Consider the following 109,298-nt stretch of genomic DNA (forward strand, 5'->3'; position numbering starts at 1 on the left):
ATCGGCGAGCAGCAGGTGCTGAAGCTGATGCAGACCGTGGACGACTACATCCCGCAGCCGGCGCGTCCCCTGGACCTGCCGTTCCTGATGCCGGTGGAAGACGTCTTCTCGATCTCGGGCCGCGGCACCGTGGTCACGGGTCGTATCGAAAAGGGCATCGTCAAGGTCGGTGAGGAGGTCGAGATCGTCGGCATCCGTCCGGTCCAGAAGACGACCTGCACGGGCGTGGAAATGTTCCGCAAGCTGCTGGACCAGGGCCAGGCGGGCGACAACGTCGGCGTGCTGCTGCGCGGCACCAAGCGTGAAGACGTCGAGCGCGGCCAGGTCCTGTGCAAGCCGGGCTCCATCACGCCCCACACCAAGTTCGTCGCCGAAGCCTACATCCTGAACAAGGAAGAGGGCGGCCGTCACACGCCGTTCTTCACCAACTACCGCCCGCAGTTCTACTTCCGCACCACGGACGTGACCGGGATCGTTCAGCTGAAGGAAGGCGTCGAGATGATCATGCCCGGCGACAACGCCGAGCTGAACGTCGAACTGATCACCCCGATCGCCATGGACCAGGGCCTGCGCTTCGCCATCCGTGAAGGCGGCCGCACCGTCGGCGCCGGCGTCGTCGCCAAGATCGTCGAGTAGGACTTTCTTGTTGCGCTAACGCGAACGACGCGGTCGTTCGCTGCTTGAGCGCGGACTCAGCTAGAAAGGCCCTCCGGTGCGAACCGGGGGGCCTTTTCTTTGTCCCTTCTCCCGTTGGGAGAAGGTGGCCGCGAAGCGGACGGATGAGGGTCGGACCTCACCGGCGACGCACGACTCTCAGCCGGGCCGACGTCGACCGTTTGTGCGGGTGTTTGAAGGACATTCGAGGGCGGTTCATACTGTCGTTGAACGACGTGCCCGAAGTCCGGGAAATCTTCTCTTGGGCCAGGATCTAGGGCGTCGAACTGCACTATCGCCTGTCCGGCCTGCCGACGCCGACTAGGTGATTATCCGGGGGCGGGAATGAGCGATCAAAACGACATTCTGGAACAGCATCGAAAAGATGTGGATCCTTGGCTCAACCGCATTGGTGCTCTGACAGATGTCTGGGATCGACAAACTGTGATTTGGGTCGGCTTAGCAAATGCAGCGGGACTGGGGGTGGTAGTCCAGAAGCTTGCGGCCGACGTGGCCGCATCCGCCTGGCTGCTGCCCTCGGCCTGGATATTCTTGCTGGGATTGGTAGCTGCAGGGTTCGTCCCCCGTCTTTTGCACGTCCATTTTCTCACGGGATCGACGCAGCTTTTCGCCCTGAGAAACAACCCCGCCTATGATGCACCGATCGCTAGTACGAGGAAGATAGCTGAGCGGGTACTCGCGTCCGCCGGTGGAGCTTTTGTTTTAGGCGTCGTTTTTCCGTTAGCGGGCCTTACGGCGTCGGCTCTGGGGTACCGGTTCCCGTGGTCCTGATGTAGCGACCGGTTCCATAGCGATCGCAGGCCCATACCCATCAACGGATCGTCCGAATTCCCCAATCGAAACAAGCCTCGGCTCTATTTAGAGCCCTTATACCCATCACCCCCTGAAACGGCCTCACACTGTCCGGTCCTTGAGCGGAGGCGCGGATATGGACGAGCAGGCGAACACCCCCCGGCGCATGGTCCCGACGGAGGTCTGGGACGCGGTGAAGGCCGACTATCTCGCGGGGCTGTCGGGCCCTGACTGTTGTCGACGACATGGTGTGGCGCTGTCGTCGCTGCGGGATCGGGCCGCGCGTGAGGGCTGGCGGCGTTCGGACCAGCCCTGGGTTCCGCCACACGCCCTCGATCCCTGCGACGAGGGGCTGGTTCTGGAGGAACGGATCGGCGGCAATCTCGATCTGGTCGAGTGGGGCGAACTGTCTCACGTCGTTGACGGGCGGATGATGCGGGCCATCCTGCGCGGCGACTCGGCGGAGTTCATGCGCTGGCACAAGGTGATCGAGATCGTCGACGTCCGTGAAGCCGAGCTGCGCCGCTGGGCCGAGGAGGAAGAGGTCCGTAAATTCCGCGTCCGCCAGCGAGCGCGCGATGCGGAGGCCGACGCGGCCGATCCGGACTCAACGGACGACTCGGACTCCGGTTTGGAGTCTGACCTCGAGGATCAGGGGCCGATCGCGGGATTGATGACTATGCCGTACGGCGGGCTGGCGCGAAAAGAGCCGCGCGAGGACGGTGATGCTCACGTCTCCTCCCCATCGCTAGGCGACGAGGAGGAGACAGGGCCCGGGTAACGCCATCAACCGTTCGGCTCGCCCGTCGCCGGGTCGGTCGCCGTGTCCCCGGAGTTGCTGGAGCCCTCGCTGCCCTTGGGCTCGGTCGCGGGGTGTGGCGGCTGGCCATCACCGGCGGGACGCTGGTTCTCGTCCTCGGTCTCGCGCGGCGGTCGGGCGGGGTCGGTCATGCTCAAGCTCCTGTTGCGGACCGAACGCCCCAGACGCGCGGCGGCTCCAGGGCAGGCTTTTGTTCACCATGCCATTACACCGTCGCGAAACGGGAGGTGGGCTAGACCTGAGACAGGAACGCGCCTCGCCCAGGGGCGCGGGTCGGAGACTTGCATGCCCGGAACGCTAAAGATCGAGGTCGTCAAGGCGGACCAGTTGACGGTCGCGGACCGGGTGCTGTGGCGCGCCATGGTCGAGGCCAATCCCGATCTCGCCAGCCCCTATTTCCGCTGGGAGTTCACCGAGATCGCCGCCCGCATCAGCCCCGACGCCGCCGTGGCGATCTTCAGCCGGGGCGGGCGCACCATCGGCTATTTCCCGCACCAGCGGCGCGGATCGGCGATCCAGCCGCTCGGGGCGCCCATGAATGACTATCACGGCGTCATCGCCATGCCGGGCCAGGCGCCGTCCCTGGCCGCCGTCGCGGCCCTGCTGAATGCGCCCCGGCTGAACGTCTCGGCCTGGGTCGGGCCGTCGGGCGCGGGCGAGCTGCGCGAGACCCTGATGACCGTCACGCCGGAGGAGGGGTTCGACGCCTGGTATGCCGAGCGTCGCCAGACCTGGGGCAAATATTTCAAGGACAAGGAACGGGCGCGCCGCAGCCTCGAGGCGGAGCTGGGGCCGATCCGGGTCCAGCGAGGCCTGACCGATCCGGCGCTGCTGGATCAGCTGATCGGGCTGAAGCGCGACCAGTATGCCCGCACAGGCCGGCACAACATCTTCGCCTGCGGCTGGACCCGTGATCTGCTGCACGCCCTTATGGCCTCGGAGCATGACGACTTCGGCGCCTCGATGGCGGCGCTGTGGGCCGGGGACAGGCTGACGGCGATCGAATACTCGCTGCACGCCGGCGACCGGTATCATTTCTGGTTCCCGGCCTATGAGCCTGCGCTGGCGCGCTGCTCGCCCGGCATCCTCCTGACCATGGACACGATGCGGCTGGGCTGTGACGCCGGGTTCCGGGTCTTCGACTTCGGCTTCGGCGGCGAGGGCTACAAGAAATATTTCTGCAACGCGACCCAGACGGTGCGCGAGGCGGTGATCCTTAAGCCAGGCGTCGGCTCCATGCTGTCTGACGTGGCCGTGGGCCTGCTCAACAGCGCCGCGGGCGGCCAGGGCGAGCGGCTGCGCACCAGCGTGCGGCGTCGCTGGGCCGCCATCGAGGCCTGCGAGACCACATCCGCCAACCGCCTGATGGGTGCGGTCGCCGCCGCCGGCGCGGCCATGAAGAAGGTCAACAGCGCCCGCCAGGCCGCCTGATCGAGATGAGCATGAACCAGACCCCCAGCCAGACCCGGCGCACCCGCTATCCCGGCCCGATCGATCAGGCGAAGAAGCACCCGCACGCCCTCGTCGACCAGGGCTTCGCCACCGACGAGACGCTGGCGGAAATCCTGCACCGCTATCCGGCCGAACTGTTCGACATCAATCTGTACGACTACGACGACGAGGGGCAGGTCTCGCTGCGCACCGGGGCGCGCGGCGGCCTGTCGGGCGACCAGCTTCTGGCGGCGATCCAGGCCGGGCGTCTGTGGGTCAACCTGCGTCAGGCCCAGGCCGGCTGTCCCGAACTGTGGCAGGCCGCCATGGGCGAGTTCGCCAGGATCCAGGCCACCTATCCCGGCATGAAGGCCGTGACCAACGCCGGCCAGCTGATCATTTCCTCGCCGGTCGCCAGGGTGCCCTATCATTTCGACGCCGCCGGGGTGGTGCTGTTCCACCTGCGCGGCAGGAAGCGCCTCTTTATATACCCGGGCGACGAGGCCCATCTGCCGGAGACGGCGATGGAACAGGTCGTGGCCCGCCAGACGACCGAGGAACTGCCCTATACCCGCGCCTTCGAGGCGGACGCCCAGGTCATGGACCTGGAGCCGGGCGAGGCCCTGACCTGGCCGCTCTATGCGCCGCACCGGGTCGAGAACCTCGACCGGTTCTGCGTCAGCCTGTCGATGGATTTCCAGACCTGGCCGACGCGGTTCCGCAACGGGGCCATCTACACCAATGCCGTGATCCGCAGCCGGGGAGGGCGTCCGCGCTTCACCGACGGCATGTCGACCCCGGAACTGGCCGCCCGCTGGGCCGCCTCTCTGGCCCTGCGCCGCGTCGGCGGGCTCAAGAGCCGGATCGAGCATTTCGAGCGCGATTTCACCCCGGAAGTCGGCGCCGCCGACGGGGCGGGAACGTTGCGGGCGTGACAAACTTCTCCCTCCCACTCGGGGGAGGGAAACCTCGGACCCGGATTAATTCGAGGTCATGACGTCGAGTTAAACTGACTTCCGGTCATCACAGGGTCAGGTTCGCCTCAACTTCAGGAGAGGAACCCACGTCATGAAAGCATTCGTCACCGCCGCCGCATCCGTCGCCCTGCTGGCCGCCCTCGGCGCCGCAGCCCCGGCCTCGGCCAAGACCGACCGCGAGGTCCGCATCCGTTACGCCGCCGCCCGCGTGGTGGTGATCGTCGAAAACCGCACCGACATCGCCGTCGAGATCGAGCCGGGCTCTGGCGGCCTGCCCCTGCCGACCGTGACCCGTAACGGCGACGAGGTCCGCATCAACGGCAACCTCGGCCGTCGCGCCTTCCGCCGCTGCGAGAGCGGTCCTGCGAACGCCCGGCAGCCAGGGGAGGGCGCGTCCGTGGAGGTGCGCGAGCACGGCCGGGTCAACCTGTCCGCCGCTCCGCTGATCGTCGTCCGCACGCCGCCGGCCGTGGACATCTCCACCGAAGATTCCGCCGTGTTCGGCTCGATCGGTCGCGGCGCCACCTCGATCGAACTGGGCAGCGGCGGCTGCGGCGACTGGACCGTGGCCAACACCGCGGGCTCGGCCGACCTGTCGATCGGCGGATCGGGCAGCATCCGCGCCGGGACATCGAGCAGCCTTCAAGCCTCGATCAGCGGGTCGGGTGACATCACGGCCGGGGCAACGGGCGAGCTTGACGCCTCCGTCAGCGGCTCGGGCACGATCACCGTCGCCGGGGCCACGGGCGACGTCGACGCCGCCATCAGCGGCTCGGGCGACATTCGCGTCAACAGCGGCCGTCCGCGCTCGGTCGATGCCTCCATCGCGGGCTCGGGCGACATCATCGTGACCGGCGACGCCGGGCCTCTCGACGCCTCCATCGCCGGCTCAGGCAACATCACGGTCACAGGCACGGCAGCGAGCGTGGACGCCAGCCTGTTGGGCGGCGGCGACGTCCTCGTGGGCCGGGTCACCGGCTCGGTCTCCCAATCCGTCATGGGCGGAGGCCGGGTGCGCATCGGCAACTGAGCCTCCTGAACTCAGTCTGCTGAAAGCGGCGGCCCGGGCGAGTGGAACCGTCCGGGCCGTCTTCCTGTGAAATCGGAGCTGACCGCCGAAAACTGATCGTCTCCGAAACGAGAGAAAGTCGCCCGCAACGGTCCGGGCCGCTTGACCAAAACGGAATCAATCGTCATAAGCGCCAACTCTTGTTGGACTGGCTGTGCGGGAAACCGCAGACGCAGTCCGCAGGAACGACCTCGGACCTGTTCTTTGCAGCGACCTGGGACTTCAACGGCTCTCGCGGGCGACTGCGTGGGCCGATCGTTTTTGCGGACGTGCGTACTCTGAAGGCATTCGTGCCTGAAGGCCTCCGGTCTTTGAAATGGTTCACAGGGACGCAGGTTCGCCTGCTTGGGAAATACGACCGATATGGATCAAAGCATCCGCATCAGGCTCAAGGCCTTCGATCACCGCGTCCTCGACTTTTCGACGCGCGAAATCGTGAATACGGCCAAGCGCACGGGCGCCACTGTACGTGGTCCGATCCCGCTGCCGACCCTGATCGAAAAGTTCACCGTGAACCGCTCGCCGCACGTCGACAAGAAGTCGCGCGAGCAGTTTGAAATCCGCACGCACAAGCGTGTCCTCGACATCGTCGACCCCACTCCGCAGACCGTGGACGCGCTCATGAAGCTCGACCTGTCCGCCGGTGTGGACGTCGAGATCAAGATTTAAAGAAACAAAGGCGGGATCCGATATGCGCACGGGCGTGATCGCCAAGAAGCTGGGCATGACCCGCGTGTTCGCCGAAGACGGCGCGCACGTTCCGGTCACTGTGCTTCAGCTCGACGACTGTCAGGTCGTCGGCCAACGCACTCAGGAGCGGGACGGCTACGTCGCCCTGCAACTGGGCGCCGGGGCCAAGAAGGCAAAAAATACGAATAAGGCTCAACGCACGACCTTCGCCACGGCGGAAGTCGAGCCCAAGCACGTCGTCATGGAATTCCGCGTGTCGGACGACGCCATGATCGACGTCGGAGCGACCCTCACGGCAGACCACTTCGTGGTCGGTCAGAAGGTCGACATCCAGGGCGAGACGATCGGCAAGGGCTTCCAGGGCGGCATGAAGCGCTGGAACTTCAGCGGTCTGCGGGCGTCGCACGGTGTGTCCGTGTCGCACCGGTCGCTGGGGTCCACCGGCCAACGCCAGGACCCGGGCAAGACGTTCAAGGGCAAGAAGATGGCGGGTCAGCTCGGTAACGAGACGATCACCACCCAGAACCTGACCATCGTCCGTGTCGACGCCGAGCGCGGCCTCATCCTGGTCAAGGGCGCTGTCCCCGGCCACGAGGGCTCGTGGGTCAAGGTTCGCGACGCGCACAAGAAGCCGTCCGCCGACCTGCCGTTCCCCGGCGCGTTCAAGACCAAGGGCGGCGCAGCAGCCGCTCCGGCCGAAACGCCTGCTGAAGAGCCGGCAGCGGTCGAGACCGTCGAAGGCGGTGAAGCATGAAACTTTCGAGCATCAACCTTGACGGCAAGGCTCTGGGCGACGTTGAACTGTCGGACGCCGTTTTCGGCATTACCGACATTCGCGGCGACCTTCTGGCCCGTTACGTCAACTGGCAGCTGGCCAAGCGCCGCGCCGGCACCCACAAGGTTCAAACCCGCAACGAGAACTCTCGTACGGGCAAGAAGATGTACAAGCAGAAGGGCACCGGCGGCGCTCGTCACGGTTCGCGCCGTGCACCGCAGTTCGTCGGCGGTTCGCGCGCCTTCGGCCCGATCGTCCGCGATCACGGTTTCGACCTTCCCAAGAAGGTTCGCGCCTTGGCCCTCCGGCACGCCCTGTCGTCCAAGGCGAAGTCGGGCGACCTGATCGTCGTCGACGCCCTGACGGTCAAGGACGCCAAGACCGCCGCTCTGCGCGAGACGTTCGGCAAGCTGGGCTGGACCCGCACGCTGATCATCGCCGGTCCCGAAGTCGACGCGAACTTCGCGCTGGCCTCGCGGAACATCCCGCAGATCCACGTGCTGCCGAACGCCGGCCTGAACGTCTATGACATCCTGCGCGCCGACAAGCTGGTCCTCTCGAAGGCCGCCGTCGAAGCCATCGAAGCCCGCTACGCCGACTTCAAGCCGTCGCGTCGCGAGCAAGCCGAGAAGGACGCCGCGTAATGGCTGCCCAACCCACCGCCAAACACTACGACACCATCCTGTCGCCGATCATCACCGAGAAGGCGACAATCCTGTCGGAGCAAAACAAGGTCGTGTTCCGCGTTGCCGGAACCTCGACCAAGGACGAGATCGCAGCTGCGGTCGAAAGCCTGTTCAAGGTCAACGTCCTGAAGGTCAACACCCTGGTTCAAAAGGGCAAGACCAAGCGCTTCCGCGGCATCATGGGCCGTCGGGTCGACATCAAAAAAGCGATCGTGACGCTGGCCGACGGCCAGTCGATCGACGTCACCACGGGGCTCTGATCAGATGGCCTTGAAAACATACAATCCGACTTCGCCGGGCCGTCGCGCCCTTGTGCTTATCGACCGTTCGGAGCTCTTCAAGGGCCGTCCCGAAAAGTCGCTGACCGAAGGCCTGACCAAGTCGGGCGGACGTGGTCAGGGCGGCCGCATCGCTGTCCGTTTCCGCGGCGGCGGCGCCAAGCGCCTGTATCGCAAGATCGACTTCAAGCGTCGCAAGTTCCAGACCGCGACCGTCGAACGGCTGGAGTATGACCCCAACCGCACCGCCTTCATCGCCCTCATCACCTATGAGGACGGCGAAAAGGCCTATATCGTCGCGCCGCAACGCCTGAAGGCGGGCGACACGATCGTGGCCGGCGAAAAGACGGACGTTAAGCCTGGCAACGCCATGCCGCTGCGCTCCATCCCCGTCGGCACCATCATCCACTGCGTGGAGATGAAGCCGGGCAAGGGCGCTCAGCTGGCCCGTTCGGCCGGTGCCTATGCCCAGCTGGTGGGTCGCGATCAGGGCTACGCCCAGATCCGCCTCGGCTCCGGCGAACTGCGCATGGTTCTGGACGGCTGCATGGCCACGGTGGGCGCCGTTTCCAACGCCGACCACATGAACCAGAACATGGGCAAGGCCGGTCGCGTCCGTCACATGGGCTTCCGTCCGCACGTTCGCGGCGTCGCCATGAACCCGGTCGATCACCCCCACGGCGGTGGTGAAGGCAAGACCTCTGGCGGTCGTACCCCGGTTACGCCGTGGGGCAAGGACACCAAGGGTTCGCGCACCCGCAAGAACAAGTCTACGGATCGTTTCATCATCCGTAGCCGTCACCTCAAGAAGGCTCGCTAAAGATGGCTCGCTCCTCCTGGAAAGGCCCGTTTGTCGACGGGTATCTGCTCAAGAAGGCCGACGCCGTTTCGACGTCGGGCCGCAAGGACGTGATCAAGACCTGGTCGCGCCGCTCAACCATCCTGCCGCAGTTCGTGGGCCTGACTTTCGGCGTCCACAACGGTCACAAGCACGTCCCCGTGCATGTGAATGAGGACATGGTCGGCATGAAGCTGGGCGAGTTCTCGCCCACCCGTTCGTTCCCCGGCCACGCCGCGGACAAGAAGGCGAAGCGGAAGTAAGATGCCAAAGACGAACAACACACGCCGCGTCGGTCCGACCGAAGCCCGCGCCAAACTGGTGAACGTCCGGATCAGCCCTCAGAAGCTGAACCTGGTCGCCCAGTCGATCCGTGGTCTGCCGGTGCAAAAGGCGCTGAACGAACTCGAGTTCAGCCGCAAGCGCATCTCGGACGACGTCCGCAAGGTTCTGTATTCGGCGGTTTCGAACGCCGAGAACAACCACAACCTCGACATCGACAACCTGATCGTGTCCGAGGCCTTCGTGGGCAAGAACCTGGTGATGAAGCGTTTCGCGAGCCGTGCTCGTGGCCGCTCGTCGCGTATCCTGAAACCGTTCAGCGAGATCACCATCGTGGTCCGTGAAGCCGGCGAGGCCGCCTGATATGGGTCAGAAAATCAATCCGATCGGTTTCCGCCTCGGCGTGAACCGTACCTGGGACAGCCGCTGGTTCGCCGACGGCCCGACCTACGCCCGTCTGCTGCACCAGGACCTGAAGCTGCGCACGTGGCTCAAGGAACGCCTGAACGCCGCCGGCGTGTCGCGCATCATCATCGAGCGTCCGCACAAGAAATGCCGCGTGACGATCTACGCCGCCCGTCCGGGTGTCGTGATCGGCAAGAAGGGCGCTGACATCGAGAAGCTCCGCAAGGACATCTCGGCCCGTACCGAAGGCGAAGTTCACCTGAACATCGTCGAGGTGCGCAAGCCCGAAACCGACGCCCAGCTGATCGCCGAGAACATCGCCCAGCAGCTGGAACGCCGTATCGCGTTCCGCCGCGCCATGAAGCGTTCGATGCAATCGGCCATGCGTCTCGGCGCCAAGGGCGTTCGCATCAACGTGTCGGGTCGCCTCGGCGGCGCCGAAATCGCGCGGATGGAATGGTATCGCGAAGGCCGTGTGCCGCTGCACACCCTGCGCGCCGACATCGACTACGGCTTCATTCAGGCCAAGACGACCTACGGCATCATCGGCGTGAAGGTCTGGGTGTTCAAAGGTGAAGTGCTCGAGCACGATCCGATGGCCCAGGACAAGCGCTGGGCTCTGGAAGCCGCCGGTCCGTCGTCCAACGAAGGCCGCGAACGTGGTGGCCCGCGCGGTGACCGTGGTCCCCGCCGTGGCCGTGAGGGCTAGGGAAAATGCTGCAGCCTAAGAAAACCAAGTACCGGAAGGCCTTCAAGGGCCGTATCCACGGCGCCGCCAAGGGTGGATTCTCGCTGAACTTCGGTTCGTATGGCCTGAAGACGCTTGAGCCGGAACGCATCACCGCGCGTCAGATCGAGGCGGCCCGCCGCGCGATCACCCGCCAGATGAAGCGTCAGGGCCGTGTCTGGATCCGCGTTTTCCCGGACGTTCCCGTCTCGGGCAAGCCTGCCGAAGTCCGCATGGGCAAGGGCAAGGGCGCCGTGGATCACTGGGCGGCGCGCTGCCACCCGGGCCGGATCCTGTTTGAAATCGACGGCGTCGCCGACGACGTGGCTCGCGAAGCCCTGCGTCTGGGCGCCGCCAAGCTGCCGGTTCGCACCAAGGTGGTCACCCGCCTCGACGCCGGCGTCGCCCATGTGGAGCACGTAGGCGCATGACCAAGATCGCCGACCTCCGGGTCCAGACCCCCGATCAGCTGGGCGACCAGCTGCTGTCCCTGAAAAAGGAACAGTTCAACCTGCGCTTCCAGGCCGCCACCGGCCAGATGGAAAAAACTCACCGCGTTGGTGAAGTGCGCAAAGACATCGCCCGCATCTCGACGCTTCTGCGTGAGAAGCGGTCGGCCTCGTAAGGAAACACTATGCCCAAGCGAATTCTCGAAGGCGTGGTCGTGTCCGACAAGGGCGACAAGACCGTCGTCGTCGTCGTCCAACGCACGCTGCTGCACCCGGTCATGAAAAAGATCGTGCGCCTCTCCAAGAAGTACCACGCCCACGACGAAGCGAACGCCTTCAAGGAAGGTGACATCGCCCGCATCCGTGAGTGCGCCCCGAAGTCCAAGCTGAAGCGTTGGGAGGTCCTCTCGAAGGACACCCCGGCCTCGGCGTCGTAATCAGAGGGATCTGACACTATGATCCAGATGCAAACTAACCTGGAGGTAGCCGATAATTCGGGTGCTCGCCGGGTCATGTGCATCAAGGTGCTCGGCGGCGCTAAGCGTCGCTACGCCTCGGTGGGTGACACTATTGTCGCCTCGGTCAAGGAAGCGATTCCTCGTGGCCGCGTCAAAAAAGGTGAAGTGGTTCGCGCCATCGTCGTGCGCACCGCCAAGGACATCCAGCGCAAGGACGGTTCCGTCATTCGCTTCGACAAGTCCGCCGCCGTCATCGTCAACAAGCAGAACGAGCCGGTCGGCACGCGGATCTTTGGCCCGGTTCCCCGTGAACTGCGCGCCAAGAACCACATGAAGATCATCTCTCTGGCTCCGGAGGTCCTGTAGTCATGGCCGCCAAGATCAAAAAGGGCGACCGCGTCGTCGTCCTCGCCGGCAAGGACAAGGGCCGCACCGGTGAAGTCACCAAGGTGCTGCCGACCGAAAATCGCGTCCTGGTCCAGGGCGTGAACATGGTCCAGCGCCACACGCGTCCGACCCAGGGTGACCCCCAGGGCGGCATCAAGAACAAGGAAGCCACGCTTCACCTTTCGAACGTCGCGATCGCCGACGCCAACGGCAAGGCGAGCCGCGTCGGCTTCCGCATGGAAGGCGACAAGAAGGTTCGCTTCGCCAAGACGACGGGAGACGTCATCTGATGGCCGATACCAAATACACCCCTCGTCTGAAGGACGAGTTCAACACCCGCATCAAGGGCGTGATGACCGAGAAGTTCGGTTACACCAACCCGATGCAGATGCCGCGTCTGGACAAGATCGTCCTGAACATGGGCATCGGTGAAGCCGTCGCCGACTCCAAGAAGGCCAATGCGGCCCTCAAGGATCTGACTGCGATCGCCGGCCAGAAGGCGGTGCCGACCAAGGCCCGTAACTCCATCGCCGGCTTCAAGCTGCGCGAAGGTATGGTCATCGGCGGCAAGGTCACCCTGCGCGGCGACCAGATGTACGAGTTCCTGGACCGTTTGATCACGATCGCCCTGCCGCGCGTGAAGGACTTCCGTGGCCTCAAGCCGACGTCGTTCGACGGTCGCGGCAACTACGCCATGGGCCTCAAGGAACACATCGTGTTCCCGGAGATCAACTACGACCAGATCGACCAGATGTGGGGCATGGACATCATCGTCTGCACCACGGCCAGGACAGACGACGAGGCGCGCGCGCTTCTGACCGAGTTCAAGTTCCCGTTCGTGAAGAACTGAGCGGGAAGGGAAAAGCAAAATGGCAAAGAAAAGCGCCGTAAACCGTAACGAGATGGTGAAAGCCCTTGTTGCGAAGTATGCCGCGAAGCGGGCCGCCCTGAAGGCGACCGCCAACGACGAGAGCCTGCCTCTGGAAGAGCGTTTCGGCGCCCGCCTGAAGCTGGCCGAGCTGCCGCGTAACTCGGCGGCCGTCCGGATCCGCAACCGCTGCGAAGTGACGGGCCGTCCGCGGGCCTTCTATCGCAAGCTCAAGATGAGCCGGATCGCGCTGCGCGAACTCGGCAACCTGGGACAGATCCCGGGCCTGACGAAGTCCAGCTGGTAAGGGGAGCGACAGACATGATGATCAACGATCCCCTGAGCGACATGATCGCTCGCATGAAGAACGCGGCCATGCGCAAGCGTTCCAAAGTGCTCACCCCGGCTTCCCGTCTGCGCCAGCGCGTCCTCGACGTGCTGCAGGACGAAGGCTACATCCGCGGCTATTCGCTGGTTCAGAACCCCGGCGAATTCCCGCAGTTCGAGATCGAGCTCAAGTACTTCGATGGCCAGCCGGTCATCGCCGAGATCGCTCGCGTGTCCAAGCCGGGCCGCCGCGTCTATTCGGCGATTACCGACCTGAAGCCGGTCAAGAACGGCTTGGGCATCTCGATCCTTTCGACTTCGAAGGGTGTCATGTCTGACACCGCAGCCCGCGACGCAAACGTCGGTGGCGAAGTCCTCTGCAGGGTCTACTAAAGATGTCCCGTATCGGAAAACGTCCCATCACACTGCCGAAAGGCGTGACCGTCACCATCGACGGCCAGACCGTGACCGTGAAAGGCCCCAAGGCCGAGCGTTCGTGGTCGGTTGCTGACGAAGTCGAAGTCACCCAGGAAAACGGCGAACTGAACCTGGCGATCCGCGCCGACACCCAGCGCGCTCGCGCGATGTGGGGTCTGTCGCGCACGCTGCTGGACAACATGGTCGTCGGCGTCACCGAAGGCTTCGAGCGCACGCTCGAGCTGGTCGGTGTCGGTTACCGCGCCGCCATGAAGGGCAACGATCTGTCCCTGCAACTGGGCTTCTCGCATGAAGTGAACGTGGTGGCTCCGGCCGGCGTGACCTTCGCGGTGCCCAAGCAGACCGAGATCAAGATCTCGGGCCCGGACAAGCAAGTCGTCGGCGAATTGGCCGCCAACATCCGCAAGCTGCGTCCGCCGGAGCCCTACAAGGGCAAGGGCGTCCGTTATGCTGGCGAGAAGGTGCGCCGCAAGGAAGGCAAGAAGAAGTAAGTCATGGCAACGACTCTCAAGCAAAAAGCCGTCCGCCGCACCGATCGCAACCGTCGCCGGCTCAAGGCGATGGGCAATGGTCGCCTGCGTCTGTCCGTGCACCGTTCGGACAAGAACATCTCGGCCCAGATCATCGACGATCTCAAGGGGATCACCGTGGCTTCCGCCTCGTCGCTGGAAGGCGACAAGGCCGGGACGTCCAAGGGCTCCAACGTCGAGGCGGCTGCCGCCATCGGCAAGCTGGTCGCCCAGCGCGCCATCGAGAAGGGCGTCACCGATGTGGTCTTCGACCGCGGTGGCTACATCTATCACGGACGGGTGAAGGCGCTGGCGGATGCCGCGCGTGAAGCCGGCCTGAACTTCTAAGGACCGCACAGATGGCGCAAGCACCTCAACGCGGCGGCGGCGGCAACGACCGCAATCGTCGCGACAACCGCAACGGCCCTGCTGCCGACGGTCCGGATTCGGACATCGTCGAAAAGCTGGTCCACATCAACCGCGTCGCGGCCACCGTCAAAGGCGGCCGTCGCTTCTCCTTCGCAGCCCTGATGGTCGTCGGTGACGGCAAGGGACGCGTGGGCTTCGGTCACGGCAAGGCGCGCGAAGTGCCGGAAGCCATCCGCAAGGCGACCGAAGAAGCCAAGAAGACGATGATCCGCGTTCCCCTGCGCGAAAACCGCACCCTGCACCACGACGGCAACGGCCGTTGGGGCGCCGGCAAGATCATGATGCGCGCGGCTCCTCCGGGAACCGGCGTGATCGCGGGCGGTCCGATGCGTGCAGTCCTGGAGACCCTCGGCGTCGCCGACGTGGTCGCCAAGTCCACGGGCTCGTCGAACCCCTACAACATGATCCGGGCGACGTTCGAGGCGCTGAAAGTCCAGTCCTCGCCCCGCCAGGTCGCTTCGAAGCGTGGCAAGAAGGTCTCCGACCTGATGGGCCGCCGCAACGACGGCGCCTCGACGCCCGAAGCCGTGGAGTCCTGAGCATGGCGAAGTCAGAAGCCAAGACGGTCACCGTCAAGCAGACCGGTTCGCCGATCCGCCGCAAGAACGACCAGCGCGCCACCCTGGTGGGCCTGGGTCTGAACCGAATGGGCCGCGAGTCCACGCTTGAAGACACTCCTTCGGTTCGCGGGATGATCGCAAAGGTCGCCCACCTGACCGAGATCGTCGAAAAGTAAGCCGTTTGTATCGCCCTCCCCCTCGGGGGAGGGCAGGTCGCCCTCGGGCGACCGGGTGGGGGCGGCTCGGCGAGCCGCCTTTACTGCTGTCGGGGGAGCCGCTATAGCGCGCGTCCGTTAGAGATTTGGGTCCGGCTCGCCTTGCCGGTCCCACCCGGTCGGCTTTGCCGACCACCCTCCCCGGACGGGGAGGGAGACGACCGAGACCAACAAGCCGAGTCCGCTGATACAGCGGGCGCTAGAACCCGAAAGGATCAGGCACATGAAACTGAACGAAATTCGCGACAACGAAGGCGCCCACAAGAAGCGTATGCGCGTCGGCCGCGGCCCGGGTTCGGGCAAGGGCAAGACCGCCGGTCGCGGCGTCAAGGGCCAGAAGTCGCGTTCGGGCGTCGCCATCGGCGGCTTCGAAGGCGGCCAGATGCCCCTGTACATGCGTATGCCCAAGCGCGGCTTCAACAATCCCAACGCCCTGAAGCTGGCCGAAGTGAACCTGTGGCGCCTGCAGGACGCCATCGACGGCGGCAAGCTGGACATCAAGGGCGAGATCAAGGGCGACGCCCTGGTCGCCGCCGGCGTGATCCGTCGCGTCAAGGACGGCGTCCGTCTGCTGGGTACCGGCGAGGTCAAATCCAAGCTGAACCTGGTTGTCTGGTCGGCCTCGGCCGGCGCCGTGAAGGCGATCGAAGCCGCCGGCGGCTCGGTCGTTCAGGAGCGGATCGCTGCTGAAGCCAAGGCCGCCGCTCGCGTCGAGAAGCGCAACCTCGCCAAGGGCAAGGTTCCCGCTGCCAAGGCCCCGCGCGGCGACGCCAACAAGATCTCGGCTCGCACGACCCGCGCGGCCGCCAAGGCTTAATCCAATAAAGCGTGGGGGGCGGTCTCGCTAAGGGGCCGCCCTTCGCCTATCTGGACGAAGGCGTCGGATTCGAAAGCGGATCGGACGCAGCGTACTGACAAGTCGGGGTAACGACATATGGCTTCGGCCGCCGAACAACTCGCCGCCAATATGAACATGGGCTCGTTCGCTAAGGCGACCGAGCTCCACAAGCGTCTGCTGTTCACGCTTGGCGCGCTTCTCGTCTATCGCATCGGCACCTATGTGCCGATCCCGGGCATCAACTCCGCCGCCTTCCTGCAGTTCTTCCAGGATCCGGACGGGCAGCGCGGCGTCCTGGATATGTTCAACATGTTCTCGGGCGGCGCCGTGGAACGGATGGCCGTCTTCGCGCTGAACGTGACGCCCTACATCTCGGCCTCGATCATCGTCCAACTGATGGGCAGTGTGTATCCGCCGTGGGAGAAGCTGAAAAAAGAAGGCGGCGAAAGCGGGCGCAAGCAGCTGAACCAGTACACCCGTTACCTGACCGTGTTCCTGGCTCTGGCCCAGTCGTTCGGCATCGCGGCGGGCCTCAACGCCCAGCCCGGCCTGATCGACGAGCCCGGCGTCTTCTTCATCGCCACCACGGTCGTCTCCCTGACGGGCGGCACCATGTTCCTGATGTGGCTGGGTGAGCAGGTGACGGCGCGCGGCGTCGGCAACGGCATCTCGCTGATCATCTTCGCCGGTATCGTCGCGGTTCTGCCGGGCACCGTCGCCCGGATGCTGGGATTGGCCCAGCAGGGTCAGATGTCCGCCTTCGCCCTCCTGTTCCTGGCCGTCCTCGCCGTGGCCACGATCGTCTTCATCGTCTTCATGGAGCGCGCCCAGCGCCGTCTTCTGATCCAGTATCCGAAGCGCCAGGAAGGCAACCGGATGGCCGGGGGCGAGCGTTCGTTCCTGCCGCTGAAGGTGAACACCGCCGGGGTCATCCCGCCGATCTTCGCCTCGTCGCTGCTGCTGCTGCCGACCACGGTCGCCCAGATGACCGCCACGGCCGACCTGCCGGCATGGATGAGCTGGCTGCCCTTCGTGACCGCCCAGCTGACCCATGGCCAGCCGCTGTTCATGCTGCTGTACGCCGGCCTGATCATCTTCTTCTGCTTCTTCTACACCTCGATCACCTTCAACCCTGAAGACACGGCCGAGAACCTGAGGAAGTACGGCGGCTTCCTGCCGGGCATCCGTCCGGGCAAGCGCACGGCGGAATATCTGGACTACGTCCTGACCCGCCTGACCGTGATCGGCGCTGCCTACATCACCGCCGTCTGCCTCCTGCCGGAGTTGATGGTCGCCCAGATGGGCAACAGCCTGTATTTCGGCGGCACCTCGATCCTGATCGTCGTGTCGGTGACCATGGACACCGTGGCTCAGATCCAGTCTCAACTGCTGGCTCACCAGTATGAAGGCCTGATCAAGAAGGCCCGACTGCGGGGTCGTGGCGGCCGCGGCGCGCCCACGCCCGTTCGCCGCTAGGCCTGCATTGTGGTGGGCTATCGCGCATTGCGTGATTTGAGCCCGAGCGCCCGGGGAGGGGCCTGAACATGAACCTGATCCTGTTCGGGCCCCCGGCGGCCGGCAAGGGCACCCAGGCCAAGCGGCTGGTCGAGCAGCGCGGCATGGTCCAGCTGTCGACCGGCGACATGTTGCGCGAGGCGATCGCGTCCGGCTCGGAACTGGGTCAGCAGTGCAAGGAGATCATGGCGCAAGGCGGTCTGATCGCCGACGACATCGTCATCGCCCTGATCGAGGCCCGACTGAAGGAAGCCGAAGACGCCGGCGGCGCCATTTTCGACGGCTTCCCGCGCACGATCGCCCAGGCCGAGGCGCTCGACGCCATGTTGGCCAAGCTGGGCAAGCAGATCGATCGGGTTGTCCGCCTCAAGGTCGATGACGCAGCGCTGATGGATCGGATTTCCAAACGCTTCGCCGAACAGGGCCGTCCGGACGACAATCCGGAAAGCTTCAAGGTTCGTCTGGACGCCTACAACCGCAACACCGCACCCCTGCTGCCCTACTACGGCGACAAGGGATTGCTGACCGAGGTCGATGGCATGGGCTCGATCGAGACGGTGGCTCTTGCCATCGACACCGCACTCGACGCGTCCTGATCTGAACCGGAGCTGAGCCTTCGGCATTCCTGCGCGTTCAGCCGGGCATGGTAGAAGCGGCCGTGTTACATCCTCCATCCTCTCCGCGAGCCCGCCGTGTGGCCCGGGCCGGCGCCGTGGCGCTGGTCGTCCTCGTCCATGCCGGCCTGTTCGCGGCGGTCGGCATGGGACAGGTTGAGTCGATCGATGTGCCAGTGCGCACGCCGATCGATGTCGAGCTGTTCCGCCCCCTCACACCTCCGCCGCCTCCGCCGCCCGCGCTTGTCGAGGTCGCTCCCGGTGGCGGCGCGCCTGCAGCGCCGTCCCGGGTCCATGTCACGCCCAAGCCTCCCGAGGTTCCGCCCGAACTGCCCGTCGCCCCGCCGACGCCCGCGCCCGCGCCCGCGCTGGTCGTCGGAGCCTCGCCGACCGCCAGTCTGAACTCAGGCCTCGGTCAGGGCGGGCAGGGGACCGGGACGGGATCAGGAACGGGCGAAGGAGACGGGCCGGGCTCGGGCTCGGGGCCGATCATCCTGCGTGGTGCCTCGAATGGTGAGATCCTGGCCTTCGTGCCGCCCGAAGCCCGGCGACAGCGGCGGTCGGGTCGGAGCGCGGTCAACTGTGTGATCCGCGCTGACACCCGTCTCGAGGGCTGCCGGGTCGTCGATGAATCTCCCGGCGGCTTCGGCTTCGGTGAGGCCGCCGTCCGGATCGCCGAGACCCATTTCCGCTTCCGCCCGCCGACGACGGCGTCGGGACGGCCGGTGGACGGGTTCCGCGTGACGGTCACGGTCAACTTCGGGCGGCAGTAGAGCCCCGGCGGTTTGACAGCCGCTCGGCAATCACCCCCAGATGCGGCGCAGATTTTGCGTTGGGGGCGACCATGACTTTCAGGTTCGGCGGGACGGCGACGGCGATCGCCCTGGTATTGGCCATGGGCGGCATGGCTCCTGCGGTCGCGATCGCCCAAACCACTCCCGTCAGCTATGCCCAGAGTGTCGAGGGCCTGACGCGGCAGGACGGTCTCCTGACCCTGTTCACCGATGCGGCGTCGGGCAAGCTCCTGTTGCAAATGCCCGCGCCCGGAGCGGACGGGACCCTGGCGCGCGTTATCCATCACACGGCGCTGCGAACCGGCGTCGGTTCGGCCGTCACCGGGCTGGACCGGGCCCAGATCGGCCCGACCAACATCCTGGTCTTCCGCCGTATCGGCAAACGCGTTGTTGCCGAGTTCGAGAACCCCCGCTATCGCGCGCCGGCGGGCTCGGCCGAGGAACAGGCGGCGGCGCGCGACGCCTTCGTCGGCTCGACCATCTGGGCGGGGGACGTGGTCGCCACGGCGCCCGACGGTTCCGTCCTTGTCGACATCTCCGGTTTCGTGACCCGCGACGCCCACGGCATCGTCCAGGGGCTGGCGGGGCAGGGGACGCTGCGTCCCGTCGCCGACCTGACGATGGTTGATGCGTCTCAGGCGAAGTCCTTCCCCGACAATGTCGAGCTGGAGGCGCGGCTGACCTTCTCCGTCGATGGCCCCGGCCCGGTGCTGCGCCAGATCGCGCCGGATGCCCGGCTGGCGACCTTCACCGTGCGCCACAGTTTCATCCGCCTGCCTGACGCTGGCTATGCGCCGCGCCCCTATGATCCGCGCACCGGTGCGATCAGCACCATCGTGACCGACTTCTCCGCGCCGCTGGACGAGCCGATTGTCAGCCGCCTCGCCAACCGCTTCCGGCTGGTGAAGACCGATCCGTCTGCGGCCCGCTCGACCGTGGTCGAGCCCATCGTCTTCTACGTCGACCGCGCCGCGCCCGAGCCGATCCGCTCGGCCCTGGTCGAGGGGGCCATGTGGTGGGCCAACGCCTTCGACCGCGCCGGCTATATCGACGCCTTCCGCGTCGAGGTCCTGCCCGAGGGCGCCGATCCGCTCGACGCCCGCTACAACGTCATCAACTGGGTCAACCGCGCGACGCGCAGCTGGTCCTACGGCCAGAGCGTCGTCGATCCGCGCACGGGCGAGATCGTCAAGGGCAGCGTCCTTCTGGGTTCGCTCCGCATCCGCCAGGACATGCTGATCTTCGAAGGTCTGGTCGGGGCCGACCAGACCGGCACGGGCGGGCCGAACGATCCGCAGGCCGTGGCCCTGGCCCGGATCCGCCAGCTGTCGGCGCACGAGGTGGGCCACGCCATCGGCCTGCTGCATAATTTCGCCGCCTCGACCCAGGATCGAGCCTCGGTGATGGACTATCCGGTTCCCCAGGTCGCGGTGAACGGCGACCATCTCGACTTCACGGAGGCCTATGCGGTCGGCATGGGCGGCTGGGACCGGTTCGCCATCGACTGGCTCTACGCCGATGTCAGTCAGGCAGAACTGGACCGCCGGGCCGCAGCGGGGGCGGCGACCTGGCGTTTCGTGTCCGATCCGGACGCCCGTATCGGCGGAGACGCCCAGGCCTGGGGCAGTTTGTGGGACAACGGCGCCGACCCCGTCGCCGAACTGGATCACCTGATGCAGGTTCGCCGCGTCGCCCTGGATCATTTCGGACTGGACAACCTGCCCGCCGGCTCGGCCGTCAATGACCTGAGGCGGCGGTTGGTGCCGATCTATCTGTATCACCGCTACCAGGTCGACGCGGTGGCCAAGCTGGTGGCGGGCGTGGACTATGCCTACCCCGTCGTCGGCGACGGGCATGAGGCGGCGACGGCGGTTCCGGCCGCGGCCCAGCGCGCGGCCCTGGCGGGCCTGATCAAGACCCTGTCGCCCGCTGAACTCGACCTGCCTGACTCGCTTCTGGCCCTGCTGGCCGCCCAGCAGTCGGGCGAGAGCGACCCGCAGCACGACATCGAGGTCTTCGCCTCGCGCCAGGGCCGGACCTTCGACGCTGGCAGCGCGGCGGAGGCGGCGGCGGACGTGACCCTTCAGGCCCTGTTCGCGCCCCAACGCGTCGAGCGGCTGACAGACATGGGGCGCCGCGATCCGGCCGCCCTGGGTCTGGCCGAGACGATCGACAGCCTGACCACGGCCGTGTTCGCGCCCGCTCCCGGCCGCCTTGGCGAACCCGCGCGCCGTGTACAGGCCCGCACGGCCCTGACCCTGGCCGGTCTGCTGCGGTCCAGTGCGGTGTCGGCGACCTCGGCCGCCGTGGTCTCTGACCGGCTGGAGACGCTGGCCGGGCGGCTGGCGGCCTCCCGCGCCACTGATCCGGTGCAGCGGGCGCACGACCGCTGGCTTGGCGCCCTGCTGCAGGATCGCGAACGTCTGGATCAACTGCTGGAGGCAAACCGGGTCGAGACGCCCACGCCGCCGGGCAGCCCGATCGGCGCGGAGGCCTGCTGGCACTGCTGACCGGGACTTGACCGTCTCGCCGCCGAGATCCAGCATCCGGCGTTCTCGGAATTTAGGGACGGGCGCGATGAACGGCGGCGCGGCGGTCAACGGGGCGGTCACTGTCGAGCGTCGCAGGCGGGTCGCCATCGGCGCCGCCGTGACGGCCGCTCATGTCGCTGTTCTGATCTGGCTGGGCGTCAGCGTGGTTCCCGTCCTGCCGGAGGTGATGATCCGGGCCTTCGACGTCGTCCTCATGCGACCCGCGACGAAGCCGAACCCCGACTCCGACAGTCCGATCTCCGGAGGCGGCGCGGCCCCCGCCCCCTCGACCGTCCATCTTGCGCCCGAACCCCGTCAGGATGCGGTAGAGCTGACTGCGCCCATCGAACCCGCGCCTCTCCAACCTCTGGTGCTGGGCGTCGCGCGCCTCATCAGCCCGTCGTCATCGGCCGGGCCGGGGACGGGAAGCGGCGACGGCATCGGGGCCGGAGCAGGGCCGGGTGCGGGCGGGAGCAGGGATGCGGTCCTGATCGAGGGACCTGCCGGCGCGGTCATCACCCAGGACGTTCAGTCCGCCGCGTTGGTGCGGGCCGGCCAGTCCCATGTCATTCTACGTTGCCGGATACGTCTAAATCAGCGGCTGACGGGTTGCCGCGTGATAGGGGAGCATCCGCGCCCCTCCGGCTATCGCAGAGCCGCCCTCCTGCGATCGCGCGAGTTCCGTTTTCTGCCACCGCAGGAGGGTGGGCGTCCCGTCGATGGCCGCTGGAAAATCGTCGCCATCGCGTTTCCGGCCGCCCCGGAGGCGGAACCCGTCACGGCGCTGGTTGACGGAAGCTGAATCAGCTGTATAAGGCCGTCTTCCGCGAAAGACGCGCACGCTCCTGGTCTGTTGACCGGAGCGGTTTCTGTGTCTGATCACGCGCATCTGGAGAGCTACGTGGCCCGTATTGCTGGCGTCAACATCCCGACCAACAAGCGCGTGGAAATCGCGCTTCAGTACATTCACGGCATCGGCCCCGCCGCCGCCAAGGACATCGTGGGCAAGGTCGGCATCGAAGCCGCCCGCCGCGTCAACCAACTGACGGACGCCGAAGTCCTGCAGATCCGCGAGACCATTGACAAGGATCATACCGTCGAGGGCGACCTGCGCCGCGAGACGTCGATGAACATCAAGCGTCTGATGGACCTGGCCTGCTACCGCGGCCTGCGTCACCGCAAGGGCCTGCCGGTCCGCGGCCAGCGCACGCACACCAACGCCCGCACCCGCAAGGGTCCCGCCAAGCCGATCGCCGGCAAGAAGAAGTAAGACAGACACATGGCCAAGGAACCGGGTCGCGTAAAGAAGCGCGAGCGCAAGAACATCACCTCGGGCGTCGCCCACGTGAATGCGTCTTTCAACAACACCATGATCACGATCACCGATGCCCAGGGCAACGCGATCTCGTGGTCGTCGGCGGGTCACATGGGCTTCAAGGGTTCGCGCAAGTCGACCCCCTACGCCGCCCAGATGGCCGCCGAAGACGCCGGCAAGAAGGCCCAGGAACACGGCGTCAAGACGCTGGAAGTCAACGTCTCGGGTCCGGGTTCCGGTCGTGAGTCGGCGCTCCGCGCGCTGCAGTCGGTCGGCCTGACCATCACGACCATCCGCGACGTCACGCCGATGCCGCACAACGGTTGCCGTCCGCCCAAGCGCCGCCGCGTCTAAGCGAACACCGCCTACGCCGACCCTATTCTCCGCCGGCCCTGGACGCACCTGACGAGGTAGCGAGGGGCCGGCGAACTCCATTCGAGGGACACCCATGATCGAACGAAACTGGCAAGAACTGATTCGTCCCGAGAAGCCGCAAATCGAACTCGGCTCTGACGCCCAGCGCAAGGCGCGCCTGGTGGCCGAGCCTCTCGAACGCGGTTTCGGCGTGACGCTCGGCAACGCCCTGCGCCGCGTGCTCCTGTCGTCGCTGCAAGGCGCTGCGGTCACCGCGATCCAGATCGACGGCGTCGTGCACGAATTCTCGTCGCTGGAAGGCGTGCGTGAGGACGTCGTCGACATCGTACTGAACATCAAGCAACTGGCGCTGCGCATGCACGCCGAGGGCCCCAAGCGCATGACCCTGCGCGCCACCGGCCCCGGGCCTGTGACCGCCGGTCAGATCGACGTCCCCGCGGACATCGAGGTGCTGAACCCGAACCACGTCATCTGCACGCTCGATGACGGCGCTTCGGTGCGCATGGAACTGACCGTCCAGAACGGTAAGGGCTATGTCGCTTCGGAGTTCAACCGTCCGGAAGACGCCCCGATCGGCCTGATCGCCGTCGACGCCCTGTATTCGCCGGTCAAGCGCGTCGCCTATCGCGTCGAGCCGACCCGTCAGGGTCAGTCGCTGGACTATGACAAGCTGGTGCTGGAAGTCGAAACCAACGGCGCTGTGTCGCCTGTGGACGCCGTGGCCTACGCCTCGCGCATCCTTCAGGACCAGTTGCAGATCTTCATCACCTTCGACGAGCCGAAGAAGGCTGTGGAAGCGACGGACGGCAAGCCCGATCTGCCGTTCAACCCGGCCCTGCTGAAGAAGGTCGACGAACTGGAACTGTCGGTCCGTTCGGCCAACTGCCTGAAGAACGACAACATCGTCTACATCGGCGACCTGATTCAGAAGACCGAGGGCGAAATGCTTCGCACCCCGAACTTCGGCCGCAAGTCGCTGAACGAGATCAAGGAAGTGCTGACCTCCATGGGTCTGTCGCTCGGCATGGATGTGCCGAACTGGCCCCCGGAAAACATCGAAGACCTCGCCAAGAAGTTCGACGACCAAATCTAGTTTCAACCCTCCGCCCGGACCGTTTGTTGGTCATCGGAGCGGTTAGAATAATGCGGTCACGGGTCCGGTAAGACGGAAACCAGGGCCGGAGTAGGAGAGACCCCGATGCGCCACGGCGCCGCCTATCGCAAGCTCGGCCGTACGGCCAGCCACCGGACCGCCATGTTCGCCAACATGGCTGCGTCGCTGATCAAGCACGAGCAGATCACGACCACCCTGCCCAAGGCCAAGGAGCTTCGCCCCTTCGTCGAAAAGCTGGTCACCCTCGGCAAGAAGGGCGACCTGCACGCCCGTCGTCAGGCCATCAGCCACGTCCGTGACGTGACCCAGGTCGGCAAGCTGTTCGAAACGATCGGCCCGCGCTACGCCGAACGCAACGGCGGCTATATCCGCATCATGAAGGCCGGCTATCGCCACGGCGACAACGCCCCGATGGCCGTCATCGAGTTCGTCGATCGCGACGTCGACGCCAAGGGCCTGGACTCCGGTCCGGTCTATGCGATCGAGGGCGACGACGAAGCGTAAGCTTCGACGCCACGGTTGAGCTATTGAAGGGGCGGCCCGAGCGATCGGGCCGCCCTTTTGCTTGCCCCGCCTCCGTGCACCCCGGCGAAGGCCGGAGTCCAGATCACAGATTCAGACGGCTGGGATCGAACACTGGCGCGCTCGTTTCAGCGTCTTCTTTTCCATCTGGACCCCGGCCTTCGCCGGGGTGCACGGTGAGGGACATGAGCACCGCGAACTCCATACAGATCGTCCCCTACCGCCCCGACCACGCCACCGCCTGGATCGCCCTCAACGAAGACTGGATCCTCGCCGGCGGCTATGCCCTGGAGACCAAGGACCGGCTGGTGCTCGATGATCCCGACGGGTCGATCCTGTCGAAGGGCGGCATCATCTTTATCGCCGAGCGGGACGGCGAGGCGATCGGCTGCTGCTCGCTGATGCTCATGCCGGACGGCGGCTACGAGGTCGGCAAGATGGCTGTGGCAGCGGACGCTCAGGGCCTCGGCCTTGGAGGCAGGTTGCTGGAGGCTTGTGAGATCCACGCGCGGAATGCGGGGGCGCCGCGGCTCTATCTCGAAACCAACAGCGCCCAGACGCATGCCATCGCCCTGTATGACCAGTTTGGTTTTGTCGATCTGCCGCCGCAGCCGACGCCCTATGCCCGCTGCAATGTCTGGATGGAGAAGCGCCTGTGAGCCTCGTTCTCTACAGCCACCCGTTCTCGTCCTACTGCCAGAAGGCCATCGTCGCCTTCTATGAGAAGGATCTGCCGTTCGAACAGCGGATGCTGGAAAGCGAGGGGGTGATGGCCGAACTCCGCTCCCTGTGGCCGTTCGGCCAGTTCCCGGTGCTGAAGGACGGCGACCGCCGCTTTGCCGAGGCCTCGATCATCATCGAGCGGCTGGACCAGATCGCCCCCGTAACCCCTTTGATCCCGGCTGATCCCGCCTTGGCGCTGGAGACGCGGTTCATGGACCGGGTGTTCGACAATCACATCCAGTCGAACCAGCAGAGGATCATCTACAATGCCCTGCGGCCCGAGGCTGATCAGGACCCCATCGCCGAGGCCGAGGCGCGGGCGAAACTGGAGACCGCCTACACCTGGCTCGACGCCGTCATGGCCGACCGGACCTGGGCGGCGGGCGAGGTCTTCACCCTGGCCGACTGCGGCGCGGCGCCGGGCCTGCTCTACGCCCACTGGACCCATGCAATTCCGACGGATCACGTCCATCTATGGGCCTATCGCCGTCGCCTGCTGGCGCGGCCGTCCTATGCGCGAGCGCTCGATGAGGCACGGCCATATCGCGACTATTTCCCTCTCGGCGCACCCGACGAAGACTAACCCAGCGCGCAGTAGAGGACGGCGGCCCAGATCGCGACGGCGGCCATGACATAGAGGATTCGGTCCCAGAGGGTCCGGCGCGGCGGGGGCGGGTCTTTGTCGAACTGCAGCATCGATCAGCTTCAATCCGAATTGCCTGCGCGCCGAAATCGATTAAACCGGCGGCAGTCTGTGAGCTGAGATCACATGAAGTCCGCCGCCCTGCCGCCGCTCAACGCCCTTCGCGCCTTCGAGGCCTTCGCCCGCCATGGCGGGATGACGGCCGCGGCGGCCGAGCTCTGCGTCACCCACGGCGCCGTCAGCCGCCAGGTCGCGGCGCTGCAGGACCATCTCGGTGTCGTGCTCGTCGTCGGGCCGCGCCATCGCCTGACTTTGACGCCCGCCGGCGCTGAACTGGCCGCCCGCCTGACCGGCGCCTTCGCGACCATCACCGCCGCCGTCGACGCGGCTCGCCGGGACGACCGGCGCGAGATCGAAATCTCCTGCCTCGGCACCTTCGCGCTGAAATGGCTAATCCCGCGCCTGCCGGGTTTCATGGCCCTGCGTCCCGAAATCCGCGTGAAGGTGTCGGAGTCCTACGCCGCCGTCGACTTCGCCAAGGACCGGATCGACGGCGCGATCCGCATATTCAACCCGGGTCAGGAGGCGAAGCGACAGGAGGCCACGCCCTTTCTACCCCAGTATCAGGGGCCGGTCGGCGCGCCTGACGTGACACCGCCCGGGATGACGATCGAGGCCATGGGGCAGCTGCCGCGCCTGCACGCCTCGACCTTCCGCGAAAGCTGGAGGGTCTGGAGCGACCTGGTCGGGGTGCGGCTGCCGACCACTCACCAGTCGCGGGAGTTTCAGCACAACAACTCGATGATTGAGGCGGCCGTGGCCGGCATGGGTGTGGCCATCGCGCCCTGGGCCTTCGTCGCGCCGGACATCGTAACGGAACGGCTGGTCGCCCCGTTCGGCTTTGCCGAGCGCCCGTCGAAGTTCGTTTTCCTGAGGCCGGAGGGTCGGCCCGACGCCTCGGTCGACGCCTTCCGCGACTGGCTGGTCGCGGAAGGGTCGGTCAGTCCATCGCCGCCTATTCCTTCGACAGGTCCTGCCGGTTGAACCAGGCGACGGCCCCCGCGAGGGGAACGATCGTCCACAGAGCCAGGCTGACAATCGCCTTCAGCATCAGGCCGTCGGGCGCGGGCGGGGCGCCGACGCCGGCGGTCACCATGGCCTTAAGGGCGTCGAAGGCGAGGCCCGGCAGGAGCAGTAGTGATTGCCAGGCCGTCGGCTCCCACTGCAGGATCGCGAGGCCGGGCCCTCCCAGCAGAGTCTGGCCAAAGCCCAGCACCACCGGGACGAACAGCGTGGCCAGCAACGAGCGGGTAAGCACCGCCGTCAGCAGGGCGACCATCGCGTACTGGATGATGCGGATGTAGCCGAGCAGGAGCAGCAGGCTGAAGTCACGCGCATCGCCGCCGTCGAAGCTGAAGGTGATTTCGTGACCGTTGATCAGGGCACCGCTCAGCGAGAAGACCAGGCCCGAGATCAGGAAGACCACCATAGCCGCCAGGGTCAGGACCTTGAAGGCGCCGACCTTGCCGAGGATCAGGTAGAGCCGGCTGTTGCGCGCGCTGATCAGCCGCCACGTCTCCCAGCGGTAGTCGCCCGCATAGAGGGTCGCCGCGCCGATGAGCATGAAGACGAGAACGGCGCCATTCGCGACGATGCCCGCACCCTGCACGAGGTCGTGACCCAGGTTGGTGACGGCGATCGAGGCGGCCACGCCGGGCGCCAGATCACCGGTCACCTCCGCCATCTTCGACTTCGTGATCAGATGGAAGGCCATGCCGCCGATGACGAAGAGCAGCGGGACGAACAGGGCCGACCAGAAGACGGCCATGCGGTTGCGAGACAGGCGATACAACTCGGAGCGGACGGAATCAGCCAGCATGTCCGACCTCCTGAATGATGTTCTCCGGATGCTGCACGGAGCCGGTCTCGGACATGAAGACACTCTCCAGATCGACGCCGATCCAGCGAGCCTCGTCGATGTCGACCCCGGCCTCGATCAGGGCGCGCAGCAGGGCGGGGGTGTCGGCGCGGGGCAGGGTGGCCATGACGGCGTCGCCTTCCAGCACGCCCGACGCGCCAGGCAGGCCGGACACGATCTCCAGTGTCTTCGAGATCGGCGTGACCGACAGACGCAGCCGCTCGCCCGAGGCGGTCAGTTCGCTGACGGCGCCTTCGCGCACGAGCTTGCCCCGGTTCAGGATGGCGACGCGGTCGCAGACCCGCTGGACCTCCAGCAACTGATGGCTGGCCAGGATGACGGTGATCCCGTCGCGTTCGGCCAGCGACCGGATCAGGGCGCGCATCTCCTGGATGCCGGGCGGATCCATGCCGCTGGTCGGCTCATCCAGAATGACTAGCTCGGGATCGGTGATCAGGGCGCCGGCGACGCCGAGTCGCTGCATCATGCCGACGGAAAAGCCGCGCACCTTGCGGTCGGCAGCCTCGGTCAGGCCGACGCGCTCCAGCCAGCCGGAGACGCGCGCCGCGTCAGGCGTCAGCCCGTGGGCGGCCGACAGCCAGACCAGCACCTGGCGCGCAGTCATGAAGGGCGGGAAGCGCGGGGTCTCGATCATCGAGCCCATCCGCCGCGACGCCGCGACGTCGCCGATGCGCCCGCCCATCACCGAGGCCTCGCCGTCAGACGGCCGGATCAGGCCCAGCAGGATGCGAAACAGGGTCGACTTGCCGGCGCCGTTCGGCCCCAGCACGCCATAGACCCCGCCGCGCGGAATGGAGAGGCTGAGCCCGTCCAGCGCACGGACTGCGCCGTAGGTCTTGGTCAGGTTCCGGGTTTCGATCACTGCGGTCATGCCCGACCATCGCCCGGCCAATCGCGCTCGGCAAGCGTGTGCAGGATTAAGCTTCTGACAGGATCGGCGGGTCGCGTCCTGTCCCTCGGGCGATCGAAATAAGGGCGCCTGGCAACGCAAAACACGGGCCGGGACGGTTACGGGAAGGCCCATCCTCGTATAGGACCCCAACCCAACGCGTCGATGTGACGGGTTTCAGGCGGTGCAGACTTCAGGAGTGCATGAGATGAGCAGGGTTCTCGTAATCGGGGCGGGGGGCGTAGGCTCGGTCGCCGTCCACAAGATGGCGATGAACGCCGACATCTTCTCACACATCACATTGGCCTCGCGGACGAAGTCCAAATGCGACGCCATCGCCGCCTCGGTGAAGGAACGCACCGGCGTCGTCATCGACACGGCGGCCATCGACGCCGACGATGTCGCCGCGACCACGGCCCTGATCAAGGCTGTGAAGCCCGCGCTCGTCGTCAATCTGGCCCTCCCGTACCAGGACCTGAACATCATGGATGCGTGCCTCGCGGCGGGGGTCCACTACATGGACACCGCCAACTACGAGCCGCGCGAGGAAGCGAAGTTCGAATACAGGTGGCAGTGGGCCTATCAGGACCGCTTCAGGGAGGCCGGTCTGATGGCTCTTCTGGGTTCGGGTTTCGATCCCGGCGTGACCTCGGTGTTCACCACGTACACGAAGAAGCATCTGCTGGATTCGATCGAGACGCTCGACATCCTCGACTGCAACGGCGGCGATACCGGCCTGCCGTTCGCGACCAATTTCAATCCCGAGATCAACCTGCGCGAAGTGACCGCCCCGTCGCGTCACTGGGAGAACGGCCAGTGGATCGAGGGCCCGGCCCTGACCCGCAAACAGGTGTTCGACTTCGACCAGGTGGGCGAAAAGAACATGTACCTCATGTACCATGAGGAGCTGGAGTCGCTGGCGAAATTCTATCCGGAAATCAGCCGCATCCGCTTCTGGATGACGTTCGGAGACTCCTATCTGAAACACCTCGAGGTGCTCGAGAACATCGGCATGACCTCGATCGAGCCAATGATGTTCCAGGGCCGCGAGATCATCCCGATCGAGTTCCTGAAGGCGCTCCTGCCCGAACCGTCCTCGTTGGGGCCGCTGACCAAGGGCAAGACCAACATCGGCACCATCGCTACCGGCCTGAAGGACGGTGTGCAGAAGACGGTCTACGTCAACAATATCTGCGACCACGAAGAAGCCTACGCCGAGACCGGCAACCAGGCTGTCAGCTACACCACTGGCGTGCCGGCCATGATCGGCGCCGCCATGATCCTGACCGGCCAGTGGAAGGGTGCAGGGGTGTTCAACATCGAGCAGCTGGATCCTGATCCCTTCATGGATATGCTGAACAAGCACGGCCTGCCCTGGAAGGTGCAGGACCTGGACGCCCCGCTGGCGTTCTGATCGATGCACACTCCTTCCGACGCCATGGAAACCAGGGCGGGGGGCCCCGGCGCCTTCGCCCGTTTCGACCTGAACCGCGTGCCGTCACCCGCCTTCGTCGTCGACGAGGCGGCGATCCTTCGCAACCTCGCCCTCCTCAAGGACGTGGGCGCGCGTGGAAACGCGCGCGTGCTGCTGGCGCTGAAGGCCTTCTCCATGTGGTCGCTGGCGGATGTCGTCGGGGACTACCTCGACGGCGTCTGCGCCTCCGGCCTGTGGGAGGCGCGACTGGCCCGGGAGTTCTATCGCGGCCACCTGAGCACCTATTCCCCCGCCTACAAGGCCGGGGAACTGCCCGAGATCCTGCGCCTGTCCGACTCGGTGATCTTCAACACCCCGACCCAGATCGCGCGCTTCGCCGACCTGATCGCCGAGGCTCGCGCGGCCGGCGAGACCTTCGACATCGGCCTGCGCCTCAACCCCGAACACTCCGAGGCCGAGGTCGCCAAATACGACCCCTGCCAGTTCGGCTCGCGGCTGGGATTCCCCGTGTCGCAGCTCAGGCCCGAACATCTGCAGGGCGTTGACGGCCTGCACCTCCACGCCCTGTGCGAGCAGGGGTTCGAACCGCTGCAACGCATCTGGGCGTCGCTGGAGCCGAAGATCGAGGGCGCCCTGGCCTCGCTGAAATGGCTGAACCTCGGCGGCGGCCACCACGTCACCCGCGCCGACTATGACCGCGAGGGCCTGAGCGCATTGCTGTGCGGCATCGGCGAACGCCACGGCATCGAGGTCTATATCGAGCCCGGCGAGGCCATCGCCCTCGACGCCGGCATTCTGGTCGGCGAAGTCCTCGACACGTTCGAAAACAGCCTGCCGGTCGCGATCACCGACATCTCGGCCACCTGCCACATGCCGGACGTCATCGAGGCCCCCTACCGCCCGGCGATGCTGGGGGAGGCTGACGAGGGCGTCACCTTCCGCCTCGGCGGCCCGTCCTGTCTCGCCGGAGACATCATCGGCGACTACCGCTTCGCCGCGCGGCCGACGCCGGGGACGCGCATCGCCTTCCTCGACCAGGCCCACTATTCGATGGTCAAGACCACCACCTTCAACGGCGTGCCGCTACCGGCCATTGCCCTCTGGAACTCGGAGACGGACGCGCTTCGACTGGTCCGCCAGTTCGACTACCCGGACTTCCGCGATCGTCTGTCCTGAGCGGCTGTTCCCTGTCGACCCTGCAGCCCGGTGCGGGGCGAGGGGAAGGTCGAAGGCGCGGACGCCGCCGCCCCGCCTTGATCGAATGCCTTGATCCGGCCCGAAAGCGGGACAGATATAGCGGCCTGACATGGCTCACTTCTGGACGGCAATGAAGACCTCGACGATCGCCCTCATGGCCTGCCTGACACTGGCCGCCTGCGGCAACGCCAACTCCACCAGGGCCCAGGACGGCGTCTTCGCCGAACCGACCGGCCGTCAGACGCCGACCGACTCGACGTCGATGAAGCAGAGCTTCGCCCCCGTGGTGCGCGAGGCGGCGCCCGCCGTGGTCAACATCTCCGCCCGGTCGATCCAGCGGGTGCAGGCCGATCCCTTCTTCCAGTTCTTCGGCGGCGGCATCCCCCAGCAGCGGGTGGCCGAGTCCGCAGGGTCCGGCGTCATCATCCGCTCCGACGGGATCGTGGTGACCAACAACCACGTCATCCAGGGCGCGACCCAGATCCGCGTCGTCCTCAACGACCGCCGCGAATATCCGGCCGAGGTCATCCTCGCCGACGAACGCTCCGATATCGCCGTGCTCCAGCTTCAGGGCGTCACCGAACAGCTTCCCGTCCTCGCCATCGACGACCGCGAGGAACAGGAGGTCGGCGACCTGGTCCTGGCCATCGGCAATCCGTTCGGCGTCGGCCAGACGGTGACCAACGGCATCATCTCGGCCCTCAACCGGACCGAGACCGGCATCTCGGATTCGGGCTCCTTCATCCAGACCGACGCCGCCATCAATCCGGGCAACTCCGGCGGGCCGCTGGTCGACATGGACGGCGACGTCATCGGTATCAACACGGCGATCTTCTCCCGCTCGGGCTCATCCTCCGGCGTCGGCTTCGCGGTCCCGGCCTCGATGGTGCGGCGGGTGGTCGACTCGGCCCTGGGCGGCGAGACGGCCGTCGTGCGCCCCTGGCTGGGCGTGAAGGGCGACACGGTCTCGTCCGACATCGCCCGTTCGCTCGGCATGGCGCGGCCGCAAGGGCTGATCGTCACCGACGTTTACGACGGCGGCCCGGGCGCGCGCGCGGGTCTGCGCGAAGGCGACGTCATCACCGCTCTGGACGGGGCCGAGGTGCACGACCAGGCCGGTCTGAACTTCCGCGTCGGAACCCGCAGCCCGAACGAGACGGTGGCGGTCGCCGTGCTGCGTGATGGTCGGGCGCAGACGATCAACGCCCGCGTCCTGCCCCTTCCGGGGGAAGCTCAGCGCGCACTGTCGGTCGCCATCGCCCAGGGGCCGCTCGTGGGCCTGCGCGTCTCGGCCGTCAGTCCGGCCGAGGCTGACGCCCTCGCCAACGATCCCTTCGCCGCCATCCCGGTCGTGACCGGGGTATCGGGCCGCGCCGCCAACTGGGGCCTGCGCGAAGGCGATCTGATCGTGGCAATCAACAACCGCCCGGCCTCGGTCGCTCTGTTGCGCGGCCTCACCGGTCGGGCCCAACTCACCATTCAGCGTGACGGCCGTCAGCTTCGCGGCGTCGTGGGGTAGGCCAGCAGTTTCTGACGTCGCGCAGCGGTCGCGGCGTCAGCGCTTGATCGGCGATCCGATCGACCAGCAGTGGCCGAACGGATCCTTCAGCTGGCCGTGGCGGTCGCCCCAGAACTGGTCGGCGAGCGGGTGGATCGGCACGCAGCCGGCGGTGATCGCCCGCGCCCACCATTCGTCCGCGTCGTCGACCTGGAGGTGCAGGGTGACGCCCTTGGGCACGACATCGGCGTCCATGCCGTACTCGGGGAACTCGTCGGACAGCATGACGCTGCAGCCATTGATGCGCAGGTGGGAGTGGACCAGCCGTTCGCCGTCCTCGGCCAGCATGCGCCGCACCTCGACGGCTCCAAAGGCTCGGGAATAGAGTTCGACCGCCGCCTGGCCGCCCCGCGAGGCGATGCTGAGATAGGGGGTCACTCCGGTCAATGGCGGAGGGGCGTCGACCTGTTCCATGTCATCTCCTCGGTTTGAAGCCATTGTAACGCGTGAAATCGCCCGTGCGAACGCCTACATCTGACCGTCCATGACCGATCTGTTCGAAGCCTCCGGCATCCATCCCCCCGACGCGCCGCTGGCCGATCGTCTGCGTCCGGCCACGCTCGACGAGGTGGTCGGCCAGGATCATCTGCTGGGCGAGGGCGGGCCGATCCGGCGCATGGTCGAGGCCGGGCGGCTGGGCTCGATGATCCTGTGGGGCCCGCCTGGCACCGGCAAGACCACCATCGCCCGCCTGCTGGCCAGGGCCGCCGGCTACCAGTACCAGCAGATCTCGGCCGTCTTCTCCGGCGTCGCCGATCTGAAGAAAGCGTTCGAACAGGCCCGCGTCCGTCGCGCCGCCGGTCAGTCGACCTTGCTGTTCGTCGACGAGATCCACCGCTTCAACCGCGCCCAGCAGGACGGCTTTCTGCCGTTCGTGGAGGAGGGGGTCGTCACCCTTGTCGGGGCCACGACCGAGAACCCGTCGTTCGAGCTGAACGGGGCTCTTCTCTCGCGCAGCCAGGTCTTCGTGCTGAAACGGCTCGACGAAGCGGCGCTCGATCAATTGTTGACGCGGGCCGAGGCGCAGGAGGGTCAGGCCCTGCCTCTGACGCCGGAGGCGCGTCACGCCCTGACCGCCCTGGCCGATGGCGACGGCCGCTATCTGCTGACCATGGCGGAGACCCTGTTCGCCCTGCCGGCCGAGCCGGTGCTGGACGTCCAGGCCCTGGCGGGAACCCTGCAACGCCGCGCCCCCGCCTACGACAAGAGTCGAGAAGAACACTACAACCTCATATCGGCGCTCCATAAATCCGTGCGAGGCTCGGACCCGGACGCGGCCCTCTATTGGCTGGCGCGGATGCTGAACGGCGGCGAGGATCCCCTCTATCTGGCGCGCCGGATCGTGCGGATGGCGGTCGAGGACATCGGCGAGGCCGACCCCCTGTCCATCATGGTCGCCAACGCGGCCAAGGATACCTACGACTTCCTCGGCAGTCCCGAGGGCGAACTGGCCCTGGCCCAGGCGGTGGTCCACCTCGCGACCGCGCCCAAGTCCGTCGCCGTCTACGAAGCCTTCAAGGCGGCGAAGAAGGCGGCCGCCGAGACGGGCTCCCTGATGCCGCCGGCCCATATCCGCAACGCCCCGACCAGGCTGATGAAACAGCTCGGCTACGGCAAGGGCTACCAGTATGACCCGAGCACGGAGGAAGGCTTCTCCGGCGCGAACTTCTTCCCCGACGAGATGGAGCGGCGGACCTTCTATTCGCCCAGGGGCGAGGGCCACGAGGAGAAGATCAAGGCGCGGCTGGAACGCTGGGCGCAGATGCGGGCGGAGATGCAGTCGAAGGAATAGCCCTCTCGTTCGTCATCCTCCGGCAAGCCGCTCTTGCGGCGCAGACCGGGGGACGCAGCGGCGCGCGAGAGCGCGAACCTGTCGCGGACATCGCTGCTTCCCTCGCCACGGCTGAACAGATCGCCTTCGGCGCCGCTGGGTCCCCCGGTCTGCGCTTCGCTCCGCCGGAGGATGACGAAAGGAAAGGGGTGCTGAGTGATCACCGTTCATTGTCGAACGCGAATCGCCGTCCTAGCTTCGCCGTTCAAGCGATCCTTGGGAGGGGACGATGGCTGACGGAACGAAGACGCCCTGGCACGTGTGGCTGGTCGGGGGGCTGAGCCTGCTGTGGAATGCGTTCGGCGGCTACGACTTCATCATGACCAACACCCAGGGCGAGACCTATATGCGCGCCTCGGGCATGACCCAGCCCATGATCGACTATTTCAACGCCATGCCGACCTGGATGTATGTACCGTGGACCTTGGGCGTCTGGGGCGCGATCGCCGGGTCGATCCTTTTGCTGCTGCGTATGAAATGGGCGGTCCACGCCTTCGCCTTGTCGGTCATCGGCGCGGTCACCAGCCTGATCTTCGGTCTGATGAACCCCATGCCCGGCCTGCCGCCTGAAATGGCCGTCATGGCCTGGATGCCCTGGGTCATCGCCGTCATCGCCGCCCTTCTGCTCTGGTATGCCTGGACGATGCGCAAGAAGGGCGTGCTGTCGTGAGCGGCCTGGGGCAGACCATCAAGACGCCCTGGCACCTCTGGGTCGTCGGCGTCGTGGCGCTGCTGTGGAACAGCTTCGGCTGCGTCGACTACACCATGACCCAGACACAGGGGGACGCATGGCTGACCAGTATGGGCATGACCGAGGCGGCGATAGCCTATTTCCACGAGATGCCGGCGTGGACGCACGCGGTCTGGGCCATCGGCGTCTGGGGCGGGTTGCTGGGCGGGCTTCTGCTGCTGCTGCGCCGCAAATGGGCGACCCACGTTTTCGTCGTTTCCTTCGTCGGCTGGGCAGCGGGCGCGGTCTATGCCTTCGGCCTGTCGAACGGGCTGGAGACCATGGGATCCATGTGGCCGATGCAGATCGTGATCGGCGCGGCCTGCGTCTTCTTCATCTGGTACGCTTGGACCATGGGCAAGCGGGGCGTTCTCCGCTAACCGGCGGGGGTGTCCGATCGCACCCCCGTCACCCTGTCGCCTGAAGAGATCGCCGCCGTTCGGTCGTGGGTCATCCACGAGGACGCCTCGACGATCGCCTTCTCCAAGCCCGCCGGTCTCTCCAGCCAGGGCGGCCGCATCCAGGCGCACACGCTGGACGACCTGCTGTGGGCCTTCGCCCGCTCGAACGGCAAGCGGCCGGACCTCGTGCATCGGCTGGACCGCGATACGTCCGGCGTCATCCTCGCCGCCAAGACCAAGCCCGCCGCAGGCTTCCTCGGTAAGGCGATCCAGGCGCACAGGTTGACCAAGACCTATCTGGCGCTGGTCTCCACCGCGCCGGAACCGGCCAGCGGTGACATCAACGTGCCGCTCGTCCGTGAGGAGATCGGCCGCGAGAGCTATATGCGCGTCGCCGCCTTCGACGCGAAAGGCGCGCAGGGCTCGCGCAGCAAATACCGCACCCTGTCGTCCAGCGAGGACGGCGCCCTGGTCGAGCTCCAGCCCTTCACTGGCCGCATGCACCAGTTGCGCGTCCACATGGCCCATATCGGAAGACCTTTGGTCGGGGACGTCCGCTACGGCGGCGCTCTGACGGCTGCGGGCCGAGGCGCGCCCCGGCTGATGCTGCACGCCGTGTCGCTGAGGTTCCCGCACCCGGACGGCGGCGAGCGCACCGTGACCGCCGAACCGCCCGAGGATTTCAAGGCGCTGGCGGAGGCCATGGGGCTGACTGTCTAACTTCACTTCTCCCCTTGCGGGTCGATGAAGGATCGCATGCGATCCGAGGAGGGGTGGCCGAGCGAAGCGAGGTCGGATGAGGGGTCATGCTGACGTTTGAAATCAGCCTCGCCAACCCTCACTCCAGCCATCGGCGTGACCCCTCATCCGTCAGCCTTCGGCTGCCACCTTCTCCCGCAGGGGGAGAAGGAAGACAGGCGATACCCATCAACGGATCGTCCGAATCCGCCTTTGAAATCAAGGCTCGGCCTTAACGAGAGGTCTTTTTCCCATCACACCCTGAAACGCCCCCATACTGATCCGTCTCGTGAGGACAGGATCACCATGGGCGAACGCTTCGGACGCATCGAACGCTTCGGACGGAATTCTCGGGTTCGGGCCAGCCGGACTCAATGGACTATCTGTACTGAATTCTCCAGAGTCGGGTTCATCGGGAACGGCTCGCCCACCCGCTGCGCTTACTCGTAGGAAAGGACTACGCCCATGATCCGCACCCTCGTCATCGCCACGGCCGCTTTGTCGCTCGCCGCCTGCGCCAGCCTCGCCCCTTATGGAGCCCAGCGGGGCCCGAACGGGCAGGGCTATTCGGAACAGCGGATCGAGAGCGACCGCTACCGCGTCACCTACAACGGCGTCGGCGCGCCCGGACCCGTCGCGGACATGGCCCTGCTGCGGGCTGCCGATCTGACCGTCGAGCAGGGCTATGACTGGTTCGAGGTGACCCAGCGCTATATCGACGGGCGGCCGGACAGCGCTGGCGGCTTCCGTCCCAACGTCTCGGTCGGCTACGGCGGGAGCTCGGGCCGCTACGGCGGTCACCGCTACTCGTCTTCCGGCGTGGGCGTCGGCGTGGGCCTGAACTTTGAAGGGCCGTCGGCGACCTCGACCGTTCTGGAAATCCGCCTGGGCCGAGGCGCTCGCCCCGATCGGGGCGAGGCCTATGAGGCGCGGGAGGTGCGTGACTCGCTCAGCGGCCGCGAGTGAGGGCCCGGTATTCGACGAGGCGTTCCTTGTCGCGGCGCACCTGGTCGCCGATCGTGTTGTCGACGTCCAGCGAGGCGTAGCGGACCCATCCCTCGACCCCCAGCTTGTCCTTCACCGCCGCAGTCGGGGTCCGCCAGTTGAAGTAGGACAGCCAGGACACCAGCAGCCCCATTCCCAGCGCGACCAGCTGCAGGATCCGGAAGCCCGCTTCATTCGCTGCCGGAGCAGGCCAGAAGGCGAAGACGGCCAGCCAGACCAGCAGGACGAAAGGCGTCGTCATCCGCGCAACCCAGCGCATCCAGTAGCGTTCGCGGCGCACGCGCCACAGTTCCATCTGTGCAAATTTCTCAAGATATTCCATGCGTGCCGCGATCCACATCACCAATCGCGTGAGGAACAAGGCGCGCTGGCCCCAGCCCTTGCCGTCCATCTGGAACTGGGTCTCGGCCTGATCTGACAGGGCCCGGGCGTTGGTGAACAGGTTCTGCAGCTCGCGCGTCCGCTGAACCACCTCGCGCGACAGTTCGTAGGAATCGTTCTCCAGCCGGAACCTGTACTGGACGAACAGGATCGAGGAGACGCCGAAGAAGATGCCGACCGTTATCAGCATGCCCAGAACCGCCAGGCCCAGACCCTGGGGCTGGCCCCCGGTCCAGTCTGAGAAGATCCCGGGGCCCAGGACCGCCAAGGCCGCGAAGGCGATCAGGGAGAGGCCCTGGGTCAGACGTTTGGTGATCACATGCACGCGCAAGGCATTAAAAACGCGACGGCCATAGCCGTGGATACGGCCCCGGATATCCTCGTCGGCGGGGAAGCGTTCCTCGATCTGACGTGTGAACAGGACGTGGAACCGGTCCGGCTTGTTCTCGGTCTCCCAGAACGGGAAGATATCGAGCGCCTGGTTGAAATACTGGTCGATATTGGCCGAGATGATCCGGATCGCCTCCGGATCCAGGGTGAAATAATCGCTTTCCTGGATCGGACGCAGGATGCCTTCCTGGGCCGTGATCGGCTCGGGCGCCGGGGCAGGCGCGGCCGCCGGAATCGGGCGGTCGGGAATATCGGCCGCGCCCGGCGGCGGCGCCGATGGCGACACCGGGATCGTCAGGCCGGGACCCGGCTCTGGGGTATGATGATCGTCATGCGACATGGCGGACGGTGTAACCCTTGCGACCTTGACCCGGCACTATGGCAGAACCCGTCGCCGGACCGACCGGGTTCTCTTCCAACGCGAAGCTTGGGTATCGCCGTTAACCCTGTAACGCGGCAAGTGAAGTTTCGGTCAGGTGACGCAGGGGTGTGGGAAGGTATAAGGCCCCGATCATGACAAGACTTCTGCTCGTCGCCATCGGCGGGGCCCTGGGCTCCATGGCGCGCTATGGCGTGGGACTGGGCGCCGCTCGCCTGTTTCCCACCTCGTCCTGGCCCTGGGGCACGCTGACGGTCAATGTCGTAGGCGGCCTCGTCATGGGCCTGCTGGTCGGCTGGCTGGGGCTGAGGGCCGGCTCCGGGCAGGAGACGCTGCGCGTCTTCGCGGCGGTCGGCGTGCTGGGCGGCTTCACCACCTTCTCGGCATTCTCGCTGGAGACCGTCCTGCTGGTCGAGCGGCGGGAGTATGGGCTAGCGGGCGCCTATGTCCTGCTGTCGGTGGTGCTGGCCATCGCGGCCCTGATGGCCGGGGTGATGATGGCGCGACGCGTATTTGGAGCGGCATTGTGAGCTACGACCCCAAGGAAGACGCAGCCGAGGCCCCGGCGCCCAAGGGCCCGGTCGGCGCCCGCGAGGCCCAGATCCTCTATGTCGCCGAGGCCGAGGACGGAATCCGGCTGGACCGCTGGTTCCGCCGGCGCTGGCCGCACCTGTCGAATATCCAGGTGCAAAAGATGGCGCGCGGCGGCCAGATCCGCGTCGACGGCGCCCGCATCAAGCCCGAAGGCCGCCTGACCGCAGGGGCCGCCGTTCGCGTGCCGCCGATTCCCGAACCGATCGTCCGTGCGCCCGGCGAGCATATGGCCCTGACGCCCGCAGAGATCGCCTTTGCCAGGTCGATGGTGATCTATGAGGACGACCTGGTTATCGCCCTGAACAAGCCTTGGGGCCTGGCCGTGCAGGGCGGGACCAAGACGACGCGGCACGTCGACCGACTGCTGTCGGCCTGGGGCGAAGGAATGGACCGTCCGCGTCTGGTTCATCGGCTCGACCGCGATACATCCGGCGTCCTGCTGCTCGGCAAGGGACCGGAGGCGGCGAAGCGGCTGGCGGGGGCGTTCGCGCGACGTCAGGCCAAGAAGACCTACTGGGCCATCGTCATGGGCCTGCCCAAGCCGAACGCGGGCCAGATCGACATGCATCTGAAGAAGTCGGGCATCAACGACTACGAGATCATGCGCCCGGCCGATCCGAAGGAGAACGGGGCGGAGCCGGCCGAGACCGCCTTTGCTCTGATCAGCCATGCGGGCCAGAGAGCGTCGTGGATGGCTTTGCGGCCGTTCACCGGGCGAACGCACCAATTGCGTGCGCACCTGAAGGCAATCGGTCATCCCATTCTGGGTGATCCGAAATACGGCGACGAGAAATCGACCGAACTGAGCGGCCCGCTGAAGCTGCAACTGCATGCACGACGGATCGAGCTGGACCATCCGTCGGGCGGAAAACTGATCGTCGAGGCGCCGATCAGCGCCGAACTGCGCGCCGGCTTCCAGCATTTTGGCTTCGACGAGGGCGAGGCGGACTACGATCCGTTCGAAGGCGTGAAGCGTCAGCGATGAGCCGTCCGCTCGCAGTCTTCGACATCGACGGGACGCTGGTCGATAGCCGCGCTTCGATCCTTCAGGCCGCGACGGATGCGGCGCGGGAGCTCGGGCTGCCCGATCCCGAATACGACAGGGTCCGTCAGATCGTGGGGCTGTCGCTGCCGCATGCGCTGGCGGTGCTCGAGCCAGGCCTGACGCCGTTGGAGTTGGAGCGGTTCACTGCCGCCTTCCGCGCCAGCTTTGGCCGGATGTTCGATGCGGGTCACGAGGAGCCGCTGTATCCCGGCGCGTTGGAGACCCTGCGTCGACTGCACAAGGACGGCTGGCGGCTGTCGCTGGCGACAGGCCAGAACCGGCGCGGCGTGGCGCGGAACCTGGCCCGAGCCGGGTGGGCGGAGCTGTTTGTGTCATCGCACTGCGCCGAGGATGGTCCGGGCAAGCCAGATCCGGCCATGCTGCACGCCGCCATGACCGCCGCGTCGGCCCAGCCCGCATCGACGGTCATGATCGGCGACACGGCCCACGACATCTCGATGGCGGTGGCGGCGGGGGTCATGCCTCAGGGCGTGGCCTGGGGCTTCCATACGCCGCAGGAACAGACCGCCGCCGGCGCCGCTCACGTGGCCAAGGACTTCGACGATCTGGAAGCCGCCCTCGACCGTTTCGCCGCACGAGCTTTCGCATGAGCCATATCCCGCCGCTGGACCCGATGGTCGCTGCCAGGAAGGGCTTTCGCGAGTCCGAAGAGCGGCTGAAGCGCTTCTGGAAGGAAGCATCCGTCGCCGCCGGGGACGCAGGCGGCTGGATCGTACTGCTGGACGGCCGCGCGCCCAAGACGCCGGCGCACAACCGCTTCCTGTTGCCGACCGAGGCCGCCGCCCGGATGGTCGCCGACGAATGGGCGGCCCAGGGGGAGTTCCTCGATCCCGGGACCATGCCGGCGACGCGGATCGCGGCCACGGCCATCGACCGGGTGGCGGTGACGCGCGAGCCGGTGGCCGAGGAGATCGCCGCCTACGTCGGGTCGGACCTGCTCTGCTATCTCGCCGAACACCCGACTCCGCTGGTCGCGGAACAGACCCGCGAGTGGACACCGTGGCGGGGGTGGGCCGAGCGGGAACTGGGCGTCGTCGTTGTGGCGACGCAGGGCATCATCCACCGTGCGCAGCCGCCGGAGAGCATCGCCCGGGTGCGCGACCTGGCCCTCGAACTGGACGACTTCGGCCTGACGGCCCTGGCCATGGCCGTGCCCCTGTTGGGCAGCGCGCTCCTCGGCCTGGCCGTACAGCGCGGCGCGCTGGGCGGGGATGCTGCGTTCGAACTGAGCCGGCTCGACGAAGCCTTCCAGGAGCGTCAGTGGGGCGTGGACGCCGAGGCCGAAGAGCGGACCGCCGCGCGTCGCGCCGAGGCCGTCCTGATCGACCGCTGGTTCCGGGCTCTGGACTGAGCCGCACCGGGCCGGAAGCGGCTAGACTTCGACCTTCGCCTGAGTGATTCGCAGCCCCATGACCATCCACACCCCTCCGCCCGAAGGCGGCCGTATCGTCGACGAGCCGATGGCCGAGGCCCTGTCGCGCCGCTATCTGGCCTACGCCCTGTCGACGATCACCAACCGGGCGCTGCCGGACGTGCGCGACGGGTTCAAGCCGGTGCACCGGCGGATCATGTACGCCATGCACCAGATGCGGCTGAACCCGCAGGCCGCAGCGCGGAAATGCGCCAAGGTCGTCGGCGAGGTGATGGGCACCTATCACCCGCATGGCGACGCCTCGATCTATGACGCTCTGGTCCGCCTGGCCCAGGACTTCGCCCAGCGCTATCCGCTCGTCGACGGGCAGGGAAACTTCGGCAACATCGACGGCGATAACGCCGCAGCCATGCGCTACACCGAGTGCAAGCTGACGGCGGCGGCGGTGCTGCTGATGGATGGAATCGACCAGGATTCCGTGGACTTCCGCCCCACCTATGATGACCAGGACGAGGAGCCGGTGGTCCTGCCGGCCGGGTTCCCGAACCTGTTGGCCAATGGCTCGTCGGGCATCGCCGTGGGCATGGCGACCTCGATCCCGCCGCACAATGTCGGCGAGCTGATCGATGCCTGTCTGCTGCTGCTGGACAGGCCAGAGGCGACGACGGCGGAGCTGGCTGTGATCGTGCCGGGGCCGGACTTCCCGACCGGCGGCGTGGCGGTCGAGGGGCATGCGTCGATCCTTGAAGCCTATGAGACCGGGCGGGGCGGGGTGCGTCTGAGGGCACGCTGGGAGCGGGAGCCGCTGGACCGGGGCGGCTACCAGATCGTCATCACCGAGGTCCCGTATCAGGTCCAGAAGGGCAAGCTGATCGAGGCCCTGGCGGAGCTGATCGAACAGAAGAAGGCGCCGCTGCTGGGCGATGTGCGCGACGAGTCGGCCGAGGACATCCGCGTCGTCATCGAGCCCAAGAGCCGAAACATCGACGCCGACAGCCTAATGGAGAGCCTGTTCCGGCTGTCGGACCTGGAGATCCGCTTCCCGGTCAACATGAACGTGCTGGACGCGACCGGCACGCCGCACGTCATGGGTCTGAAGCCTTGTCTGCAGGCCTTCCTGGATCACCGGCGCGAGGTGCTGAACCGCAGGTCGCAGTGGCGGATCGAGCGGGTTGAGAAGCGTCTGCACCTGCTGGAAGGGCTCAGGATCGTCTTCCTGAACCTGGACGAGGTGATCCGGATCGTGCGCGAGGAGGAACAGCCGAAGGCTGTGATGATCGCCCGGTTTGGCCTGACCGAGATGCAGGCGGACTACATTCTCGACACCCGACTGCGTCAGCTGGCGCGGATCGAGGAAATGGCGATCGAGAACGAATACAAGGCTCTGGCTGAGGAACTTGCGAATCTTCAGGCGCTGTCGTCCTCGCCCGCCAAACAGTGGAAGAAGATCGGACAGGAGCTGGCCGCGACGCGCAAGGCCATGGTCTCGCCGCGCCGGACGACGATCGCCGAGGCAGTGGATGCCTCGGCCTTCGTGACCGCCGAGGCCTTCATTCCCAAGGAAGCGATCACGGTGATCCTCTCCGAGCGGGGCTGGATCCGCGCTGTAAAAGGCAAGGTCGACGATCCTTCCGAGCTGAAGTTCAAGGAGGGGGACAGCCTCGGCTTCCTCGTGCCGGCCTTCACGACCGACAAGCTGCTGGTGGCGGCTTCGGATGGCCGGGTGTTCACGGTCGGGGCCGACAAGCTGGCCTCCGGGCGTGGGCATGGCGAGCCGCTGAGATTGATGATCGAGCTGGAGGAGAGCGCGGGCATCATCGCAGTCCTGGCGCACCAGCCGGGCTCGAAACTGCTGATAGCGTCCAGGGCCGGTTACGGCTTCATCGCGCCTGAAGACGAGCTGCTGGCTCAGAAGCGCGGCGGGAAACAGGTGCTGAACGGCGACCTGCTGGCCGTGATCCGGGTCACCGGCGACCACATCGTCACCATCGGCGAGAATCTGAAGACCCTGATCTTCAAGGCCGAGGAGCTGCCCGAGATGGGCCGCGGCAAGGGCGTCAAGCTGCAGTCCTTCAAGCAGGGCGGCCTGACCGACATCGCGGTCTTCATCGGCGACGTCGGGCCGGAATGGGTCGACGGCGGCGGACGCCGTCGCAACTGGCCCGACTGGAAGGACTGGCTGGGCAAGCGCGCCGGGGCCGGTCGTATGGGACCGCGCGGGTTGAGGAAGTTCCGGTGATCCCGACCCTCTACGGCATCCCCAACTGCGACACGGTCAAGAAGGCGCGCGTCTGGCTGGATCAGCACGGCCGGGCCTTCGTCTTCCACGACTACAAGAAGGCCGGGATCGACCGGGCGTCGCTGGAAGGCTGGGTCGCCGAACATGGCTGGGAGATCGTGCTGAACCGGAACGGGACGACCTTCAAGGCGCTGGGCGCCGCCGACAAGGAGGGGCTGGATGCGGACAGGGCCATCGCCCTGATGCTGGCGCAGCCGTCGATGATCAAACGGCCGGTGCTGGATCTGGGCGACCGGACGATCGTCGGGTTCAAGCCGGACATCTATGAGGCTGCCTTCCCGGCCTGAGCCGTGTCCGGTTGGTCCGGACGAAAAACACCCTGACGAAACGGACGAAACGGACGAAATTGGGAGAATTCGTCTGGAAAATCAGAGGTGGCTTGCGGATGGGCCCGATCGGATTCGTCGAACGGCGGGCGGATGTTGAACCTGTCAAAGACCATCCCCGGGAAGATGGTGAGGCGGGTCGTCCGCGCAAGAGGAATGAAGGAATAAAATCCGTCGAGTGCCGTCTGGCCCGAGTTTTCCTCCGTGCACCCCGGCGAAGGCCGGGGTCCAGATGGCGAACTCGGAGTCTGAGAGGCTGACAGGCACCAGATCCCGGCCGCCCGTGTCCGTGATCTGGACCCCGGCCTTCGCCGGGGTGCACGGTATGGGAGGAGTTACCCCTCGACGTCGGTCTCCGGGCGGTCGTGGCCGTCGGCGCGTTCGGTGACCCAGTTGCCGTTGCTGTCGGCGTATTCGATCATGGCGTTGTCGTCGGACACCTTCTGCTCGCGGGCGGCGCGGACGGCGGCGGCCTTGGCGGCGTCGTGGTCGGGGAATGTCTCGGAGAAGGTTTCGCCGACCTTGTAGGCCCAGCCGCCGTCGTGTTCGACAATGCGATAGGTGACGTGGCTCATGACGGGTCTCCAGTGACGATTTCAGCCTAGATGGCATTTTCTTCGCCGACGTGCATCCATTCACGCGGTCGGCGCCGACCACTCATCGAAAGCGCGGGCGATGGGCCGGCGCCCAAGGGGTAAATGACGATGGTCGAACTGTTCCAATCCTTCTGGTGGCTTCTGTTCCCGCTCGGTTGGTTCATCTTCGGCGGCTTCAACGCCATGGTGAACTACTACCGCCAGAAGAACGTGCTGAAGATCATCAAGACCTACGCCGACCGGGGCGAACAGCCGCCCGAGGCGCTGCTGAAGATCGTGGAGCAACCGATCGACGATCGCCACGAGTACACGCAGAACAGGCGGACGGACGACGGCAACGGTTTCTCTGTCGTGCTGTTCGGGATCATGGCCGTGGGCTTCGGCTACGCCAGCTGGTCGAACATGTACGGGGCCGGCGACGCCTTCCTGATCGTGGCCTTCGTCATGGGCGCCCTGGCCGCGGCCTCGCTGGTCTCGGGCCTGCTCGGTCGTCGACGCCGCCGGGACTGATGTCGGTCCGTGGGGGGCATGAGGATGGACGGCGCCTCATTGGATGTGGGGCTGGTGGCGGCCGCGCGCGCCGGTTCGGACGCCGCATTCGCACGGCTGGTCGAACGGCACCAGGCGCCGGTGCGGGCCTTTCTGAGGCGGCTGCTGGGACGCAATTGGGACGAGGCGGACGACCTGGCCCAGGATGTATTCGTGGCGGCCTGGAGTTCGCTGGGGCGGCTGAAGGATCCGGCCGGTGTGCGATCCTGGCTGTTCGGCATCGCCTGGCGCAAGGGGCAGGACCGGATTCGGTCGGGCCTGCGATCGCAGGCCCGCGACCGGTCGTGGCTGGACGAGACGGCGCCGACGGGCGGGATCCCGGAAGAGGACCGGCTGGCCCTCGCCGATGCGATGGCCGGACTGCCGGCGGACCAGAGGGCCTGCGTTGCGCTTTGCCTCGCAGACGGCTGGTCGCATTCGGACGCAGCCGAGGCGCTGGGGCTACCGCTGGGAACGGTGAAGTCCCATGTCGCCCGGGGCAGGGCGCGACTGCTCGCCGTGCTGACCGGAGGGTCCGATGACGCCTGAGGAACGGCTGAACGCATTCTTCGCCGAGGCGACGCCGGCGGCGCGCGACCTGGGCTTTCAGGCCGGGGTCGCCGAGCGGGTCGCTCGCCGGCGCGCGGTCGCCACCGTCGTCGCCCTGATCCCGTGGACCATCGCGGCCATGGTGCTGTGCTGGGCCGTCGGACCGATGATGGCGCCGGTGGTCGAGGGCATGGGCCAGACCCTGGCGCCCGCCGCCGCCATCCTGATGCTGACGGGGCTGGGCGTGGTCGTGCTGACGGCGTCGGCGCGGCGGCTGAGGCCGCTCTAGGCGGCTTCGAGCGCCTCAAGCTCCTGCTCGTCGGCGTCCATATACTGGAGGCATAGGTCGCGTGACGCCCGGAGAGATCGTTCGGTGATTGCGGCGACGAGCGGGCGCGCCGTTTCGTGGTCAGCGTCGGCGCAGACGAAATAGTAGCTGCCGTGCTCGGGGATCAGGGCGAGGACGCCTGCCGCGTTGTGAACCAGGGCCTGGCTGAGAGCGTAGTTGAGGCCCTCCGCATATTCGCCGTCGGTCTCGGGGGCGATCGCGGGAACGAGCGCCAACCATTCCGGGTCGCCGGTGGCCATGCCGTCGAACACCTTCTGAATGCCGGTAGGGTCCGCAGGACCGGTGAGTACGGCGACGGTGTGGGCCGCTCCGTCGGCTGCGATCAGGTCGGCGACGTGTGCGGCGGTCAGGGCCTGCGGCTCGGCCGTCTCGGTCTCGGCCGTTGCTGCGGTCCTTGGAGAACAGGCGGCCGCGAGGGCTGCGCAGAAGACGAAGGTCAGAAGCTGAGGGCGACGAAGCATACGATGTATCCTGCGATCTGATTGATCTTGCAGAGACGCTACGGTGTTCGCCGAGGGTCCGCCATCTCCGGACGCAGCCCGTCAGAATGGGTCAGGCGTCACCTTACGAAGATTTCACGTCGCTGATCGCATCCGTTGGGCGTCGCCGGCGCCTCTTGTGATCAGAAGGTTCGGGCATCAGGCTCCGGCCCATCATCGAAAGAGGGGATATCCCATGGAAGACTTCATTCCGATCTTCGCCATCTTCGCCGTCTTCGGCTCCATCACGGCCATCATCGTCGGCCCGACCTATTTCAAGAGCCGTGAACGCCGCGAGATGCAGGCGACTGTCCGCGCCGCCATCGACAAGGGACAGCCCCTGCCGCCGGAGGTCATCGACGCGCTGAGCACGGAAGCGACCAAGAACATTCCGTCGCGCAGCCGCGACATCCGCCGGGGCATCATCTGGCTGGCCGTCGGCATCGGCATGGCCGCCTTCAGCCTGATCAACGACCTGCGTGGTTTCGGCGACGACTGGAACGACGGCCCCAACTTCGATGGCGGCCTGCTGGGCCTGGCGGCGATCCCGATCACCATCGGCCTGGCCTTCATCGTCCTGAGCTTCTTCAACAAGAACAAGGACTGAGCCCGGTCAGGGATCTCCAGGAAAGTTGGGGGGAACTGTCATGCCCAAGGCCCTAATGGACCACCACGACGTCGAACTCGCCGCCCTCGCGGCGGCGGGTGGACGGCGGGAGTTCGGCGAACTGGTCCGCCGCCACGGCTCGGCCGTGCGGTTCCTGCTGCGACGTATGGGAGCGCAGGTCGCCGAGGCCGACGACGTCGCCCAGGACGCCTTCCTGCAGGCGTTCGAGAAATGCGCCGAGTTCCGGGGCGAAGGCACCTTCGCCGCCTGGGTCAAGCGCATCGCCGCGCGCCTCTATCTGAAGCGCAAGGCCAGGGACGCCCGCTACGTCGCGGAAGTCGAACCGGGCGAGGACGATGCGGCTCCTGCACGCGATCAGGCGGGGCTGGTCGACCTCGACGAGGCGTTGAAGGGGTTGAACGAAACCGAACGTCTCTGCGTCTCCCTGTGCCATGGCGCGGGGCTGTCTCATCCCGAGATCGCCACGGCCATGAATCTGCCGCTTGGAACGGTGAAGTCTCATGTCAAACGTGGTCTGGATAAACTCCGCGCCCGGCTTTCGCCGGATGTCGGACAGTCGGGGAGGTCGACCCATGTCGGCTGATGAATTCGATCCGATGATCGAGCGGCTGTTCGCGCGCTCGCCCCAGATGGCCGACGCCGGCCTGTTCGCGGCCGAGGTCGAGACGAAACTGCATTCGTCCAGCCGGGTGCGCACCCTGGCCCTGACCGTCGCCGGCCTGATCGGCGGGGTCATCGCGGTCAGGGAATCGGTGAACCTGAACCTGCATCTGTCGAACGATCAGGCCCCCGTGGCCGGCCGGGTGATCGGACAGGGGTTGGAGGCCGCCAGCCTGAACGTCCAGGGCGCGGTGGGCTCCGGCCTGTCGCAGCTTGGCCTGTCGGACCTGACGCTGGGCTCGATGGGCGGGATGCAGTTGTTCTGGATCGCCGCCGGAGCCCTGATCGCCATCGCGGCGGCGGGCGTGGTGAGGCTGTCGCAAGACGTGTGATCGAGGGCATGCCGAGACGGGGGCGGGTCGACGGAACCGGTCCGACCCCCTATCTCTCCGCCGCCATCAGCGGAGCATCCATGTCGAGCCAGAAACAGGAAGTCGTGAAACGGATCACGGTCCCGGAGATCACCGCACGCAAGGGCGGCGAACCGATCGTGATGCTGACCGCCTATGATGCACCGACGGCAGAGATCATGGATCCTCACTGCGACGTACTTCTGGTTGGCGACAGCCTGGGCATGGCGGTGCACGGCATGACCTCGACGGTCGGTGTCACCCTGGAGATGATGATCCTGCACGGCCAGGCGGTGATGCGGGGCTCGAAACGGGCCCTGGTGGTCATCGACATGCCGTTCGGCAGCTATGAGGCAGGGGTCGAACAGGCCTACGCCAACGCCGTCCGCATCCTGAAGGAGACCGGCGCCCAGGCGGTGAAGGTCGAGAGCGGCCCGGAAGTGCCCGCCACGATCGAGTATCTGGTGAAGCGCGGCGTGCCGGTGATGGGTCACGTCGGCCTGCTGCCGCAGTCGATCAACATCGACGGGTCGTTCAAGGCCAAGGGTCGGGAAGCGGCGGAGCATGCGCGAATCCTGCAATCCGCCCATGACACGGCCGACGCCGGGGCCTTCTCCGTGGTCATCGAGGGCGTGGCGGAAGGTCTGGCCCGGGAGATCACCGAGGCGATCGCCAGGCCGACCATCGGCATCGGTGCCTCGGCCGCCTGCGACGGACAGGTGCTGGTCACGCCCGACATGCTGGGGATGTTCGACTGGACCCCGAAATTCGTCCGGAAATACGCCGATCTGCGCGGCGAGATCGGCCGGGCGGTCGAAACCTATGCCGCCGATGTGAGGGCCCGCCGTTTTCCTGCCGAAGTCGAGACCTACTTCTCCAAAAAGCCGGCTCTGCCGTAGCCCCCGTCTTGTCTTCAAGAGGCGTTGCGAGGGCGAGGGCGACCCTCTAGGGTCCGCGCCGATTGGCTTTTCAGCGTTTTTTGGGGCGGCTCCGCTAGTGACTGATGTCTTCGAAGAGGTCGAGGAGGAGATTCGCTCCGAACGCCTCAAGCGCCTGGCGCGCAACTGGCTTCCCATTCTGGGCGGCGTCCTGCTCGTCGCGCTCATCGCCGCCCTGGCCTGGTGGGGTTGGCAGAGCTTCCAGACCAGCCGCGCGAACGCGGGCTCGATCGCCTATCAGCGCGGCCTGGAGTCCCTGCAGACCGGCAACTCCGCCGGGGCCGAGACCGCCTTCGCCGAGGCCGAGAAGGCCGGCAACGGCGCCTACAAGGCTCTGGCCCTGCAGCAGCGCGCCGGCCTGGCCGTCGCCGCCAACCGCATTCCGGACGCCATCCAGCTGTTCGACGACGCCGCCAAGGCCTCGGGCGATCCGATCCTGCATGATACGGCCGTCTACAAGTCGGCGCTGCTGATGATGGACAACGGCGCCACCCTTGAAACGCTGGAAGCGAAGCTGGAGCCCCTGACCAAGGAGGGCCGGCCGATGCTGCCCTTCGCCCAGGAAGCCCTGGGCATGGTCCGCCTGCAGTTCAACAAGCCCGCCGAGGCCCGCGAGGTCTTCGTGCTGCTGACGCTCGGCCAGGACGTGCCGGATTCGGTGCGCCAACGCGCGCAGGCCGCCATCGGCATGATCGATACGGGTGTCGCCGCAGGCCTGCCGGCCATCGTGGCGGCGCAGGCCGTGACGCCGCCGGCGCCTCCCGCCCCGACGGCCGAACAACTCGCCCAGGCCGCGCAAGTTCAGGCCGCCCAACAGTGAAGACCCGCCTGATGACGACCGGAGTTCGGATGACGACCGTAACGCGCGTGCTGAAGACCGCCATCGTCCTGGGGCTAGCCGCCTCGCTGGCCTCCTGCGCCTCGGCGCGGCGCATCCTGCCGTTCGGGCTGGGTGAGGACAAATCGCCCCAGGCGACGGCGAGCGAAGGACAACGCGTTTCCATCCTGGCCTTCGATCAGCAACTGGCTCCTGCGGCCGGGCTGGCCGGTCGCGACTTCTTCCTCCCGGGGCCCGTGGCCGCGACGTCCTGGCCGATGCCGGGCGGCAACGCCGAGGCCTCGATCGAGCATGTGATCGCCGCGCCGCAGTTCACCATCGGCTGGCGTCGGCGCATCGGGTCCGGCTCGACCCGCACGCGTCAGGTCATGGCGCCGGTCGTGGCCGACGCCGGCAAGGTCTTCGTCATGGATGGCGAATCGACGGTCACGGCCGTGGACGCCGCCTCGGGCGAGGTGGTCTGGAAGGTCGATGTGAAACCGACCGGACGTGAGGCGGCCGGTGGCGTCTCCGCCTTCGGCCTGCCCATTCCCTTCGTCAGCGAGGGCGGCGGATCGCTCAGCGGCGGGTTCGGCGGCGGCGTGGCCGTCAGCGGCGGCAAGGTCTTCGTCGCGTCCGGCTATCGCACCATGACGGCGCTGGACGCCGCGACAGGCGCCGTGGTCTGGACCCAGCCGGTCGATGTGCCGATCCACGGCGCGCCGACGGTCGCGGGCAGCCGGGTCTATGTCATCGACGTCGACAACCAGATCATCGCCTTCAACACCACGACCGGCCTGCAGGACTGGTCCTACCGCGGCATCGTCGAGCCGGCCCGCGTCATGCGCGCGTCCAGCCCGTCGGTCAGCGGCGACACGGTCATCGCGCCCTTCTCGTCCGGCGAGGTCGTCGCCCTGCGCGCCACCAACGGCCAGCCGGTCTGGAACCAGGTCCTGTCGCGCACCAGCCGCACCAGCGCCCTGTCGGAAATCCGAGACATTGCCGGTCGCCCGGTGATTTCGCGCGGCTTCGTCTATGCCGTCAGCCACTCCGGCGTGCTGCAGGCGATGGACATCCGCACCGGCCAGCCCAAATGGACCCTGCCGGTCGCGGGCGTCAACGCGCCCCTGCCGGCCGGCGACGTCGTCTATGTCGTGTCCAAGTCGGGTGAACTGACCCTGATCAACCGCGACTCAGGCGCCGTCTACTGGACCCGCGACCTGAACGAGGGTCGCGTGCGTCAGGAAGGCGGCTTGCTGGGCTTCTTCGACCGCACCGTGCGACCGGAATGGTCGGGTCCGATCCTGGCGTCGAACCGGCTGGTGCTGGTCAACTCGGACGGCGAGGCCGTGGCCTTCGATCCGAAGACCGGCGCCCTGACGGCCACGCTGAACCTCGGCGCGCCCGCCTATATCGCTCCGGCCGCCTACAACGGCGCCCTTTACGTCCTGACCAACGACGGCGAACTGATCAGCATTCGCTGACCAAAGACCGCAAAACACGCTAGAAGGCCGACATGGCACTGAAGCTCGCCATCGTCGGCCGCCCCAATGTGGGCAAGTCGACACTGTTCAACAGGCTGGTCGGCAAGCGCCTCGCGCTCGTCGACGATCGCCCGGGCGTGACCCGCGACCGTCGCTATGCCGACGGGAACATCGGCGACATGGACCTGACGCTGATCGACACGGCGGGTTACGAGGACGTCAACGACGACAGTCTCGAATCGCGGATGCGCGAGCAGACCGAGCTGGCGCTGGAAGACGGCGATCTGATCCTGTTCATGATGGATGCGCGCGAGGGAGTGACCTCGCTCGACCAGATCTTCGCCGAGCGGCTGCGCAAGCAGCACAAGCCGGTCATCCTGCTGGCCAACAAGTCCGAGAGCCGCGAGAGTGGCGGCGGTGTCGGCGAGGCCTATTCTCTGGGCTTCGGAGAGCCCGTCGCCATCTCGGCCGAGCACGGCGAGGGCATGGCCGATCTGTACGCCGCCATCCGCGACGCCTCGGTCGACATGTACATCGAGGAGGTCGACGAGCCCGACAAGCCGATCCGCATCGCCATCATCGGCCGCCCCAACGCCGGCAAGTCGACCCTGATCAACCGTCTGATCGGCGAGGACCGGCTGCTGACCGGCCCCGAGGCCGGGATCACGCGCGATTCCATCTCGGTGGACTGGGAATACGACGGCCAGAACATCCGCCTGGTCGACACGGCCGGGATGCGTCGCAAGGCCCGGGTGCAGGAGAAGCTGGAGAAGCTGTCGGTCGCCGACACCATCCGCGCGATCACCTTCGCCGAGGTCGTCGTCCTGGTCATGGACAAGGACAACGCCTTCGACGTCCAGGACCTGCAACTCGCCGACCTGGTCGAGCGCGAGGGCCGGGCGCTGGTGTACGTGGCCGCCAAATGGGACCTCGAAGAGGATCCCCAGGCGCGCATGGCCGAGCTGAAGCATCTGGCGGAAGACAAGCTGCCTCAGTTGAAGGGTTCGCCGTTCGTCGCCCTGTCGGCCCACTCGGGCCGCGGCGTCGACCGGCTGATGCCGGCGGTGCTCAAGGCGCACGAGACCTGGTCGGTCAAGGTCAAGACCAAGGACCTCAACGACTGGCTGGCCCTGGCGACCCAGAGGCATCCGCCCCCCGCCGTCGACGGCAAGCGGATCAAGACCAAATACATGGCCCAGACCAAGGCCCGTCCGCCGACCTTCGTGCTGTTCGCCAGCCGGGGCGGGAATCTGCCCGAACACTATATCCGCTATCTGACCAACTCGATCCGCGAGAGTTTCGACCTGCCCGGCGTGCCGATCCGCTTGACGGTCAAGGGCGGCTCGGAGAACCCCTATGCGACGGGTGGCGCCAAGTCGGGGCCGGAACGCTACAAGGGCGACGCCAAGACCGCACCGCGCGCGGTGCGCAAGAAGGCGGAAGAGGAATCGCATCTGCCCGGCAAGGCGCTGGAGCAGAAGAAGACCCGCGTCGCCAAGCCGCGCATCATCGGTGCGGTGAAGAACAGCGCATCGAAGAAGGCCGGGTCATCGGTCGCCGTGCAAAAGGGCGCGCGCGGCGGGGCGAGGCAGGTCTCGCGGTCGGGCCGGGTGCGCACCGGGCAGAAGCACGCGCCGAAGAAGTAGGCCTCCCTCTCCCCTCCGTTCATCCGGGTGGAGGCCGGGAAAAGGCAACAGCTCCTTCAGCTTGAAAGAGCTGGGGTTCTTTATGTTCAGACGGCAGTTTTCCCCGCCGAAGCGGCCCGGGCAAGTATCGATGTCCCGGCCGAGCTAGATCTACCCATTCGTCGTCTTCGCTGCCTCTGTAGCGAGGGTGTCGAGCCTGGCATCGTAAACGGTGAAGGCTCCCGCCGTAACAACGCAAAGAGCCAGCGCGAAGCATACGGTCATCGCGAATGGAACCCAAAATGTTACAGCAAGCCGAACGACTTTCCCGTGCGCTCTCGGCTTCAGAAGGAGGAGCCGTTGAAGCGGGTACGTGCCCCCATACACCGACCCCAGCAGGAACGCTCCGAATGCGCTTGTAACCATCCACCAAGGGACGAGTGGAGCGTCCGCACGGGTGAGAAAAGCTAGAAACGCAAACAGACCACCGGCGTTCGCGACGGCCAAAGTGGTTAGGTATCGGCGGCTCCAGAAAGACTCTTCCTCTTTTACGCTTCTTGCTGTGTCAGCCTGATCGTTGGCAGCCCGCTGTGCCGCAGCGATCTCACGCTGTGCTGCGGCAACACCCATTTGCGCATCGGCGAGCTGCATCGTCGCCAGGGTAGCTTCAATCGCTCGCAACTCACCCAAGTTCCGACTAGCGATGTCATAGGATTGGCTGCCGACGTGCGCTCCGCCCTCGACAAACATCTCATCGCGCGGGACACGGGCAAGCAGATCGTCTCTTCGAACGTTTAGACGGGCTCGGATGTCACTCATGATTTCCACTGGGGAACATCTGCCCTCGGCCTATCCACACTTTCATCGAGAGCCGCACAGTCACACTCGGCACCTCGTCTGAAAAGCAAATAAAGGCGCTCAGATCAGCGCGCCCGCCGGCAGCTCTGTCTTCCACTCCTTGAACGACACCTTGCTGGGCGGCATCAGGTCGCCGCGCGCCAGTTCGACCATCAGGGGGCCGAGTTCGGACGGGGCGGGCAGGGTCATGGGATCCTCGCCGGGGAAGGCCTGGGCCCGCATCTGCGTCCGCATGCGGCCCGGGTCGAGGACGCTGATGCGGACGTTGGTGGTCTCGATCTCGTCGGCCCAGGCCAGCATCAGGGCCTCGGCGCCGGCCTTGGTCGCGGCGTACAGGCCCCAGAAGGCCTTCGGCTCGCGGGCCAGACTGGTCGTCAGGTGGATGACGCGCCCGGCGTCGGAGGTGCGCAGCAGGGGCTCCAGCGAGCGGATCAGGCGGTAGGTGGCGGTGAAGTTGGTCTTCTCGATCTTGGCGAACCCGCGCGGATCGATATGGCTGACCGGCGTCAGGCCCTGCGCCCCCAGGGTGGCGGCGGCGTTGACCCAGATGTCGAGCTTGCCGAACCGGCCGAAGATGGCGCCGCCCAGACGGTCGATGCCGCCGCCGTCGATCAGGTCGAAGGGCACAAGGGTCGCGTGACGGCCGGTCGCGGCATAGATGGCGTCGTCCAGCTCCTCGAGAGCACCCTGTGTCCTCGCCGTGGCGACAACGTGGGCGCCGGCGACGGCCAGGGCCAGGGCGGCCTCATAGCCGATGCCGCGTGAGGCCCCGACAACGAGGGCAATACGGTCTTGAAGCGGGAGGGCGTCGGTCATCGCGCCTGATAGCGCGCCGACCGAACCGGCGGAAGACGGTTCAGAACCCTTCTCCCGCCTGCCACAGACTGAAGCTCACGCCCTGATCGTCGTGGACGGCGCAGCTGAGTCCGGTAGGGCTTTCGGCCGGGATCGCGGACTTGCCCCCGAGCGCGTTCACCCGCGCGCAGGTCGCGGCGATGTCGTCGACACGGAAATACAGGTTGGCGTAGTCGCGGGCGCGCTCGACCTTGGTGAAGCCGAACGGCGGATTGCTGTCGGCGACGTGGGCGTAGGTCGACTTCGACGCGTCGTCGTCGAAGGTCCAGCCGAACAGGGCGCCGTAGAAGGCCTTGGCCCTGGCGATGTCCACGGTGTCGAGGGTGAAGTAGCCGAGGTTGATCATGGCTTCCTTGCCTGGGCGCGATCCTGTCCGAAAACCGGCGTCCACTTTTCGGGATCGCGCCTGTTTAAGCGCTGACCAGCAGCGAAAGTTGCCGGCTGACCGCATCGCGGCCGCCTTCCTCGATCTCGCGGTCCACCAGACGGGTCGGATAGTCGCCGGTGAAATAGTGGTCGGTGAACTGGGGCGCGGCGTCGTTGCGGCCCGTCTCGCCCATGGCCTTGTAGAGACCATCGACGGACAGGAAGCCGAGCGAATCGACCTCCAGCACCTGGCGCATCTCTTCCAAGGTCTTGTTGGCGGCGATCAACTGGTCCCGCTCCGGCATGTCGATGCCGTAGAAGTCGGGCCACAGGATCGGCGGGCTGGCGGAGCGCAGGTGCACCTCGGTCGCCCCGGCGTCGCGCACAGCGCGGACCAGTTTCACAGAGGTGGTGCCGCGCACGATGGAGTCGTCGATCAGGACGACGCGCTTGCCCTCGATCACGGAGCGGTTGGGGCTGTGCTTCATGGCCACGCCCTTCTGGCGGGCGCCCTGGCTGGGCTGGATGAAGGTGCGGCCGAGATAGTGGCTGCGGATTATTCCCATCTCGTAAGGAATGCCGCTGGCCTGGGCGTAGCCGAGCGCGGCCGGGACGCCGGAGTCGGGCACCGGGACGACGACGTCGGCGTCGATCGGGAACTCGCGGGCCAGGCCTTCGCCCATCCGCTTGCGCACGCCATAGACAGAGCGGCCGTTCACGACGCTGTCCGGGCGCGAGAAGTAGACGTATTCGAACAGGCAGGGCCGGGCCGCGCGGGCCGGGAAGGGCTTCAGCGAGCGCAGTCCCTCGTGGTCGATGACGATGACCTCGCCGTGTTCGACGTCGCGCACGAAGGTCGCGCCGATGGTGTCGAGCGCGCAGGTCTCCGACGCCATGACCCAGGCGTTGCCGATCTTGCCGAGCACCAGCGGGCGGATGCCCAGCGGATCGCGCGCGCCGATCAGCTTGGTGCGGGTCTGGGCGACCAGGGCGTAGCCGCCCTCGATCCGCGCCAGGGCGTCGATGAAGCGGTCGACGATCTTGGCCTTACGGCTGCGGGCGATCAGGTGGAGGATGACCTCAGAGTCCGAGGTGGACTGGAAGATCGAACCCTCGCCGACCAGCTGGTTCCGCAGATAGTGGAAGTTGGTCAGGTTGCCGTTGTGGGCGATGGCGATGCCGCCCTGGTCCAGGTCGGCGAACATCGGCTGGATGTTACGCAGGAAGCTGCCGCCGGCGGTCGAATAGCGGGTGTGGCCGACGGCCGCCGAGCCCGGCATGCGTTTGGCCAGGTCCGTGCCGCCGAAAGCCTCGCCCACATGGCCCATGTGGCGTTCGGTGTGGAAGCGCTCGGCATTGACCGAGGCGATGCCGCAGGCTTCCTGACCGCGATGCTGCAGGGCGTGCAGGCCGAGCGCGACGATGCCCGAGGCCTCGTCCTTTTCGGCGCCCCAGACGCCGCAGACGCCGCATTCGAGGCGCGGATGGTCGTCATCCGCGTCTCGATAGTGCTCCCGGTGAACGACCGGGGGCTGGATGTCGTGAGGCAAGCTGCGCATCGTGGGGGCTCCGATGACAGGCGAAATTTTACTGGGCGGCGGACGGGCGCGAGTTAGGGCTGGTTTGGGGCGAGGGCAAGGCTTGATCGCCGGAAAAGCCTCTGCGGACGGACGAATCGACCACGGGGCTGATGGCGTCGGCGCCGCGGCCGATGCCGGGCAGGATGATCTGGATGGCGCGGGCGGCCCCGGCGCTGACCGGACGCAACGTCGCCTCCGACAGCCAGCGAGGCGTTCGCTCGCCGGGCATGGCCGCCACGATCACCAGATGGATGGCTCCCAGCAATACCAGCGAGCGTGCGGCGCCGACGAGGATGCCGATGAACCGGTCGACGCCGCCGAGGGTCGGATGGGCCTGGGCCCGCCTGGACAGGATCGAGCCGAAGATGCGGATGCCGAAATAGACCAGCAGGAAGGACGCTATGGCGGCGGCGATGGAGCCGGCCCAGTCGGGGTCGACGAGCGCGCGGCCCAAGGGGGCGGTCAGGGGCAGGGCGACCAGGGCCAGGAAGGCCGCCAGCACGAAGCTGAGCAGGGTGATGATCTCGCGCGTGCCCCCGCGAACCCAGCCGGCGGCGGCTGAGGCGAGGATGACGATGATGGCAAAGGCGTCGAACCCGGTCATTCTACCTTCTCCTCCCTGTCGCCAAACGCGATGGGGAGGTGGCGCGGCGCGCCTTCGCGCCGTGACGGAGGGGACGACACCGACGGTCGGAGTTGGGGCTGGCGGCCGTCATCTGATGCATCGCCTCGCCCCCTCCGTCTCTCCGCTACGCTACGAGCCACCTCCCCATTCGCCAAGCGGCGAACAGGGAGGAGACCACCGACATCAATACCTGTTCTGCGAGATTCGTTCGACGGCTTCGGTCAATCGGCTGACGCCTGTGATCAAAACGTCGCCGCTCTTGACTGTGAGGGGCGGGGAGAGGGCCTGGTCGAAGCCAAGCTTCCGGGCTTCGCGCAGCCGGGCTTCGGCGCGGCCCACGGCGCGGACCTCGCCCGACAGGCTGATCTCGCCGAAGACGATACAGCCCTGGGGCAGGGGCATGCCGGTGGCCGAGGAGATCAGGGCCGCGGCGGCGGCGAGGTCGGCGGCGGGTTCATTGATGCGCAGACCACCCGCGACGTTCAGATAGACGTCCTGGTCCCCGAAGCCGAAGCCGCAGCGCGCCTCGAGCACCGCCAGCACCATGGCGAGGCGGCCGGTCTCCCAGCCGATGACGGCACGGCGCGGGGTGCCGTAGGCGGATTTGGAGACCAGGGCCTGGATTTCGACCAGGACGGGACGGCTGCCCTCGATGCCGGCGAAGACGGCGGCGCCCGGTGCGCGGTCCTTGCCTTCGCCGAGGAAGAGGGCCGACGGGTTGGAGACTTCGCGCAGGCCTGCGTCCCCCATCTCGAACACGCCGATCTCGTCGGTGGCCCCGAAGCGGTTCTTGCCGGCGCGCAGGATGCGGAAGGGGTAGCCGCGCTCGCCCTCGAAGCTGAGGACCGCGTCGACCATGTGTTCGACGACGCGCGGGCCGGCGACCTGGCCGTCCTTGGTGACATGGCCGACCAGGACGACGGCCGGGCCGCCGGCCTTGGCCAGTCGCACCAGCTCACCGGCGCAGGCACGGACCTGGGTCACCGAGCCGGGCCCGGCCTCATGGGCGTCGGACCACAGGGTCTGGATCGAATCGACGATGACGATGTCGAATTTTTCGCGCTTCAGCGTGCCGAGGATGTCGCGCAGCGCCGTGGCGGAGGCGAGCTGGACAGGCGCTTCGGACAGCCCCATCCGCCTGGCCCGGGCGCGAATCTGTTCGATCGCCTCCTCGCCGGAAATATAGGCGACGCGGGCGCCCGAAAGGGCGGCGCGGCCGGCGACGTCGAGGAGCAGGGTCGACTTGCCGACGCCGGGATCGCCCGAGAGCAGGATGGCCGAGCCGGGCACGACGCCGCCGCCGCAGACGCGGTCGAACTCGGTCACGCCGGTGACGATGCGCGGCGGCTCGGGCGTTTCGGACAGCAGGGATTCGAACTGCAGGCCTCGCGCCCTGGCGGTCGACGCGGGTTTCAGGGCGCCGGGAGGCGAGGCCGAGCGGCCCTCCTCGACGATGGTGTTCCACTGGCCGCACGACCCGCACTGGCCCGACCACTTGCCGTGGACGCCCCCGCAGGACTGACAAACATAGATCGCACCGTCTCTGGCCATGAGTGACGGCTTACAGGAGTCGCGAGCGGCGGGGCAGGGGGCGGTTTCAGGCCTGCGACCGTTTCAGACGTGGGCGGTGGACCGTCAGGATTGACCGCTTGCGCGGGCGGCCGAAACGCCGTTCGCTGCCTCCAGTATATTGGGGGAAGACATGAAGAGCATCTGCATTGCGGCTATCGCCGCGCTCGCCCTGGCCGCGTGCCAGCAGGGGGCTGAGACCAAGGCTCCGGCCGGGGCGGCGAGTCCATCGCCGGCCGGTTCGGACGCCGCTGTGGCGCGCATTCTGGCCATGCCGGTGGCGGACCGGTGCGGAAGTGATTGGCCCGGTCATGCGACCCCGACGGCGAACCAGGTCATCGATCTGGGCGGCGGCGCATTCGCGGTCCTGACCGACTGCTACCCGACCGAGGAGGGGCAGGCGCCTTGGAAGAGCCTGCACACCCAGGGCGCAGACGGGGTGCTGAAATCCCAGTCTCTGATCCTCTTCAATGGCCCGGAGGCGGAGTTCGACGAAGGCTTTGACTGGGAGCCAAGCCTGACGTCGCAGGCGACCTGGGATACGGCGGCCAGGGAACTCGTCTGGTCCGACACGGTCGGGCCGAACGATGGCGAGACGTCCACCCAGACGCGCACCATGCGCTGGAGCTGGGACGGATCGAGGCTGGCGATGCTGAGCGCGGTCCGCGTGACCCATGCGACGCCCGGCGCGCCTGCGACCGGCGAGGTCACCGGCTGGCCCGTGGCCGGCAAGACCGACCCGACCCCGCTCGCCACTCCAGTCTAGGCCGAGAGACCCCATGAACAGATCCATGATCTGCGGCGTGGCCGCGATGGCTCTGCTGTCGGCCTGTCAACAACAGACGCCGACCGCAACGGATGCTGGCCCGGCTCCTGACGATGCGATCACCGCCAGGTTCGAAGCCCTGAAGGCCTCTGCCCTGACGATGGTGAAGGCGGATGAGGACTGCGTCTTGCCCGAGCCGATGGAGGGCGAGCGCACCGTTGAGGCCGTCGATCTTGGAGGCGGTGATGTCGCCGTGCTCGTCGTCTGTTCGACCGGCACGGCGGACCAGTGGAGCCGGGTCTATGTTTCCGAGGACAACGGAGCGCCCGTCCCTGTCCCTCTACCGTTCTACAAATACCAAGGCGCAGACGGCTGGATGACCTGGGACGCGATGTCGAACATGTCATGGGATGCTGCGACCCGGACTTTTGCAGGATCGACCCGCCTCCAGGCGACGGGATGCGCCGAAGGCGCCGAATGGCGCTGGGACGGCGCGCGGCTGGTGCTGGCGCGCCAGTGGCACATGGACTGCGGGGCGATCGGGGCGGACGGCGAGCTGCCGGATCCGGTGGACGACTTCCCGACCACCCCGCCGACCGAACAGCCGGCTTTGATCGCGCCTCAGGCCTGACCGAGGTAGCGGCGCTCGCAGCGGTTACCGATGGACGTCAGCAGTTCATAGCTGATCGTCCCGGCGGCCGTGGCGGCGTCGTCGACCGGGCGGTTGGCGCCGAACAGTTCGACCCTGTCGCCGACCGAGACCTCGGCGCCGGTGATGTCCACGGCGATGACGTCCATCGACACGCGGCCCAGCAGCGGGCGCAGGGCGCCTGCGATCCAGACCTGTCCGTTCGGGCTTGAGCTGCGGAACACGCCATCGGCGTAGCCGGCGCCGCAGGTGGCGATGCGGCGGGGTCTGTCGGCGATGAAGCCGCGGGAATAGCCCACACTCTCACCGGCGGGGAGGTCGCGGATCTGGAGCACTTCGGCGGTCAGGGTGGCGACGGCCTTCAGTCGGTCGTCCGGTCGACCCTCGGGACCGCCACCGTACAGGCAGATGCCCGGGCGGACGGCGTCGAAGGCATGGTCGGGACCGAGGAAACAGCCGCCGGAGTTGGCAAAGGACTTCAGCGCATCCGGATAACGTCCTGAAACGTCTGCGAAGGCGTCGCGTTGGCGCCGGTTCATCGGTTCCGCCGGATCGTCGGCGCAGGCGAGGTGGCTCATGACCAGTTCGAGTCCGTCGAACGGCTCCGGCGCGTCTTCCGGGCGGAAGCCCAGGCGGTTCATGCCAGTGTCGATCTGGAGTCCGCAGGCGCCGCCGCCGGCCGCATTCCAGGATGCGATCTGGTGGCCGTGGTTGAGGATCGGGCGCACGTCCGCAGCCTTCAGCGCCGCAGCTGCGTCTCCGACGCAGCCGTCGAGCACATAGATGGTTGGTCCCGCCCCGAGAGCCTCGCGCAAGGCGACGGCCTCGTCTGTTCGCGCCACGAAGAAGGTCCGCGCGCCCTCTGCCAGCAGCCGCCTGGCCACCGGAACGGCGCCGAGGCCATAGGCATTGGCCTTCACCACCGGATGCACGGGCACGCCGGACACCGCTTTCAGCGCATGGAAGTTGTGCGAAAGCGCGTTGAGATCGACGGTCAGGGAGGCGGGCGCGGTCATTGACGCCTTATGCCGCAAGATCGTTGCGGGAAAAGCCGAAAAGCGACCGAACGGCCGGATCGCGGCTGTCCTTGACTTGGGGCGGCGCGTGACCGACCTACGCGCCTCGCTTTCAAGGTCTCCCTATCCATGTCCGTCAAGGTCCGTTTCGCCCCGTCGCCTACCGGCAAGCTGCATGTCGGCAACGTCCGCACCGCCCTGGTCAACTGGATGTTCGCCAAGGGGCAGGGTGGATCCTTCGTCCTGCGCATCGACGACACCGACCTGGCCCGCTCGACGCCGGATTTCGAACAGGGGATCGAGGACGATCTGACCTGGCTCGGTCTGCTGTGGGACGAGCGGTACAACCAGTCGAAGCGGTTCGACCGCTACGACGACGCGGCCGAACGGCTCAAGAAGGCCGGGCGTCTGTATCCAGCCTGGGACACGTCCGAGGACCTGGATCGCCGCCGCAAGGTGCAGCTATCGCGTGGTCTGCCGCCGATCTACGATCGCGCTGCCCTGGCCCTGACCGACGAGGAGAAGGCCGCGTTCGAGGCCGAGGGTCGCAAGCCGCATTGGCGCTTCAAGCTGGACGGCCGCCGGGTCGCCTGGGAGGACCTGTCGCGCGGTCATGCAGAGGTCGATACCGCCTCGATGTCAGACCCGGTGCTGATCCGCGAGGACGGCCTGTATCTCTACACCCTGCCGTCGGTCGTCGACGACATCGACATGGGCATCACCCACGTCATCCGGGGCGAGGACCACACGACCAACACCGGCGCCCAGATCGAGATCTTCGAGGCTCTGATCGCCGCCGGCCTGGGAACGACCGTGCCGAACTTCGCTCACATGCCGCTGCTGGTCGGCGCCGACGGAGCGGCCCTGTCGAAGCGTCTGGGCTCGCTGTCGGTCGCCGAGATGCGGGAGCAGGGCTATGAGCCCATCGCCATCACCAGCCACCTGGGCCGGATCGGCACCTCGGACCCGCTGGAGGTTGCCGCCGACATCCATGCCCTCGGTCTGGGCTTCAGCTTCGACAAGATGGGCCGGTCACCGGCGCGTTACGACACCGAGGATCTCGACCGGCTGAACGCTCAGGCCCTGCACGCCATGCCCTATGCGACGGCCAGGGCGCGACTGGAGGCGCTCGACTGCGATCTGGGCGAGATGTTCTGGGACGGGGTGAGGGCCAACCTGACGAAGTTCAACGACGTCGTCGATCTGGCGCGGATGGTGCGGGGACCGGTGACGCCGGTGATCGAGGATCCGGCCTTCGCGGCGGCGGCCCTGGCCGTGCTGCCGGAGGTGATCGATGCGGCCGCGTGGTCGGACTGGACCAATGCGGTCAAGGAGAGCACCGGCGCCAAGGGCAAGGCTCTATTCATGCCGCTGCGCCACATCCTGACGGGTCAGGCCCACGGCCCCGACATGGCGACGATCGTGCCGCTGATCGGGCGCGAACGGATCGAGAAGCGGCTGAAGGGCGAAGTCGCCTAGGCTCTAAAGACTCCGCTTATCCCCGCTTTCGCGGGGATAAGCGGCATTACGATCAGGCGTTGCAGACGGCCAGTTGCTCGGCCGAGAGGGTCGTACCCTTCCACGAGAACTCGGTCACCGGGCCCAGGCGGGCCGCGACGCGGCGGCAGGCGCGCGGGGCAGGTTGATCCGCGCCGCCCGAGGCGGTGCAGGTCTGGCCCTGACAACGCCAGTTGGCGCCGTCGATGACGGTGGAGCGGGTCGGGACGCGCGAGGCGTCGGCCAGGACGACGCGGGTGGCGGCGGAGGACGGGGCCTGGGCGACGGCGGGAGCCGCGGCGAAGGCGGCGCAGAGGGCGAACAGGGGGAGGACGGCGCGCATGGGGAAACTCCGGTGCAGGGAACGGACCGACAGGGTCCAGCGTCAACACCGACATAGTGCGTTGTTATTCGAAACTGTCAATCTACGTTTTCAAACGGGACGGACTTCGGAGCTGACTGACCAATGATTACTTATCGCTGGTCATGTTTCAAGGCGGGCGAGGCGTCAGTCAGTCGCATCGCCTCGATCGCCTCCTCGACCGTGTCGCAGACGACCCAGGCTTGCAGGAAGGAGGGCGGGGTGAAGCCAGTCTCGACGCTCTGGCGCATCAGGGCGAAGAAGGTCTCCCAGAAGCCGTTGATGTTGAGGAAGATCACCGGCTTGCCGTGCAAGTCCAGCCGCTTCCACGACAGCAGTTCGACGACCTCCTCCAGGGTGCCAATGCCCCCGGGCGCGACCACGAAGGCGTCGGACTGGTCGTACATCAGCTGTTTGCGCTCATGCATCGAGGTGACGACGATGGTCTCGACCTCGTCGAACAGGCGTTCGCGGCTGCGCAGGAAGGCCGGCATGATGCCGACGACCCGCCCGCCGGCCTCATGCGCCGCCCTGGCCGAGGCGCCCATCAGGCCGACGCCGCCGCCGCCATAGACCAGACGCCAGCCTTCGCGCGCCGTCGCCGCGCCGAACGCCGCGGCCGCAGCGGTGAAGATCGGATCGGCCGCGTCGGACGACCCGCAGAACAGGCAGACCGACTGGCCGTCGAATGGAGCGATGGTGGGGATTGACGCCGACATGAACCCTCGAGACGAGACGCAAGATTGGAGACAGGCCGGTCGCGCCGGTCTATCTGGGCGAACAGTCCTACAGACCCGGCGGACAGGATGAAACGACCGATCGCATCGAGGCTTTCAGCGACCCTGGCCTGCGCCGTTGGGCTGATCGTCTCTGCCTGCGGCGAACAGGCCCAACCGGCCGCGGAAGCGACCCAGGAAACGGGTTGGATCATGCCGCCCGAGATCGACGCGGTCGCTTCGAGCGGGCGAGAGCTGATCGTTCGCGGACAGGCCTCTCCCCTGGGGCGGGTCGTGGTCAGCGGCGCAGGGGGGCTTGCCTATGCCGTGGGCGCCGACGCTGAGGGGCGGTTCGAGCTGCGCGTGCCGCGCCCGGCCCATGACACCCTGTTCCTGGTCGAGGCCCGTGCAGGCCAGGCCGGCTTTCCGGCGCCCTATCGCCTTCTGATCGGAGCTGACCCCTCGGCGCCGATCGCGCTCCTGGCCATCGGTGCGCCCACGCAACGGCTGGATTCCGGCCTCGGCCTGGACGCCGTGGACACCGACGGACGGGCGGCCTTCATCTCGGGAAGGTCGACTGCCGGAACCGGGGTGGTCATCGAAGGGAGCGTCCAGCGCACGGTAACGGCGGACGAGGAGGGGCGCTGGCGGCTGGCGGGGTCCGGCGACGGCACGACGCCGATCACGATCGACGGACGGGCCTATGCGCCGGCTCCGGGTGCGGTCGCGACGCCCGGTAACCTGTACCGGGCCGGGGCGGGATGGAGCATCTCCTGGTCGAGCCCGGGGGGCGGGCGCCAGTCGACATGGTTCCCCGACAAGCCGGCAACGGCCCGTTAACCAATTCGGCTCACCGATACGGCGTTCTCTCAGAGGACACCCACCACCGAACCTCTTCAGCCCGGCGCACGCGTCGGGCTTTTTCTTTGGCGTCAGAGCGGGAGAGCGTCGGACAGATCGGCGGCGAGGTCGCCGCGGTCCTTGACCTGGACCCGGTCCAGACCCAGCCAGCCCGCCATCCGGATCAGTTCCGCCGCCAGTTTCGACGCGGTCTCCGGCGTCGCCAGCGGCTCGCGCCATGCCGCCTGGACCCGCAGGACGCCCGCCTGGCGATCCGCCTTCAGATCGACCCGAGCGGTGATCGCCTCGTCCTCGAGGAAGGGCAGGACATAGTAGCCGTGCGCCCGCTTGTGCGCCGGGGTGTAGATTTCCAGCCTGATGCGCACGTCGAACAGCCGCTCGGTCCGATCCCGGAACCAGATCAGGTTGTCGAAGGGGGAGAGCAGGGCGACGCTCTGAACCTTGCGCGGTCGACGGGCGTCCGGCGCGACATAGGCGGGACCCTTCCAGCCCGGGACGCCGACGGGCGTCAAAACGCCCTCCTCGACCAGTTCGGCGATGCGATCGCGCGCGCCCTGAAGCGGCAGGCGGAAATAGTCGCGAAGGTCGGCAGCGGTGGCCACACCCATGGCCTCGGCGGCGATGCGGATCAGGGCGCGCTGGGCGTCGGGTTCGGACGGGGTCGGCAGGTTCTGGATCGCGGGGGGAATGACCCGTTCGGTCAGGTCATAGACCCGCTCGAAGCCGCGCCGGGTCCTGGTCGTGATCAGTCCGGCCCAGAACAGCCACTCCAGCGCGCGCTTGCCGTCCGACCACTCCCACCAGCCGGGCTTGCCGCGTGGGCCGGTGGCGAAGTCGGCGCCTGTCACAGGGCCGCGTCGTTCGATCTCGGCCAGGACGCCGTCGATATAGTCGCGACGTTCCCGGCCGAAGCGGTTGATCCCGGTCCAGGCGCCATGCCCGTCGCGCGCCCGCTCCATCCGCCAGCGCATCAGGGGCTGGATCTCCAGAGGCATCAGCGAGGCCTCGTGGCCCCAGTATTCGAAGAAGGACGGCTTCTTGCCCCAGGCCTCGGTCTCAAGCAGGTCGCGCGGATAGGCGCCGAGGCGGGAGAAGGCGGGCAGATAGTGGGTGCGGCTGACGACATTGACGCTGTCGATCTGGATCACGCCGAGACGACGCGCCGTGTCACGCAGCTGACGGGGCCCTGGCGTCGTGGGGTGAGGCTTGCCGAAACCCTGGGCGGCCAGGGCCATGCGTCGGGCGAGGGCGGGCGAAATCTGTTCGATCATGGTCGCGGGGACCCTATCCGGCGACCTCGGCGATGTCTCGTCAGCGGCTCTCGGTCCAGAGATCGAGGTCCGTTTCCCGCCCGATCAGGGCAAGGCCCGAGGCGATGGACTCGAACTCGCCGCCGGTCTCGATCCTCGCAGGGTCGAACCGCCGGTTGAAGATGTCGCGCACCGCCGGGACGAAGGAGGTGCCGCCGGTCAGGAAGATGCGGTCGATCTGGTCCGGGCGCAGGCCGGATTCCTCAATCGCCCTGTCGACGGCCGCCTCGATGGCGGCCAGCTCGGGTGCGATCCAGGCTTCGAACTCCGATCGGGCGACCGGCGCTTCCAGACGAATCGATCCGGCGTCGAAAACGAAGGTCGCGCTCTCGTCGCGCGACAGGTCCATCTTCAGGTGCGAGATCGCCTGGTAGAGAGCGTAGCCGTGGTTGTCGTCGAGCACCTCGATGAGGCGCGCGACCTTCCCGGGTTCCTCGGCGATCCGGGCCATGGCGCGGATGTCCTTCATGTCGCGCGAGGCGCGCAGCAGGGCCAGCTGATCCCAGCGCGCGAAGGCGGCGTAGTAGCGCTGGGGGATGGGCAGGGTCTTGCCGAGCGTCCTGTATGAGCCGCCCTTGCCGAGCGCCGGCGACACCAACTGGTCGATGATCCGGTAGTCGAAGGCATCGCCGGCCACGCCGACGCCGGATCGAGCGAGCGGCGTGGAGCGCAGCCCCTGGGGCGACGGCTCAAAGCGGACGATGGAGAAGTCGCTGGTGCCGCCGCCGAAGTCCGCGACCAGCACATTGGCCGGTTCGGTCAGTTTGCGAGCGAAGAAGAAGGCCGCGCCAACAGGCTCATAGGCATAGCGGATATCGGTGAAGCCCAGCCGTGCGAAGGCGGTCTGATAGCGCGTCAGGGCCAGATCCGCGTCGGGCGCTCCGCCGGCGAAGGTCACAGGTCGCCCGACGATGACGCGAGGCGGCAGGGCGTCCATTGCCTCGCCCGCGTGATGCCGGACTCTCAGCAGGAAGGCCGCCAGCAGATCTTCGAACTTGTAGCGCCGGTTGTCGATCACCGTCTCGGTGAAGGCCGCGCTGGCGGCGAAGGTCTTGAATGACTGGATGAAGCGGGTGTCGAGCGGATCCTCGACATAGGCCTCGATGGCCCACGGACCGGCCTCGACGACCCGCTCGGGTGTCCGGCCGTCGGCGCCGGGGTGAAGCTGGAAGCTCAATGTCGAGCGGAAAGTCGCCAGATCGCCGCCAGGCGCCTCGAAGCGAATCACGACCGCCTCGCCATCGCCGCTGGTCAGGGCGACGACCGTGTTGGTGGTGCCGAAGTCGATCCCGATCGTCGTCGCGGATTTCAGAATCATGAGCGGCGCCTCGGTTGCGGCCGGGACGGCGCTGATGGTCTGTCTTTGCCTGGGTGCTCGCCGCCGAAAGGCGGTATCGCCTTGTCGAAATCGGGCTAAAGCGCCGAGTGGCTCCGCGGGTAGGATTCGAACCTACGACCAGCCGATTAACAGTCGGCTGCTCTACCACTGAGCTACCGCGGAACAGGAACTCGGGAGGCGGGCCTATAGCAGCGGCCTTCTTGATTGTGCAACGGGAAATGTCAGCCATCGCCATTCAGTTCATCGACGATCCCGCTGATCCTCGCGTGGCCGCCTATCGCGATATCCGCGAACGCGACCTGACCGGCCGCGAAGGCCTGTTCGTGGCGGAAGGGGAGGTGGTGATCCGCACCCTGCTGTCGCCGACGTCTCTGTGCAGAGCCCGTTCGTTGCTGATCGCTGCGAATCGACTCGAGGCCCAGGGCGAGCTGGTCGGGGCGGCGGGCGAGGCGCCGGTCTATGCGGCGTCGCAGGCGGTGATGGACGCCATCGCAGGCTTCCCCCTGCATCGCGGCCTGCTGGCCCTCGGCGAGAAGCCGGTCGAGCGGACCGTCGCCGAGACACTGGCGAATCTGCCGGAGGAGTGTGTGGTGCTTGCCTGCGCAGGGATCGGCAACCACGACAACATGGGCGGCCTGTTCCGCAATGCGGCGGCGTTCGGGGCGGCGGCGGTGCTCAGGGACGAACGCTGCTGCGATCCCTTCTATCGCAAGGCCATCCGGGTTTCGGTCGGCGCGGTGCTGAGGACGCCGAGCGCCCATGCCGTCCCTCTGGAACAGCTGATCGTGGCCCTGCAGGCGGCGCGGTTCGAGGTCGTCGCCCTGTCGCCCGGCGCAACGGAGCCGCTGGCGGGGCTGACGGGCGGCGGGCGCAAAGCCATTCTGGTCGGCTCGGAAGGTCCGGGTTTGCCGTCGGAGATCATGGCGCGTGTCCGGACCGTGGGCATCCCCATGGCCGGTGGTTTCGACTCCCTGAACGTCGCGGTGACCAGCGCGCTGGCGCTCTACCAGGTCACGACCGTGTCGATTCGCTGACAGTCGCGCGATTTCAGCGCGTTAACGCTTCGTACACCTTGATGAACGCCGATTTCCATGCCGCTATGGAGGTCCGGGGAGGACGACATGGCTGGTATTCTGGGGTTCATGAGCCGCAACGTGCGGATCGCGGTGGCGATCGCCGTGGTCGCGGCGGCTGTCGGCGGTGCCGGCGCGATCGGTTGGCTGACTGCGCCGATCTAAAAATCATCATCGATCTCAACGAGATCGCGATGGAGGCCTGACCGGGAATCGAACCCGGGTGCAAGGATTTGCAGTCCTCTGCGTCACCACTCCGCCATCAGGCCACAGGGCTTTTTGAGAAGCCCCAGATCGCGAGGGGCGTTCGCTATCAGATCGGCCTCGTGGCTGCAACGCGATTGTCGCCGGAGACGCACGGACCTATAAGCGCGCCAGATTTCCGGCCCGGCCGGTCGCTTTCGCTTCAGGGATTCCGCGTCACATGGATTACGCCGCCGCTCGCAAGGTCATGGTGGACTCCCAGGTCCGGGTGAACGACGTCACCGACCGCGGCCTTCAGGCCGCCTTGATGGCCGTTCCCCGTGAACGCTTCTGCGCCCCGGACCAGGCCTTCGCCGCCTATGGCGAGGTCGAGGTCGAGATCGCCGTCGGGCGCCGCCTCATGCAGGCGCGCGAGGTCTCCAAACTGATCCAGGCGCTGGACGCCCGCGAGGGCGAGACGGCCCTGGCGATCGCCGGCCCCTACGCCGCTGCCGTGCTGGCCGCCATGAAGGTCTCCGTCACCGCCCAGGAAGCGGAAGGCCCCGTGTTCGACGTCGTCGGGCCGGCCCTGGCCGACGCGGGCGTCGCCACCGTCGTCGCGCCCCTGTCGCAACCGACGGGCCAGGACTGGGATATCATCGTCTCCGAAGGCGCGGTCGCGGTTCGTCCGACCGCCTGGCTTGCGGCGCTGCGTGTCGGCGGCCGTCTGGCGGTGGTCGAGCGCCCCGGTCCGAACGGCCGGGCGGTGCTCTATGTGAAGGGTCGCGAGGGCGTCTCGCGTCGCGAACTGTTCGACGCTGCCCCACCGGTGCTGGCGGAAATGACACCGGCGCCTGCGTTCGCCCTCTGATTGAGGCGATTTCGACGGAGTTCACTGGCGATCGCGTGAAAAAAACTTAACTGGCGTAGCTGTGGCCGCTCACGCACTAGGCCTGCAAAGAGATACTGGCGCCGTTCGCGACGCTCATCGGGATACACACATGTTCAAACGTTCGCGCGCACTCGCTTCCGTCGCACTGGTCGCCGTTACGGCCGGTCTGGCCGCCCCCGCATGGGCCGAAACCCTGCAGGAGGCCATCGCCCTTGCTTACCGGACGAACCCGACGCTGCAGGCGCAGCGTGCCAGCCAGCGAGCGCTGGACGAGACTGTCCCCCAGGCTCGCGCAGGCCTTCGTCCCGAGATCAGCCTCAGTAGCACCGCGACCTACCGGCGCGCGGATGCGCCCGACTTTGCAGGCCTGGACCTTAACGGCGACGGCGTATTCGAGATACCGCCGTCCGAAAGCATCACGGAAACCGATTCGGTCGGGGCCAGCGTCGGGGTCAGTCAGTCGCTTTACTCGGGCGGCCGGATCGCTCGTGCCATAGACGCCGCCGAGGCTGGCGTCCTGAGCGGTCGCGAGTCTCTTCGAAGCGTGGAACAACAGGTCCTGGGAGCGGTGATCCAGGCCTATGTCGATGTGCAGCGAGACGTTGAAATTCTGCGTATTCGCGAAGCCAACCTCGTTGTGCTGCGCCGCCAGCTGGAAGAGTCCAACGCCCGCTTTGAGGTCGGCGAGATCACGCGAACCGATGTGTCACAATCCGAGGCGCGTCTGGCCCAGTCCGAGGCGGATCTGGCCGGTGCGCAGGCTCAACTTTCATTGTCCCGCGCCGCGTATGCCGCAATCGTCGGTCAAGCTCCGGCGAATCTTGAAACCCCGCCGGCGCTTCCGGGTCTCCCGACGGATTTCGATGTTGCTCTGGACACCGGGCTCGTCGAGAATCCGAATCTGCGCTCCGCCGAGTATGACCTGCAACAGGCAGAGGCTCGTCACGCTCAGGCTCGATCGGCCTATTTGCCCTCGGTCGGCCTGACCGGCAGCTATGGATCGACCACCGCCATCTCCGGGTTCGATCTTTCGAACAGGACCGACGCCTTTCAGGCCGGCCTCAGCGTCTCGGTGCCGCTTTTCACCGGCGGTCTGAACAGCTCGCGAGTGGCCCAGGCGCTCGAACAGGCCAATGTGGCCAAGATCGAAATCGACCGCCAGAAGCGGGTCGTGCTGCAAAGCGTCAGCAATTCCTTCGCCCAGGTCGTATCCAACACCGCCGCGCTTCAAGCGGGCGAAGCCGGCGTCAGAGCCGCCCGCGTGGCGGCTGAGGGTGTCCGTCAGGAGCAGCAGGTCGGTCTGCGCACCACCCTCGACGTGCTGAACGGCGAACTCGAGTTGCGCAACGCCGAGATCAACCTCGCTGTGGCCAAGCGCAATCTCTACGTCGCCCAGGCGTCGCTGCTGACCTCCATGGGTCGTCTGAGCGGCGAGGACCTGAACCCGGGCATCGAGGTCTATGATCCGGCCGTCAACGCCGACCGCGTCCGTCTGCGCGGCGCCTTGCCCTGGGACGGTCTGGTCGAGACGCTTGACCGTATCGCGGCCCCGCTGATCACTCCGGCGAACGAGACCGAGAACGCGCCGATCGACACCCAGCTTGACGGCGAGATCGTTCGGACCGCGCCGAACTCGAACTGACGCCTGCGGATTAACCAGCCAGGCGAAAAACGCCCGTTGATTCCCACGGGCGTTGATGCGACGAAATGAACTGGGGCAGGGCTGAACGTCGGCTCCGATCCTCTTTGTTCGTCACGCGTGGGCCAAAGGCGGCCGGCGCAGGTTCTTCGAAGGCCCGATCATGACCGACACCACCGCCCAAGAGCCGACGATGGAAGAGATCCTGGCGTCGATCCGCCGGATCATCTCCGAAGACGACGCGCCCGCCGCCGAATCGGCGCCGGCCCCGGAACCCGAGCCCGTCGAAGCGGCGTCGCCTGCCCTGATGGACGAGACCCCGTCGATGCAGGAGCCCGAGCCGCAGGAAGAGGAAGAGATCCTCGACCTGACCGACCGCTACGAGGCCCCGGCGGCCGAGACGATCGGCGACCTGGACGTCATCGCCCCGGCCGACGAGCCGGAGCCCGAACCCTTCCCCACCTCGTTCGCAGAGCCGGAGCGTCCCGTGGCCCAGGAGCCGGCGCCCAGCGCCTCGTCCGCGCCCTATGATTCGCTCGTCGGCGAAAGCGCCTCGGCGGCGTCCGCCTCGGCCTTCGCCGGCCTCTCCGCTGTGTTCCGTCAGCCCGAGCCGGTTCCGACCGGCGGCGTGGGCCCAACCATCGACGACCTAGCCCGCAGCCTGCTGCGTCCGATGCTGAAGGATTGGCTCGACGCCAATCTGCCCGGCATCGTCGAGGCGGCGGTAAAGAAGGAAGTCGAACGCATCGCCCGCAGCGCGGGCTAGCCCCGCTCGCCACCGGCGACTATGACCAGCAGGGGCGGCTCTCACGGGCCGCCCCTTCTCATTTCCGGACCTCCCAATGCTCGACAAGACTTTCGACCCCAAGGCCGCCGAACCCCGCCTCTATGCCGCGTGGGAGGCCTCCGGCGCCTTCGCGCCGAAGACGGATGGCGCCGCCGAAGCCTATTCGATCGTCATCCCGCCGCCGAATGTGACGGGGTCGCTCCACATCGGCCACGCGCTGAACAACACCCTGCAGGACATCCTGGCCCGCTATCACCGGATGCAGGGCAAGGCCGTGCTGTGGCTGCCCGGCACGGACCACGCCGGCATCGCCACCCAGATGGTTGTGGAGCGCCAGCTGGCCGCCGCCGGCAACGTCGGCCGCCGCGACATGGGCCGCGAGGCCTTCGTGGCCAAGGTCTGGGAGTGGAAGGCCGAGTCGGGCGGGACCATCGTCCAGCAACTGCGTCGCCTCGGCGCGTCCTGCGACTGGACGCGCGAGCGGTTCACCCTCGACGAGGGTCTGAACGCCGCCGTGCGCAAGGTCTTCGTCAAGCTGCATCAGGACGGGCTGATCTATCGCGACAAACGTCTGGTGAACTGGGATCCCCAGTTCCAGACGGCCATCTCCGACCTTGAGGTCGAGCAGCGCGAGGTCGAGGGCGCCTACTGGCATTTCGCCTATCCGCTGGCCGACGGCGTGACCTACGAACATCCGATCGCCTTCGACGACGACGGCGTGGCGACCGAGTTTGAAACCCGCGACTTCATCGTCGTCGCCACGACCCGGCCTGAGACCATGCTGGGCGACACGGGCGTCGCCGTGCATCCGGATGACGAGCACTACAAGGGCCTCGTCGGCAAGTCGGTGATCCTGCCGATCACCGGCCGGCGCATCCCGATCGTCGCCGACGACTACGCCGATCCGACCAAGGGCTCGGGCGCGGTCAAAATCACCCCGGCGCACGATTTCAACGACTTCGGCGTCGGCAAGCGGCACATGTTGCCCGCCATCAATATTCTGGATGCCTTCGGGAAGATTGCGCAGCAATTCCAGATGACCCTGATCGGCCAAGCTGGCGGTGGCGGCCCGGTCAACGAAGAGATTTTGGTCAGATGGTCCAGTGAGACGGCTCCAGAGGAGTACGCTGGCTTGGATCGGTTTGACGCCCGTAAGGCGATCGTAGCTCGCGCCGAAGCAGAAGGCTGGCTACGCGAGATCGAGAAAACTCGTCATGTTGTTCCGCATGGCGATCGTTCAGGCGTTGTCATCGAGCCTTGGTTGACTGACCAGTGGTACGTTGATGCCCACACCCTTGCTCAGCCGGCGATCAAGGCGGTCGAAACCGGCGCGACCGTGTTCGAGCCGAAGTCCTACGAGAAGATCTATTTCGAATGGCTGCGGAACATCGAGCCTTGGTGCATCAGCCGCCAGCTCTGGTGGGGCCACCGCATCCCGGCTTGGTACGTTCCTCGTCCTGATCCCGAGACAGGGCTGCCAGAGTATCCGAGCACGGCGGGTTACGAGACGATCGTGGCAGAGAGCTGGGAAGAGGCAGTGCCTCAACTTGAAGAACTGTATGCGGACTTTAAAGCCAAATGGGAGCCCCAGTGGGCGGTCGAGGGCCGAGATTCCCAAGTCGAGTTCGTCGAGGTAAGCTCTTGGGACGATGCGTTCACCTTGATTAAGGACGCCGCAGTTCCTTACATCGGTCGGGATCATCCGGACTACCCGATCTATGTCCTGCGGGACCCGGACGTTCTCGACACCTGGTTCTCCTCGGCCCTGTGGCCGTTCTCGACCATGGGCTGGCCGGAGAAGACCGAGGATCTGGAGCGGTTCTATCCGACTTCGGACCTGGTCACGGCGGCCGACATCATCTTCTTCTGGGTCGCCCGGATGATGATGATGGGGCTGCGCTTCATGGACGAGGTGCCCTTCAAGCGGGTGATCATCAACGGCCTCGTCCGCGACGAGAAGGGCCAGAAGATGAGCAAGTCCAAGGGCAACGTCATCGACCCCCTGGTGATCATCGACGAGCTGGGCGCCGACCCCCTGCGCTTCACCATGGCCATCCTGTCGGGCACGCGCGCCATCAAGCTGTCGAAGCAGCGGATCGAGGGCTATCGCAACTTCGGCACCAAGCTGTGGAACGCGGCCCGCTTCTCCGAGATGAACGAGGCGCGTCGCATCGCGGGCTTCGATCCGGCGAGCGTCGAACAGACGATCAACCGCTGGGTCCGCGGCGAGCTGACCAAGACTGAGCGCGCCGTGTCTGAAGCGATCGAGGGCGGGCGTTTCGACGACGCCGCCTCGGCGCTCTACAGGTTCGTCTGGAACGTCTTCTGCGACTGGTATCTGGAGCTGGCCAAGCCGGTGTTCCAGGGATCGGACGAGGCGGCGAAGGCCGAGACGCGGGCGATGACGGCCTGGACCCTGGACCAGACGCTGAAGCTGCTGCACCCGGTCATGCCCTTCATCACCGAGGAGCTGTGGGCGGAACTCGGCAAGGAGGGTGCGCCACGCGGCGAGGCGACCCTGATCGGCGCGGCCTGGCCCGTGCTGCCGGACGCCTTCATAGATGCGGAGGCGGAGGCCGAGATCGGCTGGCTGGTCGATCTGGTCGGCGAGGTCCGTGGTCTGCGCAGCGAAATGAACGTGCCGCCGGGGGCGAAGCCGCCGCTGACCTTCGTCGCGCCGGACGCGGCGACATCTGACAAGGCGGTGCGGCACCGTGACCTGATCCTGACGCTCGCCCGCGTGTCGGAGGTTGCGACCGCCGATGTCGCTCCGACCGGGGCGGTGACCTTTGTGTCCGGCGGATCGGCGGCGGCCCTGTCGCTGGCCGGGATCATCGACCTGGCGTCCGAGCGCGCCCGCCTGACCAGGGAGATCGCCGCCTTCGACAGCGACGTCGGCCATGTGATGAAGAAGCTGGGCAACCCCAACTTCGTCGAACGCGCGGCCCCCGCCGTGATCGACGAGCAGCGCGCCAAGCTGGCCGAGGCCGAGGCCGGCAAGGTGCGGCTGGAAGCGGCTCTGGCCCGGCTGGCCGATCTTGGCTGACTTCGGACCCCGGATGCGGCTGGACCACCTGATGGTGTCACGCGGCCTGGTCGAAAGCCGGTCGCGGGCGAAGGCGGCGATCGAGGCCGGGGGCGTGACCGTCGATGGCCAACCGGCGCGCGCCGCTTCGCAGGGGGTGGGCGAGGACGCTGTGGTGACCGTCGTCGAGCCCCATGGCTGGGTCGGCCGCGCAGCGCTGAAGCTGGATCACGCCCTAGCCCTGTGGCCAGTGGTGGTCGAAGGTCGGGTGGTGCTGGACGTCGGCGCATCGACCGGCGGGTTCACCGAGGTCTGTCTGGCGCGCGGGGCGGCGAAGGTCTTCTCCGTCGACGTCGGCCAGGGCCAGATGCATCCGAAGGTCTCGGCCGATCCCCGTGTGGTGAATCTGGAGAAGACCGACGCCCGGACGCTCGACGAGGCCCTGATCCCGGAAACGCCGGGCCTGATCGTCTGCGACGCCAGCTTCATCGGCCTGGCCAAGGTGTTGCCGGCCGCGCTGGATCTCGCGGCCGAAGACACCGACCTGATCGCCCTGGTCAAACCCCAGTTCGAGGGCGAAGGCCCCAAGGAGTCCGGCAAGAAGGGGGTGGTCAAGGACCCACAGGCGCACCTCGACGCCGTGCGACGCGTGTCGGAGTGGCTGGCGACTGTTGGATGGACCGTGCAGGCCACGACGGAAAGCCCGATCACCGGCGGCGACGGCAACATCGAATTCCTGCTGTGGGCCCGACGCACCCGATAGCGATCCGACCCGTCGCTCAGGCAGCGAGCGACCGCGTCGCGAGCGTTAGCGACCCTTGAGACAAAGAGAAACCGCCGGTGGATTGCTCCACCGGCGGCCCGTCGCGACATCGATCGACAGGGGGGCTGAAAAATATCGATGCCGCGAAGCCTTGGGTCAGCGCGGCAGCCAGCCGCGGCGCGGATCGAAATAGTAGTGGCCGTCGGCCGAAACCTCGTAGCCGCCCTCGTAGCGTCGATCGTCCCGACGATCGTCCCGACGGTTGTCCCGACGGTCGTCGCGGCGATAGTCGTCGCGATAGCCGCGGTCGTCGTACCGGTTCGATGAATAGGCCCGATCGTCGTAGCGGTCGTTCGAGCTGTAGTAGGTCGGGGCCTGCGAGTAGGGGGTGTTCGAACGGCACTGGTCGTTGGAGGCGCGGCCGACCTGGGCGCCGACGATGGCGCCGAGAACGCCGCCGATGATCGAGCCCTCGGTGCGGTTGCCGCGAGCAGCGACCTGTGAGCCGGCCACGGCGCCGATGCCTGCGCCGATCAGGGCGCCCGAGCCGGTGCGGCCCTGACCCAGGGTCCGGCAGCGGTCCTGATTTCGGTCGTTGTAGCCGTATGACTGGCTGTAGCCCTGGTTCTGGTTGTAGCCGTTGCCGTAGCCATAGGACTGGGCCGAGGCGGCGGCGGGCACGAGGGTCGCGGCGGCGGCGAGCGCGGCGGCGACTGCAGCGGATTTGACGAAGGCGGTCATTGGAGAGAACCCCTGGGCGGCGCCGGGGAGGTCCGACGTCTTGTTGAGGCGATCTATGGCCCCCCCAACCTGAATGCGTTTTGAGCGGGCCATTCATCTTCGTTCAGGTTTCAGATGGGGTCCCGGGCGGCTAGAAGCGGCCCATGACCATGACGCTGAAGATCGCCCGGGTGGCCGGGCAAGGGGACGGCGTGGCCGAGACCCCGGGCGGGCCGGTGTTCGCGCCCCTGACCCTGCCGGGCGAGACGGTGCGTGGTGTGGTGATCGATGGCCGGATGGAGGCTCCCGAGATCGTGGAGGGCAGCCCGGACCGGATCGCGCCGGTGTCGCCCCATTACGGGGACTGCGGCGGGTGTTCGCTGCAGCACTGGGCGAGCGGGCCCTATCTGGACTGGAAGCGGGATCAGGTCGTCGGGGTTCTGGCGCGGGAGCGGATCGAGACCGAGGTCGAGGCGACGGTGGCGGTGCCGCCGGGGACGCGGCGGCGGCTGGCCCTGCATGCGCGGCGGCTGGAGGACGGACGGGTCGTGCTGGGATTCAAGGCGCGCAAGTCCTGGCGGCTGGTGGAGGTCTCGACCTGTCCGGTGGCGGATCCCCGGCTGGTGGCGGCCTTTCCGGCTCTGGCAAAGGTGGCGGCGGCCTTTCTGGAGCATCCCAAGTCGGCCCCGACCCTGCATGTGACCTGGACGCTGGACGGGCTGGACGTCGATGTAACAGGGATCGAGCGGAAGTCCGGCGGGCTGTCGGCCGACCGGCAGATGCAGGCGATCCGTGCCGCCCGGGAGGTGGATGTCGCGCGGCTCAGCATGGCCGGCGAGACCCTGATGATGGCGCGCCAGCCCCGGGTGCAGTTCGGACCGGCGACCGTGCCCCTGCCGGCCGGGGGCTTCCTGCAGGCCGTGCCGGAGGCGGAGGCGGCGATGGTCGCGCGGGCTGTGGCGGCGGTGAAGGGGGCGAAGAAGGTGGCGGACCTGTTCTGCGGGGCCGGGACCTTCACCTTCCCCCTGGCGACGGTGGCCAGCGTGCTGGCGGCGGACGCCTCGGCGGCGGGGATCGCGGCGCTGAAACAGGGGATCGGCTCGGCCAGGGGGATGAAGCCCATCACGGCGGAGGCGCGCGACCTGTTCCGGCGGCCGCTGTCGCCCTATGACCTCAAGGGCGTGGAGGCCATCGTGTTCGACCCGCCCCGGGCCGGGGCCATCGACCAGACGGCCCAGATCAAGGACACCAAGGCCTCGGTCGTGGTCGGGGTGTCGTGCAATCCGCAGACCTTCGCGCGGGATGCCCGGGTGCTGATCGACGCCGGGTTCCGGCTGGAGAAGGTCACGCCGGTGGACCAGTTCCTGTGGTCGGCCCACATCGAACTGGTGGGCGTGTTCCGGCGTTAGGCGGCGTCTTCGGAGCGCGGACCTCCAGGTCCGCCCTTGTTCGCCCCCGAAGAGCGGACCTGGAGGTCCGCGCTCCTTTGGCTGGCATCCACCAGCGGCTCGAACAGATAGCGGGCCAGATGGCGGGCCACCGGGACGACGACGCCGTCGCCGGTCAGGTGGTAGGCGTCGGTGTAGCTGCGGGGCAGGACGTAGCTGTCGGGCAGGCCCATCAGCCGGGCGGTCTCGCGCGCCGAGATCAGGCGGGAGCGGATACGGGCGCCGTCGATGACGAGGATGGTCTGGCGGCTGGAGCCTCCCGACGGGGTGCGCAGGCAGCCGGCGAGATCGTCGAAACGGACCTCGGCGCGCTGGGCCTTGGTTCCGGCTGAGTCGGTGCGGGTCCGGCGGTAGACGCCCCCGACCATCCGGCGCCCCGCGCGCTGGGCGGCCTGGACCTTGGCGCGGTTGACCGGAGACATGAGGCTCAGGAGGCGGTCGGTCTCGGCGGGGGTGTGCCAGGCGACGCTGTCTGGCTGGTCCTCGATCAGGTCGGCGAAGGTGGAGGCGCGGCGCTCCGGTGAGGGCAGGTTCCACCACAGCGCCTGATCGCGGAGGTCGTCGCGCAGGCGCGCCACGGCGCGGACCACGGCCGGGGTGTGGAAGGGGGCGATGGGGCCGGGCGCGGTCAGGTCCGGGGCGATGTCGGCCTCGGCCTGGATGCCGACGACGAAAAGGCGAGGGCGGGACTGGGGCGTGAACCGGTCGGCGTTGATGACCAGGGCGCCGAAGCGGTAGCCGGCCCCGGCGAAGGTCCGGCACATGGCTTCGAAGTCGGCGCCGCCGCGCGAGGTGAGGGCGCCGCAGACGTTTTCGACGGCGACGAGGCGGGGGGCGCGGCCGTCAGCGGCCAGGCCGCGAACGAGGTCCCAGAAGGCGTAGAAGGTCCCGGACCGCTCGCCGGCGAGGCCGGCTCCGTTTCCGGCCAGCGACAGGTCCTGACAGGGGAAGCTGCCCCAGACGAGGTCGGGGCGGCCGGGGAGGGCGGCCGCGTCGAGGGCGCGGATGTCGCCGACGGTCAGTTCGCCGCCCGTGCCCCAATTGGCCTGATAGGTCAGGCCCTTGCGAGCGTCGAAGTCGTTGGCGAACAGACAGTCCCAGCCGGCCCCGAGACCGGCGCGGACCATGCCGCCTCCGGCGAAGAATTCGTAGAAGCCGGGCATGGGCTCAGATCCGGGCGCTGAGGGAATCGCACATCGCGTCAGGGTGCCGACGGGGGCGAGTCGCGTCCATCCGTGGAGTGGACTCCAAAAAACCGAGTCCAGAGAGTGCAATTCCCGGAAGTTGTTTTATTGCCGAGTCTTGTGGCGAAGTCTTCACTGCACTTGCGAACATGGTGTGGACTCGTCGGGTGCCTATGATCGTTTTTCGTCATCCTCCGGCGTAGCGAAGCGGAGACCGGGGAACCCAGAGGCGCCGAAGGCGATCTGTTCAGGCGCGATGGTCAGATAACCGTGTCCGCGACAGGTTCACGCTTTCGCGTGCCGCTGCGTCCCCCGGTCTGCGGCGCGAAGAGCGCCTTGCCGGAGGATGACGAAAATGGAGCCTAGCCGAACAGCTCCAGCTGCGCCCGCGCGTCGGCCGGAACCCTGAACTTCGTCACGTCCAGCTCGTGCCTCGGCCCGTCGAGGCCGTAGCGTTTGACCGCCGCCTTGAAGCGGGCCGAGATCAGGTCGGCGACGGGGCCGGTCCCCTTCATCCGCTGGGACCAGTCGGCGTCGAAGTCCTTGCCGCCGCGGGTCTGGCGGACCAGTGACATGACGCGGGCGGCGCGGTCGGGGCGGGCCTCGGCCAGCCACTCGGCGAAGAGGGTTTTGATCTCGAGCGGCAGGCGCAAGGTCACATACATGGCCGTGGTCGCCCCGGCCTTCGCCGCAGCCTCGAGCACCGATTCGAGCTCGTGGTCGTTGAGGCCGGGGATGACGGGGGCGAAACCGACGCCGACGGGGACGCCCGCGTCGGCCAACCGTTTCACCGCATCGAGACGGCGCGCGGGCGTCGCGGCGCGGGGTTCCATGGTGCGGGCCAGGTCGCGGTCCAGCGTCGTGATCGAGACCAAGGCGCTGGCCAGACCGTCGCGCCCCATCGGGCCCAGGATATCCAAATCGCGGGTGATCAGATTCGATTTGGTGATGATTGAGAAGGGCTGGCTGAACCGCTGCAGGACCTCCAGCAGGCCGCGCGTGATCTTCTGCGTGCGCTCGACCGGCTGATAGGGGTCGGTGTTGCCGCCTATGTGGATGCGTTTGCAGACGTACCGGCGCGCGGCGAGCTCCTGTTCCAGGAGACGCGGCCCTTCGGGTTTGAAGAAGAGCCGGCTCTCGAAATCCAGGCCCGGGGATAGGCCCATCCAGGCATGGGATGGACGGGCGTAGCAGTAGATACAGCCATGTTCGCAGCCTTTGTAGGGGTTGATCGAGCGGTCGAAGCCGACGTCGGGACTGGTATTGGTGGTGATGATCTTGCGGGCGTGTTCGGGCGTCAGGGTCGTCCGGAGCGGGGCCGGCGTCTCGTCCTCCGCCGTCCAGCCGTCGTCGAAATCCTCGTGCACGACGGGTTCGAACCGGCCGGTGGCGTTGGTGCGGGCGCCGCGTCCTTTCCTCGGCAGGGGAGCAGTAGACATGGGCGGAGGCTATGTTCACGAACGGAACAAAGCAAGAACAATTCCGTCGTGAGCTCGCAATCGCCTCACGCCGATTTCACTATCCGGGGCTCGCCCTTCGCGCGATAATCACACCCATCGCAGGGGAGCTGTCATGATCACACTCATCGTCATCGGCGTCATCGTCGTCATCCTGATCTTCGTGGTCATGGGGGCCTACAACCGACTGGTCGCGCTGGATCAGAAGGCGGACCAGTCGTTCGCCGACATCGACGTGCAGCTGAAGCAGCGGAACGACCTGATCCCGAACCTGGTCGAGACGGTGAAGGGCTACGCCTCGCACGAGCAGGAGACGCTGAACGCGGTGACCCAGGCGCGCGCCGCCGCCGCAGGGGCCACCACGATCGACGACAAGGTGACCGCCGACAACATGCTGACGGGCGCCCTGGGCAAGCTGTTCGCCGTGGCCGAGGCCTATCCGGACCTGAAGGCCAACACCAACTTCCTGGAGCTGCAGCGCGAGCTGGCGGATATCGAGAACAAGCTGGCGGCCGCGCGACGGTTCTTCAACAACGCCGTGGCCGAGTTCAACGCGGTGCGGGCCCAGTTCCCGACCGTCCTGTTCGCCGGCCTGTTCGGCTTTGGAACCGAGAAGCCCTTCTTCGCCGTGGACACTGCGGATCGCGCCGCCATGACCGCCGCCCCGCCGTCGGTGAAGTTCTAGGTCCACATGACCGCTGTCGGTCTCCAGACCCACATCTGGGCGAACAACACCCGGTCGACCCTGCTGCTGATCGGGTTCCCGGTCATGCTGACCCTGGTCCTGTTCGGGCTGGAGCTGGTGCTGATGGGATTCGGCGTCCTGCCTAACTCGGGCGGGACGCTGGGCGACGACATAAATTACGCCGTGGGGATGCTGGCGGGGACCATTCCGCTGGCGGTCGTCATCGCCTTGGGCTGGTTCGCCATCGCCTGGTTCGGCAATCAGGTGATGATCGACGTGATGACCGGGGCCCGGAAGGTCGAGCGGCAGGACGCGCCGGAGCTCTATAACCTGCTGGAGAACCTGGCGATCTCCCGCGGTCTGCGGACCCCGACACTGCGGATCATCGAGTCGGAGAGCCTGAACGCCTTCGCCTCGGGCATCCGCGAGGGCCACTACAGTGTCACGGTGACCCGGGGGCTGATCGACGCCCTGGATCGCGACGAGATGGAGGCCGTGCTGGCGCACGAGATGACCCACGTCATCAACAAGGACGTGCGGACCATGGTGGTCGCCTCGATCTTCGCCGGGATCATCAGCGTGATCTGCCAGCTGGTGTTCCGGGGGTTGTTCTATCTGCGGGGCGGCAAGGACAACAAGAACGCGCTGCCGTTGATCCTGATCGGGTTCGCCATCGCGGCCATCGGATATGTGTTCGCCATCGTCATCCGGCTGATGCTGTCGCGGACGCGGGAGTATGTGGCGGATGCCGGGGCGGTCGAGCTGACCAAGAACCCGGATTCCATGATCTCCGCGCTGCGGAAGGTGTCGGGGCGATCCAAGCTGGAGGCGCCGGATGATGTGCAGGGCATGTTCCTGGACAACGAGCGCGCGGGCTTCACCGACGCCCTGTTCGCCACCCATCCGTCGATCGACAGGCGGATCGCGGCGCTGGTGAAATTCGGCGGCGGGCGGGATCCGGGGCCGTGGGACGACGGACACAGACTGGAGGGGCCGGCGACCGCGGTTCCTGTGTCGGCCTGACGGGACAGGTGCATGCCGGGCAGGTCGGGACAGGCTGCGTCACGTCAGCCCGTCGGCGTCCGCCTTTGCGGCCTGTGGCCGAGCCGGGGTTCCTCGTCCGGGCGGGGTGGAGACAGCACCGGTTGTCGGCGGTGCCGGGCCCTGGGCCTGAAGACCGCTCAGTCCGATCCCATGGATCGGTAAATGCGGATCCGTTCAGCCTCGCAGTCCGGAATTAGCCCGTATATCCCCTCCAGTTCGGACAGGAACGTCGGTTCATCCTGGGCGAACAGCGCCTCCCGCGCCGACCGGAAGACACTGCCGCGCACATCGCTGACCGCGTCTTCGATCGCGTCATCTGACAGGCGCAGCTGCGGGCCAAAACGCTTGGTGTAGTCGGCGAACTCCCGCTCCCGTCCCCTGTAGGTCGCCACATCGGGATTGTTTGGGGAGGTCTGCATCTCCTTGCCGGTCGCGGCGGCCCCATAGATCCCGGCGCAACGCACCGAGGCGTCGTAGTCCTGCTCAACGTCCTCCAGCGTCCGTTGTTGAGCGGAGGCGTGAGCGGGCAGGACGAGCACCGCCAAAGCCGCACCGAGAAGAATTGATCGCATGGGTCCTCCGTCCGGGATCAGGCTAGGACGAACTGTGTTCCACGGGCAAGGGCGTGTGTCCGCCCTTCCGGTGTCGATCACGCCGTTCCGTGACCGGCGGCGGGACAGGTGATGCTAGTCGACCCGCGTCCAGCCGAGCGGCTTGAGGACCTCCATCGGCCGGAACCGGGCCTTGTAGTCCATCTTGGGCGAGCCCTCGACCCAGTAGCCGAGGTAGACGAAGGGCAGGCGCACGGCCTGGGCCTGGCGCACATGGTCGAGGATGGCGAAGACGCCGAGCGACCGCTTGACCAATTCGGGATCGAAGAAGCTGTAGACCATGGACAGGCCGTCGGAGAGCAGGTCGGCCAGGGTCACGGCGACCAGATCGCCCGGACCCTGGTCGGTCGAGGGCAGGCGGTATTCGATCAGATGGGTGCGGACCGCCGTGTCCTCGACCATGGCGATATAGTCGGGCCAGGTCATGTCGGTCATGCCGCCGCCCGGGTGGCGCCGGGCGAGGTAGCGTTTCAGCAGGGCGAACTGCTCCTGGGTCGCCTCGGCCTCGACGAGATCGCGCGACAGGTCCTCGTTGCGGGAGAGGACCTTGCGCTGGCCGCGCGAGAACTGAAACTCCGGCGCCGGAAGCCGCACGGAGACACAGGCGTCGCAGCCTTCGCAGGCCGGGCGGTAGGCGATGTTCTGGCTGCGCCGGAAGCCGGCGTGGGTCAGCTCGTCGTTGACGTGGGCGCCGTCCGAGAAGGGCAGGTTGGCGAACACCTTCCGCTCGGTCATGCCCGGCAGATAGGGGCAGGGCGCGACCGCCGTCATGAAGAAGCGAAGCTGACGTGTCGGAACATGCTGCGTCACGGCGTCAGGTCCGCATCCGATGTCGTCCGGCGTAGGGCAGGGCCGTGTTCATCGGACGATTTGCCGCCAATCGCTGCTGCGCCGCAAGCCGGTTCGCGCCGTAACCGAACGGCGCGGCCCTCACAGGCTGGTGTCCGTGGGCAGAACCGGCGCTTCGCGCAGCAGGACGATGGCGATCCGGCGATTGCCGGCCAGGGACGGATCGTCCGGATACAGAGGATCAGAGCCCGCCTTGCCCGCGACCGAATAGACCCGGTCGGCGTCGATTCCGGCGCCCTGGAGGATCTGGCGAGAGGCGTCGGCGCGGCCGGCCGACAGGGGCCAGTCGGTGGCGACCGAGGCGCGCCCCGAGCCGGCGACCGCCGAGGTGTGGCCCGAGATGGAGATGCGGTTCGGCAACCGGTTCACGACCCCGGCGATGGCCCGCAGCAGGACCTGGGCGCGGGCGTTCGGGCGGGTCGAGTTCTGTTCGAACATCGAGCGGCCTTCCTGATCGACCAGCTGGATGCGCAGGCCTTCGGGCGTCTGGTCGATGATCAGCTGTTTCGAGAGCTCGGCCAGTTCCGGCATGCGCTGCATGGCCTGGCGCAGGGATTCGGCGGCGGAGGCGAACTCGGCGGCCTCGCGGGCGGCGATCTCCTGACGCAGTTCCTCTTCGGATGCGGCGCCGAGGTTGGCGCTGGACCCCGCCTCCTCGGGCGCGTCCTGGGGCGCTTCGGGCGCCTGTTGCTCCAGAACGGACATCGACCCCGAACTCTTGGAGCCGTCCTCGCCCAGCGAGGTGCCGCCGAGGATGCCGCCGGAGCCGGAGGTGGTCTGGGACACGCTGGCGGGGGCGAAATATTCGGCGATGCCCTTCTTCTGTTCGGGATCGGTCGTGTTGATCAGCCACATCAACAGGAAGAAGGCCATCATCGCGGTCACGAAGTCGGCGTAGGCGACCTTCCACGCGCCGCCATGGTGGCCGCCGCCCACCACCTTCTTGATCTTCTTGATTATGATCGGACGATCGCTGGCGTTCATCGACTCGGGCTCACGGGAACTGAACCGACCGTCGATGATCAAGGTTAATGCGACGTTTCGCAGTCGTCTCAGGCGGCGAGAAACCCGAGATGCTCGAGCAGGATCGTCGTCCCCAGTGCGATGAGGGCGACGCCGCCGATCATTTCCGCGATCTTGCCGAAGCGGGCGCCGACGGCCCGGCCGATCAACATGCCCGCTGTGGTCAGGGCGAAGGTCGTCAGGCCGACACTGAGCGCGATGACCCAGATATTCACGCCGAGGAAGGCCAGGCCCACGCCGACCGCCGCTGCGTCGATGCTGGTGCTCACGGCGATGGCGATCAGGGCCCATGGGCCGGATCGCGTCGGGGCTGCGTTGGGTTCGGAGGGTCTGGAGGCCTCCCAGATCATCTTGCCGCCGACGACGGCCAGCAGGACGAAGGCGATCCAGTGATCGACGCTCTCGACGAAGCCTGCGGCGAGCAGGCCGAGGCTCCAGCCGATCAGGGGCGTGATGGCCTCGATCACGCCAAAGACGGCGCCCGCCTTGACCGCCGACCACCACGACGGCCGATGTGCGGCGCCGCGCCCCACGGCGGCGGCGAAGGCATCCGTGGACATGCTCAAGGACAGGACAGCGATGGCTCCGGGCGTCATGATCGATCTCGCCGGGCAGTCACGGCGCCCGGCCGGATCGGGCGGGGGCTGTCCTAGGGGATGGCGGATCAGTTAGCCCAGACTGAACTGACATGACGGTTGTCGCAGGCGCCGTCAGGTCCTAAACCCGCCGCCACGCGGATGTGGCGAAACTGGTAGACGCACCAGATTTAGGTTCTGGCATCGCAAGATGTGGAGGTTCGAGTCCTCTCATCCGCACCATCTTTTTTAGGGCGCTATCGCTCGCCGCGCGGCGGCTCACTGCTTGAGCGCATTTTGGGCGCTACCGCTCGGCTCGCGGAGCCTCGCTGCTTGAGCGCACGGTTTCCGTAGCGGCGGCCCTTAAAAACAAAAGGCCCGGGATTGCTCCCGGGCCTTCCGTTTGTCTGGACAGAGAGACCTCAGTCCTTCTGGTTGTCGACGCCGGAGCCCATCGCCTCGGCCGGGGAGGACATGGTGGTCTCCTCGGTGATGTCGATGCCCTTGGCCAGTTTGGAGTTCCAGAAGCCGTAGGCGGCGTAGATGATCGCGCCGACGGCGGCGTAGCCGCCCAGCAGCATGAGCGGGAGGGGGTTGTCCTCGGCCGCGTGCTGGAACATCGGGATCAGGTTCTGGCTGGCCAGGAACAGGCAGGCCAGGATGCCCAGGACGGCGGTGAAGATGCCGCCCGGGACCTTGAACGGACGCGGCATGTCCGGATGCTTGATGCGCAGGAAGATCACGCTCAGGCACACGATCGAGAAGGCCGTGGCCGTACCCAGAGAGACCAGGTCGCCCAGGATCGAGATGGGCAGGAAGGCCGCCGCGATGGCGATCAGCACGCCCAGCAGGATGGTGCCGATCCAGGGGGTGCGGAACTTCGGATGGATCACGGCGAAGGCGCGCGGCAGCAGACCGTCGCGGGCCATGGTGTAGAAGATCCGCGTCTGGCCGTAGCACAGCACCAGCATGACCGAGCTGAGGCCGGTGATGGCGCCGATCTTGATCATGAAGCTAATGATGTTCAGCGGCTGACCGCTCGCCAGGATGATCGGCGTGTTGGCCCATTCCAGGCTCATGCGGTCGATGGCGACAGCCACCGGCGCGGGGCTGGCCAGCTCCATATACGGAACCACGCCGGTCATGACGGCGGCGACGGCCATATAGATCAGGGTGCAGACGAACAGGGCGCCCAGGATGCCGAAAGGCACGTCCTTGGACGGGTTCTTGGCCTCGGCCGCGGCGGTCGAGACGGCCTCGAAGCCGACGTAGGCGAAGAAGATGATCGCGGCGCCCCGGAAGATGCCGCCGACGCCGTACTGGCCGGCGACCCCGGTCGGTTCAGGGATGAAGGGCACCCAGTTGTCGGGGTTCACATAGCCGATGCCGACCGCGATGAAGGTCAGCAGGACGATGATCTTGATGACCACAATGACGTTGTTGATGTTGGCCGATTCCGAAACGCCCAGCACCAGCAGGCCGCAAACGGAGGCGATGCCGATGGCGGCGACCAGGTTGAACGTGCCGGTCAGCGGGAAGGACGTGGCGCCCGCTTCCTGGACCAATTGAACCAGAGGCGTCGCCCATTGAGGGCCCTCGCCGCCGGCGTAGGCGATGGTCGGGAAGATCTGCTGGCTGATGCCGAAATCGGTCAGGATCGAGACGACGTAGCCGGACCAGCCGACCGCCACGGTCGAGGCCGCGACGCCGTATTCCAGAACCAGCAGCCAACCCATGATCCAGGCGAAGACCTCGCCCAGGGTGCCGTAGGCATAGGTGTAGGCGGAGCCGGAGACCGGCATGGTCGAGGCCAGTTCGGCGTAGCAGAGGCCGGCCAGGCCGCAGGCGATGCCGGCGACGATGAAGGACAGCATGATGGCCGGACCGGCGTTGGCCGCGGCCACCTGACCGGTCAGAACGAAGATGCCGGCGCCGATGATGGCGCCGATGCCCAGACTCATCAGATTCCACTTGCCGAGCGTGCGCTTCAGCTCGCTCTTGGCCGCTTCCTTCTGGATCTGCGCTACGGATTTTCTGAGGAACAGTCGGTTCCCCTTGGGCCTAAGGCCATCTGCGGACATACGTCGCGCCCCCTCGATACGAAAACACGGCGAACCCTCCCCGGGGCCGCCTTCCAGCGCGGGACGCTAGCGACGGATCAACGCAGGCGCAACGCGGTTTCCGATCCATGAAGGCCCTGCAACGGTTTCGTGACCCCACGCGTGGCCGTCCGAACGCACATTCCTTGGTGGGCCGCCGATGTCGGGCTAGTGCACCCCGGATGATCCTGCCCATCCACGCCGTGCTCGATGACCTGAAGGCCGCGGTCGCCGCGAATCCGGCGGTCGTCCTTGCCGCCCCTCCGGGCGCCGGCAAGACCACGGTCGTGCCGCTGGCGCTGCTGGATGCCGACTGGCTGGGCGGGCGCAAGATCCTGCTGCTGGAGCCGCGTCGGCTGGCGGCGCGGGCGGCGGCGGAACGGATGGCCCAGACCCTGGGCGAGAAGGCCGGCGACACTGTCGGCTATCGTACCCGGCTGCAGAGCCGGATCGGGCCGAAGACCCGGATCGAGGTGATCACGGAGGGTGTCTTCACCCGCATGATTCTGGAGGATCCGGGTCTGGAAGGCGCCGGCGCCGTCCTGTTCGACGAGTTCCACGAGCGCAGCCTCGACGCCGACCTGGGACTGGCGCTGGCACGGGACAGCCAGTCGGTGCTGCGCGACGACCTGAAGCTGGTGGTCATGTCGGCGACGCTGGATATCGCGGGGGTGTCGAAGCTGCTGAACGGGGCGCCGGTGATCGAGGCGCAGGGACGGGCGTTTCCGGTGGAAACGGTCTACCTGGGTCGCAATCCGGTCGAGCGGATCGAGGACGCCGTGGCGCGGGCCTGTCTGACGGCGCTGGGCGACCAGCCCGGGTCGATCCTCGCCTTTCTGCCCGGGCAGGGGGAGATCCATCGGACGGCGCAGAGGATCAGCGAACGGCTGCGCGATTCGAACGTCGATGTGGTCGCCCTGTACGGCGCCCTGGACAAGGAAACCCAGGATCGGGCCATCGAGCCGTCGCCGACCGGGCGGAGGAAGATCGTGCTGGCGACCTCGGTGGCGGAGACCAGTCTGACGATTCAGGGGGTTCGGGTGGTGGTCGATTGCGGCCTGTCGCGCGTGCCCCGATTCGAACCCTCCAGCGGGCTGACGCGGCTGGCGACGGTGCGGGTCAGCCGGTCGTCGGCGGAGCAGCGCCGGGGTCGGGCGGGGCGGACGGAACCGGGGGTCTGTTACCGACTGTGGGACGAGGAAGCGACGCGCGGCCTGGTCCCGCATCAGCGACCGGAGATTCTGGAGGCCGACCTGACCGGGCTGGCTCTGGATCTGGCGCGTTGGGGTGCGCGGACGACCGAGGGGCTGGCGCTGCTCGATGCGCCGCCGGCGGGGGCGCTGGCGGAGGCACGGGCGGTGTTGACGCGGTTGAAGGCGCTGGACGAGCAGGGCGGGTTGACGGAGCACGGGCGGCGGCTGACCCGGATGCCGCTGACGCCGAGGCTGGCGCATCTGGTGGCGGCGGCGGCCGACGCCGGCGCGGCGATGCTGGGCGCGCGCATCGCCGCGGTCCTGAGCGAGCCGGGGCTGGGCGGAAACGACATCGACCTGAGAGACCGGCTGCGCGGGTTCGAACGCGACCGGTCGGCGCGGGCGCAGGATGCGAGGAAGCTGGTCGAGCGATGGGCGAAGGCGGCGGGCGGCGGTTCCGGCGGCGGGGGAGACGTCGAGGTCGGCGAACTGCTGGCGGAGGCCTTCCCCGAACGGGTCGCCAGGGCGAGGGGCAGGCCGGGCGAGGTGCTGCTGGCGTCGGGGCGCGGAGCGTTTCTCGATCCGACGGACGGGCTGGCGCGGGAGGCGTGGCTGGCGGTGGCCGACCTCGGCGGCGGGGATGCGAAGGATCGCATCCGGCTGGCGGCGCCGCTGGACCCGGCCGCGCTGGAGCCACGGCTGACGACCGAGGACCGGCTGGTGCGCGAGCCTTCCGGGCGGATGGTCGTGCGGCGCATCCGCCGGGTGGGCGCGATCGTGTTCGACGAGAAGATCACCGGGGCGCCGGATCGGGCAGCGATCACGAAGGCGCTTCATGACGAGGTCGGGACGGACGGGTTGAGAAGCCTGAAGTGGGGCGAGCGATCCAGCGCGGTTCGGGCGCGGCTGGCCTTTCTGCATGGGCTGGACACGGACTGGGCGGACATGTCGGACGCGGCCCTGATGGAGCGGCGCGCGGACTGGCTGTGGCCGTTGCTGGAAACCGTTCAGGACCTGTCGCAGATCCGGGATGAGGCCCTGGCGCAGGGGCTCGAATCCATGATTCCGTGGGACCGACGGCGGCTGATGGACGAGCTGGCGCCCGCACGGCTGACGACGCCGCTCGGGTCGGCGGGCATCGACTATGGGGCCGAGGGCGGGCCGCGCGTGGATATCCGGGTGCAGGAGCTGTTCGGGGTGACGACCCATCCGGCCGTGGGCGGGGGGCGCGTCCCGCTGACGCTGGCGCTGCTGTCGCCGGCGCGGCGGCCGATCCAGCTGACCAGGGATCTGCCCGGCTTCTGGCGTGGTTCATGGAAGGACGTGCGCTCCGAGATGCGTGGTCGCTATCCGAGGCATCCCTGGCCCGAGAATCCGGCCGAGGCGCCGCCGACCAACAGGGTGAAGCCGCGCGGGACCTGAACGGCTTGACCGGCGGAGGGTGTCCGACGCAACGATGGTCGACGACCTAGGGGAATACCGTTGACCGAACCTGCACTGCTGATCGCGCCCAGCCCGGCCTCGACGCGCCGCGTCCTGTTCGCCAGCCTGATCGGCACGACGATCGAGTTCTTCGACTTCTACATCTACGCCACGGCGGCGGTACTGGTGTTTCCGGCCCTGTTCTTCCCGGGCGGCGATCCGGTGACGGCCCAGCTGCAGTCGTTCGCGACCTTCGCCCTGGCCTTCTTCGCCCGGCCCGTCGGCGCCGTGGTGTTCGGGCATTTCGGCGACCGGATCGGGCGCAAGGCGACCCTCGTCGCGGCTCTGATGACCATGGGACTGTCGACCATCGCCATCGGCCTGTTGCCCACCTATGCGCAGGTGGGCGTGATCGCGCCCTTGCTGCTGGCCGTTTGCCGGTTCGGTCAGGGTCTGGGGCTGGGCGGCGAGTGGGGCGGGGCGGTGCTGCTGGCGACCGAGAACGCGCCGCCGGGACGCAAGGCCTGGTTCGGCATGTTCCCCCAACTGGGCGCGCCGATCGGCTTCATCCTGTCGACCGGGGCCTTCATCCTGCTGACCTCGCTGATGAGCGAGCAAACATTTCTGTCCTGGGGCTGGCGCACGCCGTTCCTGGCCAGCGCGATCCTGGTCATCGTCGGTCTGTGGGTTCGGTTGCGGATCACCGAAACGCCTGAGTTCAGCCGGGTCATCGAGCGTGCCGAACGGGTGAAGACGCCGGTCCTGACCCTGCTGGCCCGATACAAGGGCGCGTTGATCCTCGGCACCCTGGGCGCGACGACGACCTTCCTGCTGTTCTATCTGATGACGGTCTTCGCCCTGAGCTGGGCGACGACGGCCATGGGGTTCACGCGCGCCGACATCCTGCCGATCCAGCTGGTCGGGGTGATCTTCTTCGCGGCCTTCATCCCGATCTCGGCGCTGGCGGCGGACCGGTTCGGACAGATCAAGGTGCTGATCACGGCCTCGGTCGGGATTGGCCTGTTCGGCTTCCTGATCGCCCCACTGTTCAATGGCGGGCTGACCGGGCTGCTGATCTTCTTCTCATTGGGGTTCGCGCTGATGGGGGCCACTTACGGACCGCTCAGTTCCGCCATGGCGCGGCCGTTCCGGGCGGCGGTGCGCTACACCGGAGCCTCGATGGCGTTCAATCTGGCGGGGATCGCGGGAGCGTCATTGGCGCCTTATGCGGCGACCTCGCTGGCCAAGTCGTTCGGGGTGCCGGCTGTGGGACTCTATCTGGCGGCGACGGCGACGATCACCATCCTGGCGCTCATCGGCATGTCCCGGCTGAAGGTCGAGGACTAGTCGGTCACCGCATAGACCATGACGCCCGTGGCGATGGCGAGGTTCAGGCTGTCCGCCCTGCCGCGCATCGGAATCTTGACGTTGACATCGCAGGCGCCGGCGAGGGAGTCGGTCAGGCCGGCCTGTTCGTTGCCCATGAGGATCAGGCTGGGCCTGGCGTAGGCGGCGTCGCGATAGCCCTGTGTGGCGTCCAGGCGCGTGCCGACGACGCTGCCGGGCCAGGCCTCGCGCCAGGCGAGGAAGTCCTGGGGCGTGCACCGCGCGATGGCGACAGCAAAGACCGAGCCCATGGTGGCGCGGACGGCCTCGACCGAGAAGGGATCGACGCAGTCGCCGATCAGGATGACTCCGCCACACCCCGCCGCGTCGGCGGTTCGGATGATGGTTCCTAGGTTGCCGGGATCGCGCACCTGTTCCAGGGCGACCCAGCACGGGGCGGTCTCGGGCCTCAGCGCCGACAGGGGCGTGTAGGCCTGTTCGAACACGCCCAGCACCGTCTGGGGGTTCTCGCGCCGGCTGATCTTTTCGAGGATCGGATGGGTGACGACGACAATCTCGCCGCCGGCCTTCAGGGTCTCGGCGCGGGCGCGCTCCAGCAGAGGGTGGGGCCGCGCCTCCATGCCGACGAGCAGGGTCCGGGGCGCGCGTCCCTGGTCCAGCGCCTCGCCGATGAACTTCAGGCCCTCGGCCAGGAACAGGCCGGTGGCCTCGCGTTCCTTGCGCATGTGGAGGGCGCGGACGGCCTTGACCGTGTCGTTGGTCAGGGAGGTGATCAGGCGGTCTTCGCTCACGACGCCGACCATCGGGCGAAGAAGCTGAGGCCGATGGCGCGGGCGTCGGGACCCTCTTCGGACAGGGCCAGTTCGCCCCAGTCGATCAGGCCGCCGCGATCCGCCGTGGCCTCCTTCATCTGGTGGGCCAGAGACAGGCCGGAGATGCGCGCGGCATAGGCGTTCAGCAGGAGGAAATCGGCGTCGTCGGCCAGAAGGGCGGCGCAGTCGGCGAGCAGGCCCGGCATGTCCTCGAACAGTCGCCACACCTCGCCGGTGGGGCCGCGTCCGTATTTCGGAGGGTCGAGGACGATGCCCTGGTATCTTGCTCCACGGCGAACCTCGCGCGCGACGTATTTGCGAGCGTCATCGACGATCCAGCGGATCGGCCTGTCGGACAGGCCGGACAGTTCGGCGTTCTCCCGCGCCCAGGCGACGGACTTTTTGGAAGCGTCGACATGGGTCACCTCGGCGCCGGCTGCAGCGGCTGCCAGGGAAGCGACGCCAGTGTAGCCGAAGAGGTTGAGAACCTTCGGGCGCTGCAGGTTGCGGATCCGCGCCTCCAGCCATTCCCAGTTGGCCGCTTGCTCGGGGAAGAACGCGAGGTGTCGGAAGGGGGTGAAACGGCCCACGAAGCGGACGTCGCGCCAGCTCAGCGGAAAGGCGTCGATCGTGCCCTGTTCGTCGAAGCGCCAGCGGCCGGCGTCCTCCTCCTCCTGCTGAGGATCGAAGACGGCGTTGGCGCGCGCGAAGGCGGCGGGGTTGCGCGGCTTCCAGAAGCACTGAGGCTCGGGGCGGACCACGGTGTAGCGGCCGTAGCGTTCCAGCTTCCTGCCGTCGCCGCTGTCCAGCAGGGCGTAGTCCGACCATCCGCGCGTGACGAGGGTTTCGGGCAGAGAGGACAGGACGGGCGGCATCGGCATGGCCATAGAGCCTGATCCGGAAGAGCGTAAGCGGTTTTCCGGTCGGATCAGGCTCTCAACTTCAAATTGGACCTTGATCAAGATCAAGGTCCGGCCGTCAGGCGGCCTCGCGTCCAGCTTCGACCTCGGCCTGGGCGGCGATCGCCAGGGCCGGATCGCGCCGATGGCGGGTCTTGTCCCAGGCGAAGGGTTGGGCCGCCAGACGCCAGACCGCGTGGCCGAACGCCAGCGTCAGCAGCGACCAGTAGGCCGGAGCCACCATCATGTCGGCCACGGTATAGGGCACGCCCGCCCGTCGTGCGCCGACCTTTCCGTTCAGCCAGGCGGCGACCAGGCCGAGGACGAGAACCGCGAGGGCGAACCGGGGAGTCTCCGGCGGCAGGCCCGCAACCGTCGAGATGGCGATCGTGGCGATGAGCCAGGCCAGGGACGGGGCGTGAGCCACGGCGGCCAGGAGCGACAGCCCAAGGGTCATCGTCAGGGAGAGGCAACCGCGCCAGCCCAGCCCGGCCGGCGACCGGGTGTGGACACCCCAGGTCTGCATGAAGCCTTTGAGCCAGCGCGTCCTCTGGGGCAGCCAGTCGATCATTTCGCAGGGCGGTGTCTCATAGGTGGGACGCCGGAGGGTGCCGAGGCGGTAGCCACTGCGCCACAGGCGGAAGCCCAGATCGGCGTCCTCGGTCACATTGTGGGCGTCCCATCCGCCGACCGCGCGCAGAGCCCGGACGCTGAAGTGATTGCTTGTGCCGCCGAGTGGAAACGGAAATCCGAGCCGCGCCATGGCGGGCAGGGTGACCTCGAACAGGGCGGCGTATTCGACCGCGAACTGGCGACCAATGAAGGAACGCTCGGAGCCGGGGGGCAGACGTATGCGCAGCGGCGCCTGAAGTATGGCCAGGCGCCCGGTTGGATCGGCGGCGAAACGGGCGACGGCTTCGCGCAACTGCTGCGGATCCGGGTCATCCTCGGCATCGTAAACGGTGAGGAGGGCGCCGGAAGCGACCGCGAGGCCCGCGTTGAGCGCCGCCGGTTTGGTTCTCGGGCCGCCGGGCGGGACGACGAGCACCTTCAACCAGGCTGGAAGTCTGCATCTGGCGGCGGCGTCGAGGGTCGGATGATCGTGGGCCTCCAGAAGCAGGAAACCTTCGAGCCGGTTGCGGGGGTAGTCGATTGCGTCAAGGCGTTCGACGAGCTGGGGCAGGATTTCCGCCTCGTCCAGCAGGGCGGCGAGGACGGTGTAGCGCGGGAGTTCGGGCGCCGACTCCGGATCGGGGGCGAGGCGAAGGCTCACCAGGATCAGCAGGACACGCCAGGCGGCCGCAACGAGGAAAATGATCTGCGCCAGCAGGATAAGAACCATCGCGGTGACGGCGCCGTTCGCGGCGAGGCCCCATCCCAGACCACCGACTGCCATCGCGACGACGATCGACTGGCCGAGGCCGAACGACCGCATATCCGCCCGATAGGCATACCCGCTCGTCAGGATACTCATGCCGCCCCCGATACCCGCGACGGTTAACTACCTATCCCAAGGTTGTGTCTGCCGCAAGCCGTTGGCGCGCCTGCGGCAATGGCGCTATGCAAGGTCGAGGCGGGCCCTGTTGGCGCGCCGGTTCTCCTTCAAGGAGTTCAGCGTGTCGGCTGAAACCGTAATACCCTCAACCGCTTCGTCCCGCTCGACCCGCAAGCCGAAGGGCGAGGGTCACGCGCGCCGCGCCGAGATTCTCGCCGCGGCGGAACGCATCTTCGTCGACGTCGGATACGAGGGCGCGACCATCCGCCGGATCGCCGACGAGGTCGGCCTGTCGTCGACGGCGCTCTACATGCACTTCTCCGAGAAGAGCGAGATCCTGCACGAGATCTGCCGCCTCGCCTTCGCCCGGCTGCAGGCGGCGAACGCGACGGTCATCGCCGAGGGCGGTCCGCCGGAGGTCGTCCTGCGCAAGCTGATGGAGGCCTATGTCGATTTCGGATTCGAGAACCCCAACGCCTATCGCCTGACCTATCTGACCCGCCCGATCGAGGCGCGGGACGGGGCCCAGAGCGCGGCCCAGATGCTGGGCGGCGAACTGTTCCGGGCGTTTGAGGCCATCGTGGAAGAGGCGGGGGCGGCCGGTCGACTGCGGGGCGATGCGCGCGCCTCGGCCCAGGCGCTGTGGGCGGGGTCGCACGGGGTCATTTCGCTGATGATCACCAAACCCTATTTCGAGTGGGTCGATCGGAGCCTGCTGACCCGGACCATGCTCGACGCCCTGTTCGCCGGGCTGCTCAGGGCCTGATCCTGCTCCAGGTATCAGCGAGAGCCCGAATCACGCTTTCGCCAGGAGCGCGAAGCGCTTCCGTCTCAAACGATCAGGCTCCAGGCGATCAAGGCTGGTAGGGTTGGGGTCCACCGGAGCCGCGCGCGATGTCCGCCGAGGTGGTGAGCGGGGCCGAGCCCCCGTTCAGACGGGCCTTGTAGACCGCCATGTTCTCCATCACTCGCATCATGTAATTACGCGTCTCGGTGAAGGGCGCACACTCGATGAAGTCGACCGGATCGACCCCGCCGCCCGCCACGCCGCCACGCGGATCGCCGCAACGGGCCACCCATTGCGGAGCCCGTGCGGGCCCGGCGTTGTAGCCCACGGTGGTCAGCAGCATCGAGCCCCGGAACTGGCTCATCAGCTCGCCCAGATGATAGCTGCCGAGGGTCATGTTGTAGTCGGCGTCCCAGAGTCGTTCGGCCGACCAGGACATGCCCAGACGGCGGGCGACGCCGGAGGCGGTGGACGGCAGGAACTGCATCATGCCGCGCGCGTCGGCGCCCGATCGGGCGCGCGGGTCGAAGCTGGATTCCTGACGCGTGATGGCCATGGTGAAGGACAGGGGGGCGGCGCCGGCAACCTCGGGCGGGATGCGGATCGGGTACTGGCGCTCCGGCAGCAGGAAGCCGCGCTGGCTGGCGGCGCGACCGACCATCATGGCCCCGAAGCCGTCGCCGTAGCCGCGCGTCATGTCCATCAGCAGGGCCAGGTCGTTGATGCCAGGCAGGGTGTCGTCGAGGTGGTAGGCGAAGACGCGGTACAGACTGGTCTCGCCGGTCTCGCCCAGGATGCGGGCGGCGCGGACGACATCATTGGCCTCGAACGACGCGACGTCGTTCCGAGTCGGGACGGGCTCGGGGGGCAGGGTCAGGGTGGTCATCCCCGCCTTCTCCGCCGCCAGCTGGCCGTAGAAGGTCTGAATGTGACGGGCACCGGCCTGATAGAAGGCTTGGGCGCGGGCCTGGTCGCCTTGGGCTTCCGCTGCGCGACCCAGCCAGTAGAGGGCGCGGCCCTGGGTGATCGGGGTCGAGGACGACTGGCGCAGGGTCTCGAAATGACCGGCGGCGCGGGCGGGATCGCCGAGCTTGGTCAGGGCGACCCAGCCGGCGAAGAACTCGGCGTCGACCTTGCGCTCGCCTGACGGGAAGCCGTGACCGGCCATGGCGTCATAGGCCGCGCGCCACTCGCGGCGCTCCAGGGCGTCGAGGAAATAGTTGCGGCGCTCGTTCCACAGGGCGGTCTGGCCGTCGGCGTGCAGGGGCGCGGCAGGCAGGGCGGACAGAAGAGCGAAGCCTTCGGTTTGGCGATTGGCGGCTCGCAGGATACGGACCCGCTCCAGGACGACCGCAGGGTCGACGGCCTGTGACGGCGACAGGCCGGCGACGACGCTGTCGGCAGCATAGGCGCTGCGCAGGGTCATGGCGGCATTGGCGGTGGCGCGGCGCTCCGGCGAGACCAGATCGAGCATGGCGCGGGTCGCTGGGCCATGCGGGCCGGTCAGCAACATGTTCAGTCGGGCGTCATGATCGCGCTGGGTGAGTGTGTTGCCCCAGCGGGTCAGGATGCGGCTCTGGATCGCCTCGTCGAAGGACTGGGTCTGCCACCATTCCTGGATCAGCAGGCGGGCCTCGCCGGAACGGCCGCGCTGGTCCAGCGCATCGGCCAGGGCGATGGCGCCCTGCACCGTCGTCGGACGCGACGCGCTGAAGAAGGCGAGGGCGGCGTCGGCGCCCATGCCGGCGCGTTCCAGCGCCTGTTCGCCGGCAGCGATCCGGGCCTCGGCGCGGGGCCAGGCGCGCATTGACTGAACGTCGTTGGACAGCTCGGTCCAGGACAGTTGCGCGGCAGCGGTATCGACGAGCGCCCACTCGACCAGCTTGCGGGCGGTCGGGTCGCCAATGCCGGAGATGGCGTTCTGCGTGCCGATGACGTCGCGGGCGCGGGCGGCGGCCAGACCCTGGCGGAACAGGGCGGTGTCGGCGTCGCCGAGGATGCGCGCCTGATAGTCGCCGCTCTGTCCGGTGACGTAGGGCGTCGGCTGACGGTTCAGGTCGGCGGTCTGCGGAATCGGCGCGAGAACGGCCAGTACGGCCGCGAGGCTGGTCGCGAGCATGATGTGTCCGATCCTCATTCATCCCGGTTGCGGGTTCGAGCCCGGCAACCTACCCTCTTGCGTCTCGTATCAGGCGCCCGTCGCCCATCCCCCACGCAAGGTATTCTTGTTTCAATGACCGCCCCCTTGTTCAAGGGCGTGATCACCGCCCTGATCACACCACTTCGTGACGGAAACGTGGACGAAGCCGCCTTCGAGGCCCTGCTGGAACGCCAGATCGCCGCCGGGGTTCACGGCGTCGTCCCCATGGGCACGACCGGGGAGAGCGCCTCCCTGACCTCTGACGAGCATCGTCAGGTGGTCGAGTTGTGCGTGCGGCTGGCTGCGGGTCGGGTTCGGGTCATCGCGGGCTGCGGCTCGACCGCGACCGACAGGGCCATGGGCTACACCCGGCATGCCAAGACCGTCGGCGCCGACGCCGCCCTGATCGTGACGCCCTATTACAACAAGCCCTCGCAGGCGGGCTTGCAGGCCCATTTCGAAGCCATCGCGAACGCGGTCGAACTGCCGCTGGTGCTCTACAACGTGCCCAGCCGGACGGGTGTGGACATGGCCGATACGACCGTGGCGGCGCTTGCGGCGCATCCGAACATCGTCGGCATCAAGGACGCGACCGGCGACATGGGGCGGGTGAGCTGGATGCGGGTCAACATCGGCGGATCCTTCGCCCTGATCACCGGCGATGATGCGAGCTTCCCCGGCTATCTGGCCCACGGCGGGGGCGGAATCATCTCCGTGGTGTCGAACGTCGCGCCCGAAGGGATGGTGGCCTTGTGGAACGCCATCCAGGCCGGCGACCGAGCCCTTGCCCTGTCCTGGCAGGACCGGCTGAGCGGGCTGGCGAGAGCGCTGTTCCTGGACAGTTCACCGTCACCGACGAAATACGCCCTGGCCCGGCTGGGGCTTTGCACCGAGGAAATGCGGTTGCCGCTCGTGCCGATGCGCGAGGACGTCAAGCCGGCCGTCGATGCGGCCATGACAGCGGCGGGTCTTTGATGGCCACCACCAAGGAAAAGGCGGCGGCGACCGTCAAGGCCCCGATCACCAAGGCCAAGCTGATCGCCGAGAACCGCCGGGCGCGGTTCGACTATTTCCTCGAGGACAATCTCGAAGCCGGGATCATGCTGCTGGGGACGGAGATCAAGGCCCTGCGCATGGGTCGGGCCAATATCGCCGAGAGTTATGCGGCGGTGGAAGGGCGCGAGATCGTGCTAATCAACGCCGACATCCCGCCCTATGCCCAGGCCAACCGGTTCAACCACGAACCGCGTCGGCCGCGGAAGCTGCTGCTGCACAGAAAGCAGATCGATCGTCTGATCGGGGCGGTTCAGAAGGACGGTCAGACGATCATTCCGCTGAGGCTCTATCTGAACGACGACGGCAAGGCGAAGCTTGAGATCGCCCTGGCCAAGGGCAAGAAACTGCACGACAAGCGCGAGGCCTCGGCCGACCGCGACTGGCAGAGGGACAAGGCCCGGCTCATGCGGGACAAGGGCTAGAAGCCCGCAGAGCGGCTCAGGGGGCTGGCCTCGATTACATTCGGGATCGAGGCGACGGCGGCCGGAGTGGCGTCGTAGAGGCCCAGAGACGGGCGCATCATCGCTTCGAGAGCCTGACCCGACAGCGTCAGAAGGATCGCAGCCAGGATCGCGAGCCCCGCGGCCTTCCGCTCGCCTGCTGTGAACAGCTGAGGTTTCTTGTTGGTCTGTTTGCGCATCTGAACCTTCCTCACCACCCTGCAACGGAAGCTGCGCCGCAGTGTTCCGCCCGGTTCCGGCGTCAGGAAGACTCGCCGATTCGGTGTGTCCGGCGAACAACAGTCGCCTAAACGGGGCCGGTCTCGATGGCGGCGCGGGCGCGGGCGAAGATGGCCTCGAACATCTCTGGCGTCAGTCGGCCCGTGTTCGTGTTGAGCCGGGAGCAGTGATAGCTGTTGATCAGGGTGTAGCCGCCGACCCTGGCCTCGACGCCGTGACCCGCGGCCATGGCGGAGGCGGGGACGCCGAGCGCCTTCAGCACGCTCTTTCGCGACACGTCGCCGAGGGTGACGATGACCTTGAGCCGGGGCAGGGCGGCCAGCCGGTCGATCAGGAAAGGACGACAGGTCTTCTCCTCGATCGGCAGGGGCTTGTTCAGCGGCGGAGCGCAGCGGACGGCGTTGGTGATCATGCAGTCGACGAGCTGAAGCCCGTCGTCGGGGCGCGCGTCGTACATGCCCGTCGCAAAACCCACCTTCGTCAGGGTTTCGTACAGAATCCAGCCCGCGCCGTCACCGGTGAAGGGCCGCCCCGTCCGGTTCGCGCCGGTGCGACCGGGGGCGAGACCGGCGACCAGCAGCCGGGCGTCCGGGTCGCCGAACGACGGGGCGGGGCCGTTGAACCAGTCCGGGTTCTGGCGCCGGTTCTCCTCGCGATAGGCGACGAGGCGGGGGCAGAGCGGACAATCACGGGGCGGTTCAGGGGTCATTTGAATAATCCGCTCATCCCCGCGAAGGCGGGGACCCCGTTCTGTGGGCGATGGCTGTCGCCAGTCGAACACTGACGCTCATCCAGCGCACCGTGCCTCACGAAAGCACTGGGTCCCCGCCTTCGCGGGGATGAGCGGAACAAGGAGATCATCGATCGTCCGCCGGGAAGGTGCGCACCGTCGGCGTGGGCGCCGGCGTGCGGGGACGGCCATACTCCTGGAGCAGGTCGGCCAGTTCGACGAAGTCATCAGCCTGACGCCTCAGTTCGTCGGCGATCATCGGCGGCTGGCTCTTCAGGGTCGAGACGACGGTGACGCGGACGCCCTTCGACTGCACCGCCTGGACCAGCCGGCGGAAGTCGCCGTCGCCGGAGAAGAGGATGGCGTGGTCGATGCGCGGGGCCAGCTCCAGCATGTCCACGGCGATCTCGATGTCCATATTGCCCTTGGTGCGCGTATGGCCCTGGGCGTCGGTGAATCGCTTCACCGGCTTGGTCACCATCGAGAAGCCGTTGTAGCCCAGCCAGTCGATCAGGGGCCGGATCGGAGAGAACTCTTCGCCCTCGGTCACCGCCGTGTAATAATAGGCGCGAACCAGGACGGCTTTCTCCCGGAACGCATCGACCATCTTCTTGAAGTCGATGTCCGCGTTCAGGGCCTTGGTCGCCGAATACAGATTGGCCCCGTCGATAAACAGCGCCAGACGGTCGGTCGGATAAAGTCTCATGGAATTCGCGTCCCCGGAATCGGTCACAGCCCCCCAGGCGGTCAGCGTCAATATCGACGTCGACCTGGATCTGGACGCCGCCGTCATCGTCGCGCTGGGCTGCAATGACAAGGGGGTCTGGCCCTCGTGCCGCGAGGCGCTGGACGCGGCGCTGCACCGGTTTCGCTTCGATGGGATCGATGTGATCGCCAGTTCGAGCTGGTGGACGTCGCTGGCCTGGCCCGACGCGAGCGACCCGCCCTTCTTGAACGGCGTCGTCATCGTGCGCACGGACCATGATCCCCACGCCCTGATGGCGGCCCTGGGCCGGATCGAGGAGGCGTTCGGACGACGGCGCACAGCCGCCAATGCGCCGCGCACCCTGGACCTGGACCTGATCGCCTATGGTCGGGAGCAGGGGGATTGCAACGGACTGATCCTGCCGCATCCGAGAGCGGCCGATCGGCTGTTCGTCATGGGGCCGCTGGCGGAGATCGCTCCGGGGTGGCGGCATCCGGAGACCACCGCTGTCGCCTCTGCGATGGCGGCCGCCGCGACGGTCGGACGCGACGCCTGTCCCTTGCGCTGACCCAACCAGCATGAGGTCATCGGTCATCGGTCATCGGTCATCGCCTATCCGATGAGCCGGCGAGTCCTCTGAGCAAGCCGCCGCCGCAAAACTGCCGCCCTGGGAGTGCAGATGTGGCGTTGCACAAAGGCATGCCTATCTGTATGCAACGCTGTTCTCCCCCCGCCCGAGGTAATTCATGGCTCGCGTCACTGTCGAAGACTGCATCGAGAAGGTGCCGAACCGGTTCGGCCTGGTCCTGCTGGCCGGTAACCGCGCCCGCGCGATCGCCAACGGCGCCGCCCTGACGCTCGATCGCGACAACGACAAGAACCCGGTCGTCGCCCTGCGCGAAATCGCCGACGACACAGTCGTTCCGGCCGAACTGCTTGAGACCGTTATCGTCGCCCTGCAACGCGTCGATGAGCGCACGGAAGCCGAGGACGAGGCGGAAATCGTCGGTCTGCTGGCCGAGCCGCAACACATGAACATGGCCGAGGCCGAGCTGATCCGCGCGCTGCAGAGCGACCGGGACGGCGGCCAGGAGGAACGCTACTGACGGCGGAACCCGCCAACGGTATCACCATCCTCCCGGCGCGGTCCGGTACGACCCCGCCGCCAAAGATCATTGCCAATGACACCGCTTCGCCGTCTGTGGAAACGCAGGCGGCGAAACGCATTCCGGTCCTGCGCCAGTTCGAACTGATCGAGGCGGTCAAGGCCTATGACCCCACCGCCGACGAGGCCCTGCTGAACCGGGCCTATGTCTATGCGATGAAGATGCACGGCTCGCAGCTGCGGGCCTCGGGCGACCCCTATTTCGCCCATCCGATCCAGGTCGCGGGCATCCTGACCGACTACAAGCTCGACACCGCCACCATCGTCACCGCCCTGCTGCATGACGTGGTCGAGGACACCTCGGCGACGCGCGACGACATCGCGGCCATGTTCGGGGAGGAGGTGGCGGGGCTGGTCGAGGGGGTGACCAAGCTGAGCCGGCTGGAACTCCAGGCCGAGCATACGCGCCAGGCCGAGAACCTGCGCAAATTCATCCTGGCCATCTCCAAGGATGTCCGTGTCCTGCTGGTGAAGCTGGCGGACCGTCTACACAACATGCGGACGCTCAAATACGTCAAGCCGGAGAAACGTGAGCGGATTTCCAGAGAGACGCTGGAAGTCTATGCGCCGCTGGGCCGCTCGATCGGCATCCACTCGATCGCGTCCGAGCTGGAAGAGCTGGCGTTCGAGCATCTGAACCCCACGGCCCGGACCGCCATCGAGCGGCGGCTGGAAGCGCTGAAGCTCGAACACGGCCACGCCACCGAAGGCGTCGCCGCCGAGATCCAGCAGGTGCTCAGCGAGGCGGGCATCGCGGCGCGCGTCTATGGTCGCCAGAAGACGCCCTATTCGATCTGGCGGAAACTGCAGCGCAAGTCGGTGGGCTTTTCGTCCCTGTCGGACATCTACGGCTTCCGGGTTCTGGTCGAGTTCGAGGACGACTGTTATCGTGCGCTCGGCGTTATCCACCGCGCCTGGCCAATGGTGCCGGAGCGGTTCAAGGATTTCATCTCCACCCCCAAGTCGAACAACTACCGCTCCCTGCACACGACCGTCGTCGGGCCGGGCGGCCTGCGGATCGAGATGCAGATCCGCACCGAGGCCATGGACCGGGTGGCCGAGGACGGGGTGGCGGCGCACTGGGCCTACAAGAACCAGTCCTATGGCTTCGACCAGGAGGCGATGGAGAAGGATGGCGGGCGCGACCCGCTGCAGAACCTGCGGCACCTTGTGCAGGTCATCGAGCACGGGGAGGGGGGCGAGGACTGGGTCGAGCACGCCAAGCTTGAGATGTACCTGGACCAGGTCTTCGTCTTCACGCCCAAGGGCGCCCTGATCACCTTGCCGCGCGGCGGGATGGCGCTGGACTTCGCCTATGCGGTCCACACCGAGGTCGGGGACACGGCCGTCGGCGTCAAGATCAACGGCGAGCTGAAGCCCATGCGCACGGCCCTCCAGAACGGCGACGTGGTCGAAATCATCCGCGGCAAGAAGCGCGAGGCGCCGGCCGACTGGCGCAGCCTGACCGTCACTGGCCGGGCGCGGTCTGCGATCCGTCGCCATATCCGTTCGTCGGAGCGGGACGAATTCTACAAGCTGGGCAAGACGACGCTGGAGCAGGCATTGACGCGCGCAGGCAAGTCGCTGGCCGATGTGTCGCTGAAGGCCGTGGTCGAGACCCTGGCGACGGGGACGCAGGAAGACCTGTTCGACGCCATCGGCCGGGGACGGATCCAGGCCAATCGGGTCGTCGAGATCCTGTTCCCGTCGCTGAAGGGGACGCTGACGACGGGCGCGGATCGCAAGAAGATCGGCGACGCCCACGCACGGCTGTTCGTGCGCGGCGGAGGCCTGACGCCGGGCATCAGCATCCATTTCGGCGCCTGTTGCACCCCGGTGCCGGGCGACCGGATCGTCGGCATCCTCGAGCCCGAAAAGGGGCTGACCGTCCACGTCATCGACTGCCAGAAGCTGGCCGAGTTCGCCGACGACGACAGCGTCTGGCAGGACCTGCAGTGGACGCCGCAGGCCGAACAGGGGGTGGTCGGCACCGCCCGGCTGCGCGCTACGATCCAGAACGCGCCGGGCGTGCTCGGTCAGGTCGCCACAGTGATCGGCGAGGCCGGCGGCAACATCCTGAACCTGAAGATGGCCCACCGGCAGTCGGATTTCTTCGACGTCGATCTGGACGTCGAGGTCGCCGACGCCAAACACGCCACCAGTATTATCGCAGCTCTGAGGGCCAACCCCAGCGTGGATACGGTCGAACGCTCGCGGGGCTAGGCCTGGCGTTCGTCATCCTCCGGCAAGCCACGCCTTCGCGGCGCAGACCGGGGGATGACGAAAGAGCCTATTTCTTGCCGGGCGGCTGGGTGAAGGGCGAGGTTCCGACCGACACCGCCGGTTTGGGCTTCTCGGCCTTGGGTTTGCGGACTTCCTTGTTCGACTTCACTTGACCCTTGGCCATGACCGATACTCCTGACGCGCGCCGCCGGGAGGGCGGATGCCTGTCCTCCTCCAACGCGCGATTTTCCACAATAGCCGCCGCCCAAGCTTCACGCCCTGTTGACGAGAACAAACTGCCAACATAGAACAATACCAGAACGATACATCTGGGGATAAGGCGATGACAAGAGTGGTTCGGGAAGCGCTGTCGCTTGCATCGTGCGGCGGCTTTGTCTGGATGGTCTGGCAGGTCGCCCTTTTGGCGAGATGAGTCGCCTCCGGCCTGCGCTCGAGGTTCAGGCCATCACCGATACGCCCCCAGAGACCGGTTTCGTCCATCTGAGGGTGCGCTCGGCCTACTCACTGCTGGAAGGCGCGATCAAGGCGGGCAAGGTCGGCAGGCTGGCGGCGGACATCGGCATGCCGGCGGTGGCTGTGGCGGACCGGGTCAATCTGTTCGGGGCGCTGGAGTTCTCCGAGGCTTCGAAGAGCGTTGGTGTTCAACCATTGATCGCGTGTGCGCTCCCGGTCACCGGCATCGGCGGAAAGCGCGGCGAGCGCTGGGCCAAGGTCCCGACCGTGGTCCTGATCTGCCAGAGCGAGATCGGCTGGCGAAACCTCTGCGCCCTGTCGTCCTCGGCCTATCTCGATGCGGGCGACGAGGAGCCGCACGTGCCCTGGGCCAGGGTGGTCGCCCATTCGGAAGGGCTGATCCTGCTGTCCGGCGGCCCCGACGGTCCCGTCGACCCGCTGTTCGTGCAGAACAAGCCGGGCGAGGCCGCCACGACCCTGGCCGCGATGGCCGGGGTGTTCGGCGACCGCTTCTATGTCGAGCTTCAGCGGCACGGCCTGCCGGACGAGGCCGCTGCCGAACGCGGTCTGGTCGAATGGGCCTATGCGAACGACGTCCCGCTGACGGCCACCAACGACGTCCACTACGCCAAACAGAACCAGGCGAAGTCGCACGACGCCCTGCTGTGTATCGCCGACGGCGCCTTCACCGGCCAGGAAGACCGGCGCCGGATCACCGACCAGCATTTCTTCAAGACGGCGGCGGAGATGCGGACCCTGTTCGCCGACCTGCCCGAGGCCTGCGACACCACGATCGAGATCGCGCGCCGCTGCGCCTTCCTGGTCAAGACCCATCCGCCGATCCTGCCGCGCTTCGACGCCGGCGACGGCCGCACCGAGCCTGACGAACTGATGCACCAGGCCCGCGAGGGTCTGAAGGCGCGGCTGAAGCTGGTCACGCCCTCCGCGCCCGAGGCCGACTACTGGGCCCGGCTGGAGTGGGAGGTCGGGATCATCACCCAGATGGGCTTCCCCGGCTATTTCCTGATCGTGGCGGACTTCATCAAATGGGCCAAGTCGCACGGGATTCCGGTCGGGCCGGGGCGGGGATCCGGGGCCGGGTCGCTGGTCGCCTGGGCCCTGACCATCACCGATCTGGATCCCTTGCGGTTCGGTCTGCTGTTCGAGCGGTTCCTGAACCCCGAACGGGTCTCCATGCCCGACTTCGACATCGACTTCTGCCAGGAGCGGCGGGAAGAGGTGATCACCTATGTCCAGGAACGCTACGGCAAGGACCGGGTCGCCCAGATCATCACCTTCGGCACGCTGCAGGCTCGGGCCGTGCTGCGCGATGTCGGCCGTGTGCTGCAGATGCCGCTGGGTCAGGTGGACCGGCTCTGCAAGATGGTGCCGAACAACCCGGCCAATCCGACCACCCTGGCGCAGGCCATCGAGATCGAGCCGCGCCTGAAGGAGGTCCGCGACGCCGAGCCGGCGGTGGCCAACCTGCTGGCCACGGCGCTGGAACTCGAGGGGCTTTACCGCAACGCCTCGACCCATGCCGCCGGCATCGTCATCGGCGACCGGCCGCTGGTCGAGCTGACGCCGCTGTATCAGGACCCGCGCTCGGACATTCCGGCCACCCAGTTCAACATGAAATGGGTCGAGCCGGCCGGTCTGGTGAAGTTCGACTTCCTCGGCCTGAAAACCCTGACCGTGCTGGACCGGGCGCACGGCTATCTGAGCCGCAGGGGCGCCGCGCAGGACTTCAACCTGCTGCCTCTGGATGACGGCAAGACCTATGAGCTGATGGCGTCGGGCCAGACGGTCGGGGTGTTCCAGCTGGAATCCCAGGGCATGCGCGACACCCTGCGCAAGATGCGGTGCGGCTCCATCGAGGAGATCACGGCCCTGATCTCCCTCTACCGGCCCGGGCCGATGGAGATGATCGACACCTATATCGACCGCAAGTTCGGGCGACAGGAAGTCGATTACCTGCATCCGTCTCTGCAGGAGACGCTGTCGGAGACCTACGGCGTCATCATCTACCAGGAACAGGTGATGAAGATCGCCCAGATCCTGGCCGGCTATTCTCTGGGCGAGGCCGACCTTCTTCGGCGCGCCATGGGCAAGAAAAAGAAGGAGGAGATGGACATCCAGAAGGCGCGCTTCATCGCGGGCGCCTCCGAGAAGTCCGTGCCGGAACAGCAGTCTGACACCATCTTCGAACTGGTGGCCAAGTTCGCCGGCTACGGCTTCAACAAGTCGCACGCCGCCGCCTATGCGCTGATCAGCTACCAGACGGGCTGGCTGAAGGCGAACCACCCGGTCGAGTTCTTCGCCGCCTCGATGTCGCTCGACCTGTCGAACACCGACAAGCTGGCGGTCTTTTATCAGGACGCGCGCAAGTTCGAGGTGCCGGTGCGGGCGCCCGACGTGAACGCCTCCTCGGCCGACTTCGACGTCAGCTGGGATGAGGGCAAGGGCGCGGTCCTCTATGCGCTCGGTGCCATCCGCAACGTGGGCCTCGAGGCGATGAAACATGTCGTCGAGGTGCGCGAGACCGGCGGGCGGTTCGCCGACATCTTCGACTTCCTGGAGCGGGTCGATCCTCGCGCTGTCAACAAACGGGCGCTCGAAGGCCTGGCCAAGGCCGGCGCGTTCGACTCGATCCACCCGAACCGGCGCCAGCTGTTCGAACAGGCCGACACCCTGATGGCCTATTGCCAGAGCGTGGCGGCGGACAGGACCTCGTCGCAGGTGTCGCTGTTCGGCGCCGACCAGGCCGGGGCGTCGCGTCCCCGGCTGAAGAGCCTGGAGCCCTGGGTCGGGCCCGAACGGCTGGATCAGGAACTGTCGGCGGTCGGCTTCTACCTGTCCGGCCACCCGCTGGAGGACATGGAGGGCGCGCTGCGACGCAAGCGCGTGACCTTCGTCGCCGAGGCGGTGCAGCGCGCCGAGCAGGGCCACGACGCCTTCCTGATGGCCGGGGTCGTGCGCCGCCGTCAGGAACGGGCCAGCCAGAAATCCGGCGAGAAGTTCGCCTTCGTCACCTTCTCGGACCCGACCGGCGAGTTCGAATGTCTGTTCCCGCCGGAACAGTTGAGGAAATGCCGCGAACTGCTGGAGGTGGGCGCTGCCCTGATGGTGCGGGTCCGGGCCAAGTCGTCGGACGGCGAGGTGCGATTCTTCGGCGACGACTGTTCCAGGCTGGAGACGCTGGTGGACGACGCCTCGGTGGGACTGCGGGTCCACGTCTCGGCGCGCTCCACCGATCCGGCGGCGATCCAGGTCCGACTGGCGCGGGCCCTGGCGCAAGGGAAGGGCGGCGAGGTCACCCTGATCGCCTCGCTGGACGGCCGACGCGAGGTGGAGGTGCGGTTGCCGGGGCGGTATCGTCTGGACGGGGCGCTGCGCGGAGCGCTGAAGTCGGCGCCGGGGGTGCTGATGCTGGAGGATGCCTGAGGTCGGGCCGGATATCTTTCCAGTGAATTCCTCACTCCTGCGGGCGGGGATGATCGGTCCGCCGTTGTGCGCTCGAACCCCTTCCCGCCGGGAGAGGGTTGCTTTCTCGGTCGTCCAGGACTAGAAGCCCGCCCACTTCACACGCAGGCGTGGCGCGTTTCGGGGAGACATCCTGAAGCGCTCCGTTCCGAGGGACCATCCGGTCCTTTCACCGTCTGCGGCGGAATAATCGGAAAAAGGACTTCCAAAGATGGCTCTGCCTGACTTCTCCATGCGCACCCTGCTCGAAGCAGGCGCCCACTTCGGCCACCAGACGCACCGGTGGAACCCGAAGATGGAACGCTACATCTTCGGCTCGCGCTCCAACATCCACATCATCGACCTGTCGCAGACGATGCCGCTGTTCCACCAGGCTCTGGTGGCCGTGCGCGAAGTCGCCGCCAAGGGCGGTCGCGTCCTGTTCGTCGGCACCAAGCGCCAGGCCGCAGAGCCCGTCGCCGAGGCCGCCAAGCGTTGCGCCCAGTATTACATGAACAACCGCTGGCTCGGCGGCACCCTGACCAACTGGCGCACCGTGTCGGGCTCGATCGCCCGCCTGCGCGAGCTGGAAGGCCTGCTGGAGCGCGGCGGCGAAGGCCGGGTCAAGAAGGAACTGCTGACCCTCGAGCGCGAAAAGGAAAAGCTGGAGCTTTCCCTGG

At 67.1% G+C, this 109,298-nt stretch carries 119 protein-coding genes and 3 tRNA genes (1 of these 122 running past the window's edge); 87 read left to right on the forward strand and 35 right to left on the reverse strand.

Going from position 1 to position 109,298, the window contains the following annotated elements:
• The 3 genes from ACP7AB_RS10000 to ACP7AB_RS10010 all read left to right on the forward strand — a co-directional run.
• Positions 1–636 (forward strand): EF-Tu/IF-2/RF-3 family GTPase (locus ACP7AB_RS10000; RefSeq protein ID WP_426046127.1); only part of this gene is annotated, 636 nt, incomplete at its 5' end.
• A gap of 363 nt (positions 637–999) precedes the next feature.
• The gene (locus ACP7AB_RS10005; RefSeq protein WP_425991003.1) at positions 1,000–1,446 is read left to right on the forward strand and encodes a hypothetical protein; all 447 of its coding nucleotides are present in this window, start codon (positions 1,000–1,002) and stop codon (positions 1,444–1,446) included.
• A gap of 157 nt (positions 1,447–1,603) precedes the next feature.
• Positions 1,604–2,248 (forward strand): hypothetical protein, encoded by a 645-nt coding sequence (locus ACP7AB_RS10010; RefSeq protein ID WP_425991002.1) that lies wholly within the window; start codon positions 1,604–1,606, stop codon positions 2,246–2,248.
• Between the two features lie 5 nt (positions 2,249–2,253).
• Here the strand turns inward: ACP7AB_RS10010 and ACP7AB_RS10015 are convergent, their stop codons facing one another.
• Complete coding sequence (locus tag ACP7AB_RS10015) at positions 2,254–2,418, reverse strand: hypothetical protein (protein WP_425991000.1); 165 nt, start codon at positions 2,416–2,418, stop codon at positions 2,254–2,256.
• A 154-nt stretch (positions 2,419–2,572) separates the two neighbouring features.
• Between ACP7AB_RS10015 and ACP7AB_RS10020 the strand changes: the two genes are divergently transcribed.
• The 36 genes from ACP7AB_RS10020 to ACP7AB_RS10195 all read left to right on the forward strand — a co-directional run bounded on the left by ACP7AB_RS10020 (position 2,573) and on the right by ACP7AB_RS10195 (position 27,113).
• Positions 2,573–3,718: a GNAT family N-acetyltransferase gene (locus ACP7AB_RS10020; RefSeq protein WP_425990998.1), complete on the forward strand. Its 1,146-nt coding sequence runs from the start codon at positions 2,573–2,575 to the stop codon at positions 3,716–3,718.
• An 11-nt stretch (positions 3,719–3,729) separates the two neighbouring features.
• Positions 3,730–4,653, forward strand: a complete 924-nt coding sequence (locus ACP7AB_RS10025) for a cupin-like domain-containing protein (RefSeq protein ID WP_425990996.1) — start codon at positions 3,730–3,732, stop codon at positions 4,651–4,653.
• Between the two features lie 133 nt (positions 4,654–4,786).
• Complete coding sequence (locus tag ACP7AB_RS10030) at positions 4,787–5,725, forward strand: GIN domain-containing protein (protein ID WP_425990994.1); 939 nt, start codon at positions 4,787–4,789, stop codon at positions 5,723–5,725.
• Positions 5,726–6,127: 402 nt separating this feature from the next.
• Positions 6,128–6,433: a 30S ribosomal protein S10 gene (rpsJ, locus tag ACP7AB_RS10035; RefSeq protein WP_003164367.1), complete on the forward strand. Its 306-nt coding sequence runs from the start codon at positions 6,128–6,130 to the stop codon at positions 6,431–6,433.
• Positions 6,434–6,455: 22 nt separating this feature from the next.
• Positions 6,456–7,208, forward strand: coding sequence for a 50S ribosomal protein L3 (rplC, locus tag ACP7AB_RS10040; protein ID WP_425990992.1), 753 nt, complete (start codon positions 6,456–6,458; stop codon positions 7,206–7,208).
• On the forward strand, positions 7,205–7,873 hold the full coding sequence (gene rplD, locus ACP7AB_RS10045; protein ID WP_303697159.1) for a 50S ribosomal protein L4: 669 nt from the start codon (positions 7,205–7,207) through the stop codon (positions 7,871–7,873). The genes rplC and rplD overlap by 4 nt, the downstream gene beginning before the upstream one ends.
• Positions 7,873–8,175 (forward strand): 50S ribosomal protein L23, encoded by a 303-nt coding sequence (locus ACP7AB_RS10050; RefSeq protein ID WP_298158548.1) that lies wholly within the window; start codon positions 7,873–7,875, stop codon positions 8,173–8,175. Before rplD ends, ACP7AB_RS10050 begins: the two co-directional genes overlap by 1 nt.
• 4 nt (positions 8,176–8,179) lie before the next feature.
• Positions 8,180–9,013, forward strand: a complete 834-nt coding sequence (gene rplB, locus ACP7AB_RS10055; RefSeq protein WP_303697160.1) for a 50S ribosomal protein L2 — start codon at positions 8,180–8,182, stop codon at positions 9,011–9,013.
• A gap of 2 nt (positions 9,014–9,015) precedes the next feature.
• Entirely contained in the window at positions 9,016–9,294 is a 279-nt protein-coding gene (rpsS, locus tag ACP7AB_RS10060; protein WP_013268924.1) for a 30S ribosomal protein S19, read from the forward strand.
• 1 nt (position 9,295) lies between these two features.
• Positions 9,296–9,676, forward strand: coding sequence for a 50S ribosomal protein L22 (rplV, locus tag ACP7AB_RS10065; RefSeq protein ID WP_303697161.1), 381 nt, complete (start codon positions 9,296–9,298; stop codon positions 9,674–9,676).
• A 1-nt stretch (position 9,677) separates the two neighbouring features.
• The gene (rpsC, locus tag ACP7AB_RS10070; RefSeq protein ID WP_425990989.1) at positions 9,678–10,427 is read left to right on the forward strand and encodes a 30S ribosomal protein S3; all 750 of its coding nucleotides are present in this window, start codon (positions 9,678–9,680) and stop codon (positions 10,425–10,427) included.
• Between the two features lie 5 nt (positions 10,428–10,432).
• Entirely contained in the window at positions 10,433–10,876 is a 444-nt protein-coding gene (rplP, locus tag ACP7AB_RS10075; protein WP_303697163.1) for a 50S ribosomal protein L16, read from the forward strand.
• Positions 10,873–11,070 carry a 50S ribosomal protein L29 gene (rpmC, locus tag ACP7AB_RS10080; RefSeq protein WP_303697164.1) on the forward strand — a complete coding sequence of 66 codons (198 nt, stop codon included), beginning with the start codon at positions 10,873–10,875 and terminating at the stop codon, positions 11,068–11,070. Before rplP ends, rpmC begins: the two co-directional genes overlap by 4 nt.
• A gap of 9 nt (positions 11,071–11,079) precedes the next feature.
• Entirely contained in the window at positions 11,080–11,331 is a 252-nt protein-coding gene (gene rpsQ / locus ACP7AB_RS10085; RefSeq protein WP_303697165.1) for a 30S ribosomal protein S17, read from the forward strand.
• A gap of 18 nt (positions 11,332–11,349) precedes the next feature.
• Positions 11,350–11,718 (forward strand): 50S ribosomal protein L14, encoded by a 369-nt coding sequence (rplN, locus tag ACP7AB_RS10090; protein ID WP_077354965.1) that lies wholly within the window; start codon positions 11,350–11,352, stop codon positions 11,716–11,718.
• A 2-nt stretch (positions 11,719–11,720) separates the two neighbouring features.
• Entirely contained in the window at positions 11,721–12,029 is a 309-nt protein-coding gene (gene rplX, locus ACP7AB_RS10095; RefSeq protein ID WP_425990986.1) for a 50S ribosomal protein L24, read from the forward strand.
• Positions 12,029–12,589, forward strand: coding sequence for a 50S ribosomal protein L5 (rplE, locus tag ACP7AB_RS10100; protein WP_303697168.1), 561 nt, complete (start codon positions 12,029–12,031; stop codon positions 12,587–12,589). The genes rplX and rplE overlap by 1 nt, the downstream gene beginning before the upstream one ends.
• 19 nt (positions 12,590–12,608) lie before the next feature.
• Positions 12,609–12,914, forward strand: coding sequence for a 30S ribosomal protein S14 (gene rpsN / locus ACP7AB_RS10105; RefSeq protein ID WP_425990984.1), 306 nt, complete (start codon positions 12,609–12,611; stop codon positions 12,912–12,914).
• Positions 12,915–12,928: 14 nt separating this feature from the next.
• A complete protein-coding gene (rpsH, locus tag ACP7AB_RS10110) occupies positions 12,929–13,327 on the forward strand; it encodes a 30S ribosomal protein S8 (RefSeq protein ID WP_303697169.1) in 399 nt (132 codons plus the stop codon).
• A gap of 2 nt (positions 13,328–13,329) precedes the next feature.
• On the forward strand, positions 13,330–13,863 hold the full coding sequence (gene rplF, locus ACP7AB_RS10115; RefSeq protein WP_425990982.1) for a 50S ribosomal protein L6: 534 nt from the start codon (positions 13,330–13,332) through the stop codon (positions 13,861–13,863).
• A 3-nt stretch (positions 13,864–13,866) separates the two neighbouring features.
• Complete coding sequence (rplR, locus tag ACP7AB_RS10120; protein WP_303697171.1) at positions 13,867–14,229, forward strand: 50S ribosomal protein L18; 363 nt, start codon at positions 13,867–13,869, stop codon at positions 14,227–14,229.
• 11 nt (positions 14,230–14,240) lie between these two features.
• Positions 14,241–14,849, forward strand: a complete 609-nt coding sequence (gene rpsE, locus ACP7AB_RS10125) for a 30S ribosomal protein S5 (protein WP_303697172.1) — start codon at positions 14,241–14,243, stop codon at positions 14,847–14,849.
• A gap of 2 nt (positions 14,850–14,851) precedes the next feature.
• Positions 14,852–15,046, forward strand: a complete 195-nt coding sequence (gene rpmD, locus ACP7AB_RS10130) for a 50S ribosomal protein L30 (RefSeq protein WP_425990979.1) — start codon at positions 14,852–14,854, stop codon at positions 15,044–15,046.
• A 262-nt stretch (positions 15,047–15,308) separates the two neighbouring features.
• Positions 15,309–15,902, forward strand: coding sequence for a 50S ribosomal protein L15 (rplO, locus tag ACP7AB_RS10135; protein WP_425990977.1), 594 nt, complete (start codon positions 15,309–15,311; stop codon positions 15,900–15,902).
• Positions 15,903–16,019: 117 nt separating this feature from the next.
• Positions 16,020–17,399 (forward strand): preprotein translocase subunit SecY, encoded by a 1,380-nt coding sequence (secY, locus tag ACP7AB_RS10140; protein WP_303697175.1) that lies wholly within the window; start codon positions 16,020–16,022, stop codon positions 17,397–17,399.
• A 68-nt stretch (positions 17,400–17,467) separates the two neighbouring features.
• Positions 17,468–18,034: an adenylate kinase gene (locus tag ACP7AB_RS10145; RefSeq protein WP_425990975.1), complete on the forward strand. Its 567-nt coding sequence runs from the start codon at positions 17,468–17,470 to the stop codon at positions 18,032–18,034.
• A gap of 98 nt (positions 18,035–18,132) precedes the next feature.
• Positions 18,133–18,825: a TonB family protein gene (locus ACP7AB_RS10150; protein ID WP_425990973.1), complete on the forward strand. Its 693-nt coding sequence runs from the start codon at positions 18,133–18,135 to the stop codon at positions 18,823–18,825.
• 71 nt (positions 18,826–18,896) lie between these two features.
• Positions 18,897–21,356 carry a zinc-dependent metalloprotease gene (locus ACP7AB_RS10155; protein WP_425990971.1) on the forward strand — a complete coding sequence of 820 codons (2,460 nt, stop codon included), beginning with the start codon at positions 18,897–18,899 and terminating at the stop codon, positions 21,354–21,356.
• Between the two features lie 67 nt (positions 21,357–21,423).
• Positions 21,424–22,179 (forward strand): hypothetical protein, encoded by a 756-nt coding sequence (locus ACP7AB_RS10160; RefSeq protein WP_425990969.1) that lies wholly within the window; start codon positions 21,424–21,426, stop codon positions 22,177–22,179.
• A gap of 99 nt (positions 22,180–22,278) precedes the next feature.
• Positions 22,279–22,647 carry a 30S ribosomal protein S13 gene (rpsM, locus tag ACP7AB_RS10165; RefSeq protein ID WP_425991014.1) on the forward strand — a complete coding sequence of 123 codons (369 nt, stop codon included), beginning with the start codon at positions 22,279–22,281 and terminating at the stop codon, positions 22,645–22,647.
• Between the two features lie 9 nt (positions 22,648–22,656).
• Entirely contained in the window at positions 22,657–23,046 is a 390-nt protein-coding gene (gene rpsK, locus ACP7AB_RS10170; protein WP_013268944.1) for a 30S ribosomal protein S11, read from the forward strand.
• A 94-nt stretch (positions 23,047–23,140) separates the two neighbouring features.
• Positions 23,141–24,160: a DNA-directed RNA polymerase subunit alpha gene (locus ACP7AB_RS10175; RefSeq protein ID WP_425990967.1), complete on the forward strand. Its 1,020-nt coding sequence runs from the start codon at positions 23,141–23,143 to the stop codon at positions 24,158–24,160.
• Between the two features lie 105 nt (positions 24,161–24,265).
• Positions 24,266–24,685, forward strand: a complete 420-nt coding sequence (rplQ, locus tag ACP7AB_RS10180; protein ID WP_303695910.1) for a 50S ribosomal protein L17 — start codon at positions 24,266–24,268, stop codon at positions 24,683–24,685.
• Between the two features lie 203 nt (positions 24,686–24,888).
• Positions 24,889–25,362, forward strand: a complete 474-nt coding sequence (locus ACP7AB_RS10185; protein WP_425990965.1) for a GNAT family N-acetyltransferase — start codon at positions 24,889–24,891, stop codon at positions 25,360–25,362.
• Positions 25,359–26,009, forward strand: a complete 651-nt coding sequence (locus tag ACP7AB_RS10190; RefSeq protein ID WP_425990963.1) for a glutathione S-transferase family protein — start codon at positions 25,359–25,361, stop codon at positions 26,007–26,009. Before ACP7AB_RS10185 ends, ACP7AB_RS10190 begins: the two co-directional genes overlap by 4 nt.
• 186 nt (positions 26,010–26,195) lie before the next feature.
• Complete coding sequence (locus ACP7AB_RS10195) at positions 26,196–27,113, forward strand: LysR substrate-binding domain-containing protein (protein WP_425990962.1); 918 nt, start codon at positions 26,196–26,198, stop codon at positions 27,111–27,113.
• Here the strand turns inward: ACP7AB_RS10195 and ACP7AB_RS10200 are convergent.
• Together ACP7AB_RS10200 and ACP7AB_RS10205 are read right to left on the reverse strand one after the other, a co-directional pair.
• On the reverse strand, positions 27,085–27,948 hold the full coding sequence (locus ACP7AB_RS10200) for a hypothetical protein (protein ID WP_425990961.1): 864 nt from the start codon (positions 27,946–27,948) through the stop codon (positions 27,085–27,087). The two genes, ACP7AB_RS10195 and ACP7AB_RS10200, sit on opposite strands and share 29 nt — an antisense overlap.
• Positions 27,938–28,879: an ABC transporter ATP-binding protein gene (locus tag ACP7AB_RS10205; protein WP_425990959.1), complete on the reverse strand. Its 942-nt coding sequence runs from the start codon at positions 28,877–28,879 to the stop codon at positions 27,938–27,940. Before ACP7AB_RS10205 ends, ACP7AB_RS10200 begins: the two co-directional genes overlap by 11 nt.
• A gap of 226 nt (positions 28,880–29,105) precedes the next feature.
• Between ACP7AB_RS10205 and ACP7AB_RS10210 the strand changes: the two genes are divergently transcribed.
• From ACP7AB_RS10210 to ACP7AB_RS10220, 3 genes are all read left to right on the forward strand, one after another.
• Complete coding sequence (locus ACP7AB_RS10210) at positions 29,106–30,311, forward strand: saccharopine dehydrogenase C-terminal domain-containing protein (RefSeq protein WP_425990958.1); 1,206 nt, start codon at positions 29,106–29,108, stop codon at positions 30,309–30,311.
• A gap of 3 nt (positions 30,312–30,314) precedes the next feature.
• Positions 30,315–31,508, forward strand: a complete 1,194-nt coding sequence (locus ACP7AB_RS10215) for a carboxynorspermidine decarboxylase (RefSeq protein WP_425990956.1) — start codon at positions 30,315–30,317, stop codon at positions 31,506–31,508.
• Between the two features lie 151 nt (positions 31,509–31,659).
• Positions 31,660–33,048 carry a Do family serine endopeptidase gene (locus tag ACP7AB_RS10220; RefSeq protein ID WP_425991013.1) on the forward strand — a complete coding sequence of 463 codons (1,389 nt, stop codon included), beginning with the start codon at positions 31,660–31,662 and terminating at the stop codon, positions 33,046–33,048.
• Positions 33,049–33,084: 36 nt separating this feature from the next.
• On the opposite strand, the gene ACP7AB_RS10225 is transcribed toward ACP7AB_RS10220, so the two are convergent.
• Positions 33,085–33,501: a VOC family protein gene (locus tag ACP7AB_RS10225; protein ID WP_425990955.1), complete on the reverse strand. Its 417-nt coding sequence runs from the start codon at positions 33,499–33,501 to the stop codon at positions 33,085–33,087.
• Positions 33,502–33,571: 70 nt separating this feature from the next.
• On the opposite strand from ACP7AB_RS10225, the gene ACP7AB_RS10230 reads away from it, so the two are divergent.
• From ACP7AB_RS10230 to ACP7AB_RS10250, 5 genes are all read left to right on the forward strand, one after another.
• Positions 33,572–34,879: a replication-associated recombination protein A gene (locus ACP7AB_RS10230; protein ID WP_425990953.1), complete on the forward strand. Its 1,308-nt coding sequence runs from the start codon at positions 33,572–33,574 to the stop codon at positions 34,877–34,879.
• Between the two features lie 268 nt (positions 34,880–35,147).
• On the forward strand, positions 35,148–35,588 hold the full coding sequence (locus ACP7AB_RS10235) for a hypothetical protein (protein WP_425990951.1): 441 nt from the start codon (positions 35,148–35,150) through the stop codon (positions 35,586–35,588).
• A complete protein-coding gene (locus ACP7AB_RS10240; protein ID WP_425990949.1) occupies positions 35,585–36,028 on the forward strand; it encodes a hypothetical protein in 444 nt (147 codons plus the stop codon). The genes ACP7AB_RS10235 and ACP7AB_RS10240 overlap by 4 nt, the downstream gene beginning before the upstream one ends.
• A gap of 9 nt (positions 36,029–36,037) precedes the next feature.
• A complete protein-coding gene (locus ACP7AB_RS10245) occupies positions 36,038–36,769 on the forward strand; it encodes an RluA family pseudouridine synthase (protein ID WP_425990947.1) in 732 nt (243 codons plus the stop codon).
• A gap of 483 nt (positions 36,770–37,252) precedes the next feature.
• On the forward strand, positions 37,253–37,753 hold the full coding sequence (locus ACP7AB_RS10250) for a CC0125/CC1285 family lipoprotein (RefSeq protein WP_425990945.1): 501 nt from the start codon (positions 37,253–37,255) through the stop codon (positions 37,751–37,753).
• Here the strand turns inward: ACP7AB_RS10250 and ACP7AB_RS10255 are convergent.
• Complete coding sequence (locus tag ACP7AB_RS10255) at positions 37,737–38,903, reverse strand: hypothetical protein (RefSeq protein ID WP_425990943.1); 1,167 nt, start codon at positions 38,901–38,903, stop codon at positions 37,737–37,739. The genes ACP7AB_RS10250 and ACP7AB_RS10255 overlap by 17 nt on opposite strands.
• Before the next feature lie 173 nt (positions 38,904–39,076).
• On the opposite strand from ACP7AB_RS10255, the gene crcB reads away from it, so the two are divergent.
• From crcB to ACP7AB_RS10285, 6 genes are read left to right on the forward strand one after another with little or no spacing between them, the layout of a single operon-like run.
• Complete coding sequence (gene crcB, locus ACP7AB_RS10260; RefSeq protein WP_425990941.1) at positions 39,077–39,472, forward strand: fluoride efflux transporter CrcB; 396 nt, start codon at positions 39,077–39,079, stop codon at positions 39,470–39,472.
• Positions 39,469–40,521 (forward strand): RluA family pseudouridine synthase, encoded by a 1,053-nt coding sequence (locus ACP7AB_RS10265; RefSeq protein ID WP_425990939.1) that lies wholly within the window; start codon positions 39,469–39,471, stop codon positions 40,519–40,521. Before crcB ends, ACP7AB_RS10265 begins: the two co-directional genes overlap by 4 nt.
• Positions 40,518–41,192, forward strand: a complete 675-nt coding sequence (locus ACP7AB_RS10270) for an HAD-IA family hydrolase (protein WP_303695888.1) — start codon at positions 40,518–40,520, stop codon at positions 41,190–41,192. The genes ACP7AB_RS10265 and ACP7AB_RS10270 overlap by 4 nt, the downstream gene beginning before the upstream one ends.
• Positions 41,189–41,953, forward strand: coding sequence for an ATP12 family chaperone protein (locus ACP7AB_RS10275; RefSeq protein WP_425990937.1), 765 nt, complete (start codon positions 41,189–41,191; stop codon positions 41,951–41,953). The genes ACP7AB_RS10270 and ACP7AB_RS10275 overlap by 4 nt, the downstream gene beginning before the upstream one ends.
• 58 nt (positions 41,954–42,011) lie before the next feature.
• Positions 42,012–44,213, forward strand: coding sequence for a DNA topoisomerase IV subunit A (gene parC, locus ACP7AB_RS10280; RefSeq protein WP_425990935.1), 2,202 nt, complete (start codon positions 42,012–42,014; stop codon positions 44,211–44,213).
• The gene (locus ACP7AB_RS10285) at positions 44,210–44,560 is read left to right on the forward strand and encodes an arsenate reductase (RefSeq protein ID WP_425990933.1); all 351 of its coding nucleotides are present in this window, start codon (positions 44,210–44,212) and stop codon (positions 44,558–44,560) included. Before parC ends, ACP7AB_RS10285 begins: the two co-directional genes overlap by 4 nt.
• A gap of 374 nt (positions 44,561–44,934) precedes the next feature.
• Here ACP7AB_RS10285 and ACP7AB_RS10290 read toward each other — a convergent pair whose 3' ends face one another.
• Positions 44,935–45,174 carry a hypothetical protein gene (locus tag ACP7AB_RS10290; protein ID WP_425990931.1) on the reverse strand — a complete coding sequence of 80 codons (240 nt, stop codon included), beginning with the start codon at positions 45,172–45,174 and terminating at the stop codon, positions 44,935–44,937.
• Positions 45,175–45,297: 123 nt separating this feature from the next.
• On the opposite strand from ACP7AB_RS10290, the gene ACP7AB_RS10295 reads away from it, so the two are divergent.
• Genes ACP7AB_RS10295 through ACP7AB_RS10305 form a run of 3 tightly spaced genes read left to right on the forward strand, consistent with a single transcriptional unit; the run spans position 45,298 to position 46,561 of the window.
• On the forward strand, positions 45,298–45,705 hold the full coding sequence (locus tag ACP7AB_RS10295; protein ID WP_425990929.1) for a hypothetical protein: 408 nt from the start codon (positions 45,298–45,300) through the stop codon (positions 45,703–45,705).
• Positions 45,706–45,729: 24 nt separating this feature from the next.
• Positions 45,730–46,272, forward strand: coding sequence for an RNA polymerase sigma factor (locus tag ACP7AB_RS10300; RefSeq protein ID WP_425990927.1), 543 nt, complete (start codon positions 45,730–45,732; stop codon positions 46,270–46,272).
• The gene (locus tag ACP7AB_RS10305; protein ID WP_303695881.1) at positions 46,262–46,561 is read left to right on the forward strand and encodes a hypothetical protein; all 300 of its coding nucleotides are present in this window, start codon (positions 46,262–46,264) and stop codon (positions 46,559–46,561) included. The genes ACP7AB_RS10300 and ACP7AB_RS10305 overlap by 11 nt, the downstream gene beginning before the upstream one ends.
• Here ACP7AB_RS10305 and ACP7AB_RS10310 read toward each other — a convergent pair.
• The gene (locus tag ACP7AB_RS10310) at positions 46,558–47,082 is read right to left on the reverse strand and encodes a hypothetical protein (RefSeq protein ID WP_425990925.1); all 525 of its coding nucleotides are present in this window, start codon (positions 47,080–47,082) and stop codon (positions 46,558–46,560) included. The genes ACP7AB_RS10305 and ACP7AB_RS10310 overlap by 4 nt on opposite strands.
• 214 nt (positions 47,083–47,296) lie before the next feature.
• On the opposite strand from ACP7AB_RS10310, the gene ACP7AB_RS10315 reads away from it, so the two are divergent.
• The 7 genes from ACP7AB_RS10315 (at position 47,297) to der (ending at position 53,623) form a co-directional block, all read left to right on the forward strand.
• Positions 47,297–47,707: a DUF6249 domain-containing protein gene (locus tag ACP7AB_RS10315; protein WP_425990923.1), complete on the forward strand. Its 411-nt coding sequence runs from the start codon at positions 47,297–47,299 to the stop codon at positions 47,705–47,707.
• A 40-nt stretch (positions 47,708–47,747) separates the two neighbouring features.
• Positions 47,748–48,311, forward strand: a complete 564-nt coding sequence (locus tag ACP7AB_RS10320; RefSeq protein WP_425990921.1) for an RNA polymerase sigma factor — start codon at positions 47,748–47,750, stop codon at positions 48,309–48,311.
• Positions 48,301–48,720, forward strand: a complete 420-nt coding sequence (locus ACP7AB_RS10325; RefSeq protein WP_425990919.1) for a hypothetical protein — start codon at positions 48,301–48,303, stop codon at positions 48,718–48,720. Before ACP7AB_RS10320 ends, ACP7AB_RS10325 begins: the two co-directional genes overlap by 11 nt.
• A gap of 80 nt (positions 48,721–48,800) precedes the next feature.
• Positions 48,801–49,637, forward strand: coding sequence for a 3-methyl-2-oxobutanoate hydroxymethyltransferase (gene panB, locus ACP7AB_RS10330; RefSeq protein ID WP_425990917.1), 837 nt, complete (start codon positions 48,801–48,803; stop codon positions 49,635–49,637).
• 97 nt (positions 49,638–49,734) lie between these two features.
• Positions 49,735–50,496 carry a tetratricopeptide repeat protein gene (locus tag ACP7AB_RS10335; RefSeq protein WP_425990915.1) on the forward strand — a complete coding sequence of 254 codons (762 nt, stop codon included), beginning with the start codon at positions 49,735–49,737 and terminating at the stop codon, positions 50,494–50,496.
• A gap of 29 nt (positions 50,497–50,525) precedes the next feature.
• Positions 50,526–51,977, forward strand: coding sequence for a PQQ-binding-like beta-propeller repeat protein (locus ACP7AB_RS10340; protein WP_425990913.1), 1,452 nt, complete (start codon positions 50,526–50,528; stop codon positions 51,975–51,977).
• A 32-nt stretch (positions 51,978–52,009) separates the two neighbouring features.
• Entirely contained in the window at positions 52,010–53,623 is a 1,614-nt protein-coding gene (gene der / locus ACP7AB_RS10345; protein ID WP_303695872.1) for a ribosome biogenesis GTPase Der, read from the forward strand.
• A gap of 897 nt (positions 53,624–54,520) precedes the next feature.
• Here the strand turns inward: der and ACP7AB_RS10350 are convergent.
• The 5 genes from ACP7AB_RS10350 to radA form a co-directional block, all read right to left on the reverse strand.
• Positions 54,521–55,276, reverse strand: coding sequence for an SDR family NAD(P)-dependent oxidoreductase (locus tag ACP7AB_RS10350; RefSeq protein WP_425990911.1), 756 nt, complete (start codon positions 55,274–55,276; stop codon positions 54,521–54,523).
• A 40-nt stretch (positions 55,277–55,316) separates the two neighbouring features.
• Positions 55,317–55,661 (reverse strand): VOC family protein, encoded by a 345-nt coding sequence (locus ACP7AB_RS10355; RefSeq protein WP_425990910.1) that lies wholly within the window; start codon positions 55,659–55,661, stop codon positions 55,317–55,319.
• Positions 55,662–55,725: 64 nt separating this feature from the next.
• The gene (gene purF, locus ACP7AB_RS10360; protein ID WP_425990908.1) at positions 55,726–57,240 is read right to left on the reverse strand and encodes an amidophosphoribosyltransferase; all 1,515 of its coding nucleotides are present in this window, start codon (positions 57,238–57,240) and stop codon (positions 55,726–55,728) included.
• Positions 57,241–57,268: 28 nt separating this feature from the next.
• Positions 57,269–57,865 (reverse strand): CvpA family protein, encoded by a 597-nt coding sequence (locus ACP7AB_RS10365; RefSeq protein ID WP_425990907.1) that lies wholly within the window; start codon positions 57,863–57,865, stop codon positions 57,269–57,271.
• A gap of 204 nt (positions 57,866–58,069) precedes the next feature.
• Complete coding sequence (gene radA / locus ACP7AB_RS10370; protein ID WP_425990905.1) at positions 58,070–59,437, reverse strand: DNA repair protein RadA; 1,368 nt, start codon at positions 59,435–59,437, stop codon at positions 58,070–58,072.
• A 151-nt stretch (positions 59,438–59,588) separates the two neighbouring features.
• On the opposite strand from radA, the gene ACP7AB_RS10375 reads away from it, so the two are divergent.
• Together ACP7AB_RS10375 and ACP7AB_RS10380 are read left to right on the forward strand one after the other, a co-directional pair.
• On the forward strand, positions 59,589–60,221 hold the full coding sequence (locus ACP7AB_RS10375; RefSeq protein WP_425990903.1) for a hypothetical protein: 633 nt from the start codon (positions 59,589–59,591) through the stop codon (positions 60,219–60,221).
• 13 nt (positions 60,222–60,234) lie between these two features.
• Positions 60,235–60,852: a DUF1176 domain-containing protein gene (locus ACP7AB_RS10380; RefSeq protein WP_425990901.1), complete on the forward strand. Its 618-nt coding sequence runs from the start codon at positions 60,235–60,237 to the stop codon at positions 60,850–60,852.
• Here the strand turns inward: ACP7AB_RS10380 and alr are convergent.
• The gene (alr, locus tag ACP7AB_RS10385) at positions 60,843–61,886 is read right to left on the reverse strand and encodes an alanine racemase (protein WP_425990900.1); all 1,044 of its coding nucleotides are present in this window, start codon (positions 61,884–61,886) and stop codon (positions 60,843–60,845) included. The two genes, ACP7AB_RS10380 and alr, sit on opposite strands and share 10 nt — an antisense overlap.
• Positions 61,887–62,015: 129 nt before the next feature.
• On the opposite strand from alr, the gene gltX reads away from it, so the two are divergent.
• Complete coding sequence (gene gltX / locus ACP7AB_RS10390; RefSeq protein WP_425990898.1) at positions 62,016–63,365, forward strand: glutamate--tRNA ligase; 1,350 nt, start codon at positions 62,016–62,018, stop codon at positions 63,363–63,365.
• A 52-nt stretch (positions 63,366–63,417) separates the two neighbouring features.
• Here gltX and ACP7AB_RS10395 read toward each other — a convergent pair whose 3' ends face one another.
• Together ACP7AB_RS10395 and ACP7AB_RS10400 are read right to left on the reverse strand one after the other, a co-directional pair.
• Complete coding sequence (locus tag ACP7AB_RS10395) at positions 63,418–63,726, reverse strand: CC_3452 family protein (RefSeq protein WP_425990896.1); 309 nt, start codon at positions 63,724–63,726, stop codon at positions 63,418–63,420.
• A 131-nt stretch (positions 63,727–63,857) separates the two neighbouring features.
• Complete coding sequence (locus ACP7AB_RS10400) at positions 63,858–64,463, reverse strand: TIGR00730 family Rossman fold protein (protein ID WP_425990894.1); 606 nt, start codon at positions 64,461–64,463, stop codon at positions 63,858–63,860.
• Positions 64,464–64,550: 87 nt separating this feature from the next.
• Between ACP7AB_RS10400 and ACP7AB_RS10405 the strand changes: the two genes are divergently transcribed.
• Entirely contained in the window at positions 64,551–65,300 is a 750-nt protein-coding gene (locus ACP7AB_RS10405) for a hypothetical protein (protein WP_425990893.1), read from the forward strand.
• Positions 65,301–65,392: 92 nt separating this feature from the next.
• On the opposite strand, the gene ACP7AB_RS10410 is transcribed toward ACP7AB_RS10405, so the two are convergent.
• From ACP7AB_RS10410 to ACP7AB_RS10420, 3 genes are all read right to left on the reverse strand, one after another.
• Complete coding sequence (locus tag ACP7AB_RS10410) at positions 65,393–66,592, reverse strand: winged helix-turn-helix domain-containing protein (RefSeq protein WP_425990891.1); 1,200 nt, start codon at positions 66,590–66,592, stop codon at positions 65,393–65,395.
• A 40-nt stretch (positions 66,593–66,632) separates the two neighbouring features.
• The gene (locus tag ACP7AB_RS10415; RefSeq protein WP_425990889.1) at positions 66,633–67,949 is read right to left on the reverse strand and encodes an Hsp70 family protein; all 1,317 of its coding nucleotides are present in this window, start codon (positions 67,947–67,949) and stop codon (positions 66,633–66,635) included.
• Positions 67,950–68,057: 108 nt separating this feature from the next.
• Positions 68,058–68,132, reverse strand: a tRNA-Asn gene (locus tag ACP7AB_RS10420).
• Positions 68,133–68,188: 56 nt separating this feature from the next.
• Here ACP7AB_RS10420 and ACP7AB_RS10425 point away from each other — a divergent pair.
• Positions 68,189–69,004, forward strand: coding sequence for a TrmH family RNA methyltransferase (locus ACP7AB_RS10425; RefSeq protein WP_425990887.1), 816 nt, complete (start codon positions 68,189–68,191; stop codon positions 69,002–69,004).
• A 234-nt stretch (positions 69,005–69,238) separates the two neighbouring features.
• Here the strand turns inward: ACP7AB_RS10425 and ACP7AB_RS10430 are convergent.
• Positions 69,239–69,312, reverse strand: a tRNA-Cys gene (locus ACP7AB_RS10430).
• A 155-nt stretch (positions 69,313–69,467) separates the two neighbouring features.
• Here ACP7AB_RS10430 and ACP7AB_RS10435 point away from each other — a divergent pair.
• The 5 genes from ACP7AB_RS10435 (at position 69,468) to ACP7AB_RS10455 (ending at position 76,332) form a co-directional block, all read left to right on the forward strand.
• On the forward strand, positions 69,468–70,097 hold the full coding sequence (locus tag ACP7AB_RS10435) for a protein-L-isoaspartate O-methyltransferase family protein (protein WP_425990885.1): 630 nt from the start codon (positions 69,468–69,470) through the stop codon (positions 70,095–70,097).
• Between the two features lie 130 nt (positions 70,098–70,227).
• Positions 70,228–71,760, forward strand: a complete 1,533-nt coding sequence (locus ACP7AB_RS10440) for a TolC family outer membrane protein (RefSeq protein WP_425990883.1) — start codon at positions 70,228–70,230, stop codon at positions 71,758–71,760.
• 160 nt (positions 71,761–71,920) lie between these two features.
• Positions 71,921–72,523 carry a DUF2497 domain-containing protein gene (locus ACP7AB_RS10445; RefSeq protein WP_303695844.1) on the forward strand — a complete coding sequence of 201 codons (603 nt, stop codon included), beginning with the start codon at positions 71,921–71,923 and terminating at the stop codon, positions 72,521–72,523.
• A gap of 76 nt (positions 72,524–72,599) precedes the next feature.
• Positions 72,600–75,590 (forward strand): valine--tRNA ligase, encoded by a 2,991-nt coding sequence (locus ACP7AB_RS10450; RefSeq protein WP_425990881.1) that lies wholly within the window; start codon positions 72,600–72,602, stop codon positions 75,588–75,590.
• Between the two features lie 13 nt (positions 75,591–75,603).
• Positions 75,604–76,332, forward strand: a complete 729-nt coding sequence (locus ACP7AB_RS10455) for a TlyA family RNA methyltransferase (RefSeq protein WP_425991011.1) — start codon at positions 75,604–75,606, stop codon at positions 76,330–76,332.
• A gap of 156 nt (positions 76,333–76,488) precedes the next feature.
• On the opposite strand, the gene ACP7AB_RS10460 is transcribed toward ACP7AB_RS10455, so the two are convergent.
• Positions 76,489–77,073 (reverse strand): glycine zipper family protein, encoded by a 585-nt coding sequence (locus ACP7AB_RS10460; protein ID WP_425990879.1) that lies wholly within the window; start codon positions 77,071–77,073, stop codon positions 76,489–76,491.
• A gap of 149 nt (positions 77,074–77,222) precedes the next feature.
• Between ACP7AB_RS10460 and ACP7AB_RS10465 the strand changes: the two genes are divergently transcribed.
• On the forward strand, positions 77,223–78,461 hold the full coding sequence (locus ACP7AB_RS10465) for a class I SAM-dependent RNA methyltransferase (protein WP_425991009.1): 1,239 nt from the start codon (positions 77,223–77,225) through the stop codon (positions 78,459–78,461).
• On the opposite strand, the gene ACP7AB_RS10470 is transcribed toward ACP7AB_RS10465, so the two are convergent.
• Both ACP7AB_RS10470 and ACP7AB_RS10475 read right to left on the reverse strand, forming a co-directional pair.
• A complete protein-coding gene (locus ACP7AB_RS10470; protein WP_425990877.1) occupies positions 78,458–79,663 on the reverse strand; it encodes a DNA cytosine methyltransferase in 1,206 nt (401 codons plus the stop codon). The two genes, ACP7AB_RS10465 and ACP7AB_RS10470, sit on opposite strands and share 4 nt — an antisense overlap.
• Positions 79,664–80,046: 383 nt before the next feature.
• Positions 80,047–81,123, reverse strand: a complete 1,077-nt coding sequence (locus ACP7AB_RS10475) for a PA0069 family radical SAM protein (RefSeq protein WP_425990875.1) — start codon at positions 81,121–81,123, stop codon at positions 80,047–80,049.
• Between the two features lie 133 nt (positions 81,124–81,256).
• On the opposite strand from ACP7AB_RS10475, the gene ACP7AB_RS10480 reads away from it, so the two are divergent.
• Positions 81,257–81,826 carry a LemA family protein gene (locus ACP7AB_RS10480; protein WP_425990873.1) on the forward strand — a complete coding sequence of 190 codons (570 nt, stop codon included), beginning with the start codon at positions 81,257–81,259 and terminating at the stop codon, positions 81,824–81,826.
• 6 nt (positions 81,827–81,832) lie between these two features.
• Positions 81,833–82,849, forward strand: a complete 1,017-nt coding sequence (locus tag ACP7AB_RS10485) for a M48 family metallopeptidase (protein WP_425990872.1) — start codon at positions 81,833–81,835, stop codon at positions 82,847–82,849.
• A gap of 158 nt (positions 82,850–83,007) precedes the next feature.
• Here ACP7AB_RS10485 and ACP7AB_RS10490 read toward each other — a convergent pair whose 3' ends face one another.
• The 4 genes from ACP7AB_RS10490 to ACP7AB_RS10505 all read right to left on the reverse strand — a co-directional run bounded on the left by ACP7AB_RS10490 (position 83,008) and on the right by ACP7AB_RS10505 (position 85,949).
• Positions 83,008–83,442: a hypothetical protein gene (locus ACP7AB_RS10490; RefSeq protein ID WP_425990870.1), complete on the reverse strand. Its 435-nt coding sequence runs from the start codon at positions 83,440–83,442 to the stop codon at positions 83,008–83,010.
• Between the two features lie 114 nt (positions 83,443–83,556).
• Entirely contained in the window at positions 83,557–84,291 is a 735-nt protein-coding gene (locus ACP7AB_RS10495) for an arginyltransferase (RefSeq protein WP_425990868.1), read from the reverse strand.
• 120 nt (positions 84,292–84,411) lie between these two features.
• Positions 84,412–85,314, reverse strand: coding sequence for a flagellar motor protein MotB (locus ACP7AB_RS10500; RefSeq protein WP_425990866.1), 903 nt, complete (start codon positions 85,312–85,314; stop codon positions 84,412–84,414).
• Between the two features lie 68 nt (positions 85,315–85,382).
• Positions 85,383–85,949 carry a manganese efflux pump MntP family protein gene (locus ACP7AB_RS10505; protein WP_425990864.1) on the reverse strand — a complete coding sequence of 189 codons (567 nt, stop codon included), beginning with the start codon at positions 85,947–85,949 and terminating at the stop codon, positions 85,383–85,385.
• A gap of 137 nt (positions 85,950–86,086) precedes the next feature.
• Between ACP7AB_RS10505 and ACP7AB_RS10510 the strand changes: the two genes are divergently transcribed.
• Positions 86,087–86,171: transfer RNA gene (locus tag ACP7AB_RS10510), tRNA-Leu, on the forward strand.
• A gap of 179 nt (positions 86,172–86,350) precedes the next feature.
• Here the strand turns inward: ACP7AB_RS10510 and ACP7AB_RS10515 are convergent.
• A complete protein-coding gene (locus tag ACP7AB_RS10515; RefSeq protein ID WP_425990862.1) occupies positions 86,351–88,009 on the reverse strand; it encodes an amino acid permease in 1,659 nt (552 codons plus the stop codon).
• Between the two features lie 200 nt (positions 88,010–88,209).
• Here ACP7AB_RS10515 and hrpB point away from each other — a divergent pair, with 200 nt between their 5' ends.
• Entirely contained in the window at positions 88,210–90,642 is a 2,433-nt protein-coding gene (hrpB, locus tag ACP7AB_RS10520; protein ID WP_425990860.1) for an ATP-dependent helicase HrpB, read from the forward strand.
• Positions 90,643–90,702: 60 nt separating this feature from the next.
• Positions 90,703–91,989 carry an MFS transporter gene (locus tag ACP7AB_RS10525; protein ID WP_425990859.1) on the forward strand — a complete coding sequence of 429 codons (1,287 nt, stop codon included), beginning with the start codon at positions 90,703–90,705 and terminating at the stop codon, positions 91,987–91,989.
• On the opposite strand, the gene ACP7AB_RS10530 is transcribed toward ACP7AB_RS10525, so the two are convergent.
• The 3 genes from ACP7AB_RS10530 to ACP7AB_RS10540 all read right to left on the reverse strand — a co-directional run bounded on the left by ACP7AB_RS10530 (position 91,986) and on the right by ACP7AB_RS10540 (position 95,174).
• A complete protein-coding gene (locus ACP7AB_RS10530; protein ID WP_425990857.1) occupies positions 91,986–92,780 on the reverse strand; it encodes a TrmH family RNA methyltransferase in 795 nt (264 codons plus the stop codon). The two genes, ACP7AB_RS10525 and ACP7AB_RS10530, sit on opposite strands and share 4 nt — an antisense overlap.
• Positions 92,777–93,676, reverse strand: a complete 900-nt coding sequence (locus ACP7AB_RS10535) for a class I SAM-dependent methyltransferase (protein WP_425991007.1) — start codon at positions 93,674–93,676, stop codon at positions 92,777–92,779. The genes ACP7AB_RS10530 and ACP7AB_RS10535 overlap by 4 nt, the downstream gene beginning before the upstream one ends.
• Before the next feature lie 103 nt (positions 93,677–93,779).
• Entirely contained in the window at positions 93,780–95,174 is a 1,395-nt protein-coding gene (locus ACP7AB_RS10540; protein WP_425990855.1) for a glycosyltransferase family 2 protein, read from the reverse strand.
• A gap of 142 nt (positions 95,175–95,316) precedes the next feature.
• Between ACP7AB_RS10540 and ACP7AB_RS10545 the strand changes: the two genes are divergently transcribed.
• Positions 95,317–95,961 carry a TetR/AcrR family transcriptional regulator gene (locus ACP7AB_RS10545; protein ID WP_425990853.1) on the forward strand — a complete coding sequence of 215 codons (645 nt, stop codon included), beginning with the start codon at positions 95,317–95,319 and terminating at the stop codon, positions 95,959–95,961.
• A gap of 88 nt (positions 95,962–96,049) precedes the next feature.
• Here the strand turns inward: ACP7AB_RS10545 and ACP7AB_RS10550 are convergent, their stop codons facing one another.
• Complete coding sequence (locus ACP7AB_RS10550; protein WP_425990851.1) at positions 96,050–98,101, reverse strand: transglycosylase SLT domain-containing protein; 2,052 nt, start codon at positions 98,099–98,101, stop codon at positions 96,050–96,052.
• A gap of 114 nt (positions 98,102–98,215) precedes the next feature.
• On the opposite strand from ACP7AB_RS10550, the gene dapA reads away from it, so the two are divergent.
• A complete protein-coding gene (gene dapA / locus ACP7AB_RS10555) occupies positions 98,216–99,097 on the forward strand; it encodes a 4-hydroxy-tetrahydrodipicolinate synthase (protein ID WP_425990849.1) in 882 nt (293 codons plus the stop codon).
• Positions 99,097–99,600, forward strand: a complete 504-nt coding sequence (smpB, locus tag ACP7AB_RS10560; protein WP_303695808.1) for an SsrA-binding protein SmpB — start codon at positions 99,097–99,099, stop codon at positions 99,598–99,600. The genes dapA and smpB overlap by 1 nt, the downstream gene beginning before the upstream one ends.
• Here the strand turns inward: smpB and ACP7AB_RS10565 are convergent.
• The 3 genes from ACP7AB_RS10565 to ACP7AB_RS10575 form a co-directional block, all read right to left on the reverse strand.
• Complete coding sequence (locus tag ACP7AB_RS10565; protein ID WP_425990847.1) at positions 99,597–99,818, reverse strand: hypothetical protein; 222 nt, start codon at positions 99,816–99,818, stop codon at positions 99,597–99,599. The two genes, smpB and ACP7AB_RS10565, sit on opposite strands and share 4 nt — an antisense overlap.
• Positions 99,819–99,925: 107 nt before the next feature.
• Positions 99,926–100,567, reverse strand: a complete 642-nt coding sequence (locus tag ACP7AB_RS10570) for a uracil-DNA glycosylase (protein ID WP_425990846.1) — start codon at positions 100,565–100,567, stop codon at positions 99,926–99,928.
• 148 nt (positions 100,568–100,715) lie between these two features.
• The gene (locus ACP7AB_RS10575) at positions 100,716–101,294 is read right to left on the reverse strand and encodes an NYN domain-containing protein (RefSeq protein ID WP_425990844.1); all 579 of its coding nucleotides are present in this window, start codon (positions 101,292–101,294) and stop codon (positions 100,716–100,718) included.
• Here ACP7AB_RS10575 and folK point away from each other — a divergent pair.
• The 3 genes from folK to ACP7AB_RS10590 all read left to right on the forward strand — a co-directional run bounded on the left by folK (position 101,293) and on the right by ACP7AB_RS10590 (position 104,682).
• Entirely contained in the window at positions 101,293–101,862 is a 570-nt protein-coding gene (folK, locus tag ACP7AB_RS10580; protein WP_425990842.1) for a 2-amino-4-hydroxy-6-hydroxymethyldihydropteridine diphosphokinase, read from the forward strand. The genes ACP7AB_RS10575 and folK overlap by 2 nt on opposite strands.
• A gap of 178 nt (positions 101,863–102,040) precedes the next feature.
• Positions 102,041–102,400 carry a DNA-directed RNA polymerase subunit omega gene (gene rpoZ, locus ACP7AB_RS10585; RefSeq protein ID WP_303695799.1) on the forward strand — a complete coding sequence of 120 codons (360 nt, stop codon included), beginning with the start codon at positions 102,041–102,043 and terminating at the stop codon, positions 102,398–102,400.
• Positions 102,401–102,495: 95 nt separating this feature from the next.
• A complete protein-coding gene (locus ACP7AB_RS10590; protein WP_425990839.1) occupies positions 102,496–104,682 on the forward strand; it encodes a RelA/SpoT family protein in 2,187 nt (728 codons plus the stop codon).
• Between the two features lie 67 nt (positions 104,683–104,749).
• Here ACP7AB_RS10590 and ACP7AB_RS10595 read toward each other — a convergent pair whose 3' ends face one another.
• Positions 104,750–104,866 carry a hypothetical protein gene (locus tag ACP7AB_RS10595; protein WP_303695797.1) on the reverse strand — a complete coding sequence of 39 codons (117 nt, stop codon included), beginning with the start codon at positions 104,864–104,866 and terminating at the stop codon, positions 104,750–104,752.
• Positions 104,867–105,111: 245 nt separating this feature from the next.
• Between ACP7AB_RS10595 and dnaE the strand changes: the two genes are divergently transcribed.
• Together dnaE and rpsB are read left to right on the forward strand one after the other, a co-directional pair.
• A complete protein-coding gene (gene dnaE / locus ACP7AB_RS10600; RefSeq protein WP_425990837.1) occupies positions 105,112–108,600 on the forward strand; it encodes a DNA polymerase III subunit alpha in 3,489 nt (1,162 codons plus the stop codon).
• A 250-nt stretch (positions 108,601–108,850) separates the two neighbouring features.
• Positions 108,851–109,298 carry the 5' portion of a 30S ribosomal protein S2 gene (gene rpsB / locus ACP7AB_RS10605; protein WP_425990835.1) on the forward strand. 449 nt of this gene lie beyond the right edge of the window, so 448 of the gene's 897 nt are visible here — the first part of the coding sequence; its start codon is at positions 108,851–108,853; its stop codon lies off the right edge, out of view.

It is taken from the genome of Brevundimonas sp. TWP3-1-2b1, from assembly GCF_049896165.1.
GTDB classification, from domain to species: Bacteria; Pseudomonadota; Alphaproteobacteria; order Caulobacterales; family Caulobacteraceae; genus Brevundimonas; species Brevundimonas subvibrioides_B.

Coding starts and splice junctions, on each gene's coding strand:
- ACP7AB_RS10020 (WP_425990998.1), top strand. CDS start 2,573: ATGCCCGGAACGCTAAAGATCGAGGTCGTCAAGGCGGACCAGTTGACG.
- ACP7AB_RS10435 (WP_425990885.1), top strand. CDS start 69,468: ATGGATTACGCCGCCGCTCGCAAGGTCATGGTGGACTCCCAGGTCCGG.
- rpmD (WP_425990979.1), top strand. CDS start 14,852: ATGGCGAAGTCAGAAGCCAAGACGGTCACCGTCAAGCAGACCGGTTCG.
- rpsH (WP_303697169.1), top strand. CDS start 12,929: ATGATGATCAACGATCCCCTGAGCGACATGATCGCTCGCATGAAGAAC.
- ACP7AB_RS10200 (WP_425990961.1), bottom strand. CDS start 27,948: ATGCTGGCTGATTCCGTCCGCTCCGAGTTGTATCGCCTGTCTCGCAAC.
- secY (WP_303697175.1), top strand. CDS start 16,020: ATGGCTTCGGCCGCCGAACAACTCGCCGCCAATATGAACATGGGCTCG.
- ACP7AB_RS10300 (WP_425990927.1), top strand. CDS start 45,730: ATGGACGGCGCCTCATTGGATGTGGGGCTGGTGGCGGCCGCGCGCGCC.
- rplR (WP_303697171.1), top strand. CDS start 13,867: ATGGCAACGACTCTCAAGCAAAAAGCCGTCCGCCGCACCGATCGCAAC.
- gltX (WP_425990898.1), top strand. CDS start 62,016: ATGTCCGTCAAGGTCCGTTTCGCCCCGTCGCCTACCGGCAAGCTGCAT.
- ACP7AB_RS10570 (WP_425990846.1), bottom strand. CDS start 100,567: ATGACCCCTGAACCGCCCCGTGATTGTCCGCTCTGCCCCCGCCTCGTC.
- rpsJ (WP_003164367.1), top strand. CDS start 6,128: ATGGATCAAAGCATCCGCATCAGGCTCAAGGCCTTCGATCACCGCGTC.
- ACP7AB_RS10205 (WP_425990959.1), bottom strand. CDS start 28,879: ATGACCGCAGTGATCGAAACCCGGAACCTGACCAAGACCTACGGCGCA.
- ACP7AB_RS10275 (WP_425990937.1), top strand. CDS start 41,189: ATGAGCCATATCCCGCCGCTGGACCCGATGGTCGCTGCCAGGAAGGGC.
- ACP7AB_RS10295 (WP_425990929.1), top strand. CDS start 45,298: ATGACGATGGTCGAACTGTTCCAATCCTTCTGGTGGCTTCTGTTCCCG.
- crcB (WP_425990941.1), top strand. CDS start 39,077: ATGACAAGACTTCTGCTCGTCGCCATCGGCGGGGCCCTGGGCTCCATG.
- ACP7AB_RS10145 (WP_425990975.1), top strand. CDS start 17,468: ATGAACCTGATCCTGTTCGGGCCCCCGGCGGCCGGCAAGGGCACCCAG.
- folK (WP_425990842.1), top strand. CDS start 101,293: ATGGAATTCGCGTCCCCGGAATCGGTCACAGCCCCCCAGGCGGTCAGC.
- rpoZ (WP_303695799.1), top strand. CDS start 102,041: ATGGCTCGCGTCACTGTCGAAGACTGCATCGAGAAGGTGCCGAACCGG.
- parC (WP_425990935.1), top strand. CDS start 42,012: ATGACCATCCACACCCCTCCGCCCGAAGGCGGCCGTATCGTCGACGAG.
- ACP7AB_RS10025 (WP_425990996.1), top strand. CDS start 3,730: ATGAACCAGACCCCCAGCCAGACCCGGCGCACCCGCTATCCCGGCCCG.
- rplE (WP_303697168.1), top strand. CDS start 12,029: ATGGCCGATACCAAATACACCCCTCGTCTGAAGGACGAGTTCAACACC.
- ACP7AB_RS10565 (WP_425990847.1), bottom strand. CDS start 99,818: ATGCGCAAACAGACCAACAAGAAACCTCAGCTGTTCACAGCAGGCGAG.
- ACP7AB_RS10415 (WP_425990889.1), bottom strand. CDS start 67,949: ATGATTCTGAAATCCGCGACGACGATCGGGATCGACTTCGGCACCACC.
- ACP7AB_RS10500 (WP_425990866.1), bottom strand. CDS start 85,314: ATGAACGCCAGCGATCGTCCGATCATAATCAAGAAGATCAAGAAGGTG.
- ACP7AB_RS10155 (WP_425990971.1), top strand. CDS start 18,897: ATGACTTTCAGGTTCGGCGGGACGGCGACGGCGATCGCCCTGGTATTG.
- ACP7AB_RS10230 (WP_425990953.1), top strand. CDS start 33,572: ATGACCGATCTGTTCGAAGCCTCCGGCATCCATCCCCCCGACGCGCCG.
- ACP7AB_RS10575 (WP_425990844.1), bottom strand. CDS start 101,294: ATGAGACTTTATCCGACCGACCGTCTGGCGCTGTTTATCGACGGGGCC.
- rplV (WP_303697161.1), top strand. CDS start 9,296: ATGCCAAAGACGAACAACACACGCCGCGTCGGTCCGACCGAAGCCCGC.
- ACP7AB_RS10160 (WP_425990969.1), top strand. CDS start 21,424: ATGAACGGCGGCGCGGCGGTCAACGGGGCGGTCACTGTCGAGCGTCGC.
- rpmC (WP_303697164.1), top strand. CDS start 10,873: ATGACCAAGATCGCCGACCTCCGGGTCCAGACCCCCGATCAGCTGGGC.
- ACP7AB_RS10460 (WP_425990879.1), bottom strand. CDS start 77,073: ATGACCGCCTTCGTCAAATCCGCTGCAGTCGCCGCCGCGCTCGCCGCC.
- ACP7AB_RS10470 (WP_425990877.1), bottom strand. CDS start 79,663: ATGCCCGGCTTCTACGAATTCTTCGCCGGAGGCGGCATGGTCCGCGCC.
- purF (WP_425990908.1), bottom strand. CDS start 57,240: ATGCGCAGCTTGCCTCACGACATCCAGCCCCCGGTCGTTCACCGGGAG.
- rpsQ (WP_303697165.1), top strand. CDS start 11,080: ATGCCCAAGCGAATTCTCGAAGGCGTGGTCGTGTCCGACAAGGGCGAC.
- rpsS (WP_013268924.1), top strand. CDS start 9,016: ATGGCTCGCTCCTCCTGGAAAGGCCCGTTTGTCGACGGGTATCTGCTC.
- ACP7AB_RS10015 (WP_425991000.1), bottom strand. CDS start 2,418: ATGACCGACCCCGCCCGACCGCCGCGCGAGACCGAGGACGAGAACCAG.
- rplO (WP_425990977.1), top strand. CDS start 15,309: ATGAAACTGAACGAAATTCGCGACAACGAAGGCGCCCACAAGAAGCGT.
- rplF (WP_425990982.1), top strand. CDS start 13,330: ATGTCCCGTATCGGAAAACGTCCCATCACACTGCCGAAAGGCGTGACC.
- ACP7AB_RS10465 (WP_425991009.1), top strand. CDS start 77,223: ATGACGCTGAAGATCGCCCGGGTGGCCGGGCAAGGGGACGGCGTGGCC.
- ACP7AB_RS10375 (WP_425990903.1), top strand. CDS start 59,589: ATGAAGAGCATCTGCATTGCGGCTATCGCCGCGCTCGCCCTGGCCGCG.
- rplQ (WP_303695910.1), top strand. CDS start 24,266: ATGCGCCACGGCGCCGCCTATCGCAAGCTCGGCCGTACGGCCAGCCAC.
- ACP7AB_RS10535 (WP_425991007.1), bottom strand. CDS start 93,676: ATGCCGCCCGTCCTGTCCTCTCTGCCCGAAACCCTCGTCACGCGCGGA.
- ACP7AB_RS10220 (WP_425991013.1), top strand. CDS start 31,660: ATGAAGACCTCGACGATCGCCCTCATGGCCTGCCTGACACTGGCCGCC.
- ACP7AB_RS10255 (WP_425990943.1), bottom strand. CDS start 38,903: ATGTCGCATGACGATCATCATACCCCAGAGCCGGGTCCCGGCCTGACG.
- ACP7AB_RS10215 (WP_425990956.1), top strand. CDS start 30,315: ATGCACACTCCTTCCGACGCCATGGAAACCAGGGCGGGGGGCCCCGGC.
- ACP7AB_RS10400 (WP_425990894.1), bottom strand. CDS start 64,463: ATGTCGGCGTCAATCCCCACCATCGCTCCATTCGACGGCCAGTCGGTC.
- ACP7AB_RS10325 (WP_425990919.1), top strand. CDS start 48,301: ATGTCGGCTGATGAATTCGATCCGATGATCGAGCGGCTGTTCGCGCGC.
- ACP7AB_RS10315 (WP_425990923.1), top strand. CDS start 47,297: ATGGAAGACTTCATTCCGATCTTCGCCATCTTCGCCGTCTTCGGCTCC.
- ACP7AB_RS10305 (WP_303695881.1), top strand. CDS start 46,262: ATGACGCCTGAGGAACGGCTGAACGCATTCTTCGCCGAGGCGACGCCG.
- ACP7AB_RS10175 (WP_425990967.1), top strand. CDS start 23,141: ATGATCGAACGAAACTGGCAAGAACTGATTCGTCCCGAGAAGCCGCAA.
- smpB (WP_303695808.1), top strand. CDS start 99,097: ATGGCCACCACCAAGGAAAAGGCGGCGGCGACCGTCAAGGCCCCGATC.
- ACP7AB_RS10405 (WP_425990893.1), top strand. CDS start 64,551: ATGAAACGACCGATCGCATCGAGGCTTTCAGCGACCCTGGCCTGCGCC.
- ACP7AB_RS10310 (WP_425990925.1), bottom strand. CDS start 47,082: ATGCTTCGTCGCCCTCAGCTTCTGACCTTCGTCTTCTGCGCAGCCCTC.
- ACP7AB_RS10225 (WP_425990955.1), bottom strand. CDS start 33,501: ATGGAACAGGTCGACGCCCCTCCGCCATTGACCGGAGTGACCCCCTAT.
- ACP7AB_RS10505 (WP_425990864.1), bottom strand. CDS start 85,949: ATGACGCCCGGAGCCATCGCTGTCCTGTCCTTGAGCATGTCCACGGAT.
- ACP7AB_RS10235 (WP_425990951.1), top strand. CDS start 35,148: ATGGCTGACGGAACGAAGACGCCCTGGCACGTGTGGCTGGTCGGGGGG.
- hrpB (WP_425990860.1), top strand. CDS start 88,210: ATGATCCTGCCCATCCACGCCGTGCTCGATGACCTGAAGGCCGCGGTC.
- ACP7AB_RS10485 (WP_425990872.1), top strand. CDS start 81,833: ATGACCGCTGTCGGTCTCCAGACCCACATCTGGGCGAACAACACCCGG.
- ACP7AB_RS10250 (WP_425990945.1), top strand. CDS start 37,253: ATGATCCGCACCCTCGTCATCGCCACGGCCGCTTTGTCGCTCGCCGCC.
- der (WP_303695872.1), top strand. CDS start 52,010: ATGGCACTGAAGCTCGCCATCGTCGGCCGCCCCAATGTGGGCAAGTCG.
- ACP7AB_RS10490 (WP_425990870.1), bottom strand. CDS start 83,442: ATGCGATCAATTCTTCTCGGTGCGGCTTTGGCGGTGCTCGTCCTGCCC.
- ACP7AB_RS10455 (WP_425991011.1), top strand. CDS start 75,604: ATGCGGCTGGACCACCTGATGGTGTCACGCGGCCTGGTCGAAAGCCGG.
- ACP7AB_RS10340 (WP_425990913.1), top strand. CDS start 50,526: ATGACGACCGTAACGCGCGTGCTGAAGACCGCCATCGTCCTGGGGCTA.
- ACP7AB_RS10195 (WP_425990962.1), top strand. CDS start 26,196: ATGAAGTCCGCCGCCCTGCCGCCGCTCAACGCCCTTCGCGCCTTCGAG.
- ACP7AB_RS10445 (WP_303695844.1), top strand. CDS start 71,921: ATGACCGACACCACCGCCCAAGAGCCGACGATGGAAGAGATCCTGGCG.
- ACP7AB_RS10450 (WP_425990881.1), top strand. CDS start 72,600: ATGCTCGACAAGACTTTCGACCCCAAGGCCGCCGAACCCCGCCTCTAT.
- ACP7AB_RS10480 (WP_425990873.1), top strand. CDS start 81,257: ATGATCACACTCATCGTCATCGGCGTCATCGTCGTCATCCTGATCTTC.
- ACP7AB_RS10210 (WP_425990958.1), top strand. CDS start 29,106: ATGAGCAGGGTTCTCGTAATCGGGGCGGGGGGCGTAGGCTCGGTCGCC.
- ACP7AB_RS10005 (WP_425991003.1), top strand. CDS start 1,000: ATGAGCGATCAAAACGACATTCTGGAACAGCATCGAAAAGATGTGGAT.
- rplB (WP_303697160.1), top strand. CDS start 8,180: ATGGCCTTGAAAACATACAATCCGACTTCGCCGGGCCGTCGCGCCCTT.
- ACP7AB_RS10030 (WP_425990994.1), top strand. CDS start 4,787: ATGAAAGCATTCGTCACCGCCGCCGCATCCGTCGCCCTGCTGGCCGCC.
- ACP7AB_RS10290 (WP_425990931.1), bottom strand. CDS start 45,174: ATGAGCCACGTCACCTATCGCATTGTCGAACACGACGGCGGCTGGGCC.
- ACP7AB_RS10270 (WP_303695888.1), top strand. CDS start 40,518: ATGAGCCGTCCGCTCGCAGTCTTCGACATCGACGGGACGCTGGTCGAT.
- rplX (WP_425990986.1), top strand. CDS start 11,721: ATGGCCGCCAAGATCAAAAAGGGCGACCGCGTCGTCGTCCTCGCCGGC.
- ACP7AB_RS10185 (WP_425990965.1), top strand. CDS start 24,889: ATGAGCACCGCGAACTCCATACAGATCGTCCCCTACCGCCCCGACCAC.
- rpsK (WP_013268944.1), top strand. CDS start 22,657: ATGGCCAAGGAACCGGGTCGCGTAAAGAAGCGCGAGCGCAAGAACATC.
- panB (WP_425990917.1), top strand. CDS start 48,801: ATGTCGAGCCAGAAACAGGAAGTCGTGAAACGGATCACGGTCCCGGAG.
- rplN (WP_077354965.1), top strand. CDS start 11,350: ATGATCCAGATGCAAACTAACCTGGAGGTAGCCGATAATTCGGGTGCT.
- ACP7AB_RS10515 (WP_425990862.1), bottom strand. CDS start 88,009: ATGTCCGCAGATGGCCTTAGGCCCAAGGGGAACCGACTGTTCCTCAGA.
- ACP7AB_RS10050 (WP_298158548.1), top strand. CDS start 7,873: ATGGCTGCCCAACCCACCGCCAAACACTACGACACCATCCTGTCGCCG.
- ACP7AB_RS10410 (WP_425990891.1), bottom strand. CDS start 66,592: ATGATCGAACAGATTTCGCCCGCCCTCGCCCGACGCATGGCCCTGGCC.
- ACP7AB_RS10540 (WP_425990855.1), bottom strand. CDS start 95,174: ATGAGTATCCTGACGAGCGGGTATGCCTATCGGGCGGATATGCGGTCG.
- ACP7AB_RS10350 (WP_425990911.1), bottom strand. CDS start 55,276: ATGACCGACGCCCTCCCGCTTCAAGACCGTATTGCCCTCGTTGTCGGG.
- dapA (WP_425990849.1), top strand. CDS start 98,216: ATGACCGCCCCCTTGTTCAAGGGCGTGATCACCGCCCTGATCACACCA.
- rplD (WP_303697159.1), top strand. CDS start 7,205: ATGAAACTTTCGAGCATCAACCTTGACGGCAAGGCTCTGGGCGACGTT.
- ACP7AB_RS10380 (WP_425990901.1), top strand. CDS start 60,235: ATGAACAGATCCATGATCTGCGGCGTGGCCGCGATGGCTCTGCTGTCG.
- ACP7AB_RS10365 (WP_425990907.1), bottom strand. CDS start 57,865: ATGACCGGGTTCGACGCCTTTGCCATCATCGTCATCCTCGCCTCAGCC.
- ACP7AB_RS10550 (WP_425990851.1), bottom strand. CDS start 98,101: ATGCTCGCGACCAGCCTCGCGGCCGTACTGGCCGTTCTCGCGCCGATT.
- rpsE (WP_303697172.1), top strand. CDS start 14,241: ATGGCGCAAGCACCTCAACGCGGCGGCGGCGGCAACGACCGCAATCGT.
- ACP7AB_RS10595 (WP_303695797.1), bottom strand. CDS start 104,866: ATGGCCAAGGGTCAAGTGAAGTCGAACAAGGAAGTCCGCAAACCCAAG.
- ACP7AB_RS10425 (WP_425990887.1), top strand. CDS start 68,189: ATGTCAGCCATCGCCATTCAGTTCATCGACGATCCCGCTGATCCTCGC.
- ACP7AB_RS10320 (WP_425990921.1), top strand. CDS start 47,748: ATGCCCAAGGCCCTAATGGACCACCACGACGTCGAACTCGCCGCCCTC.
- rplC (WP_425990992.1), top strand. CDS start 6,456: ATGCGCACGGGCGTGATCGCCAAGAAGCTGGGCATGACCCGCGTGTTC.
- rpsN (WP_425990984.1), top strand. CDS start 12,609: ATGGCAAAGAAAAGCGCCGTAAACCGTAACGAGATGGTGAAAGCCCTT.
- ACP7AB_RS10440 (WP_425990883.1), top strand. CDS start 70,228: ATGTTCAAACGTTCGCGCGCACTCGCTTCCGTCGCACTGGTCGCCGTT.
- ACP7AB_RS10475 (WP_425990875.1), bottom strand. CDS start 81,123: ATGTCTACTGCTCCCCTGCCGAGGAAAGGACGCGGCGCCCGCACCAAC.
- radA (WP_425990905.1), bottom strand. CDS start 59,437: ATGGCCAGAGACGGTGCGATCTATGTTTGTCAGTCCTGCGGGGGCGTC.
- ACP7AB_RS10395 (WP_425990896.1), bottom strand. CDS start 63,726: ATGCGCGCCGTCCTCCCCCTGTTCGCCCTCTGCGCCGCCTTCGCCGCG.
- ACP7AB_RS10010 (WP_425991002.1), top strand. CDS start 1,604: ATGGACGAGCAGGCGAACACCCCCCGGCGCATGGTCCCGACGGAGGTC.
- alr (WP_425990900.1), bottom strand. CDS start 61,886: ATGACCGCGCCCGCCTCCCTGACCGTCGATCTCAACGCGCTTTCGCAC.
- dnaE (WP_425990837.1), top strand. CDS start 105,112: ATGAGTCGCCTCCGGCCTGCGCTCGAGGTTCAGGCCATCACCGATACG.
- ACP7AB_RS10355 (WP_425990910.1), bottom strand. CDS start 55,661: ATGATCAACCTCGGCTACTTCACCCTCGACACCGTGGACATCGCCAGG.
- rplP (WP_303697163.1), top strand. CDS start 10,433: ATGCTGCAGCCTAAGAAAACCAAGTACCGGAAGGCCTTCAAGGGCCGT.
- rpsC (WP_425990989.1), top strand. CDS start 9,678: ATGGGTCAGAAAATCAATCCGATCGGTTTCCGCCTCGGCGTGAACCGT.